The sequence below is a fragment of the Stutzerimonas stutzeri RCH2 genome, assembly GCF_000327065.1.
GTDB lineage: Bacteria > Pseudomonadota > Gammaproteobacteria > Pseudomonadales > Pseudomonadaceae > Stutzerimonas > Stutzerimonas stutzeri_AE.
In genome coordinates, this window is sequence record NC_019936.1 from 1 (window position 1) to 110,117 (window position 110,117).

Genomic DNA, 110,117 nt, shown 5'->3' on the forward strand with positions numbered 1-110,117 from the left:
CTGTTCCGATGTCAGACGGTCAGACGCTTACGGCCTTTGGCGCGACGACGCGACAGAACTTGACGACCGTTCTTGGTGGCCATGCGGGCACGGAAGCCATGGGTACGAGCGCGCTTGATGGTGCTGGGTTGGAAAGTGCGTTTCATGGTGCGGTTACCTGGTGATCCATTGCGGGCCGGAATGGCCCCCTTTTAAGAGACCGGCGATTGTAGAGAAGCCGTCAGGCCAGGTCAATTTCCAACCAGTCCCATCTGGCTGAAAAAAAATAAAAGGAAAAGAAATATAAGCTCTTAAGATGTAGTGCTTATGTATGTACAAGCCGTTTTCTGTGGATAGCAGGCTGTAGCGCAATGCTCACGCGGCTTTCGAGAGCCTTGAACCAGGTGGGTAAGCGGTGCCTATTGCGTGCAGAGCATCTGCGTAAGCTGGGGATTAAATTGACAGATATCCACAGCGGCAGCGGCCAACCGCTTTTCAACAGCCTTAGACACTGCCCTTACGGAGGGTTATCAACAGATCTCCTGCAGACTGCGATTGTTTCCACAGCAGGCTGATGTGCTCGGCGATCTAGTGCGGAGGGGCCGAGTTGTTGTGGATAACCAGAGGTCGCGCGGCTACAATGGCCGCCGTCTTACCTCGACAGAGTCGATAGGAGTTTCCGTGTCGGTGGAACTTTGGCAGCAGTGTGTTGAGCTTTTGCGCGATGAACTGCCTGCTCAGCAATTCAACACATGGATTCGTCCTCTCCAGGTCGAAGGTGACGGTGAGGAGCTGCGGGTCTACGCGCCCAACCGTTTCGTACTCGACTGGGTCAACGAGAAGTACCTGTCACGTCTGCTGGAATTGCTCTCCGAGCGCTCCAGTGGTCTGGCGCCCGCGCTTTCTCTGTTGATAGGGAGTAAACGTACTTCGTCGGCGGCATTGCCCTCTGCTGCTGCCGCACGTGCTCAGCCTCAGCCAACGGTTGTCAGTACCCCGGCGCCGGCAGCACCTTCTCCAGCGCGCTTCGAGCCATTGTCGGCCGATACCAGCGAGCCGGAGCAGCCCCGAGTGGAGCGCAACGTACAGGTCGAAGGTGGCCTCAAGCACACCAGCTACCTGAACCGTACGTTCACCTTCGAGAATTTCGTCGAGGGCAAATCCAACCAGCTGGCTCGCGCGGCCGCTTGGCAGGTCGCTGACAATCCCAAGCATGGCTATAACCCGCTGTTTCTCTATGGCGGCGTGGGCCTCGGCAAGACCCACCTGATGCATGCGGTGGGCAATCACCTGCTGAAGAAGAATCCGAATGCCAAGGTGGTGTACCTGCATTCCGAGCGCTTCGTGGCGGACATGGTCAAGGCGCTGCAGCTCAATGCGATCAATGAATTCAAGCGCTTCTACCGTTCCGTGGATGCGCTGCTGATCGACGACATCCAGTTCTTCGCCAAGAAGGAGCGCTCCCAGGAAGAGTTCTTCCACACCTTCAATGCACTGCTCGAGGGCGGCCAGCAGGTCATCCTCACCAGTGATCGTTACCCGAAAGAGATCGATGGTCTCGAGGAACGTTTGAAATCGCGTTTTGGCTGGGGTTTGACGGTGGCGGTCGAGCCGCCTGAGCTGGAGACCCGGGTCGCCATTCTGATGAAGAAGGCCGATCAGGCGAAGGTCGATCTGCCTCACGATGCAGCTTTCTTCATCGCCCAGCGCATTCGCTCGAATGTCCGCGAATTGGAAGGCGCACTGAAGCGCGTTATCGCCCATGCGCACTTCATGGGACGCGATATCACCATCGAATTGATTCGCGAATCGCTGAAGGACTTGCTGGCGTTGCAGGATAAACTGGTCAGCGTCGACAATATCCAGCGCACCGTCGCCGAGTACTACAAGATCAAGATTTCCGATCTGCTGTCGAAACGGCGTTCCCGTTCGGTAGCGCGTCCGCGCCAGGTAGCCATGGCGTTGTCGAAAGAGTTGACCAATCACAGCCTGCCGGAAATCGGCGATGCGTTCGGTGGGCGCGATCACACCACGGTTCTGCATGCCTGCCGTAAGATCGCCGAACTGCGGGAAACTGACGCGGATATCCGCGAAGATTACAAGAATTTGCTGCGAACTTTGACAACCTGAGTGCGACCTAATCTATAGGCAAGGGACCAGACCATGCATTTCTCCATTCAGCGCGAAGCCCTGTTGAAACCCCTGCAGCTGGTTGCTGGCGTCGTCGAGCGCCGTCAGACCTTGCCGGTTCTGTCCAACGTTCTCCTTGTTGTGCAAGGTCAGCAGCTGTCGCTGACCGGTACCGACCTGGAGGTCGAACTGGTGGGCCGTGTTGCACTCGAGGATGCCGCCGAGCCGGGTGAAATCACCGTTCCGGCACGCAAGCTCATGGATATCTGCAAGAGCTTGCCGAGCGACGCCCTGATCAGTATTCGTCTGGATGATCAGAAGATCGTTATCAAATCCGGCCGCAGCCGATTCACCCTGTCGACCCTTCCGGCCAATGATTTCCCGACCGTGGAAGAAGGACCTGGATCGCTTTCCTTCAGCGTCGAGCAAGGCAAGCTGCGCAAGCTTATCGAGCGCAGCAGTTTCGCTATGGCGCAGCAAGACGTCCGCTATTACCTCAACGGCATGCTGATCGAGGTGTCCAACGGCATGCTGCGCGCGGTAGCAACCGATGGTCATCGCCTGGCGATGTGCTCGATGCAAGCGGGTATCGAACAGCCCGATCGTCATCAGGTCATCGTGCCGCGCAAGGGTATTCTGGAGCTTGCCCGCCTACTCAACGATCAGGATGCTGAAGTCAGCATCGTCCTGGGGCAGCATCATATTCGCGCGACAACCGGCGAGTTCACCTTTACCTCGAAGCTGGTGGATGGCAAGTTCCCGGACTATGAGCGCGTGTTGCCGCGTGGCGGTGACAAGCTGGTAGTCGGCGACCGCCAGTTGCTGCGCGAGGCTTTCAGCCGTACCGCGATTCTGTCCAACGAGAAGTACCGCGGTATTCGTTTGCAGCTGGAAAGCGGCTTGCTGAAAATCCAAGCCAACAACCCTGAGCAGGAAGAAGCCGAGGAAGAAGTTGCAGTCGACTATAACGGTGGCTCGCTGGAGATCGGCTTCAACGTCAGCTACCTGCTGGATGTGCTTGGTGTAATGACTACCGAGCAGGTTCGCCTGATTCTCTCCGATGCGAACAGCAGTGCGCTGGTTCAAGAGTTCGACAACGACGACTCAGCGTACGTCGTGATGCCGATGCGCCTGTAACCCTGCTGTTTTAATGTCCCTTAGTCGTCTCTCCGTCACCGGGGTCCGCAATCTGCACCCGGTGACGCTATCTCCCTGTCCTCGTATCAATATCCTCTTCGGCGATAACGGCAGCGGCAAAACCAGCCTGCTCGAAGCCATCCATCTGCTTGGCCTGGCGCGGTCTTTTCGCAGCATTCGGCTGAATCCCGTGATCACCTACGAGCAATCTGCCTGCACCGTGTTCGGTCAGGTGGAGTTGCCTGATCAGCACAGCCGCGCGCTCGGTGTCGCTCGGGATCGCAGCGGCGAAGTACGAATCCGGATCGATGGACAAAGTGTCCGATCGGCCGCCGAACTTGCCGATACGCTGCCGTTGCAGCTGATTAATCCAGATAGTTTCCGCCTGCTGGAGGGGGCGCCCAAACTGCGTCGGCAATTTCTGGATTGGGGTGTGTTCCACGTGGAACATCGTTTCATGGCCGCGTGGCAGCGCCTGCAACAGGCTCTCCGGCAACGGAACTCGTGGCTGCGGCATGGTACACTGGACGGCGCTTCGAACGCGGCCTGGAGCCGTGAACTGACGCTGGCTAGCGACGAGATTGACGGGTATCGGCGGGCTTATATCCAGGCGTTGAAGCCGGTGTTCGAGACCACGCTGGCCGTCCTGCTGGATCTGGACGGACTGAAGCTGAGCTACTACCGGGGATGGGACAAAGACCGTCCGCTGGCTGATGTGCTCGCTACGTCATTGGAACGGGATCGGGCGTTGGGACATACCCAGTCTGGCCCTCAGCGGGCAGACCTGCGGTTGAAGGTCGGCAATCACAACGCGGCTGAAGTGTTGTCCCGCGGCCAGCAGAAGTTGGTGGTGTGTGCGTTACGTATTGCTCAGGGCCATCTGGTAAGCGAGGCCAAACGCGGGCAGTGCATTTATCTGGTCGATGACCTGCCGTCCGAGCTGGACGCTCAGCATCGCCAGGCGTTGTGCAAGTTGCTTGAGCAACTTGGCTGTCAGGTTTTTATCACCTGCGTAGATTCAACCGTTTTGCAAGAAGGCTGGCATGAACAGACGCCAGTCTCAATGTTTCACGTGGAACATGGGCAAATCACCCAGGTCCACGGCCCCTCGGGAGTGAAGGCATGAGCGAAAACCACACGTACGATTCGTCGAGCATCAAGGTACTCAAAGGCCTCGATGCAGTGCGTAAGCGCCCTGGTATGTACATCGGCGACACCGACGACGGCACTGGCCTGCACCACATGGTCTTCGAGGTCGTCGACAACTCGATCGACGAAGCGCTGGCCGGGCATTGCAGTGATATCTCCATCACCATCCATACCGATGAGTCCATCACCGTTCGCGACAATGGTCGCGGCATTCCGGTGGATATCCATGAGGAAGGTGTTTCGGCAGCCGAAGTCATCATGACCGTGCTGCATGCGGGCGGTAAGTTCGATGACAACTCCTACAAGGTTTCCGGAGGTCTGCACGGCGTAGGTGTTTCGGTGGTGAACGCGCTGTCAGAGGAGTTGATGCTGACCATTCGCCGTGAGGGCAAAGTCTGGGAACAGCTCTATCGCCATGGTGTACCCCAGGCGCCGCTCGCCCCGGTCGGTGAAACCGATTCCTCGGGCACGCAAATCCATTTCAAACCCTCAGCAGAGACGTTCCAGAACATCCATTTCAGCTGGGATATTCTGGCCAAGCGTCTGCGCGAGCTGTCCTTTCTGAACTCTGGCGTCGGTATCGTTCTGCGTGACGAACGTACTGCCAAGGAAGAGTTGTTCAAATACGAGGGCGGTCTGAGCGCATTCGTTGCCTACCTGAACACCAATAAAACACCGGTCAACGAGGTGTTCCACTTCAACGTTCAGCGCGACGACGGCGTTGGTGTCGAGGTGGCGCTGCAGTGGAATGACAGCTTCAACGAGAACATTCTCTGCTTTACCAACAATATTCCGCAGCGCGACGGTGGCACCCATTTGGCCGGTTTCCGCTCGGCGCTGACGCGCAACCTGAACAGCTACATTGAGCAGGAAGGCCTGGCCAAGAAGCACAAGATCGCCACCACCGGTGATGATGCCCGCGAAGGTCTGACCGCGATCATTTCCGTGAAGGTTCCGGATCCGAAGTTCAGCTCGCAAACCAAGGACAAACTGGTTTCCTCGGAGGTGAAAACCGCCGTGGAACAGGAGATGGGCAAGCACTTTGCCGACTTCCTGCTTGAGCATCCAAGCGAAGCCAAGGCGGTGGTTGGCAAGATGATCGACGCTGCCCGTGCTCGCGAGGCTGCGCGAAAGGCACGGGAAATGACGCGGCGCAAAGGCGCTCTGGATATCGCCGGTCTGCCGGGCAAGCTCGCCGATTGCCAGGAAAAGGATCCTGCGCTGTCCGAACTCTACATAGTGGAGGGTGATTCTGCGGGTGGCTCGGCCAAGCAGGGCCGTAACCGCAAGACCCAGGCAATCCTGCCGCTCAAGGGCAAGATCCTCAACGTCGAGAAAGCACGCTTCGACAAGATGATTTCCTCCCAGGAAGTGGGCACGCTGATTACCGCTCTGGGCTGTGGTATCGGCCGCGATGAATACAACATCGATAAACTGCGCTACCACAACATCATCATCATGACCGACGCCGACGTCGACGGTTCGCACATCCGGACTCTGCTGCTGACGTTCTTCTTCCGTCAGCTGCCTGAGCTGATCGAGCGCGGTTACGTGTATATCGCTCAGCCGCCACTGTACAAGGTCAAGCGCGGCAAGCAGGAGCAGTACATCAAGGACGATGAGGCAATGGAGGAATACCTCACGCAGTCCGCTCTGGAAGACGCCAGCCTGCACGTTAACGAAGGCGCCCCGGGGCTTTCTGGCGGAGCGCTGGAGAAGCTGGTCAACGATTACCGCACGGTGATGAAGACGTTGCAGCGGCTGTCACGTCTGTACCCGCAGGAACTGACGGAACACTTCATCTACCTGCCGCGTGTGCCTGTAGAGCAACTGGCCGATCACTCGGCGATGCAGGCATGGCTCGAGCAATACAGCGCGCTGCTCAAGGTTGGCGAACGCTCCGGGTTGATCTACAACGTCAGCCTGCGCGAGGACAAGGAACGCCATCTGTGGCTGCCGGAAGTGGAGATCAGTTCGCATGGCCTGGCCAGCTACATCACCTTTAACCGTGACTTCTTCGGCAGCAACGACTACCGAACCGTTACGGCGCTTGGCGAGAAGCTGAACAGCCTGCTCGAAGAGGGTGCCTACGTTCAGCGGGGCGAGCGCAAGAAGCAGGTTGCCACCTTCAAGCAAGCACTTGAATGGTTGATGACCGAGGGCACCCGCCGCCATAGCGTTCAGCGATACAAGGGGCTGGGCGAAATGAACCCGGATCAGCTGTGGGAAACCACGATGGACCCGAACGTGCGGCGCATGCTCAAGGTGACTATCGAGGATGCGATTGGTGCGGATCAGATCTTCAATACCCTGATGGGCGATGCTGTCGAGCCGCGTCGAGATTTCATCGAAACCAACGCTCTGGCTGTGTCGAACCTGGACTTCTGATTTTTTTCGGATTTCTAGATCAGCAGACATTAGCCAATGCGGCACCAAAACCCCGGCCCCTCAAAGGTCGGGGTTTTTTGTTATTGGAAGATAGGCTGCGTAAATCGTCTCGACTGGTTTAATCAATTTCGAAATAGTCCCTTACCGGCGTAAGGTTGCTCCATTCGAGATTCATCATCCTTGCCGAGCCCTCGCGGGCCACCAATTTCATGAGGACAGTTGCCAATGTTGGACACCAATCTCAAGACCCAGTTGAAAGCCTACCTGGAGAAGGTCACCCAGCCCTTCGAGATCGTCGCGTCCCTCGATGACGGCGAGAAGTCCCGAGAAATGCTGAGCCTGCTGCAAGACATCGCCGGCCTCAGCGACAAGATCACCCTCAAGACCGACGGCGACGATGCGCGCAGGCCGTCGTTCTCGCTCAACCGCATCGGCGGCAACATCAGCCTGCGTTTTGCCGGCATCCCCATGGGCCACGAGTTCACCTCGCTGGTACTGGCGCTGCTGCAGGTCGGCGGCCACCCGTCGAAGACCGCGCCGGAAGTGATCGAGCAGATCAAGGCGCTGGAGGGCGACTACCGCTTCGAAACCTACTTCTCGCTGTCCTGCCAGAACTGCCCGGACGTGGTCCAGGCGCTGAACCTGATGGCCGTGCTCAACCCGAACATCCAGCACGTCGCCATCGACGGCGCGCTGTTTCAGGACGAGGTCGAAGCGCGGCAGATCATGTCGGTGCCGAGCATCTACCTCAACGGCGAACTGTTCACCCAGGGCCGCATGAGCGAGGAAGAGATCCTCGCCAAGCTCGATACCGGCTCCAGCGCCCGTGACGCCGAGAAGCTCAAGGCCAAGGACGCCTACGACGTGCTGGTCGTCGGTGGTGGCCCGGCAGGCGCCGCAGCGGCGATCTACGCCGCGCGCAAGGGCATCCGCACCGGTGTCGCCGCCGAGCGCTTCGGCGGTCAGGTGCTCGACACCATGGCCATCGAGAACTTCATCTCGGTGAAGGAAACCGAAGGCCCGAAACTGGCCCGCGCGCTGGAAGAGCACGTGCGCGAGTATGACGTCGACATCATGAACCTGCAGCGCGCCAGCCAGCTGATTCCGGCTGGCGACGACGGCCTGCACCGCGTGCAGTTCGAGAACGGCGGTGAGCTCAAGGCCAAGACCCTGATTCTCGCCACCGGCGCGCGCTGGCGCGAAATGAACGTGCCGGGCGAGCAGGAATACCGCGGCCGTGGCGTCGCCTACTGCCCGCACTGCGACGGCCCGCTGTTCAAGGGCAAGCGCGTGGCGGTGATTGGTGGCGGCAACTCCGGCGTGGAAGCGGCCATCGACCTGGCTGGCATCGTCGCCCATGTGACGCTGCTGGAATTCGGCGAGGAGCTGCGCGCCGATGCCGTGCTGCAGCGTAAATTGTTCAGCCTGCCCAACGTCCGCGTGCTGAAGATGGCGCAGACCACCGAGGTCAAGGGCGACGGCCAGAAGGTCACCGGACTGGTCTACAAGGACCGCACCAACGACGAGGTGCACAGCGTCGAGCTGGAAGGCATCTTCGTGCAGATCGGCCTGCTGCCCAACAGCGAATGGCTCAAGGGCACCCTGGAGCTGTCGCGCTTCGGTGATATCATCGTCGACGCCAAGGGCCAGACCAGCCTCCCCGGCGTGTTCGCCGCCGGTGACGTGACCACGGTGCCGTACAAGCAGATCGTCATCGCCGTCGGTGAAGGCGCCAAGGCCTCGCTGAGCGCCTTCGATCACCTGATCCGCAGCTCCGCGCCGGCCTGATCGAGGCGCAAAAAGAAAGGGGAGCAGCCGCGAGGCTGCTCCCCTTTTTGCTTTGTAGCGACGTGTTGGATCAGTCCTGATGCAGCACGCAGCGATTGCGGCCGCCGTTCTTGGCCTGGTACAGCGCGCGATCGGCCTGCTGTAGCAGACGTTCGTAGTCCGGATGGCCGTCGTGCACCGCCATACCGACGCTGACAGTCACCTGCAGCACGTCACCACTGGAAAGACGGAAGTGCTCGCGGGCGATGCGTTCGCGCAGCTTCTCGGCAGCCGCCAGCGCCTTGCTGGCATCGATGTCGACCAGCACCAGCAGGAACTCCTCGCCGCCCAGGCGGAAGGCGTAGTCGCCGCCACGGGTGTTGCTGGCCAGCAGTGCGCCGACCTGTTGCAGGACCTGATCACCGGCTTCGTGGCCGTAGGTGTCGTTGATGCGCTTGAAGTGATCGACGTCGATGGCCAGCACGCCGAAGGCGTTGTTCGACTGACGCGCGTAAAGCACTTCCTTGGCCATTACCACTGGCAGAAATTTGCGATTGAGCAAGCGTGTCAGCACGTCACGGCCGGCTTCCAGATCATTGGCCTGCTCGAACAAGCTGTCGAGCAGGAATTTGATCGAGCGAGTCTGTTCGCGAATGTGATGCAGCTTGGCCAGGCGCTCGCCTGTTTCCTGCAGCGTAGCGATCGCCTTGAGTTCTGCGTCGATGCGCTCTATGTAATCGAGAATGCTCGCGCTTTCCGGCGAGCCTTGGAACGCGTGGGACGCCTTGTGGCGAAACCAGAGGCCGAACTCGGAACCGGCCAGCTGCGGCAGTGCTCCGCTCAGGTTGCCGATCGCCAGATCGAACATCAGCTGGTTTTCCCAATCGAGCAGCGCTGCGCGCTGACGTTCCTTCTCGACGCCGATGTTCTGTGACACGGAGAACAGTCGATAGGCTTCCTCCGCGCGGGAGTTGCGGTCGTGGGACTGGGAATAGGCGAAGCAGATGATTTCCACCGCGAGGTCGATCAGATCGGCACCCATTCGCGCGGCCTTGCGCCGCACTGGTTCGCCGAGATCGCGCTGTTCGAGCAATTCGCGCAGCCTGCCCTTCAGCGAGCGCGCGCCGCGCAGCACCAGGCTGACCGGGATTTCGATACGCGCATGGATTTCACCGACCTTGCGCTGCAGGTCGACCACGGCGTCGAGGTCGCTGTGGGCGGTCGAGGAGCACACCGTGACGATCCACTTCTGCATCGACTTGCCGAGGCGGTTCTTCACCTGGTCGTGGGACAGGAAACTGGCCGAGTGCGGGTCGGCTAGCATCTGCGAATAGAAATGCTCGGCCAGTTCGGCGCTTTTTTCTTCGGCAACGGCGTTCAGCGCGGCAGCCGCTTCGGCAGGGTAGCCGTCGAGCAGGCGCAGCCATTCGGTGACCAGCTGGTGGTTTGGTATTTGCTGCATAGAGGACTCGCTAAGATGGGCGGACGTCCCTGCCCTGCCCCGGCGTGTGATCAGAGGGTCGAACGACGCTGAGCTTCGAGCTCGCTGACCTGTGCGTTGATCCAGTCTTCGGCGCGCTGGTTCAGCTCGGCGATGGCGCGCGGACTTTCGCTGTCAGCGAACATGGGCTGGCCGATAACGACCTGAATGGTGCCGGGTCGCTTGCCCCAGCCGGCCTTCGGCCAGAACATGCCGGCGTTGTGCGCAATGGGCAGAACCGGCAAACCGGCATTGACCGCCAGTGCGGCGCCGCTGCGCGAGAACTTGCCCTGCTGGCCGACCGGTACACGGGTGCCTTCGGGAAAGATCAGCACCCAGGCGCCCTGCTCCAGACGCTCGTGACCCTGTTTGGCAACCTGGCGCAGCGCCGCCTTGGGGTTGTCACGGTCGATGGCGATGGGCTTGAGCAGCATGATCGCCCAGCCGAAGAACGGCACGCGCAGCAGCTCGCGCTTGAGCACCTGGGTCAGCGGCTCGAAGTAGGCCGAGAGAAAGAAGGTCTCCCAGGTGCTCTGATGCTTGGCCAGGATCACGCAGGGGCGCGCTGGTACGTTCTGCGCGCCGTGCACCTCGTAGCGCAAGCCGACCAGCGTCTTGCCCAGCCAGACGGCACAGCGGCACCAGTTCTGTACCACGAAGCGATAGCGCGCGCGGAATGCCATAAACGGGGCGAACACCAGGCTCACCAGGCACCAGGCGAACGCGGTGAACGCCAGCAGAAAATAGAACAGGGCGATACGAACGGGAAACAGGAGGCTCATCGAGAACTCTCGAGTAGATGATCGACAACAGCGGCCAGGTCGTCGAAGACCTGGGTACCTGGCGGCAACGTACCTTCCAGGGTGCGCAGGCCTTTGCCGGTTCTGACCAGGTAGGGCACGCCGCCGAGCAGCATGCCGGCATGCAGATCGCGGTGGCTGTCGCCAACCACCGGCACACCCTTCAGGTCCGCCAGGCCGAAGTGCTCGGCAATGCTGCGAAACATTCCAGGCTTCGGCTTGCGGCAGTTGCAGCCATCGTCAGGACCGTGCGGGCAGTGCACGATCAGATCGATACGTCCGCCCTGCTCCATCACCAGCTGCTGCATCTTGAAATGCATATCGCCGAGGGTGCTGAGGTCGAACTTGCCGCGCGCGACGCCAGACTGGTTGGTGGCAACCGCCACCGTCCAGCCGGCCTTGCACAGCCGCGCGATGGCTTCCAGCGACCCGGGAATGGGAATCCACTCCGCCAGCGATTTCACGTACTCGTCGGAGTCCTCGTTGATCACGCCATCGCGGTCCAGCACGATCAGCTTCACGGGCTTAGCCAAGTGCGGAAATATCGGCAACGCCAAGGAACAGTCCTCTCAGCCGGGCCAGCAAGGCATAACGGTTGGCGCGTACCGAAGCATCTTCGGCATTCACCAGCACCGCCTCGAAGAAGGCATCCACCGGGCCACGCAGGTGCGCCAGACGCTCCAGTGCCTCGCGGTACTGACGCGCCGCGGCGAGCGGTTGTACCGCCTGCTCGGCCTGCTGGATCGCCGAGTACAGCGAGAACTCGGTAGCGTTGTCGAACCAGCGTGGCTCGACCGCTTCCGGCAGCTTCGCATCGAACTTGCTCAGCAGGTTGGAGACGCGCTTGTTGGCCGCGGCCAGCGCAGCGGCTTCGGGCAGCGTACGGAAGGCCTGTACCGCCTGCACACGCTGGTCGAAGTCCAGCGCCGAGCCCGGCTGCACGGCACGCACCGACAGGTAGGCGGCAACATCGACGCCTTCGTCCTCGTAGCGGGCGCGCAGGCGATCGAAGATGAACTCGAGAACCTGATCGGCCAGCCCGGCCGATTTGACCTGCGTACCGAACTGGCCGATGGCGAAGTTGACCGCCTCGACCAGATTCAGATCCAGACGCTTCTCGATAAGGATACGCAGCACGCCGAGAGCCGCACGGCGCAGGGCGTAGGGGTCCTTGGAACCGGTCGGCAGCATGCCAATGCCGAAGATGCCGACCAGGGTGTCGAGCTTGTCCGCCACCGCCACGGCCGCGCCGGTGAGCGTACTTGGCAGTTCGCCGCCCGCACCGCGCGGCATGTACTGCTCGTTCAGCGCCAGTGCCACGTCTTCCGGCTCGCCGTCGTTGAGTGCGTAGTAGTAACCGGCAATGCCCTGCATTTCCGGGAATTCGCCGACCATCTCGGTGGCCAGGTCGCATTTGGACAGCAGCCCGGCGCGCGCGGCACGCTGCTTGTCGCCACCGGTACGCTCGGCGATCAGCCCGGCCAGGCGCGAGACGCGCTCGGCCTTGTCATAGACGGTGCCGAGCTGGGCCTGGAACACCACGTTCTTCAGGCGCTCGTTGAAGCTGTCGAGCTTCTGCTTCTTGTCCTGCTTGAAGAAGAACTCGGCATCGGTCAGACGCGGACGCACGACCTTTTCGTTACCGGAAACGATCTGCGCCGGGTCCTTGGATTCGATGTTCGCCACGGTGATGAAGCGCGGCAGCAGCTTGCCGTTGGCATCCAGCAGGCAGAAGTACTTCTGGTTGTCCTGCATAGTGGTGATCAGCGCTTCCTGCGGCACTTCGAGGAAGCGTTCCTCGAACGAGCAGACCAGCGGCACCGGCCACTCGACCAGCGCAGTCACTTCATCGAGCAGCGCCGGCGGCACGATGGCCGTGCCGTTCTGTTCGGCAGCGAGCTGCTCGACGCGCTTGGCGATCAGCTCGCGACGCTCGGCGAAGTCGGCGATCACATGGGCGCCACGCAGGTCTTCCAGATAGCTGGAAGGCTTGGAAATATGCACCTGGCCCGGGCTGTGGAAGCGGTGGCCGCGGGATTCACGGCCGGCACGCTGGGCGAGGATCTCGCAATCGATTACCTGCTCACCGAAGAGCATCACCAACCACTGGGTCGGGCGGACGAATTCTTCCTTGCGCGCGGCCCAGCGCATGCGCTTGGGGATCGGCAGGTCGTTCAACGACGCTTCGACGATACCCGGCAGCAGCTGGCTGGCCGGCTGGCCTTCGATGGTGCGGCTGAACTTGAGTTTCGGCCCGCTGCGATCAATCTCGGCCAGATCCACGCCGCACTTGCGGGCAAAGCCCAACGCGGCCTGGGTCGGCTCACCGTCGGCGTCGAAGGCGGCCTGCATCGGCGGGCCGTCGAGGTTGATGCTGCGATCGGGCTGCTGGGTTGCCAGCTGTTCGACCAGCACGGCCAGGCGCCGCGGCGCGGCATAGGCCTGCGTCTTGACGAAGCTAAGGCCGGCGTCCTTCAGGCCCTTCTCGATACCGGCGCAGAAGGCTTCGGCCAGCTTGGCGAGCGCCTTCGGTGGCAGCTCTTCGGTACCCAGTTCGACGAGGAAATCCAGTGCACTCATTCTGCAGCCTCCAGCTTGGCCAGCACTTCGTCACGCAGTTCGGGGGTGGCCATGGGGAAGCCGAGTTTGGCGCGGGCCAGCAGGTAGCTCTGGGCGATCGAGCGCGCCAGGCTGCGTACGCGCAGGATGTATTGCTGGCGCGCGGTGACCGAAATGGCGCGGCGGGCATCGAGCAGGTTGAAGGTGTGCGAGGCCTTGACCACCATCTCGTAGGCCGGCAGCGGCAGCTCGGCAGCCATCAGCCGGTTGGCTTCGCTCTCGTAGAAATCGAACAGTTCGAACAGCTTCGGCACATTGGCGTGCTCGAAGTTGTAGGTCGACTGCTCCACCTCGTTCTGGTGGAACACGTCGCCGTAGGTCACGGTGCCGAACGGGCCATCGGCCCAGATCAGGTCATAGACCGAGTCGACGCCCTGCAGGTACATGGCCAGGCGCTCGAGACCGTAGGTGATCTCGCCGGTGACCGGATAGCACTCGACGCCACCGACTTGCTGGAAATAGGTGAACTGGGTGACTTCCATGCCGTTGAGCCAGACTTCCCAGCCCAGGCCCCAGGCGCCGAGGGTCGGCGATTCCCAGTTGTCTTCGACGAAACGTACGTCGTGCACCGAGGTGTCGACGCCGATGCGGCGCAGCGACTCCAGGTACAGATCCTGGATGTTGTCCGGATTGGGCTTGAGCACGACCTGGAACTGGTAGTAGTGCTGCAGACGGTTGGGGTTCTCGCCGTAGCGGCCATCGGCCGGGCGACGCGAAGGCTGAACGTAGGCGGCGTTCCAGGTCTCGGGACCGATGGCGCGCAGGAAGGTGGCGGTGTGGAATGTACCGGCGCCCATTTCCATGTCATAGGGCTGCAGGACCACGCAACCCTGCTCGGCCCAGTAGCTTTGCAGGGCGAGGATCAGGTCTTGGAAGGTGCGCACGGCAGGCGTAGTCTGGCTCAAAATTTCACCTGTGCTGGGCTTCGACAGAAAGCCTCGAAGTATACCCCCCGCATGGTCGCGCTTGCGATGGTTTCGGCCATCGGACGAGGCCTGCGCAAGGAGACCACATGCCACGTTGCGCCTGGTGCGGCACGGACCCGCTGTACATCGACTACCACGATCGCGAATGGGGCGTGCCGACTCGTGATCCGCAGGTGCTGTTCGAATTCCTCCTGCTGGAAGCTTTCCAGGCCGGTCTCTCGTGGATCACCGTGTTGCGCAAGCGCGAGCGCTACCGGCAGGTGCTGTTCGGCTTCGATGCGGAGCGTCTGGCGCGCATGAGCGATGCCGAGATCGACGAACGCATGCAGGACCCCGGCATCATCCGCAACCGGCGCAAACTCGAGGCGACGCGCAGCAACGCACGTGCCTGGTTGCAACTGGAAGACCCGGTGGACTTCATCTGGTCCTTCGTCGACGGCGAGCCGAAGATCAACCGCTTCGAGCGCATCGCACAGGTCCCGGCCGTCTCGCCCGAGGCCGAGGCGATGAGCAAGGGGCTGAAGAAGGCCGGCTTCAGCTTCGTCGGGCCGACCATCTGTTATGCCTACATGCAGGCATGCGGCCTGGTCATGGATCACGTCACCGACTGCGAGCGGTATGCCGTGCTGGCTGGCACCGAATGATCCACCGCAGGGTTACGTTGCCAAGATGCAGGGCATTGCGACGGCTGCGCCTGAAAGCTGACTGCGGTTGCAGGTAGACTAGGCGACCTGAAAATTTCGGAGTGCGGTGTGGAAAAGCTCAAAGGTGCCATCGTCGTCGGCTCCCTGCGACTGTTCGCTCGACTGCCCTGGGGCATGGTCCAGGGTCTGGGCGCGATGATCGGCTGGCTGATGTGGAAGCTGCCGAACCGCTCGCGTGAGGTGGCGCGGATCAATCTGCAGAAGTGCTTTCCCGAACTGAGCGCCGCGGAGCTCGAAGCGCTGCTCGGCCGCACGCTGCGCGAAACCGGGATGACCTTCACCGAAAGCGCCTGCGCCTGGATCTGGCCGGCGCAGAAGACCCTCGGTCTGGTCCGCCAGGTCGAAGGCCTTGAAGTGCTGCAGGCGGCGCTGGCATCCGGCAAGGGCGTGGTCGGCATCACCAGCCACCTGGGCAACTGGGAAGTGCTCAATCATTTCTATTGCGACCAGTGCAAGCCGATCATCTTCTATCGTCCGCCGAAGCTGAAGGCAGTGGACGAACTGTTGCAGCAACAACGTGTGCAATTGGGCAACCGGGTTGCGCCGTCGACCCGCGAAGGCATTCTCAGCGTCATCAAGGAAGTCCGCCGTGGCGGCGCGGTGGGTATCCCGGCCGATCCGGAACCGAGCGAAGGCAGCGGCATATTCGTGCCTTTCTTTGCCACCCAGGCGCTAACCAGCAAGTTCGTGCCGGGCATGCTCGCCGGCGGCAAGGCGGTTGGCGTTTTTCTTCACGCGTTGCGCCTGGAGGACGGTTCGGGCTACAAGGTGGTGCTCGAGGCAGCGCCCGAAGGGATGTACAGCGAGGATGCCGAAACCGGCGTTGCGGCGATGAGCGCAATGATCGAGAAGTACGTGCGCGCCTATCCCAGCCAATACATGTGGACCATGAAGCGCTTCAAGAAACGCCCCGCTGGCGAAAAGCGCTGGTACTGACGAATAACAACGACAAGGACGATCGTATGCGCAATCAGCGACAGCATCCGCGTACCAACATGAAGTGCCGCATCCGCATTGCGCATCCGGCGTTCGGCGAGGTTTTCGCCCATACCCGTGATCTGTCGGACGGCGGTGTCTACGTGCGACATCCCGAACTGGTGGTACTGCAGCCGGGTGCGATGGTTACGGGGCAGGTGCAGGACCTGCCGATCCCGGCGCCGGAACTGCGGATGGTGGTGATGCGGGTCGATGCCGAAGGGGTCGGCCTGCAGTTCGTGCGCGAGGACTGATTCCGCGGCGCGCGACGCTGCCGGTTCAGTCAGGCGTCAGCCGGTCGAGCCGACGCAGAAACACGCTCATTTCCTTTTCCGCCTGCTTGTCGCCCTGGGCGTTCGCCGCGGCAATGCCGCGCTCCCAGGCCTGGTGGGCGCCCGGCTTGTCGCCATCGGCCTGCAGCGCCTTGCCCAGCAGTTTCCAGGCGGCGGAATATTTCGGATCGAGTTCGACGCAGCGGCGCAAGTGCTCTGCCGCCCGGCCCGGCTGCCCGGCGTCCATGTAACCCTTGCCGAGGCCGAAGCGCAGCATCGGATTATCCATGCCTTGGGAGAGCATCTTTTCCAGTGATTCGAGCATTTTCGGACCTTTTTGCAGCGCGGCGCCCAGGGAAGTTTCCTCACTTTAGTGCAAAGCGATTACCGGGCAAGGCTGCCAGCATACGCCATTGGTCTTAGCCGTTGCGCCCGTATCGTGCTGGCAGCCTGTGACGGCGGTGTGGCGTCTCAGTGGGCTTCGTTGACCGCGCTGAGAAACTCCCGGGTGCGCTCCTCCTGCGGGTTGTTGAACAGCTCATCCGGACTGCCCTGCTCGTGAATCCGGCCCTGATGGAAGAAGCACACTCGGTCGGCGAACTCGCGGGCGAAGCCCATCTGGTGGGTGACCATGAGCATGGTCAGGTTGTGCGCCTCGCCAAGGCGGCGAATCACGTTCAGCACCTCACCGCAGAGTTCCGGGTCGAGCGCCGAGGTCACCTCGTCGAACAGCATCACCTTCGGCCGCATGGCCAGCGCACGGGCAATCGCCACGCGCTGTTGCTGGCCACCGGAGAGCTGGGCCGGGAAGTGTTCCAGCTTGTCTTCCAGGCCGACCATGGCCAGCAGTTCTTCGGCACGTCCGCGGGCTTCGGCCTTGCTCAGACCGAGCACCTGCACCGGCGCTTCCATGACGTTCTGCAGAGCATTCATGTGCGGGAACAGGTTGAAACTCTGGAATACCATGCCGACCTTGCCGCGCACTCGTCGCAGATGACGGGCATTGGCCGGGACCAGCTGGCCACTGGCGTCGGGCATGTGCGTCAGTGGCTCGCCGTCGACCTCGATCACGCCTTCGTCGATGCCCTCTAGCGTCATCAGCACCCGCAGCAGCGTTGACTTGCCCGAGCCGCTGGGGCCGATGATTGCAACCTTCTCGCCTTCCTCGATTTGCAGATCAAGCCCGTCGAGCACGGTCAGCTCGCCGTAGCGTTTGGTCACGCCGGCGAAGCGCACCAGAGGCTGCGCCTGCTCTGGCTGCTGTGGTGTCGGGTTCAGGGTATCCGTGGATTGCATCGGCGTAGTCATCGGGTCAGCTCCATGCGGTTTTCCAGACGGCGCACGCACCAGGCGAGGCCGAGGCTGAGAATGAGGAAGAAGATGCCGACCATGGTGATCGGTTCGAGATAGCGGAAGCTTTCGGAGCCGATGTTCTTGGCCCGTTGCATGATTTCCACCACGGTGATCGCCGAAAGAACGGGCGTGTCCTTGAGGATCGAGATCAGGTAGTTGCCCAGCGCCGGCAGCACCGGACGCAGCGCCTGCGGCAGGATCACGTCGCGGTAGGCGGTCCAGGGCTTCATGTTCAGCGCGGTGACCGCCTCCCACTGCGAGCGCGGCACTGCGTCCAGGCCGGCGCGGTAGACCTCGGCGGTGTAGCAGGCGTAGTGCAGGGCGATGCCGATGATCCCCGCCTGCATCGCGCTGAGGTTGAGGCCGTAGTTGGGGAATACGTAGAACAGGAAGTACACCTGGATCAGCAGCGGTGTGCTGCGGATGAACTCGATCAACCCGGTGATCGGCCAGGAAAGCCAGCGCAGGCGGCTGCGCCGGCCGATGGCGAGGAACAGGCCGAGCACCACGGCGATGGCGAAGCCGGCCAGGGCAATGCCGATGGTGGTCAGCGAGGCATCCAGCAGGCGCGGCAGGATCTCGCGGGCGAACTGCCAGTCGAAAAAGTTCATGACAGGCCCCCGCGCATCCGTCCGCGGGCCAGGCGCCGCTCCAGTTGGCGCATGCCGAAGTTTATCGTCTGGGCCAGAACGAAGTAGATGACCAATGCCAGACCGAAGATCTCCATGGTCATCAGCGTCGCCTGATCCAGCTGGCGGGCACGGAAGGCCAGGTCGGAAAGGGTGATCAGCGAGACCAGCGAAGTGTTCTTCAGCAGTTCGATCAGCAGGTTGGTGCCAGGCGGGATCGCCGCCAGTAATGCCTGCGGCAGGATGATTCGGCGCATGCGTGTCAGTGGCGTCATGTTCAGCGCCTGACAGGCTTCATGCTGGCCCCGGTGCACCGAGCGGATCGCGCCGCGCAGCACCTCGGCGCCGTAGGCACCGATATTCAGGCCGAGGCCGACCACGGCCACGGCGAAGGCGCTCATTTCGATATTGAACGGCGGCATCGGCAGCACGAAGTACAGCCAGAACAGCTGCACCAGCAGCGACGAGCCGCGGAAGACCTCGATATAGGTGATGGCCAGCCAGCGCAATGGCGCCACTGGCGAGAGCCGGGCCAGCGCGGCGATCAGCGCGCAGGCGATGGCCAGCAGGGAGCCGAAGAAGGTCACCTTGACGGTGACCCAGGCACCCTGCAGCAGCAGAGGAAGCAGTTCGATCATGATGCGCTATCCGGTTTTCCGGAGCGCTGAGCGAGGCTGCGCAAACAGCGGCGCAGCCTTGGTCAGCGTTCACGGGCGGAACAGCGGGTCGGCGGTGCCGACCCCCCGCCCGCCGGGCTGTCAGGCACCGCAGAGTTCGGCGGCGGTCTTGTCGGTGACGTTGGAGCGATCGAAGCCGAATGGCTCAATGGTCTTCAGATGCTCCTCGCTACCCAGCCATTGCTTGAGCTCGGCATTGATCGCGTCACGCAGCGCCTTGTCCTGTGGACGGAAGGCCAGCGCACCGTAGCCGGCACGGGACGGGTCGTCCTTGAAGTCAGCGATGGCTTCGACATCGTCACCGGCCTTGTCCGCCAGCCCTTTCATGGTCAGCTGGGTGCCGATGGCGGCATCGGCGCGACCGCTGCGTACGGCCTGCAGCTGCGAGGTGGTGTCGGGCACCTGCAGAATCTGCGAATCCTTGATGCCGGCCTTGCGCGCATAACCGAGGTTAACGGTGCCGGACATGATGGCGATCTTCACCTCGGGGTTGCCGGCGATGTCCTCGTAGCTGCGCAGGTTCTTCGGGTTGCCTTCGGCCACCAACAGGGTGTCGAGCAGGCGGTAGTGCGGATCGGTGAACAGTACCTGCTTGCAGCGCTCAGGGGTGATGTACATGCCGGCGGCGATCAGATCGAAGCGCCCTGCGCGCAGCCCGGGAATCAACGAGCCCCACTCGGTGAGCACCGGCTTGATGGTGTCGATCTCCATGCGCTCGAAGACCTTGCGTACGATCTCCGGCGATTCACCGGTGACACTGCCGTCGAGGGCGGTGTAGGCGAACGGTGTTTCATTGGCGTAACCGATGCGGACGCTGCTGCTGTTCTTGATCTTTTCCAGGGTATCGGCCTGGGTGATGCTGGCGAAACCGAGGCTGGCCAGGGCGGCGCAGCCGATCAGCAGCCGGCGGGAGCGTGTCGGGATGGTGCTGTTCCTCATGGGAGTTTCTCCTGTTCCTTGTAGAGACCCGAGGAATCGGATCGTTATTTGTCTAGGAGGGGCATTGCTCATGCTCAGGTTGAGAACGTTTTCGGCGCGGCCTGGTAAAACCGATTGACGATAGTTTCGTTCAATCGACCGGTTAAACCAGCGTCAAGCTTGGAGAGTACAAAAGCTGGCCATAAAATGGAAATCGGAAGGCATTGGAGGCGAATGGATGCAATTGGAGGGGATGGTGAAAATCGCGAGGAAGCAGACGCAAGGGTTTCCTGATTGATAAAACAAAACGACCCGCCAGTTGGCGGGTCGTTTATTCGGCGGTAACCAGGATTAAAAGAAGGTCAGCCCGGCCTGGAACAGGCGCTCCACATCGCGAATGTGTTTCTTGTCGACCAGGAACAGGATGACGTGGTCGCCTGATTCGATACGCGTATCGTCGTGGGCAATCAGCACCTGATCGTCGCGGATCACCGCGCCGATAGTGGTTCCCGGTGGCAGTGCGATCTGCTCGATGGCGCGACCCACTACCTTGCTCGAACGCGGGTCGCCGTGGGCGATCACCTCGATGGCTTCGGCTGCCCCACGGCGCAGCGAGTGAGCGCTGACGATATCGCCGCGGCGGACGTGGGTCAGCAACGTGCCGATGGTCGCCAGCTGCGGGCTGATGGCGATGTCGATCTCGCCACCCTGGACCAGGTCGACGTAGGCCGGGTTGTTGATGATGCACATCACCTTGCGCGCGCCGAGGCGCTTGGCCAGCAGCGAGGACATGATGTTGGCCTCGTCGTCGTTGGTCAGCGCGAGGAAAACGTCCGCTTCGTTGATGTTCTCCTCGACCAGTAGATCGCGGTCCGAGGCGCTGCCCTGCAGGATGATGGTGCTGTCCAGGGTGTCGGAGAGGTAGCGGCAACGCGCCGGGTTCATCTCGATGATCTTGACCTGGTAACGGCTTTCGATTGCCTCGGCCAGTCGCTCGCCGATGTGACCGCCGCCGGCGATGACGATGCGCTTGTAGTTCTCGTCGAGGCGCCGCATCTCGCTCATCACCGCGCGGATGTGGCCTTTGGCAGCGATGAAGAACACTTCGTCATCGGCCTCGATCACCGTGTCGCCCTGCGGCAGGATCGCGTGGTTGCGGCGGAAGATGGCCGCGACGCGGGTGTCCACGTTGGGCATGTGGCGGCGTAGCTGGCGCAGTTCCTGGCCGACCAACGGGCCGCCGTAATAGGCGCGCACTGCGACCAGCTGGGCCTTGCCGCCAGCGAAGTCGATCACCTGCAGCGAACCGGGATGCTCGATCAGGCGCTTGATGTAGTTGGTGACCACCTGCTCGGGGCTGATCAGCACGTCCACCGGAATCGCTTCGTTGTTGAACAGGCCTGAATGGACCAGATACGCCGATTCACGCACGCGGGCGATCTTGGTCGGCGTATGGAACAGCGTGTAGGCGACCTGGCAGGCAACCATGTTGGTTTCGTCGCTGTTGGTCACCGCCACCAGCATGTCGGCATCGTCCGCTCCGGCCTGGCGCAGCACGGTGGGAAACGAGCCGCGGCCCTGGATGGTGCGGATGTCCAGGCGATCGCCGAGATCGCGCAGGCGCTCGCCGTCGGTGTCCACCACGGTGATGTCGTTGGCTTCGCTGGCAAGGTGTTCGGCGAGCGTGCCGCCGACCTGACCGGCACCGAGAATGATGATCTTCACGCGATCACTCCTGAAAGGCGGACGACTGCCGCCGCTTCCATGTTGGGCCCGCGCGCACTGCGCCGGGGTTCGGCTTAGGCATCTCGGCCACGTGGCTGCGCCGCGATCTTGATCAGCTTGGCATAGTAGAAGCCGTCGTGGCCGCTCTCCTGCGGCAGCAGCTGGCGCCCGTGCATCTGGGGCAGGCCGAAGCCGCCCGCTAGATCCAGTTCACGGGCGCCCGGTGTGCGTTCGAGGAAGGCGGCGATCACTTCACGGTTCTCGGTCGGCAGCACCGAGCAGGTGGCATAGAGCAGCACGCCGCCGACCTCCAGCGTCGGCCACAGGGCATCGAGCATCTCGCCCTGCAGTGCGGCCAGCGGAGCGATGTCGTCGGCCTGGCGGGTCAGCTTGATGTCCGGATGGCGACGGATCACGCCGGTGGCCGAGCAGGGCGCATCGAGCAGGATGCGCTGGAACGGCTTGCCATCCCACCAGCGCTCGGTGGCACGGGCGTCGTCGGCGACCAGTTCGGCCTGTAAATGCAGACGCTCGAGGTTTTCACGAACTCGCAGCAGACGCTTGGGTTCCAGATCCAGCGCAACCAGCCCGGCCAATTGCGGCTCGCGTTCGAGCAGGTGACAGGTCTTGCCACCCGGTGCGCAACAGGCGTCCAGCACACGTTGGCCCGGCGCCAGGTCGAGCAGCGAGGCGGCCAGCTGCGCGGCCTCGTCCTGCACGCTGACCCGCCCTTCGGCAAAGCCTGGCAGCTGGTGCACGTCGCACGGCGCGGCCAGGCGGATGCCATCCTCGCTGAATTCGCAGGGATGAGCTTCGATACCGGCGCCTTGCAGCTCGGCCAGGTATCCGTCCCGGCTGACCTGACGGCGGTTGACCCGCAACATCATCGGCGGATGGGCATTGTTCGCCGCGCAGATGGCTTCCCAGTGCTCCGGCCAGTGCGCCTTGAGCGCCTTCTGCAGCCAGCGCGGATGGGCGACGCGGATCACCGGGTCGTGTTCGAGTTCGGCCAGCAGGGCTTCGCCTTCGCGCTGGGCGCGCCGCAATACGGCGTTGAGCAATCCCTTGGCCCAGGGCTTCTTCAGCTTGTCGACGCAGCCGACGGTTTCGCCGATGGCCGCATGCGCCGGAATGCGGGAATAGAACAGCTGGTACAGGCCCACCAGCAACAGCGCCTCGACATCGCGATCGGCCGCCTTGAATGGTTTTTGCAGCAGCTTGTCGGCCAGTCCGGCCAGGCGTGGCTGCCAGCGCGCAGTGCCGAACGCCAGGTCCTGGGTCAGGCCGCGATCACGCGCGTCCACCTTGCCGAGCACCTCGGGCAGGCTGCTGCCCAACGAGGCCTTGCCCGAGAGCACGACGCTCAGCGCACGGGCGGCGGCCAGGCGCGGGTTCATTGGCCGAGCACCTGGCCGGGCGCGAACTGCTCGCGCCGGCTGTTGTACAGGTCGCCGAAGCCAAGCGGCTTGCCTCCTGGCAGCTGCAGACGAGTCAGCGACAGAGCGCCTTCGCCACAGGCTACGGTCAGCCCGTCCTTATTCGCTTCGAGGATCCGGCCCGGCTCGCCCTGCCCTTCAGCTAGACGAGCGGCATGGATCTTCAGAGCCTCGCCAGCGAGCGTGCTATGGCAGATCGGCCATGGGTTGAACGCACGGATAAGCCGCTCCAGATCGACGGCCGGGCGGGTCCAGTCGACGCGCGCCTCGTCCTTGCTCAGCTTGTGCGCATAGGTGGCCAGGCTGTCGTCCTGGGCTTCGGGCACCAGCGAACTGGCAGCCAGTGCGTCGACCGCCTGCACCACCGCCTGCGAGCCGAGCTCGGCGAGCCGGTCGTGCAGCGTGCCGCCGGTATCCTCGGCGGATATTGGCGTATGGACCTTGAGCAGCATCGGCCCGGTGTCGAGGCCCGCCTCCATCTGCATCACGGTGACGCCGGACTCGCTGTCGCCGGCCTCGATCGCGCGCTGGATCGGCGCGGCGCCGCGCCAGCGTGGCAGCAGCGAGGCGTGGCTGTTGATGCAACCCAGGCGCGGCAGGTCGAGTACTGCCTGCGGCAGGATCAGGCCATAGGCGACCACTACCATCAGGTCCGCCTGCAGTTCTGCCAGCTCCGCCTGGGCCGCCGGGTCCCGCAGGGTCTGCGGCTGGAAAACCGGGATGTCGTGCTGCACGGCGAGCTGCTTGACCGGGCTGGGCATCAGCTTCTGGCCGCGACCGGCAGGGCGATCCGGCTGGGTGTAGACGGCAACGATCGATTTGCCGGCATCGAGCAGGGCCTGCAGGTGTTGAGCGGCGAATTCCGGGGTGCCGGCGAAAACGATGCGCAAGGGCTGGGTCATGAGGGCTCGCTAACAAAAAAGGCTTGCGTAGCAAGCCTTTGGGATTCGGGAATGATCAAGCCTGCTGGCGATGGATCTTTTCCAGCTTCTTCTTGATCCGGTCGCGCTTGAGGCTGGAGAGGTAGTCGACGAACAGCTTGCCGTTGAGATGATCGCACTCATGCTGGATGCATACCGCGAGCAGGCCTTCGGCGACCAGTTCGTATGGCTTGCCATCACGATCCAGCGCCTTGATCCGCACTTTCTGCGGACGGTCGACGTTCTCGTAAAAGCCCGGGACCGACAGGCAGCCTTCCTGGTACTGGTCCATCTCGTCGGTCAGCGATTCGAATTCGGGATTGATGAAGACTCGCGGCTCGGACCGGTCTTCGGACAGGTCCATCACCACCACGCGCTTGTGCACATTGACCTGCGTTGCAGCCAGGCCGATGCCCGGAGCCTCGTACATGGTCTCGAACATGTCGTCGATCAGCTGACGAAGCTCGTCATCGACCACATCCACCGGTTTGGCGATGGTGCGCAGCCGCGGATCGGGAAATTCAAGGATGTTCAGAATGGCCATATGCGTTTGTGATGCACTTATGGAATAAAGTCAAAAGCCGCTGCTAAGATGCCGAGCAGCATGGAAAACGGCTTAATGCCGCGATCCAAAAGGGTTCCGCGGCGCTAGGGCGCTTTACGTGAAGGCACATAATAAAGGGATTCACCACATGAGGAAATCACTACTCGCCCTGCTGCTGGTGGCCGTCGGCGGGCTCGCCCAGGCCGCGGTGCAGCTCAAGGACAATCACCCGGAGCGGTATACCGTGGTGAAGGGCGACACACTCTGGGACATTTCCGGCCGCTTCCTGCGCGAGCCGTGGAAATGGCCGGAGCTGTGGCACGCCAACCCTCAGATCGCCAATCCTCATCTGATCTATCCCGGTGACACCCTCAGCCTGATCTATGTCGACGGCCAGCCGCGCCTGGTACTCGACCGCGGCGCCTCGCGCGGCACCATCAAGCTGTCGCCGACCGTGCGTACCACACCCATGGCCGAAGCCATCCCGACCATTCCGCTGGAGGCGATCAACAGCTTCCTGCTGAGCAACCGCATCGTCGACACCGCCGAGCAGTTCCAGGGTGCTCCGTACATCGTCGCCGGCAATGCCGAGCGGGTGATCAGCGGCGCCGGCGATCGCATCTACGGCCGCGGCAGCTTCGAAGCGAACATGCCGGCCTACGGCATCTTCCGTCAGGGCAAGACCTACGTCGATCCGGACACCGGCGAGTTCCTCGGCATCAACGCCGATGACGTTGGCACCGTCGAGATCGTCGAAATCGAAGGCGACATCGCCACCATGCAGCTGACCCGTACCACTCAGGAAGCGCGCATCGGCGATCGCCTGTTCCCGGGCGAAGAGCGTGCGGTCAACTCCACCTTCATGCCCAGCGCGCCGTCGACCGATGTCGAAGGCGTGATCCTCGACGTACCGCGCGGCGTTACCCAGATCGGCCAGTTCGATGTGGTCACGCTGAACAGGGGCGCACGCGACGGGCTGAAGGACGGCAATGTGCTGGCCGTCTACAAGACCGGTGAAACAGTGCGTGACCGTGTGACTGGCGAAAACGTGAAGATTCCGGACGAGCGTTCCGGCTTGCTGATGGTGTTCCGCACCTACGACAAGCTCAGCTACGGCCTGGTGCTGCAGGCGACCCGCTCGCTGTCGGTGAAGGACAAAGTCCGTAACCCCTGAAGCAAGAAAGCCCCGCGAATGCGGGGCTTTTTCATGCTGCGATAACACCGCAAGGATGCGGTGTAATGAGACAAGGAGTACTCGCCCATGCCTGCCATTTCCCCTGCCGAGCTCGAAGCCCGGCTGCGTCTGCATCTGCTGCCCGAACTCGGACCGCGTCGCCTGCGCAAGCTGGTCAGTGCGTTTCCCGATGCCGCTTCGGCGCTGAGTGCGCCAGCCAGTGCCTGGCGCTCGCTGGGGTTGCCCGCCAGTTGTGCCGAGCCGCGGCGCAGTGCCGAAATCCGTGAACGTGCCAGCGCCGCCCTCGCCTGGCTGGAGCAGCCGGAGCGGCATCTGCTCTGCTGGGACGACCCCAACTACCCTGCTCTGCTCGCCGAACTGCCTGATGCGCCGCCGCTGCTGTTCATTGCCGGCGACCCGTCACTGCTCGAGCGACCGCAGCTGGCGATGGTCGGCAGCCGCCGCGCTTCACGCAATGGCCTGGACAACGCCAGGGCCTTCTCCCGCAGCCTGGCCGGAGCAGGTTTCATCATCACCAGTGGACTGGCCCTGGGCATCGACGGCGCGGCTCATCAGGGCGCGCTGGACGCCGGTGGCAAGACCATCGCGGTGCTCGGCACCGGGATCGAGCGGCTGTATCCGCAGCGCCACGTCGCACTCGCGCGGCAGATCGTCGAAGGCGGCGGTGCGCTGGTGTCCGAACTGCCGCTGGACTGCCCGCCGCAGGCGAGTAATTTCCCGCGACGCAATCGGATCATCAGCGGCCTGTCGCTGGGCGTGCTGGTGGTCGAGGCGAGTCCGTCCAGCGGCTCGCTGATCACCGCGCGCCTGGCCGCCGAGCAGGGTCGCGAGGTGTATGCGATTCCCGGTTCAATCCATCATCCCGGCGCCCGTGGCTGTCATCAGCTGATTCGCCAGGGCGCGGCGCTGGTGGAATCGGTCGAGGATGTGCTCGAAGCGCTGCGTGGCTGGCAGTGCGTTGCTCCGGCGGCTGGCGAAACACGAACGCAGACCCGGCCGGACAACCCGCTGCTGCGCGAGCTGCTGGCCGCTCCGCGGAGCAGCGAAGCACTGGCCGTGGCGCTCGATCAGCCGCTGGGGCAGGTGCTGGCGCAGCTGACCGAACTGGAAGTTGACGGGCTGGTGGCCAGTGACAACGGCCTGTGGGTGGTGATCTCCCGCTAGATGGAGCTGCCAGCCTGCGGTGCGTGCCTGCCAATCCAGGCCCCGCGGTTTGCGGGGGTCTGTTGCAGCTTGTTGCGAATCAGTATGAGGCCCCTCTGCTCGGCAACAGGCGCCTTGGGTAAACTGCCGCTTTTTTCATCCAGGCAGAGGTCGGCATGATCGGCGATTGGCGTGTGCAGCAGGTAGCGCGGGTAGTCCGGGCCGGCGGAGTGATCGCCTACCCGACCGAAGCGGTCTGGGGAGTTGGCTGTGACCCTTGGGACGAAGACGCGGTGCTGCGACTGCTGGCGCTCAAGGAGCGGCCGGTGGAGAAGGGCCTGATCCTCATTGCCGACAGCATCGAGCAGTTCGATTTCCTCTTGGAGGATCTGCCCGAGCGCTGGCTCGATCGTCTGGCCGGCACCTGGCCGGGGCCGAACACCTGGCTGGTGCCGCATCGCGGCCGGCTGCCGGAGTGGATCACCGGGCGGCACGACAGCGTTGCGCTGCGGGTAACCGATCACCCGCTGGTCAAACGTCTCTGCGCGCTGACCGGGCCGCTGGTATCGACCTCCGCCAACCCTGCCGGCCGTCCCGCAGCGCGCTCGCGGCTGCGGGTGGAGCAGTATTTCCCACGGCAGCTCGACGCGGTGCTCAACGGCCCGCTGGGTGGACGACGCAACCCCAGCGTCATTCGCGATCTGCGCACGGGCGAGGTGATTCGCCCGGCCTGAGCCAGCGCGTCGACGGCTGCGCGGCTGCCTGTAGCGGCGGCCGCCGTCGTGTTCAGGGCAGCAAAATGGTCGATCCGGTGGTTTCCCCTGCCGCCAGCCTGCGCTGGGCTTCGGCCGCTTCGCTGAGCGAATAGCGCTGGCCGATCTCGACCTCGATCTTGCCGCTGCCGATCATCTCGAACAGTTCGTCGGCCATGGCCTGCAAGCGCTCCGGCGTATCGGCGTAGCCAGCCAGAATCGGTCGAGTGACGAACAAAGAGCCCTTCTGCGCCAGCACACCCAGGTTCACCCCGGTGACGGCACCGGAGGCGTTGCCGAAGCTCACCAGCAGGCCGCGCGGGGCAACGCAATCGAGGGAAACCTCCCAGCTGTTCTTGCCCACCGAGTCGTAGACCACCGGGCATTTTTTGCCTTCGGTCAGCTCCAGCACACGCTGCACTACATCTTCACCGGTGCGATCGATGGTAGCCCAGGCGCCCAGGGCCTTGGCCCGCTCGGCTTTGTCCGCGGAACCGACCACGCCGATCAATTGCGCGCCCAGTGCGCGCGCCCACTGACAGGCGATGGAGCCGACGCCGCCGGCCGCGGCATGGAACAGCACGGTTTCGCCGGCCTGCAATGAATGGACCTGGCGCAGCAGATATTGGCAGGTCAGGCCCTTGAGCATCACCGCGGCAGCCTGCTCGAAGCTGATCGAATCCGGGAGTTTGACCAGATGCCGCGCCGGTAGCGTGTGGTGTTCGCCGTAGGCGCCGAGCGGCCCGGTGGCGTAGGCGACGCGGTCACCCGGTTGCAGATGGTCGACGCCCTCGCCCACCGCATCGACCACACCGGCACCCTCGGTGCCCAGCCCGGATGGCAGGCTCGGCGGCTGGTACAGACCGCTGCGGAAATAGGTGTCGATGAAGTTCAGACCGATGGCGTGATTGCGCACGCGCGCTTCGCCTGCAGCCGGCGCGCTGAGCGGTGCATCGACCTGTTCCAGGACTTCGGGACCGCCGTGCTGGCTGAATTGGATGCGCTGGGACATGTCTGGCTCCTGGTCGTTTGAAAGAGCGCCTATCCAACCCGCCGGGGCTGCGTTCGTCAATCGGCTGAATGCTATGCTTGCCGGCCGACCCCGTTTCAAGCACCGCTCAGCCGCGTCTTAGGGCTGCGTGCGGTCATTCGCAAGGTGATTTCGTGAACCACAGGACCGAAGCCGTCAAAGCCTATCTGCTCGATCTGCAGGACCGCATCTGCGCTGCGCTGGAGGCCGAAGATGGCGGCGCGCGCTTTGCCGAGGACGCCTGGACGCGGCCCGGTGGCGGCGGTGGCCGGACCCGGGTGATCGAGAACGGCGCGCTGATCGAGAAGGGCGGCGTGAACTTCTCCCACGTGCATGGCGACAGCCTGCCGCCGTCAGCCAGCGCCCATCGTCCGGAGTTGGCCGGGCGCGGTTTCGAGGCCCTCGGCGTGTCGTTGGTGATCCACCCGCACAACCCCTACGTGCCCACGTCCCATGCCAACGTGCGCTTCTTCATCGCCGAGAAGGAAGGCGAGGAACCGGTCTGGTGGTTCGGTGGCGGCTTCGACCTGACGCCTTACTACGGCGCCGAGGAAGACTGCGTGCACTGGCACCGGGTCGCGCGAAATGCCTGCGCGCCGTTCGGTGCCGAGGTCTACCCACGTTACAAGGAGTGGTGCGATCGCTATTTCCATATCAAGCATCGCCACGAACCGCGCGGCGTAGGCGGCCTGTTCTTCGACGACCTGAACCAGTGGGACTTCGACACCAGTTTCGCCTTCATGCGTGCGGTCGGCGATGCCTATCTCGACGCCTACCTGCCCATCGTCCAGCGGCGCAAGGCCACGCCATTCGGCGAGCGCGAGCGGCAGTTCCAGCTGCTGCGCCGCGGCCGCTACGTCGAATACAACCTGGTCTATGACCGCGGCACGCTGTTTGGCCTGCAATCAGGCGGGCGTACCGAATCCATCCTGATGTCGCTGCCGCCACAAGTGGCCTGGGGCTATGACAAGCATCCCGAGCCCGGTACGCCGGAAGCGCGGCTGACCGAATACTTCCTGCAGGACCGCGACTGGCTCGCCGAACAGCCCTGACCTTCGACGGCTTCTGCATCCCACATTGCGCAAGGATTCACCCATGGACCGCTACGGCGTCTTCGGCAACCCCATCGGCCACAGCAAATCACCGCAGATTCACGCCCTGTTCGCCGCGCAGACCGGCCAGGTGTTGCGTTATGAAGCCTTGCTGGCGCCACTGGATGATTTTGTCGGGTTCGCCCGGGCGTTTTTCCAGGATGGGCTTGGCGCCAATGTCACCGTGCCGTTCAAGGAGCAGGCCTACCGGATGACTGATCAGCTCACCGAGCGTGCTCGGCGTGCCGGTGCGGTGAACACGCTGAAGAAGCTCGAAGACGGCCATCTGCTCGGTGACAACACCGACGGCGCCGGGCTGGTGAGCGATCTGTTGCACGCCGGTGTGGCGCTGCGTGGCCGGCGTATCCTGCTGCTGGGCGCCGGCGGTGCGGTGCGCGGCGCACTCGAGCCATTGCTGGCGCAGCGGCCCGCCGCGCTGATCATCGCCAACCGCACCGTGAGCAAGGCCGAACAGCTGGCACAGGAATTTGCCGAGCTCGGTCCGCTGTCGGCCAGCACCTTCACCGATCTTGCCGAACCGGTCGACCTGATCATCAATGGCACCTCGGCCAGCCTCGGCGGCGAATTGCCTCCGCTGGCCGACAGCCTGATCCAGCCAGGCCATACCTTCTGCTACGACATGATGTACGCGGCCAAGCCCACGGCGTTCTGCCAATGGGCGGCAGCATTGGGTGCGGATACCCGTGACGGGCTCGGCATGCTGGTGGAGCAGGCTGCGGAGGCGTTCGAACTCTGGCGTGGCGTGCGTCCGGATACCGCGCCGGTGCTGGCCGAACTGCGTCGGCAGCTTAGCTAGCCGCTGAAGTGGATGCGCTGATGGATGTGCTGGGGATTTTCCAGTTCGTCGACGATGCCGGCGGCAATACGCTGCAATTCCCGATAGGGATTGGCGTCGCCCTTGCCCGCCGCTTCGGCCAGCGTCTCGATGGTCAGCTGATTGCCGGCTGATGGCGCATCCACCAGCGTCCAGCGCAGCGGATGCTTGGCCAGTCGCTGCAGCGCCGCCTCGACCTCCGGCTGCAATTCGATCGCCGGGTAGTCGGCAACCAGCAACAGGCGCTCGACCCTGGCGCGTTCCAGCCCGAGCAACAGCGCCTCGACCGCCTGATAGAAATCACGCTGGGGTGACTCGCCAGTGATTCTGCCCGGACCAGGCAGACGCGGCGTCTGGAACAGGCAGATCACCGCATCCATCCCGGCCACGCTCTCGCTTACGCTCATCGCATCGAACGGATCGCCCGGTTTGGTCCGCAGGCCAGGCCGGGCGGAAATCGAGTTGAGGTCGTCAAGCAATGCCACGGCCTCGTGCTGGCGGCTGAGCAGCTCCACCAGCAGCGCACTGCCAAGGTCGTCGTGCGCACCGTAGAGGGCGAACTTCAACCGCGGCGTTTCGGCATTGAGCATGACGACTGCCGATCAGCGACGGCTGATCAGGTAGCCGATCACGGCAAAGGCGCCTGCGGCCAGAGCCAGGGTGCCCAGCGGGTGCTCCTTGGCGCAGTCACGCGCAGCGCGGCTGGCCTCGCGGGTACGCTTGGACAGGTCGGCGTAGTGCTCGTCCCAATCCTGATCGTGCCAGAGTGATTCGGCACGCGAGCGCAGGGCGCTGAGGCGCTTGCGTGAATCGCGGGCGGCGTCGTGCTTCAGTTCATCGAGCGCGCGCATCAGGCTGTCGATCTCGTGCTGGACTTCTTCGCGGGTGGTGGACTTGCTGAAACGGGACATGGCGGGACCTCCCCTCGGTAAGTGTCAGTGTTTGACTCCAAAAAGGCCGAGAGGTGCAGCCGATCGCGGACTGCCGTGTGGTGATACACATCAGCATGTGTCCGCCGTGCCGGCAGCAAGCGGGCTGCTTCCGACGAACCGTTCATCGGGAACAGGCGGGCCGTCTGGCGATTCCCTATACTGGCGTAACGTCTACCACGTCGCATTCAGCGCATTTCGCCCTTTCATCGCGGGGAAAAACCTATCGTGAACTTTCGTCGTACCCTGGCCAGTCTGTTCGTCGTTTGCCTGGCCTCGTTGCCGGTTCTTCATGCCCAGGCCGCCAAGCCGGCCGTTCAGGAGCTCGCTTCCGGCAGTGCGCTGCTGGTCGACCTGAATACCAATGAAGTGCTGTATTCCAGCAATCCCGACATGGTGGTGCCGATCGCCTCGGTGACCAAGCTGATGACGGCGATAGTGGCGCTGGATGCCAAGCTGCCACTGGACCAGGTGCTGCCGGTGACCATCCGCGACGCCAAGGAAATGCAGGGCGTGTTCTCCCGCGTGCGCATCGGCAGCGAAATCAGCCGCCGCGAGCTGCTGCTGCTGACCCTGATGTCTTCGGAGAACCGCGCCGCGGCGAGCCTCGCCCACCACTATCCGGGCGGTTACTCGGCGTTCATCCAGGCGATGAACGCCAAGGCGCGCGCGCTGGGCATGAGCCGCACGTACTACGTCGAGCCGACTGGCCTATCCGAGCGCAACGTCTCCAGCGCCAATGACCTGGTCAAGCTGATCCGCGCCAGCCGCCAGTACCCGCTGATCCAGCAGTTCAGTACCACCGACGAGAAGACCGTCGCCTTCCGCAAGCCCAACTACACCCTCGGCTTTCGCAACACCAACGCCCTGGTGCGCAAGAACAACTGGGACATCCAGTTGAGCAAGACCGGCTTCACCAATGCCGCCGGCCATTGCCTGGTGATGAGCACTACCATGAAGCAACGGCCGGTGGCCTTCGTGGTGCTCGATGCGTTTGGCAAGTACACCCATATGGCCGACGCCAACCGCCTGAAAAAGTGGCTGGAAACCGGCACGGTGACGCCGGTGCCGGCCGCGGCGCTGGCCTACAAGCAGCAGAAGCAGGCCCAGCGCCAGCTGGCCGGCCAGCCTGCCGACGCGGCGCAGGCGCTGCTCGACGCTCGCTGAGGGGTTGGTTCGCTGCGTGGCGATGACTTCGCGCAGCGAGCCTGACCAGCAGGCCTATCGGCGGATATTCTTGAGTTTGCGCAACTCTTTTTGCTGAGAGTCGTTCCTATCATGAACGCCATTCGCACCTGCGCCTGATCGGATCGCCGATGACACGCCGCCGCCTTCCTGCCTGGCTCGCCAGCCTGGCCCTGCTGATCCATCTGCTGAGCATGCCGCTGTCGGGTCTGTTGCCGACCGATGCCAAGCGGCTGCTTGGCTGGAGCGGACATTGCACGCTGATGCAGGCGCAGGCGCAGGCGCAGGCGCAGGCGCAGCAGCACTCGCACGCGCTGCACGAGTCGACGGCCCATGGCGAGCATGAGCCGAGCGCCCATGGCGGGATGCCGCCTTGTTGCTGTTGCGCCGGTTCGGTGGGGCTGGCGGCGCTGCCCGGAGCATCGCCGCAACTGCCGCAACAAACCGCCGGGCACTTGACCCGGGTCGCCGAAGCAGGCGCCCATCGGCCGTCGCCACGGCAACAATGGCCAGCCCTCAACCCGCGCGCCTCACCCCTCGCCTGACGCCGCTGGCGTCACTCCTCGTTGCTACTTCTGAACTGACCTGCACCCGCCAATGGCCGGCGTGCGGGCATCTGTCGCCGGCTATTCGCCGTGCGGCCCTGTCTGTTGCACAAGGAAAATGCGAGATGCTCGATCATCCTGCGCACCTGTCGCGGCGCTCTGCGCTGCCTCGTCTTGTTATCGCGGCCCTGGCCGCTGCCTATCTGCCGGCAAGTCTTGCCGATACCGCCGCCTCCGCGCTGTCGCTGGGCAGCAGCACCGTCACTGCGAGCCAGTCGGGTGGCGGCCTGCCGACCAGCAGCGTGATCAGCTCGGTCGATCTGCTCGGCGGCGACATCCTCGAACAACAGCCGGTGCTCTACAGCTGGGAGCTGTTTCGTCGCGCGCCGGGGGTGATGCTCACCGAATTCGGCCAGGGCACCAGCTCCGGCAAGCTGTCCTTCCGCGGCTTCAATGGCGAGGGCGAGGTCAACGCGGTCAAGCTGCTGATCGACGGCATCCCGAGCAACAGCAACGACGGCAACATGCCCTATCTGGACATGCTGTTCCCGCTGGAGATCGACGGTATCGAGGTGGTGCGCGGCACCAACGACCCGCGCTACGGCCTGTACAACATCGCCGGCAACGTCGCCGTGCAGTCTCGTATCGGCGGTGACTACGGCAAGGCGCGGCTCCGCTACGGCAGCTACGACACCCAGGAGCTGCAGCTGGCCAAGGGCATCGAAAGCGGCAACTGGACGCAGAACTACTTCATCGGCCAGCAGAAGAGCGATGGCTATCGCGACCATGCCGGCAGCGAACGCACCAGCCTGTCCGGCAAATGGTTCTACACGCCGGATGCCGGTAATTGGCGCCTCGGCCTGATTGCCCGGCATTACGAGGCCGAGGCCGACGAGCCGGGTTACCTGTCGCGTGAGGATGCCCGCCACTCGCCACGCCAGTCTTACGCGCTGTCGGCCAGCGACATGGGCGAGCGACGCATGAACCAGCTCAGCTTGCATCTGGACAGCCCGCTGGCCAGCGATCTCAGCTGGGCGACCAAGGTCTGGCTCAACACCCTGGACGACGACCGCTGGGTGCGTTTCTCGCAATCGGCGCCACAGCAGCGGCGTACCAGCGAGGAGAAGCACTACGGCGCACGCACCTCGCTGACCTATCGCCCGGACGTGTCCTGGCTGTACGACCTGGCTCTCGAAGGCGGGCTGGACACCGAACAGCAGCGCAACCGCAGCGAGCGCTACACCACCGTCGAGCGCCAGGTCGTGACTCAGACCCGCGACCAGCGCTTCGACTACGACAGCTACGGCGCCTACCTGCAGGCGGTGATCCAGCCGGTCGAGTCGCTGAAGATCATCCCGGCGTTTCGCGTCGACCGCATCCGCGGCGACTTCACCGATGAGCTGAGTGGCAACGATTACGCGATCAACGACTACGGCAGCATCGAGCAGCCGAAGATCAGCCTGATCTACACGCCTATCGAGCAGCTGAGCCTCTACGGCAACTGGGGCCGGACCTTCCAGATCGGTACCGGCGCGGCCGCCTACAAGGTGCCGCCGCGCACCAGCGACCTCTCGCCGTCGATCAACGATGGTTGGGAAACCGGCATCAAGTTCAGCCCGGCGCACTGGATCGATGGGCGCATCGCCTACTGGGAGCAGGTGGCCACCGACGAGGTGCGGCGCCGGCTCAACGACCCCAGCGGCGAATCGGAAAACCTCGGCCAGACTCGCCGCTGGGGCTACGACGCCCAGCTCAACCTCTACCCCGCCAGCGATCTGAATCTCTGGCTGGCGCACTCCTGGCAGTTCTCCGAAATCGAGAAGGCCGACCCGAGCCTGCCGGCCAGCCAGGGCCAGCAGATCGATCACGTGCCGCAGCGACTGTACTCGGCCGGCAGCACCTATCAGGCAACGCCGGACCTGCAGCTCAGCGCCTGGCTCAACGGCCAGACCGACTACTACCTCGAACGCGAGAACACCCAGGGCAAATACGGCGGCTACGTGCTGTTCAACCTGGGCGCCAGCTACCAGCTGACCGAGCAGCTGGCCGTCGACCTGCAGCTGAAGAACCTCACCGACCGCTACTACGAGTACGTCTGGTACGACGGTGTCCAGTCGCTGCATGCGCCGGGCGATGGCCGCGCGCTGTATGCCGCCGTGACCCTGGACTTCTGAGCCGCATGAAGCGCTATCTGTACCTCGCGCACCGCTGGCTGGGCATCGGACTGGGCCTGTTCGTTCTGCTCTGGATCGTCAGCGGCGTGGTGATGCTCTTCGTCGCTTATCCCAAGCTGACGCCGGAGGAGCACCTGTCACGCCTGCAGCCGCTGAGTGTCGATTGCTGCATCGCACCGGGCGCAGCGCTTGCCGCCAGCAAGGTCCCGCGCACGCCGCTCAGCCTGCGCCTGACCGGCGCCGGTGGCTCGCCGCGCTATCTGCTGGACTACGGCGACGGCCCGCTGTTGGCGGTCGATGCGCGTAGCGGCAAGCGCATCGAGCACATCGGCGCTGCCGAGGCGCTGGCCAGTGCGCGGCAGTTTGCGGACGGTGCCGAGGTGCGCTTGCTCGATCGGGTCGAGGAAGATGCCTGGACGCGCAACCACGCCCTGGCCCGCGAGCGACCGCTGTATCGGGTGCAGGCGGACGATGCCGAAGGTCGGCTGCTGTACGTCTCCAGCCACAGCGGGCTGGTGGTGCGCGACGCCACCGCCCACGAGCGCGCCTGGAACCTGCTCGGCGCCTGGCTGCACTGGCTCTACCCGTTGCGCGAGGTCATGCCGAAGACGCTCTGGTCGGTGGCGCTGGTCTACGGTGCGCTGCTTGCCGCGGTGCTGGTTCTGCTGGGCATGCTGATCGGGCTAATGCGCTGGCGCTTCGCCGGTCGCTACCGCAACGGCTCGCACTCGCCCTACCCGGTCGGCGCCGGCCGCCTGCACCACGTCGGCGGCCTGCTGATCGGCGTGGTGCTGCTGGTCTGGCTGGGCAGCGGCATGCTGTCGATGGAGCCCTGGGGGCTGTTCGAGAAACGTTCGACCATCGATGCCGCCGCGCTGCGGCAAGCGCCGCTGCTAAATGCCGAGGCGCTGGATACGGATCTGGCCGCTGCACTGGCTCGATTGCGCCAGGCTGGTATCGAACCGGTGGAGCTGCAGTGGCACGTGCTCGGCGATCAGCCCTATCTGCTCGGTATCGATGCCGGGGGTGAAACACGCATTCTGCCCGCCACCCATTCCGAGCCGGCACAGGAACGCCTTGAGCGCGCCCTGCTGGAGCGCGAGGTCCGCCAGGCCTGGCCCGAACAGCAGCTGCGCTTCGAATGGCTGGAACGGGAAGACTTCCACTACTACGCCCGTAGCGAACCGAGCCTCTACAGCCATCTGCCGCGACGCTTGCCGCTGCTGCGGGTGCGTTTCGACGATCCGGCGGCGACCTGGCTGCATCTCGATCCGTACAGCGGCACCGTCATCGAACAACTCGACCAGCGCCGGCGTGCGGTGCGCTGGGTGTTCAAGCTGCTGCACAGCTGGGACTGGCTGCCCTTGCTGCAACGTCCGCTGCTGCGTGACGGCCTGCTGCTGGCATTCAGCGCCGGCATGCTGCTGATCGCCATCAGCGGCGTGCTGTTGGGCTGGCGGCGGCTGCGCGGTCGACCACGGCGAGCCCGGGAGAGGACAGCACGCGCCGCTCAGCCGCCACGGTTGCCGTAGGCGGCTTCCTCGCTGTCCTCCTCACTGGCGCGGGCCAGTTCGTGGGCCAGATGCTGCTTCAGACGCTGCAGCGCGGCGTCGCTCCAGCCTGCCGGGGCGCTGACGATCCGCCAGGCATCGACGTAGTCGGCCGGTGCATAGACATGCCCGTAGCCGGGCGGCGTCGGTGTGGTCACCGCCATGTCCACCGCCAGCTGCAGCATGGTCACCAGCGGAAACCAGCGCAGCGACGGCGACACGTCCGGCCCGCGCGGCTCGGCCAGCCAGTCCGGGCGACGCCAGGCGTAGCGATGGTCGAAGAAGGTGATCGGGTCGCTGGCGTACTGCAGATAGAGCAGGCGCATCGGTCCCCAGGGGGCATCGGCGGGCTCCGGTGTGCCCTGCTGGTTCATGAAGCGCACGAAGCGGCCATCACGGAACTGCGGACGCCACTCCGGGCTGCCTTCGTTGCGACTGTCGGTGAGTGAGCGCCACAGATCGCTGCGAAACGGCGGCCCGCTCCACAGCGCGCCATGAATGGGATCGCCGAGCAGCTCGTGCAGCTCCCATGAACGTTGCGAATGCAGGGCACCGAGGCTCAGCCCGTGCAGATACAGGCGCGGCCGGCGCTCCGGCGGCAGCCGCGTCCAGTAGGCGTAGATTTCCGCGAACAGGGCGCGGGCCACGTCGCGGCCGTAATCCGCCTCCACCAGCAACGCCAGCGGGCTATTCAGGTAGGAGTACTGCAACGCCACGCTGGCGATGTCGCCGTGGTGCAGGTACTCCACCGTGTTCATCGCCGCGGGATCGATCCAGCCGGTTCCGGTCGGCGCCACCACCACCAGCACCGAGCGTTCGAAGGCGCCGCTGCGCTGCAATTCACTGAGCGCCAGGCGGGCACGCTGGCGCGGCGTCTCGGCGGCGCGCAGACCGACATAGACGCGGATCGGCTCCAGCGCCGGCTCACCGCTCACCGCCGAAATCTCTGCCGCGGAAGGACCGGAGCCGATAAAGCCGCGACCGGTGCGCCCCAGTTCTTCCCAGCGTAGCGTGGAGGCGGCACTGCCGCTTTTCAGCGGTGAAGCGGGCGGCGCCGTTTCCGGCTCGATCAGCGCATCGTACTGGGCGAACGAGGCATCCAGCGCCCGCAGCGCCTGTGCGACCAGCACGTCGGTGGCCAGCGACCAGAACAGCGCCAGCGCCACCAGCACACCAATGACATTCGCCACCCGGCGCGGCAGGATGCGGTCGGCATGTCGCGAGACGAAACGCGACACCAGCCGATACAGCCGTGCCAGCGTCAGCAGGATGAGAAAGGTCGCCAGCGCGGTGAGGACTACCTCGATCAGATGCGCACTGCTCACCGGCTCCATGCCCATCAGCGCGCGGACGGCGTTCTGCCAGCCGGCAACCTGGCTGAGAAAGAAACCCGCCAGCGGTACGCACACGGCGGCAATCAGCAGATTGACCCGTTCGCGCAAGTGCTCGGGGCGTTCCGGCAGGCCCAGATAGCGCCACAGCCAGCGCCAGAGCACGCCGATGCCGTAGCCGACCGCCAGTGCCGCGCCGGCCAGCACACCCTGGCTCAGCGTCGAGCGCGGCACCAGCGAGGGCTTCAGCGCCGCGCAGAAAAACAGCGTGCCCAGCAGCAGACCGAAGCCGGACAGCGAGCGCCACGCGGACAGCAGAGGGAGACGCAGCATCGATAACTCCATGATTGGTCCGCAGTCGGATGAGCAAAGCTTATCGCCTGGGCCTTTCGAGGCATCGCTGCCGCCACGGTTCCCGTCTGCGCCAGGCTGGCGGCGATCAATTCGATGCAACGATGGCCGAGCGGCCGACTCAAACGACTACATTTCCCTTAGCACAGCGGGAACCGACGTCGAATGAGCACCCCAGACAATAGCTATATCCAGTGGCTGGTCGAGCAGTCCATGTTGCATGCGGCCCGCGAACGCGCGCGCCTCTACGCCGGCCAGGCGCGGCTCTGGCAGCGGCCCTATGCCCAGGCGCGGCCGCGCGATGCCAGTGCCATCGCCTCGGTGTGGTTTACCGCCTACCCCGCCGCCATCATCACCCCCGAGGGCAGCTCGGTGCTCGAAGCGCTGGGTGACGACCGGCTGTGGAGCGCGCTCTCCGAACTGGGTGTGCAAGGCATTCACAACGGCCCGATGAAGCGCTCCGGCGGCCTGCGCGGGCGCGAATTCACGCCGACCATCGACGGCAACTTCGACCGCATCAGCTTCGATATCGACCCGGCCTTGGGCACCGAGGAGCAGATGCTCCAGCTCAGCCGGGTCGCCGCCGCGCACAACGCCATCGTCATCGACGACATCGTCCCGGCGCACACCGGCAAAGGCGCCGATTTCCGCCTCGCCGAGATGGCCTACGGCGACTACCCCGGGCTCTACCACATGGTCGAGATCCGCGAGGAGGACTGGGAGCTGCTGCCCGAGGTCCCGCCGGAGCGCGACGCGGTCAACCTGGAGCCGCCGGTGGTCGACCGGCTGAAGGAAAAGCACTACATCGTCGGCCAGCTGCAGCGGGTGATCTTCTTCGAACCCGGGATCAAGGACACCGATTGGAGCGTCACCGGCGAAATCACCGGGGTCGACGGCAAGGTGAGGCGCTGGGTCTACCTGCACTACTTCAAGGAAGGCCAGCCGTCACTGAACTGGCTCGACCCGACCTTCGCCGCGCAGCAGCTGATCATCGGCGATGCCCTGCACGCCATCGACGTGGCCGGTGCCCGCGTGCTGCGCCTGGATGCCAACGGCTTTCTCGGTGTCGAGCGGCGTGCCGAGGGCACCGCCTGGTCCGAAGGCCATCCGCTGTCGGTCACCGGCAACCAGCTGCTCGCCGGGGCGATCCGCAAGGCCGGCGGTTTCAGTTTCCAGGAACTGAACCTGACCATCGACGATATCGCCGCCATGTCCCACGGCGGCGCCGACCTGTCCTACGACTTCATCACCCGCCCGGCCTACCACCACGCGCTGCTCACCGGCGACACCGAGTTTCTGCGCATGATGCTGCGCGAGGTGCACGCCTTCGGCATCGACCCGGCCTCGCTGATCCATGCGCTGCAGAACCACGACGAGCTGACCCTGGAGCTGGTGCATTTCTGGACCCTGCACGCCTACGACCATTACCACTACAAGGGCCAGACCCTGCCCGGCGGGCATCTGCGCGAGCTGATCCGCGAGGAGCTGTACGAGCGGCTGACCGGCGAGCACGCGCCCTACAACCTCAAGTTCGTCACCAACGGCGTGGCCTGCACCACCGCCAGCGTGATAGCGGCGGCGCTGAACATCCGCGATCTGGACGCCATCGGCCCGGCCGAGGTCCAGCAGATCCAGCGTCTGCATATCTTGCTGGTGATGTTCAATGCCATGCAGCCCGGCGTGTTCGCCCTCTCCGGCTGGGATCTGGTCGGCGCCCTGCCGCTGCCAGCCGAACAGGTCGAGCATCTGATGGGCGACGGCGACACGCGCTGGATCAACCGTGGCGCCTACGACCTCGCCGAGCTTGCACCGGACACCGCCGTGTCCGCCGAAGGCCTGCCGAAAGCCCGCGCGCTGTATGGCAGCCTGGTGCAGCAGCTGCAGGACACCGGCTCCTTCGCCTGCCAGCTCAAGCGCATCCTTAGCGTGCGTCAGGCTTACGATATCGCCGCGAGCAAGCAGATCCTGGTTCCGGACGTGCAGGCGCCGGGCTTGCTGATCATGGTTCACGAACTGCCGGCCGGCAAAGGCGTGCAGATCACCGCGCTGAACTTCAGTGCCGAGACCATCAGCGAAACCGTCTGCCTGCCCGGCGTCGCACCCGGCCCGGTGGTGGACATCATCCACGAGCGGGTGGAAGGCGACCTCACCGAAAACTGCGAGCTGACCTTCAACCTCGACCCCTACGAAGGCCTGGCCCTGCGCGTGGTGAGCGCCGCGTCGCCGGTGATCTGAAGGTCCTCTTCGCGAGCCCCGGGCGCACGGCTATAGTGCGCACCGGCCCGGGGCTCGCCCTCGCCTTCGAGGATTTCGCGTGTCGTTCACCCCGCTTCTTCGCCGTCTTACTCTGTTGCTCGCATGCTTGGCATGGGCCGGCGCTCCGGCTCTGGCGCAGATCGCCTGCCCGCCCGGCCAGCAACCGATCTGCCTGGCTGGCAACTGCCTCTGCGTGCCCGGTTCGGCAAGCGATACCCAGGCCGTGTATGAGCGCGTGCAACGCATGACGGCGCTGGCGCTGCAGAACTGGATCCAGCAGTCGCGCGATCGGCTGGTGGTCGGCGGTGTCGAGCCGATGCCGCTGCATATCCGCTCGCAGCTCGAAGCCTTTTTCGATCTCGCCGTGCTGGAGAGCGCGCACTACCGCGTCGGCGACGAGGTGGCGCTGAATGCCGGCAACACTCTGCTGCGCAACCCGGACGTCAACGCCGTCACCCTGATCGACGTCATCGTCTTCCGCCACGCCAGCGACGCGCAGGACAACGTCGCGCTCTGGGCCCATGAGCTCAAGCACGTCGAACAGTATCTGGATTGGGGCGTCGCCGAGTTCGCCCGGCGCTATACGCTGGATTACCGCGCCGTGGAGCAGCCGGCGTATGCGCTGGAGCTCGAGGTGGAAAAGGCGCTGGGCGAGCCCGCTGGCACGAACTCGCCCTGATTGCGACCGCGGCTGATCAGCCCGCCAGTACCGAATCCACCAGCGCCTTGGCCTCGGCCTGGATGCGCTTGAGGTGCGCTTCGCCTTCGAAGCTCTCGGCGTAGATCTTGTAGACGTCCTCGGTGCCGGATGGCCGTGCGGCGAACCAGCCGTTCGCCGTTTCCACCTTCAGCCCGCCGATGGCCGCGCCGTTGCCCGGTGCCTCGGTGAGGATGCGCGTGATTGGCTGGCCGGCCAGCTCCTTCGCCGAGACCTGCGACGCGGAGAGCTTGCCCAGACGCGCCTTCTGCTCGCGGTTGGCGGCGGCGTCGATGCGCTGGTACACCGGCGCGCCGAAGCGGTCGGTCAGCGCCTGGTAGCGCTCGCTCGGGTCCTTGCCGGTGACCGCGGTGATTTCCGCCGCGAGCAGGCCGAGGATCAGCCCGTCCTTGTCGGTGGACCAGGCGCCGCCCTGCTTGTCGAGGAACGAAGCACCGGCCGATTCCTCGCCGCCGAAGCCCAGGCTGCCGTCCATCAGGCCGTCGACGAACCACTTGAAGCCCACCGGCACTTCCACCAGGCGACGCTCGATGCCGGCGGCGACGCGGTCGATCATCGACGAGGACACCAGCGTCTTGCCGATGCCGGCCTCGGCACTCCAGCCCGGGCGATGGGTGAACAGGTATTCGATGGCCACCGCCAGGTAATGGTTGGGGTTCATCAGCCCGCCGGAGCGGGTGACGATGCCGTGGCGGTCGTGGTCGGTGTCGCAGGCGAAGGCCACGTCGAAGCGGTCCTTGTTCTCGATCAGCCCGGCCATGGCGTGCGGCGAGCTGCAGTCCATGCGGATCTTGCCGTCCCAGTCCAGGCGCATGAAGCGGAAGGTCGGGTCGACCACCGTGGACAGCACCTCCAGCGGCAGGCCGAAGCGCTCAGCGATGCGCGGCCAGTAGTGCACACCGGCGCCGCCCAGCGGGTCGACGGCGAACTTCAGGCCCGAACCGCGGATGGCGTCGAGGTCGATCACCCGCTCCAGCCCGCCAACATAGGCGTCGATGAAATCGAAGCGCTGGGTGGTCGTCGCCTTCAGCGCCTGGCGGTAGTCCATGCGCTTGACGCCCTCGAGCCCGGCGACCAGCAGCGCGTTGGCGCGCTCCTGAATCCACTTGGTCACGCCGGTATCGGCCGGGCCGCCATTGGTGGGGTTGTACTTGAAGCCGCCATCGCCCGGCGGGTTGTGCGACGGCGTGATGACGATGCCATCGGCCAGCCCGCTGGTGCGGCCGCGGTTGTAGCTGAGGATCGCGTTGGAGATCGCCGGGGTTGGCGTGTAGCCCGGCTCGCCGCCGGTTTCTGCGCAACCGGCGTCGATGCGCGTCTCGATGCCGTTGGCCGCCAGCACTTCCAGCGCCGAGATGAATGCCGGTTCGGACAGCGCATGGGTATCCATGCCCATGAACAGCGGGCCGTCGATGCCTTCCTGGCGGCGGTAATCGCAGATCGCCTGGGTGGTGGCGAGGATGTGCCACTCGTTGAAGCTGCCCTTGAGCGAGGAGCCGCGGTGCCCGGAGGTGCCGAACGCCACCTGCTGCGCCGGGTCGGACGGGTCCGGCCGGTCGCTGTAGTAGCGCGCCACCAGGCGCGGCAGGTGGGTCAGGGTGTGCGGGTCGGGCAGGCGTCCTGCGTTGGCGGCGATACTCATCGGTCAATCCTGTGCGAAAAGGCGGTACGCCGGCCCTGGCGGGCGCAGCGCGAAGCGAATGAAACGCCAGTTGGCGCCATTTATCCAGAGCTAAGACCGCACCAGCGGCGGCGGTTCCATGCGCGGCGTTATCCAGCCTGCGACGTTTTGGCCAAGCGCGCTCGTCGCCCCGCCGGAACCTCCTCTGCGCCACCCTTTCCACTGCTTAGCGGCTCGCGTTCGCGAGCCCGTCCCCAGGAGGTTGTCACATGAACGTCGACGAACGCATCCGCCAGCGCGCCTATGAGATCTGGCAAGCCGAAGGCCAGCCGGACGGCAAGGAAAGCGAGCATTGGCAACAGGCTCGCGAGGAAATGGAGCCCTTCTACAAGGAAGGCAACGCCGAGGCCGGCAGTGTGGAAAGCAGCGTGGCGATACCCATGCCGAAATCGGACAACATGCATTAACCACGCAGGCAGGGCGGCGAAGGCGCAGCAGGCGCCGTCCCGCCCGAATCTGTTGTCACGTTCTCACCCTTCCCATCCTGCGCCCCGGCGCGCTGGAGCCTGTCGTTACGCGCTGCTAGAGTGCCGCCGCTTGCCAACTACCGGCTGACAGGACGTCTGCCCAGCCGCCGCACAGGATGCTCACATGAAAAAGCTCGCACTCGCCGTTGCCGTACCTCTGGCCCTTTTCGGGGCCGCCACCGTCTACACCAGCACCCAGGTCGAATCGACCGCCCGTGATGCCGTCGACCAGGCCAACACCAAGTTGCGCGAAATGAGCGCCGGCCCCGGAGCCGATGTCAGCATCGCCCTGCTCAGCTTCGAGCGCGGCCTGCTCTCCAGCGCCGCGCGCTACCAGATCGACTTCAACATTCCGGATGACGAAGGCAACGACCGTCAGTACAGCCTGCTGCTGAACGATCGCCTCGAACACGGCCCCTTCCCCGTCTCGCGCCTGGCCCGCGGCCAGCTGATGCCGGTCGCCGCGCAGAGCCACTTCGAACTCGAACGCACCCCGCTGACGCAGAACCTGTTCGATGCCGCCGCCGGCGCAGTCCCGCTGGTGGGTGATGTCACCATCGGCTACGACGGTCGCCAGTACGGCGACCTGCGCTCGGCCGCCTTCGATCTCAAGAGCGAAGACGGCAGCGTTCGCGTTGCGCCCGGCACCATCAGCTTCGAGGCGAGCGAAGACGGCAGCGACGTGCGCATGGATGGTCAGCTGGCTGAGGTCGATCTCGACCTGCAACGCAGCGACAGTGGCCAGCCGGTGCGCATCAGCCTGCGCGGCATCGACCTGACTGCCGACAAGCAGGACTATGCCAATGGCATCGGCTTTGGCCCTTCGGCCTTCAATCTCGCACGCATGGAAATCCAGCTGGGCGACGAACCCGCCGTGGTTCTGCAGAACGCCTCGGTCGACGAAAAGCTGAGCCGTGGCAGCCGCGGCCTCGACCAGAGCATCGCCTACCGGGTGGGTGAAGTGACCGCCAAAGGCCAGAGTTTGCGCAACCTCGCCCTGGCCTTCAGCCTGCGCAACCTCGAGGAAAACAGCCTCAAGGCACTGGTCACCAGCTACCGGGAAATCCTCGACAGCGGAGCCACCCCGCAGGAATCCCTGGCCGGTATCACCCGCGCCCAGCAGCAGGAACTGCAGACCCGCGCCCTGCAGCTGCTCGAACACAAACCCACCCTGGCCCTCGACGAGTTCGGCTTCGAAACCGCCCACGGCGCCGCCCGCCTGTCCATCGTGCTCGATCTGCAATCGCCGAGCGCAGAAGCCTTCACCCCGGACGCGATGATCACCAGCATGCTCGCCTCGCTCAAGGCCGACGCCGGCATCGACAAGAACCTGGTGCGCGACATTGCCGGGCTGGTCGCGCAGAACAACGCGCGTGACGGTCAGCTCGATCCGGTGGCGCTGCAGCAGGAAACCGACGCCGCCACCGAGCTCTTCAGCGGCATCGCGCTGGACACCGGCTGGTCGCGTCTGGAAGGCGAACGCCTGGTCAGTTCGCTGCACTACGCCAACGACAAGGTGACCTTCAACGGCCGCGAAATGAGCGTGCCGGAGTTCATGGGCTTCGCCTTCGGCTCGGCGCAAAACGCAGGTCTGCTGGGGCAGTAAACGACGCTCCTCAAGAAACAGCAGCGTGCGGCCCTGCTCATCGGAGAACCGATGGGCAGGGCCGTTTTGCTTCCAGCCGGCAGCACAGCAGTGGTTGCCCAGGCATCAATCGCCGTACTCAGTCGTGCGAGGCGCCAGCCCCAAGGCGCTCACTCAGATAATCCAGAAAGCAGGTGATGCGCGAGGCCAGCGCGCTGTTGCGGTAGTACACGGCGTTGATCGGCTGGCGCACGTCGACCCGCTGCGCCGCCAGCACCTCGACCAGCTCGCCGCGCTGGCGATCCCGGCCGGTCATGAAATCGGACAGGCACGCCAGCCCCTCGCCGGCCAGCGCCAGCTCGCGCACCGTATCGCCGCTGGAAGCACGCAGCGCCGGGTTGATTCGCCAGCTCTCGCCCAGCGCATGGCGCAGCGGCCAGTCGTTGAGGCGATCCGGCTCGGTAAAGCCGATCAGGCTGTGCTCCGCCAGCTCCTCGACCTGCTGCGGCGTGCCATGCCGCGCCAGATAGGCCGGGCTCGCCAGCACCCGGCGCATGGTGTGACACAGCGGCCGTGCATGCAGGCTGGAATCCGGCAGCGGGCCGATGCGGATGGCCAGATCGATGCGCCGCTCCAGCAAATCGACGATGCGGTCATCGCTGTGCAGCTCCAGCTCGATCAGCGGGTAGCGTGCACGGAAATCGCCGATCAGCGGCACGATCACATGCAGCATGAACGGCGACGCGGTATTGACCCGCAAGCGCCCCGCCGGCGCCTGCCGCCGCAGCGCCATCTGCTCCTCGGCTTCCTCGACGCTGGCCAGAATGCGCCGCGCCTGGACGAGAAATGCCGCGCCCTCCTCGGTCAGCTCGAGGCGGCGCGTGGTACGCCGCAACAGCGTCACCGCCAGCTTGTCTTCCAGCCGACTCAACGCCCGGCTGACGCCCGAGGCGGTCTGTTCCAGCTGCGCGGCCGCGGCGCTGATCGAGCCACTGTCGACCACGCTGACAAAGGCGAGCATTTCGTCGAGGTTGGTTTTCATCGGTGGAAATCGCATCGAAGGCTTGGCGGGGGAAAACGAGTCTGGCGGCACGGCCGCGTGGCAGCAACCGGATCGGGGTTGTTCAGGTGAGGACGCCCGGCGGCTGGCCTGTCGATCAGTCGCCGCCGAATCCTGCCACGACCTCAAACGCCCTTTTCATTCGGCCCCGGCACATTCACCCCGTCCAGCGTGGAACGGCTGTCGCCGGCACCATCGGCGATCACGCTGAAACTGCCATCGGTCTCCAGCACCACCGCTTCGATGCCATCCAGCGCGGCCAGCCCCTGACTGCGCGCGGCGGCCCGCACCTCATCCTCGGTCACCCGCGCCACGCGCATGGCATCGTCGAGAAAACGCCCGCGAAAGAACAGCAGCGCCGGCTCGCCCGTCACCGTCCGCCGCACCCACGCCACCCGCACGCTGGACCAGGTGACCACATACTGCAGTCCGATCAACAGCGCCAAGGCCAGCACCCCCTCGGCCAGCGACACATCGCGATTGAGCAGAATCGTCGCGAACGTCGAACCCAGCGCCACCGTCACCACCAGATCGAACGCATTCATCTTCGACAACGTCAGCCGCCCGGACAGGCGCAACAACAATACCAGGCTGATATAGGCCAGCACGCCCACCACCAGAGTGCGTATCAATGTCGTTCCGTTGCTGAAAAACATGCCTTCCACGAGCACCTCCATAACTGACCTATGCAGGGGTGGACAGGGTAGGTGGGCGGAAAGTGCATACGGCGCGAGTGACCGCGCGTCAGGCGACAGTGTGAAAACTGAGGGATTAATCCATCGTCTGCTTTACCCATACGGAAGCAGTGGCTAATGTGCCAGCACGCGCAGCAACTGCGCACTCGATCACGGTTCCGCTGCGACGCACCATCTGCACCGGCCCGCTACCAAGGAAGGTACAGATGGCGCGCTTTTTCCCTGTCCGCTCGCAATGCCTGTTCGACACACCCGGCGAGCGGCGCCTTGCCGAGCGGCTGGAAAAGCTGCTGGAAGATGATTACTTCTGCTGGAGCAACGTCCCGGTCGGCCCCAAGGCGCGCTATCCCGACTTTGCGGTGCTGCATCCGCCGCGCGGCATCCTCGTTCTGAAGGTCAAGGAGCTCGCCAGCCTTCAGAGTATGGGTATCTATGGCTCTAAAGCACCGAAAATAAATCTGTCTCCTTTTCCCCAGGATTGAACAATGGAATCGATATCTTCAGATCAAAAAACAAAGCAGAAAGGAACCTGCCCGTTTTGCACAAAAAACGTGGCAGCAGTTTTAGTCGAAGACAACAAAGTTCGGCGGGACAAATGCCAATGTCCTGAGTGCAATGAGTTCATATTTCTGTGTCGTTCCCCGGGCTGCCATGACTATGCAAAAGGAACGCAGGTCTACGATCACGAGCTATGCCCATCATGCACGGAAACAGTTTCAGACGGACTTAAAGTAATTGGTAAATCAGCACTAACTCTTGCCACCACTGTAATTGGCGGACTCATACTCGCAGCAGCCAAAAAAAAGTAACGACCTAACAATGCGTTCAAATCGCTCGCTCCGCTCGCTGGGACGTCCGCAATTGGCCGCCCCTTAACCAAACGGTAGGAAAAAATGATGGATGAACTGAAAACCATCGAACAAGAGCTAAATAGTTGGAGTGATATTTTAAACATAGCCGTTGGGGCACCATCTTTAGCTTTTGCACTAGCTTGCGCCTCGCTACCCGAATATATAAATCTTATTGGCTGCGCAATATCAATCGCCATGTGGATTTCCCTAATGGCTTACGCCAGACCATCGTTTTCTAGAAAACTGCAAGAGCTAAGGCTGAGGCAAGATAAAGACGAAAGAGCAAGAGAAATAATAAAATTCTCTGAAGAAAACTTTCTGAGCAACTACAAATTCAGTCCGTACCTTCTAGGTAGCCTCAGTTTGGTTCTGGTCGCTGGCTACAGTTATTTGTCTGTATTACTCAAGTTGCTTTTCCCCTAACTAGCGGTCCAAGCCACTCGCTTCGCTGTCTGGGACAGGCTAAACCCGTCCCGTTATCCAAACGCGAGAAACAGTATGGCCACCAGTGAGCACGCATACGCAGATAACTGGCTAGAACTAACACTACTGATTGAATAAAGAAGGCGCAGGCCCAGCTACCGGAAGCTGAGGCGCAGGCGTTGTTATCCGCGCGGCTGGCGCCGGATATGTTTCCGCTGTCGACTCAGGTGCGCTTTGCCTGCGTGCACGCGCGGGAGGCCGTTTGCCGGCTGAGAGGCGAGGCATTCCCGGCTGCGATCAACGAGCTGCTGGACGAGGGGCGGCATGCGGGTGAGCGGCCGGGCACGCTGGCTGATGCCTATGCCCCGATCGATGAGACGGTGGCGTTGCTCGACGGCCTCGCCGCCGATGCGCTGGATATGGACGCGGACAAGCCAATCGCCCATGAGCTGGCAAACGGGATGATTTTCGACCTGACCGCGGAGCAGTACGCCCGTGACTGGACACTGGCGCAGTTCTATTTCCATGTGATGACCGCGTATTCGATCCTGCGTAGCGAAGGGATCAATCTCGGCAAGGCGGATTACGTGGCGCATATGCTGCCGTATCTGCGGCGGGAATCGATTCCGAAGGGGTAGCGGCCGCGCTTTCGTCGGTTACCGAAGGGATGTTTCGGTAGCCGCGCAGCCCGCCAAAATTCGGATTACGCCTTCGGCCAGTCCAGGCTTGGGGCACGCCGGGCCCTTCGAGCAGCGAGGTAGCCTGGACCTGACGCGTGGAAAAGGCTTCGCCGTTTTCCACCCTACCCATACCCATGCCCATGCCCATGCCCGTGCCCGGGCCTTGGCGGAGTAGGCGGGGTTGGTGGCGTAGGGTGGACAACGCTTCGCTTGTCCACGCGAAATCCGGTACTTGCTTACTGCTAACCGCTGAAGACGCTCTGTGCGTTTGGCGAGAGCTGCTGGCTCCGCTGCTCTGGCTTTTCGAGCCTGAGAAAGGCCCTGAGCTCGGCTTGCTTGGCCATGGCATCCTGATAACCCAGTTCGATCAGTTCACTGCAGTAGCCGGGTTCGAACAACAGGTAACTCAACAGCCCGCCGCCGCCTTCGCGCGTGCCGCCAGGGCCGCGCAGGAACAGGCGCATGGCGGCGGGCAGCTCTCGCCGATGGCGGGCGGCGATCCTGTCCAGCGGCTGGCTGGGGGAAATCACCAGCACCTCGACGGGCGTCAGGCCGTAGGCGCGCTTGCGTTGTTCGGCAGGCACCAGTCGCCCCAGCTGGTTGAGGCGTTCCAGCAGCTCGATGTCAGTCTCGACGTTGTCGATGAAGGTGCTGTTGAGCATGTGCCCGGAGATTTGCGCCAGGCTGGGGCTGGCGCCGGTCGGCCTCGGTGTTGGAGCGATCTCGCTCTGGTCATCCACCGGGTTGCCACTGACCCCGACCACCAGCACACGTGTGGCGCCCAGGTGCAGGGCAGGGCTGATCGGTGCGGTCTGGCGTACCGCGCCATCGCCGAAATACTCGCGGTTGATCTTTACCGGCTCGAAGAGCAGCGGGATGGCAGTGCTGGCCAGCAAATGGGGTATTCCCAGGCGGGTCGGCACACCCACCCGACGATGGCGCAACCATGGGTCGATGGCCGCATGCCCCTGATAGAACGTCACCGCTTCGGCCGACTCGTAGCCGAATGCCGTCACCGCTATCGCACGCAGTTGCTGTTGGCGCAGTGCTGCGGCGATGCCGGAAAAATCCAGTTCACGCTCGAGCAGCCTGGCCAGTGGCGAACTGTCGAGCAGCGCAACGGGCACCTGCTTGCCGATACCGAACATGCTGTGACCGAGGAAACGGCTGGCCTGGCGCAACACGCCCGGCCAGTCACTGCGGTACACCTGATCGGTATGGAAACTGCGCCAAACGCTGCTCAAGCGCCGCACCGCCTCGCGAAAATGCAGGGCGCCACAGGCAAGGCTGACGGCATTGATCGCGCCCGCCGAGGTGCCGACGATCACCGGAAACGGATTGCCCGCCGGGTCAGGCAACAGATCGGCAATGGCCGACAGCACACCAACCTGATAGGCCCCACGCGCGCCGCCGCCCGAGAGGATCAGCCCTGTGGTACCTGGATTTTTTACAGCGTCCTCGGTCATCGTCGATTCCAGTTCGAGGTATTCGGTAGTGCCTGGGCTCGCCGCAAGACCAACAGGGTCGGTCGCCTCGCTGGCGAAGGCGACAGAGATTATCAACAGGGCAATACGCCACCAATCTAAACATGCCGCGGTGTCTCGCCGCTGGGTTTCATGGGTGCGCTGTGTTGCGAGCTTTCAACCAAGGCATCGAAGACGGCAGCCCTTGCAGTTAGAGCTTTCGGCGAGGTTGTTAAGCACGCCATGCGCCTCCCATCTTGCTAACCTCGTTCTGTAACCCGCGTGCCAGAGCATGTGGGTTCGCCTTCGCACACAGCACCTGCCCCTCAGGGCGCTATTCCATCGGCCGGCTACGCCTGTCGACCGCTACACGCCAAACGCCCGCCCACTCGCCAGAGCAGACCGTTGCCATGTTGTTCCGCCGTTTCGAAAACCTCATCGATGTCTTCAAGCCCAGCCCGGACGTCGCGCCGCCGGCCGGGATGCTGCGCTTCTATGCGCATTATCTGAAGCAGGTCTGGCCATTGATGACCGCCGTGCTGGTGGTCGGCTTCTTCGCGGCGCTGATCGAGGTGGCGCTGTTCAGCTTTCTCGGCCAGTTGATCGATATGGCCCAGGCGACCGATGACGCGCGGACCTTCTTCGCCGAGCACCGCAACGAACTGCTGTGGATGGCGGCGGTGGCGCTGATCATCCGGCCGCTGGTGTTCGGTCTGCACAACCTGCTGACGCATCAGGCGATCAACCCGGGGCTGACCAATCTGATTCGCTGGCAGAACCACCGCTACGTGCTCAAGCAGAGCCTGAACTTCTTCCAGAACGACTTCGCCGGGCGCATCGCCCAGCGCGTCATGCAGACCGGGCCATCGCTGCGCGATTCGGCCATGCAGGTGATCGATGCGCTGTGGCATGTGGTGGTCTATGCCGGCAGCGCGCTGTATCTGTTCGCCGCCGCCGACCTGCGCCTGATCGTGCCCTTGCTGCTGTGGATCGTCGGCTACAGCGCCGCGCTCTGGTACTTCGTGCCGCGTATCCGCGCGCGTTCGGCGGCGGCGTCCGCGGCGCGTTCGAAGGTGATGGGGCGGGTGGTGGACGGCTACAGCAACGTCGCCACGCTCAAGCTGTTCGCCCATTCGCGGGAGGAGGAGAGCTACGCCCGCGAGGCGATGCAGGAGCTGCTCGGCAAGTTCCGCCTGCAGTCGCGGGTGATCACCAGCCTGGATTTCCTCATCACCTGCATGAACGGCCTGTTGATCGTCGGCACCGGCGCGCTGGCGCTGTGGCTGTGGAGCGAGGCGCTGATCACCACAGGCGCCATCGCCCTGGCGCTGGGCCTGGTGATCCGTATCAACAACATGGCCGAGTGGATCATGTGGGTGGTCAACGGCATCTTCGAGAACGTCGGCACCGTGCAGGACGGCATGAAGAGCATCGTCCGGCCGCGGGATGTGCTCGACCCCGAGGACGCCGAGCCGCTGCAGGTGGAGCAGGGCGGCGTGCGCTTCGAGGATGTGCATTTCCACTATGGCAAGCAGGGCGGGGTGATCAGCGGGCTGAGCATCGACATTCGCCCGGGCGAGAAGATCGGCCTGGTCGGGCCATCGGGTGCGGGCAAGTCGACGCTGGTCAACCTGCTGCTGCGCCTCTATGACCTGGAAAGCGGGCGCATCCTCATCGACGGGCAGAACGTCGCCGAGGTCAGCCAGGAAAGCCTGCGCGCCAATGTCGGCGTGGTCACCCAGGACACCTCGCTGCTGCACCGCTCGATCCGCGACAACCTGCGCTACGGCAAGCCCGACGCCACAGAGGAAGAACTCTGGGCCGCGGCGCGTAAAGCCCGCGCCGACGAATTCATCAAGGCCCTGGACGACAGCCAGGGCGGCCTGGGCTTCGAGGCGATGGTCGGCGAGCGCGGCGTGAAACTCTCCGGCGGGCAACGGCAGCGCATCGCCATCGCCCGGGTGCTGCTCAAGGACGCGCCGATCCTGGTGCTCGACGAAGCCACCTCGGCGCTGGATTCGGAGGTCGAGGCGGCGATTCAGGAGAGCCTGGATACCCTGATGGAAGGCAAGACGGTGATCGCCATCGCCCACCGGCTGTCGACCATCGCCCGTATGGATCGGCTGGTGGTGATCGATGGCGGCCAGGTGATCGAGACCGGCACCCATGCCGAGCTGATCGCCCGCGGCGGCCTCTATGCGCGGCTGTGGCAGCACCAGACGGGTGGGTTTGTCGGGGTGGATTGAGGGCGGTGGCGAGGCGCTGCAACTTGTCCGCCAAGGGAGGGTGCGAGGTAGCTTGGAGGTGACGCGTGGAAAAGGCTTCGCCGTTTTCCACCCTACGCAAATATTGAGCGTCGGCGGCGCGGGCTGGGGTTTGCGTAGGGTGGACAACGCTCTGCTTGTCCACCGGTGCGGGCAACGGGGAGGGGCATGCTGTTAGCGAAACGCCGCCGGGATTTATGGCGCCCAACGAGGCCAAACCGGAAGACCGCCTATTCGCGAAAACGAACTACGCTGCTTGCTTTGATCGTTGTACTGCACAAATCAGCGTCCAGCGGGAGTCAGCGCATGAGTGAAAACAGAACGTTAACTACGGCAAGAACTCTGCCGTACACGCCAGCCGAGATATATGGCGCTTTTGCCTCAGCCGATCTGCTCGCTGCATGGTGGGGGCCCGAAGGTTTCAGCAATACATTCGAGATCTTCGAGTTTGCACCGGGCGGTCGCTGGAAGTTTGTGATGCATGGGCCTGATGGGAAGAGCTATAGCAATGAGAGCAGGTTCGAAGAACTCGTTCCCGATTCAATGCTGGTCATCAGGCATGATTGCCCACCGCACTTTACGCTGACCATCGAGCTCATCCCTGCCGAGGATGGCACGTGCATGACCTGGAGCCAGGTTTTTGAGGATGCGGAAACCGCGCAAGCGGTCAAGGCAAGAGCGGGTTCCGCGAACGAGCAAAACATTGATCGGCTTACGCGCGTGCTCGCTGAGTCGACGGGTGGCGCATCACAGTTCCGGCAGCATTCAGGATGAGCGAGGCGCTCCATCTCGCAGTTCTCACTGCATGCGTTTAATGTCAGTGGACCGCGCCCGTGATGCACGCCGCTACGACTCGTCGACTCAGCTGAACCCTCATACGGCGTGCTCACTCGTACCTCTAGCCGCCATTAATCGAGAGGGAGTCCGCCATGAGCGATAGACAAGCCAGCGTTCGTCACGCCGCCGCGCAGCAGCGCTATGAGTTGCTGGTCGACGGCCAGCCACTCGGCTTTGCCGAGTACAGCGAGCAGGGCGAGCGGATGGTTTTCACCCATACCGAGGTCGACCCCAGCCTGTCCGGGCAGGGGCTGGGCAAGGCCGCGCTCGAAGATGCGCGTCGCTGCGGCAAGCGGGTGGTGCCGCAATGCGAGTTCCTCGCCAAGTACATCGAGCGCCACGCGGAATGGCAGGATCTGGTCGATCCGGCCTGAGCGGTACGTCTTGTTCAGCGGGACTTATTGCCGGGGCTGACGCTCTTATCTGAGTGATCGCTGTCGCCGCGCCGGCACGGCATCGCACCCGCAGCAGGTTTCGTCAGAGGGCAATCGCGTGGATGGTCGAGAGTTTGTCTAGGCGCATTTCAAGCTCAATGCCGAGCAGCGCCTGCGTGGCTTCAACTTCTTCGTGGTGCTGGCGATCTTTGCCGATGGCGGTGTACTGGCGGCGCTGCAGCGCGGCTTCTCGCCGGGGCTGCTGATTCTGCTGGGCGCTTTTACCATGCTGCTCGCGCAGGTCTTCTGGCTGGTGGACGCGCGCAGCCGGCAGCTGCTGGAGCTGACCATCGTCGCACTCAAGGAGATGGAAGCCGAGTATCCCGAGAGTTACCGGCTGTTCGCCGCCGATGCGCTGGGGCAGAGCCGGGTGATCAGCTACACCTTCGCCATCCGTGCGCTGCTGCTGGCGCAGATGGGCTTCGGTCTGGGTGTATGCGGCTACGGGCTCTACCAGTGGTGAGGCGCAGTGTTCAGTGCGGCAAGGCCAGGCGACGTACGGCGATCGCCGCTTCCCCTTCCGGCTGAGAGACAGGGGCCAGGTCTTCGCCGGTTTCCCAGGAAAAATCGCGCTTTTTCACGGCCTGGATGAACAGCCGGTCACCAGCCTCGCATTCGGTGCCGATGGCCAGGTCATAGGCGGCGATGCGGATCGGGCCGGGGCGATGGGTGAGAAACAGGTAGGTGTGCTTGTTGACCCGCCCAACCGTGCGGCCATCCACGCGGTAATCCACGGCACCGGTATTCAGTAGCGCTGGCAGCGCCTGCAGGTACAGATAGACCGCGCATTCGTCGTTGCCAGGCCGGTAATTGCGGGCTCTAACCGTTTCGTCGCTGGAAGACGACCCATCGAAGCACTGGCCGTTGCTGAGGCATTCGTCGAGCTTGGCGGCTTCAGCGAAGTCGACGCGGCCACGCTCGTCGAAATGGACGAGCAGCCAGAAGTATTGTTCGAACGCTGTACCGGTTGTGCCTCCGATTACACCGGCGAGCGTGCGGGAGTCGCTGAAGTACCAGTAGCGGTTGGACGCCCGCGTCAGCAACGGCTCGCCCAGCAGGCGGCGGACCTGGCTCCGATCGGCCTGGTGCAGCTTCTGCAGCAGCTCCGGCCCATATGGCTGCTCGTTGAACAGCCCGACCGGAACTACCAGACACGCGCTGCAGAGCGCCGCCAGCAGCGTCAGTACGGCCCATCTTGTCGCCCTCAGGTAGCTCGCTGCCAGCATGACCGAATCCTCCTTGCAGGCCGTTTTATCAGTATGGCCCGGATTAAGCCCCGTGATGGCCGGGAGGCTCCTCAACGAGCGAGTGGGGCGGGCCGCCGTTAACGCGTTGCGCGGAACGCTTGCGGCGGGCTTCCGGTCGGTATTAGCAACCGACGGGAGAACTGACGATGACGACTTCGAGCAATCTGGTATGGGCTGCCCTGGCGATCGGGGCCGTGACGGGCATGCGCAGCATGCTGGCGCCGACGCTGGTCAGCCGGGCACTGAGCGAGCGCGATGATCTCGCCGGGGCAGGGGAGGCCGCGCACCTGCTGACGTCGGATACGGCGCAGACCTTCCTGCCCACGCTCGCGGCCAGCGAGATGATCGGCGACAAGCTGCCCTTTGCGCCGGATCGCACCATCGTGCCGTCGATGATGTTCCGTGCGCTGTCCGGCGGTTTGAGTGCAGCGGCGCTGGCCGGTGTGCGCCGCGAGCCGATGCTGTTGCCGGCATTGCTCGGCGCGACGGCGGCGCTGGTCGCAGCCAAGATCGGGCTGAGCCTGCGCAAGCCCTATCAGCCCAGGCCGCTGGTCAACGCGGCGCTGGGTGCGGTTGAGGAATGTCTGGCGTTGACGGTCGGCAAGGCTGGGTTGCGGCGGGCGCTGGGCGAAGGCGGGCGTAGGCGGTAACACGCCACTCGCGCTTCGCGCTGCGGTGATGTGGACGCGTGGCAAAGTTGCCGTTTTCCGCCGTACGGCCGGTGCTGCCGGGGCCGTCACTCAGGCGTGAGCTCGGCCTTGTGCGGATTGCGCTGGAGCAGACGTGCGTGGGCTTCGGGGTAGCGATAGGCGAAGGTGGCGTGTTGCGCGGCGAGTTCGGCCTGCATGGCCTCGCGTTCATGGGCGGGCAGCTTGGCCAGGTATTTCCGGGTGATCGCGTACTTGGCCGCCATCAGCTCGTCCTCGGCTTCCCGTAACTCCGCTTCGTAGGCTCTGGCGCGCCGTTCACGCAGCGCCGCCTGGTCGGTGTGCATGTTGCCGCCTTCATGCAGGACGAAGGCGCTCTTCGACGCGCCTTCGGTCTGCTCCATGGCGGGCTGCGCGGCCCAGGCGCTCGAAGCGAGAAGACAGAGCATCAGGCAGGACGAGACGGTTCTCAGCGTAAGCATGGCGTGGCCCTCTGCATGCTTGGCAGCGCTCAGGCTGCCTGAAGCGCCAGCATACGCCAGGTGCATCCAGCACTCAGCGGTCCGGCCTTGCGCCAATCGTCGCAGCAGCGGGAGCCTATGGCCTTGATGAATCGCAAGTCGTCACGGGGGTGAAAGCCCGGCCGGGGCCTGACAGAAAACGGGCCGCATGATGCGGCCCGTGGGACTGCGGTCAGCTCGGTCGCTGGATCACGCAGATACGGTCGCGGCTGAGCCCTGCATCTCGGGTGCCGACGCCCGCTGCGACTTCCGGCATTTCGCTGCTGCTGCCATGGCCGGTCGTGCCTGCGCCAGTCGGAGCAGTGGTGGCGGTGGTGTCCGGGTAGTCGGTCCCGGCCCGCTTGGCCGCGCTGCCGATGTCATAGCGGCCTGTGTCGGCCGAGCTGCGGTCGTTGTAGTCGGTCGGGTCGGTAGTGTGGCCTACGCCGGCGGCGGTGTTGACTCCGGTGCCTTCGCCGACACGCTCGCTTGCCGATCGTATCCCGGTAGCCGTCGCAGCGGTGCCCGTTGCGGGGGTGGTGAAATGCTTGTCCAGATGGCTGTCGCCGCCGGTCGCGCCAGCATAGGGGCTGCTCGGGCCTGGGTAGCCTTCGACTGTGCCAGTGCCGCCGCGCTCGTTTATGTCGATGGCGCCGTTGTATTCCAGGGCATCGCGCGCCTTGGCCAGCTGGTCTTCATCGTCGACATCCACGGCGATAACCAGGGCGCCGCGGCGCACGGCATCCGGATAGGCGGTGGCGTAGTGACGGTGCGTTTCGTGCGGCTCATGGCCGAACAGCGATTTGAAGAAATGCGTGACCTTGGATTCGTGATGCGTACGATCCACCGGGACGTCGGGAGTGGTGGTGTAGGGCGCGTCGTAGGCATGGATATCGGCGCTTTCGGCGCCAATGGCGTGAATCTGTTCGCGCGCTATGCCCCGCGACATCAGGTCGCCGCGAGTGCGGTTGGCGTCGGTCAGCGTGGCGAACGCTGCTACCAGTGTGTGTCTCATGATCCACCTCACGTTGTGTTGAACAACCGGGTTGTGAGCGCTCTGCACCTGTCGCGATGGCAGCGGCCGTGTGCTGATGGCCGCGTCTGTCGCGGATTAACGGCGCTCATGAACATTGGGTCGGAGCGCACCGGCATAGTTCAGCGTGGAGGATCAGCGGTCGGAGGAGGGCAGCGCGGCCGCTGCGCGAAGGACGTGCGCGTGACGAGGAAGCTCTGAGGCAGAACGCCTCGCCGGCTACCCGGCGGAAGGGCCGGGTAACCAGCGCGGGCAGGCAGCGGGCGATGGCAGGGGCTTTGCGCTTTCTACCGCCCGCTCGGGTTGCGCTTCAGTCGAGGTCGGCGGCGCTGTGGCGCTCGGGCGCCTGCTCGGATTCGTCGCCCCAGGTGCGATTGACCTTGCGTCCGCGGATCACGGCCGGGCGCTCGGCGACTTCCGCGGCCCAGCGCTGCACATGTATGTAGTCCTGCACGGAGAGAAATTCGCCGGCGTCGTACAGCTCGCCCTTGGCCAGCACGCCGTACCAGGGCCAGATAGCCATGTCAGCGACCGTATATTCGTCACCGGCGACGTAGCGATTCTCGGCCAGCTGGCGGTCGAGCACGTCGAGCTGGCGCTTGACCTCCATCGCGTAGCGGTTGATCGGGTACTCGTACTTCTCCGGCGCGTAGGCGTAGAAGTGCCCGAAGCCGCCACCGAGGAAGGGCGCCGAACCCATCTGCCAGAACAGCCAGTTCAGCGTTTCGGTGCGCGCGCGGATTTCCGTGGGCAGGAAGGCGCCGAACTTCTCCGCCAGGTAGACGAGGATCGAGCCGGACTCGAACACGCGCAGTGGTTCGCCGTCGACGCTGTGATCGGCCAGCGCGGGAATCTTCGAGTTCGGATTGATCTCGACGAAGCCGCTGCCGAACTGGTCGCCGTCACCGATGTTGATCAGCCAGGCGTCGTACTCGGCGCCCGTGTGGCCGGCGGCGAGCAGCTCTTCGAGCATGATCGAGACCTTCACGCCATTGGGCGTCGCCAGTGAATAGAGCTGTAACGGATGCTTGCCCACCGGCAGCACCTTCTCCTCCCGCGCGCCGGCGGTGGGGGCGTTGATGCTGGCGAACTTGCCGCCCGAGGGCGCGTCGTGGGTCCAGACCTTCGGCGGGACGTAAGGGGTATCAGGCATGAACAACCTCCTCGGTGGCTCTGGGGATGTGCAGGGCATGCTACGCCCTCGGCCGGCGCTGTCGAAATCAAGCGGGTCGATATTGGTCATCGATGGGCGATGGTTTGTTCGGGAGTCTCGTTCCTGGCTGCGAAGTGGAGCTACGGAGTCATAGGCGGCGGTGTATCGACCGGCCCGCTCACCATCGCCAGCGATATCCGTATGCCAAATACCTTGAACACCGATTCCAGCGTCTTGAGCGTGGGGTTGCCGTCGCCGTATTCCAGGTGGTTGAGGGCGCGCATGGAGATCTTGCACATCTTGGCGAAGCGGGCCTGGTTCAACCCGGTGACCTCGACGCGCAGTCGCCTGATCGCGTCCGGCATGCCCAGCGTGCCGTCGGCGACCTGCTGGCAGATAGAGCGAATCAGCTGATCGCGCTCTTCGATGCTCATGGTCTTCACAGCAGCCCCCAGCGTTTCAGGTTGAGCTCCAGCTGGAGCACTGGCAAGCGTCCGGTGGCCTGCTTGATGCCGTCTGGAATATCGCTCAGCAGGTCGGGCAAGGCGAGAAAATCCCTGGCGGCTTGCCGCAGCCGTTCGTAGGTCGTCTCGGGGTCGGTGAAGGCCTTGAGCTGGTCACAGACGTCTCGCCACTGCGGTTCACCCATCCGCTCCTCGCGCCATTTGGTGACGCGGCTGATGCCTTCCGGGTCGAGCACCATGGGCGCCAGATCGTAGATGGGCGCGAGCGTCAGACGGCCACCGCTGCGGGTGATCGAAGTGTTTCTGCCGTGATTGTCGGAGTTGCCGAGGATGCGATTGAGCAGGTCACGCCGAACATACTCGAATACCAGTTCTGGAAGCTCTGCCTGCTGGCCGGCCTCCGTCCACAGCTGCGCGAGCCTGGCGATAACATCTTCATGCTGCATGTGCGAGCCGGGGCGCGTGTTGTTGCACAGCGAATAGACGGACTCCAGCGCGACGCGCTCGACCTTGCCACCGCTGACCCGCCGATCGAAGCGCGGCATCCACAGGCTTGGCTTATCGGCCTCTTCCAGCACCAGCCCGTCCGCCGGAATGGTATCGAGGCCCAGCTGGCGGATGGCCTGGTAGTAGTGATACTCGGTGCGCAGGATGTCGCGGTCCCGCTCGCCGGCCTGGTTGCGCGCAAACTTCACCAGCCAATGACGATGGGCCTGCTCATCAGGCAGGGTGGCATCGGCATGCAGGTCGCCGCGGGCGTCTTCGGTCATCAGCAGCTTGGGTGCCTCACCCCCGGCGCCGGTTGCGCCACCAATGGCCGCACCCTGTTCATAGGCATATTCGAGAAAGGCGCTGGTGCGCTCCACCACGTCAGTGCGGCTGAAGGCGACGCGGCTGTTCGCATCGATATGGCTGGCCGCTTCCTTCACCCGCAGATGACCTATAGGTGCGGGCGCGCAGCGTTCGAGCAGGAACAGGTTGAGGTCCATGCCGGCGGGTCGCTCATGGCCGAAGCGGCGTTCCAGTGACTTTCGCGCTGCACCAGAGGGAATGATGTCGTAGACGAAGGCAGGGAAACCGCTCGTGTACTGGCTATGCCAGCCGAGGCGGTTGCAGACGCTGACCGACTCGGCGAATGGCGTATCGATCAGATCAAGGTGATCGAGAAGGTAACTCTGCACGTAGCCGCTGGCGCAGCGATGGCCGTCGACCTGCTCGGGGTTCGCGAACTGCATGATCAGTGCATCGCGCCATTGCTGGTCGATGAAGGCCTGAATGGTCAAGGAATAAGGCATGTCGGTAGGATTTGCAGGAAAGTGCAAATAATCTAGGGCGGAAGTAGAATTATTGCAATACAAAGCAAATTTACCAGAAGGCACCTTTCTTGATTTGCACTTTAGTGCAATTTGTCGCGGGGTGCAGTGCTCGATGCAATGTCGCTGATAGGTAAGCGGCAGGGCTGTGCCACTGCCTAGGACTATCAAGCGCTTATCGCCGGGTCGCCGCGCCGGCGGGATATTGCTGAAGTGAGATTTTGCGAAAGTGGGGCCAACCCATTGTCCGAGATGTATCGATCAGCGGTATTGCCAACAAGCGGTGCTGACGGTCCGGCATGCAGGGGTCGCGTTAGACTCCTTCTTTCTGCCCCCTTCGACGCGGGGCCAAACCGTAACAGGACGGCACGATGCTTCTCAGCAAACGCGATCAGACCCGTATGGAACGGCAACTCTCCAGCTGCCTGAGCCAGGCCTGCGAAGCGGGCAAGGCGGAGATCGTCGGATTCAGCTGGCTCACCCATGAGGTCGATTACGCGCGCTTTCCCGAGAGCCTGCAGGTCACCTGGGTATTCGTCACGGAGGCACAGAGGGCGCTGGCGATAGGCCAAGGACAGGGCGCCCGCATGCAGGCGCTCACCCAAGCGGCGCTGGCTGAGGCGGGTATCGACATGAGTGCGCTTATCGCCCCGGTGCGCTCTGACAGCGAGGAAGCCTGCAAGCGCAACGATGGCGGTGACTGGCAACGGCGCCTGGCCCGCCACGCCACGACACGGCACTGACAGTGGCCAAGGACGTCGAGAATCCGTGCATTTCCGCCTGCAAGCTCAGTGACGAGCTGTGTACCAGCTGCGGCCGCACCAAGGATGAGATCCGCAAATGGAAGCGCATGAAGCGCCCGGACAAGAAGGCCACGGTAGAGCGCGCGGCGCAGCGGTTGAAGGGACTGAAGAAGAAAAAGAAGTGATGGCCGGGCGATGGGGCGCCTTCGCTGCCGATGACGGTGTGGTCACCAGCCGTGTGCCTGCCTCGCAGGCGCTGATTTAGTGCGAAGCGCCTCAGGTTGCAGCGGCTGTCGATTGCAATCAATCCACCACGAACAGCTTCGCCCCCACTTCGGTGGATGAACGATGCGGCTCGGCGCCGTCGGCGACCTGGTAGCTCATGCCCGGCGTGAGGACGAAGTGGCGACCATCGGGGAGTTCGGTGTGCAGCTCGCCTTCCAGGCACAGCAGGATATGGCCCTTGCTGCACCAATGGTCCGCCAGATAACCCGCGGTGTACTCGACCATGCGCACGCGGATGCCGCCGAACTGGCGGGTGCGCCAGCAAGCGCTGCCGGTTTCGCCTGGATGCAGGGTGGGTTCAATGGTCGCCCAGTCGGTAGTGCCGAAGGGGAGGTCGTTGATGTCCATGTCTGACGCCTCTTGGTGGTCTTGCAGAAAGCAGTGGTGATTGCTGCGGTCCAGTGGCGGACTGAAGCCCACCGGAGTCGCCATGGTCCGATGCAATCGGGACACCCGGTACATAAACGAAAAAGCCGCTGACCTCTCACGGGGCAGCGGCTTTTTCGGTTGCGGCAACCAGGCCTCAGCCGCGGGCGCCACGTACTCCGGCGCTGATCTCGCGGCACAGGCCGAGCACGCCTTCCACCGCGTCTTGCGGGCTCTTGGCGCTGGCGATCTGGTCGATCAGCGCCGAGCCCACCACCACGCCGTCGGTCAGGCGGGCAATGGCGGCGGCCTGTTCCGGCGTGCGGATGCCGAAGCCGACGCACACCGGGATATCGGTGTGGCGCTTCAGGCGCGCGACCGCCTCTTCGACGTGTTCCATGGTGGCGGAACCTGCACCGGTCACGCCGGCGACCGAAACGTAGTAGACGAAGCCCGAGCTGCCGTTGAGCACGGTGGGCAGGCGTTTGTCGTCGGTGGTCGGGGTGGTCAGGCGGATGAAGTCGATACCCACCGCCTGCGCCGGGTCGCAGAGTTCGTCGTTATGCTCCGGCGGCAGGTCGACGACGATCAGGCCATCGACGCCAGCCTCTTTCGCATCGGCCACGAAGCGTTCGACGCCATAGGCAAAGATCGGGTTGTAGTAGCCCATCAGCACCAGCGGGGTGCTGGCGTTGCTTTCGCGGAATTCGCGGACCATCTGCAGCGTCTTCGGCAGGTTCTGCTTGGCCGCCAGGGCGCGGATGTTGGCCAGCTGGATCGCCGGGCCATCGGCCATCGGATCGGTGAACGGCATGCCCAGTTCGATGACATCGGCGCCGGCATCCGGCAGGCCCTTGAGGATGGCCAGCGAAGTGGCGTAGTCCGGGTCGCCGGCGGTGACGAAGGTCACCAGCGCCGCGCGGTTCTGTTCTTTCAGCTCGGCAAAACGGCTCTGCAGGCGGCTCATGCGTGCGTCTCCTGTTCGCTCATGTGGTGCATCACGGTCTGCATGTCCTTGTCGCCGCGGCCGGAGAGGTTGACCACCATCAGGTGATCCTTGGGCAGTTTGGCCGCGCGCTTGAAGGCCTCGGCCAGGGCGTGGGCGGATTCCAGCGCGGGGATGATGCCTTCCAGGCGGCAGCACTGGTGGAAGGCCTCAAGGGCTTCGTCATCGGTGCAGGGCACGTATTCGACGCGCTTGATCTCGTGCAGCCAGGCGTGCTCGGGGCCGACACCGGGGTAGTCGAGGCCGGCGGAAATCGAATGCGCGTCGGTGATCTGGCCGTCGGCGTCCTGCAACAGGAAGGTGCGGTTGCCGTGCAGCACGCCCGGCGCTCCGCCGGCCATGCTCGCGGCGTGCTTGCCGGTGTCGATGCCGTGACCGGCCGCTTCGACGCCGACGATCTGCACGGATTCGTCATCGAGGAATGGGTGGAACAGGCCGATGGCGTTTGAGCCGCCACCGATGCAGGCGACCAGCGAGTCGGGCAGGCGGCCTTCCTTCTGCATGATCTGCTCGCGGACCTCGTTACCGATCACCGACTGGAAATCGCGCACCATGGCCGGGTAGGGGTGCGGGCCGGCGGCGGTGCCGATCAGGTAGAAGGTGTTGTGGACGTTGGTCACCCAGTCGCGCAGGGCTTCGTTCATCGCGTCCTTCAGCGTGCCGGTGCCGGCGGTGACCGGGATCACTTCGGCGCCCAAGAGCTTCATGCGGAAGACGTTGGCCTGCTGGCGGTCGATGTCGGTGGTGCCCATGTAGACCACGCACTGCATGCCGAAACGCGCGGCCACGGTGGCGGTGGCCACGCCGTGCATGCCGGCGCCGGTCTCGGCGATGATGCGCTGCTTGCCCATGCGTTTGGCCAGCAGGATCTGGCCGATGCAGTTGTTGATCTTGTGCGCGCCGGTGTGGTTCAGGTCTTCGCGCTTCAAGTAGATCTTCGCGCCGCCGAACTGCTCGGTCAGGCGCTCGGCGAAGTACAGCGGGCTGGCGCGGCCGATGTAGTCGCGCTGGAAGTAGGCCAGCTCCTCGAGGAAGGCCGGATCGCTCTTGGCCTTCTCGTATTCGGCGGCCAACTCGTTGATCAGCGGCATCAGGGTTTCGGCGACGAACTGACCGCCGAAGCGGCCGAACAGGCCACGATTGTCGGGACCGGTGCGGTATGAGGTCATGTGAGGCTCCTTTCTGGGCTGGCTGCCAAATCCGGCTGGCGTCTGCGGTCAGGTTTGCGTATCCCGAGCGCTGTCACGAGGGACGGCAGGTGCGATGGCGTCAGAGTACGGCTATGGGCATCCGGTTAAAAGCGATAAGATCGCCGCAACCTGTCAGGAAAACTCACACATATGCCGCACGAACTTCCACCACTCAACGCCCTTCGTGCGTTCGAGTCGGCCGCCCGTCTAGGTAGCGTAAGCGAAGCGGCCCGTGAGCTGCACGTCACCCATGGTGCCGTCAGTCGGCAGGTCAGGCAGCTCGAGGAGCAGCTGGGCATCACGCTGTTCGTCAAGGATGGCCGCGGCGTAAAACTCACCGATGCCGGCGGGCGTCTGCGCGAGGCGGCCAGCGAGGCCTTCGAGCGTCTGCGCAGCACCTGCGCCGAGCTGCAGCGACAGACTGCCGAGGCGCCGTTCGTCCTCGGTTGCCCCGGCAGCCTGCTGGCGCGCTGGTTCATTCCGCGGCTGGATCGGCTCAATCGCGACCTGCCGGAGCTGCGCCTGCAGCTGTCAGCCAGTGAGGGCGAGCTGGACCCGCGCAAGCCGGGCCTGGATGCCACGCTGTGGTACGCCGAGCCACCGTGGCCGGCGGACATGCAGGTGTTCGAGCTGGCCGCCGAGCGTATCGGCCCGGTGCTCAGCCCCTACCACCCGCGTTGTGCCGAACTGCGCAGCGCGCCGCCCAAGGCATTGCTCGAAGAGGCGCTGCTGCACACCGCCTCGCGGCCACAGGCCTGGCCGACCTGGGCCAGCCAGCAGCAGCTGGACCCGACACGGCTGCGCCTCGGGCAGAGCTTCGAACACCTGTATTTCCTTCTGGAAGCGGCGCTGGCCGGGCTGGGCGTGGCCATCGCGCCGCAGCAGCTGGTCGCCGATGACCTGAAATCGGGGCGGCTGCTGGCGCCCTGGGGTTTCGTCGAAACCAGCGCCCGGCTGGCGCTCTGGGTGCCGGCACGGCGGCTGGATCGGCGGGCGGAGCGGCTGGCCGACTGGCTACGGGCAGAGCTGCGGAGCGTGGAAAAGCCAAGCTGACACGCCAGGCCAGGCGGGCCGCCACGCGACCGGCAGTGCCTCTCATAAAACGGGCTGGCGTGTGCTGTTGGCCGTGAACACCGCACGCAATGGCGAAGCCGAACCGGTGCCAGCCCGGCCGCATTTAACGGCATGGCGACGAACGGTGTCGCCGTTTGTCTGGCGCCACTAAAGCGGCGCTGGCTGCGTCGATACAGTCGCATGATCCCCAGAGTTAGCATCCGGTGGCACTGATGCCGGAGCTGTCTGCAGTCGTTCGAGGAGAACAGTGATGGTGATGGCACGGCGTGTCGGTTTGTTGATGTTCGTGGTGCTGGCGGTCGCGGCCGAGCAGGTGGCCGCCAAGGCGGACCCGGCGGTGGAAGCTTCGCTGAAGGCGGGTCGGCCATTTGTCGAAGGTGAATTGCTGGTGCAGTTCAAGCCTGGCGCCTCGGAGGCGGCGAAGAGCGCGGCCTTGAGCAAACAGGGCGCCAAGGCCGCGCAGAAGCTGCTAGACAAGGCTGCACGCAAAGACGCCAAGGGCGATCTGGTGCAGGCGCAGCTGGGCAAGGGCAAAAAAATCGATGCCGCGTTGCTGGCCCGGCTGGCTGCCGACCCGGCGGTAGAGTTCGTCGAGCCGAACTGGATCTACCGCACCCAGCTGGCCAACCCCAACGATCCGGGGCTCGCTAGCCTCTGGGGCATGCAGGGCGCGACCACCTCGCCGGCAGCACCCTACGGCAGTGGCGCGCTGGCCGCCTGGAACGCTGGCGCAGCCTGTTCGAGCCAGATCCACGTGGGCATCATCGACGAAGGCGTGATGACCACCCATGGCGATCTGCGCGCCAATATCTGGATCAACCCGGGCGAGGGCAGCCGCGCCGACCGCAAGGACAACGACCGCAACGGCTTCATCGATGACATCCACGGTTGGGATTTCAGCGCCAACGACGCCAGCGTCTACGACGGCCCGGCCGACGACCACGGCTCGCATGTGGCCGGCACCGTTGCCGCCGTGGCCAACAATGGCGCCGGGGTGTTCGGCGTCTGCCCGAGCGCCAGGCTCATCACGGCTAAATTTCTCGGCGCCAATGGCGGCACCACCGCCGGTGCGGTGAAAGCGGTCAACTACCTGACCCAGCTGAAGCTGGCGAAGAAGATCAATCTGGTTGCGACCAACAATTCCTGGGGTGGCGGTGGCTATTCCCAGGCGCTGTACGACGCCATTCGTGCCGCTGGCAATGCCAACATCCTGTTCGTCGCTGCGGCGGGCAACAGCGGCCTCGACATCGACGCGACGCCAAGCTACCCGGCGAGCTATCAGCTGCCGAACGTGATCGCCGTCGCCGCGATCGGTCAGAACGGGCAACGCGCAGGCTTCTCCAACTACGGGGCGAAGAGCGTGCACATCGCCGCGCCGGGCGTCGACATCGTTTCCACGGTGCCGACTGCCAAGGGCGCGGCCGGTTACGCCTACATGAGCGGCACTTCCATGGCTGCTCCGCACGTCACCGGTGCGGCCGCGCTGTACGCGTCGCTAAACCCCTGCGCCACGGCCGCGCAGACCCGCGAAGCGCTGCTGCGCCTGGCCGTGCAGGACCCGCAGCTGACCGGCGTGGTACAACTCAATCGCCGCCTGGATGCGTCGAAGATCGGTCGTGAACTGGCCTGCGGCACGCCTTGAGATAGCTACGCTGCCAATGTCCAACCAGGCCGGGCGCTGAACGCAGCGGGTAAAAGCGTAAGCGCAACGAGCGCCGGCGCCCGCTCGTTGCGTTCCTGCAAGGCACGGCCGTGTGCATCGTTTGCCGCCGGGCGGGATGTAGAGCCGTTCGCAGGCGCCCCATGCCGGCCTGAACTCGGTCGCTGCCGTCGAGTCCTACGCGGCACGGCAGCGGAGCGATCGCGTGATCGCAGCGGCTTTTCCGATGCCTTCTTCCGCCTCGAAAGGACTTTGCGAATGAATGCTTGCGCTTCTGCTGCGATGCTCGTGGTCAGCCTGCTGCTGGCTGGTGCTGCCCATGCTCAACCGATTGAACTGGATGGCATTCAGCTGTCCCGCGATGTGCCCTGCCTCGGCAAGGATGTGAACATCTCCGGCAGCGCCAACAAGATCAGCCTTACCGGCGAATGTGGTGTGGTGCAGGTCTACGGGACGGAGCATGAGGTCAGCCTGGCAACGGCCTCCGCGCTGGAGGTTTCCGGTATCGACAACAGCGTGACGGCAACCGCTGTCGGCCGACTGCTGGTGGACACCAACCAGAACCGCATCCGCACCAAGGTCGTCGGACACGGGCAGACGGCGATCGTCGAGGTGTCGGGCGGCGAGCATGAACTGGAACTGGAGTTCGACGGGCCCGCGCAGATCTCCCTGGACGGCATCGACAATAAGCTGAAGTGGAGCGGTGACGAGCCGGCGCTGTCGACATCCGGTATCGGCCATCAGATCGACCGCCAGTAGCGGCGGGGTTACGTCGGTTCCGACGGCTGCGTGCCGCTGCCGAAGCGTCGGCGGTAGTCGCCGGGTGACAGTCCCACCAGTCTCTGGAACACCTTGCGAAAGGCGCCCGGGTCCTGATAACCCACTGCCCAGGCCACCTGCTCGATGCCACGGTTGGTCAGCTCCAGCAGTTCGCGCGCCTTGCCGACGCGCAGCTGCTGGCAATATTCGGTCGGCTTGAGGCCGGTGGCCGCGCGAAATCGGCGCAGAAAGGTGCGCTCGCCCATTCCGGCCTGGGCGGCCATGGCGGCGACGGGTACGGCGCTGGCGCTCTGGCTCTGCAGCCAGCGCTGCACCCGCAATACGGCCTCGTCGCCATGATCCAGGCGCGGGGCGAAGCTGCTGAAGTAGCGCTGCGACTGCCGCGTCAGGTCGATCACCAGATAACGCGCGGTTTCCGAGGCAATGGTCGGCCCCAGCAGTCGCTCCACCAGCGCCAGGCCGAGGTCGGTCCAGGCCATCAGGCCGCCGGCGGTGATGATGTCGCCGTCATCGACGATCATCCGGTCCGCATCCACCTGCACATTCGGAAAGCGCTCACGCAGGGCCTGGGCCAGGCCCCAGTGGGTGGTGACGGTGCGGCCGTCGAGCAGGCCGGTTTCGGCAAGCAGAAAGGCGCCGGCGCAGACCGAACCGAGGGTGACGCCGGCCTGGTGGCATTGCCCCAGCCAAGCGGCGAAGGGTTGGATCACATGCGCCTCGGGGCGGGCCTCCAGACACGGCGGCAGGATGATGATCCGTGGCGAACGCTGGCTGCCTGGCAGGCTGTCGAACACCCGCTGAATGCCTGATGTGCCGTCCTGCAGCGACCAATGCGTGACGCGCAGGGTCGGCAGCTTCGCGGCACCGCGTTCGGCCGCCATGCGGTTGGCCACGCTGAACAGGTCGGTCAGCCCGTAAACGGCCGCCAGCTGCGCGCCCGGGTAGAGGAGCAGGCCGATTTCCAGCGTCTCGGGTGCGGCAGGCATGTCAGTTTTTCCCACGATAATGTCGGTCTGGCCCATCCTCGGCGGTCGCCAGGGCATCTACAGTCTGCAGACGGGCATTGGGCTCACGACAGGAGAAAGTGATGGGCAAGCGAGCGTTGGTTCTGGTCGACATCCAAAACGATTATTTCCCGGGCGGCAAGTGGACCCTGCACGGGATCGAGGCAGCGGCGGACAACGCGGCGCGTCTCCTTGCCGCGGCACGGGACGCGGGTGATCTGGTGGTGCATGTGCGCCACGAGTTCGCCTCGGCGGATGCGCCATTCTTCACGCCGGGCTCGGATGGCGCGCGGATTCATCCCAAGGTGGAGAGCCTTGCGGGCGAGCCGGTGATCCTCAAGCATCAGGTCAACTCGTTTCGCGACACCGAACTGGAGGCCCTGTTCAGGGGGCGCGGCGTCGACACGCTGACCATCGTCGGCAACATGAGCCATCTGTGCATCGATGCCATCACCCGTGCCAGTGCCGATCTCGGCTTCAGCGCCACGGTGATCCACGACGCCTGTGCCGCGCGTGACCTCGAATTCAATGGCACCCAAGTGCCGGCGGAGCAGGTGCATGCGGCGATCATGGCGTCGCTGGCGTTCGGCTATGCGAACGTGCAGTCCACCGAGGCCTATCTGGCCGAGCGGCAGTAACGGCGGGCAGACGCAGGCAAGCACATCACCGCTGTTCAGCCGTGATGTGCTTTTACCTCAGGGGTACAGCGCGGCTGGCTCAGCTGGCCAGTGCGGTCTGTGTGGATAGCAGATCCGCTGCGGTGACCTTGTCCGCGGCATAACCACGCGGGTTGCGGCTCTGCCAGCGCCAGGCATCGGCAAGCATGCTGGTCAGGTCCTTCTCGGCGCGCCAGCCCAGTTCGCGTTCGGCCTTGCTCGGGTCCGACCAGCACTGGGCGATGTCGCCGCTGCGGCGCGGCTTGATCACATGGGGCAGGCTGCGGCCGGTGACTTCCTCGAAGGCGGTGATCATCTCGCGCACCGAATGACCCTTGCCGGTGCCGAGGTTCCACGTGGAAACACCGTGAATCAGCTGCAGACGCTCCAGAGCTTTCAGATGACCCTTGGCCAGATCGACCACATGGATGTAGTCGCGAACGCCGGTGCCGTCCAGGGTCGGGTAATCGTTACCATAGACGTTCAGCTGCTTTCTACGGCCCACCGCCACCTGCAGCATGTACGGCAGCAGGTTGTTCGGCACGCCGTTGGGATCCTCGCCGATCAGCCCCGACTCGTGGGCGCCGATGGGGTTGAAGTAGCGCAGCAGGCCGATGGACCAGCGTGGGTCGGAGTCGGCCAGGCCCTTGAGCACATTCTCGGCCATCAGCTTCGATTGGCCGTAGGGGTTAGTCGGCACGCCGGTCGGGCGGTCCTCGGTGATCGGCATCACCGGTGACTCGCCGTAGACCGTCGCCGAGGAGCTGAATACCAGCTTGAACACACCGGCTTCGGCCATCGCCTGGCACAGCGCGATGCTGCCGCCGACGTTGGTTTCGTAGTAGCGCAGCGGCTCACGAACGCTTTCGCCAACGGCCTTGAGACCGGCGAAATGCATCACTGCGGTGACCGGATAGGCGGCGAACAGCGCCTTGAGCAGCGCCCGATTGCGCACGTCGCCTTTGACGAAGTGCAGCGGCCGGCCAGCCAGTTGCTCGACGCGGTCGAGCGCCAGCTGCGAGCTGTTGCACAGATTGTCCAGCACCAGCACCTCGTGGCCGGCCTGCAGCAGTTCGAGCACTGCGTGTGAGCCTATGTATCCAGCCCCTCCTGTCACCAGAATCATCTGTCTACCTCCGAAATTCGCAGTCTTTCGACACGCTCGCGACACTGCGGCTGGCCATGGCTGGCGCTGCATGAGTCTCCGTAATTGGGTTCGGCGAACGGAACGGGACGGCGACGACAAGCTGCGCGCGGGGGGTTCCGGTGCCGGTTTAAATCAGGCGTCCTGCTGATAGGGACGGGGTGAGCTTCGGGCGAGTTCCATCTACCCGCCGGCCGGTCGACGGGCTGCGCTATCGGATGATTGGCGGGAACCCGTACCGCTGATTGCCGTCCACTACCGGCGGACGACGCGGGTTGCAGGACATTTGATGGCTCGTTGTCGTCGCGTGACGACACGCCTTACGCAGGGCAGCGCTGGCATCGGAGTGGCAGGTGAACGGGCAGGAGCGCCTGGGCACGGTTACCGACATGAGGTGCTAGATGAGCTGGGCCGGCCCTTTCCAATACGACATCGGCAAATCCCGTAACGCGCCGCAGGCGCCGGCCGAAGTGGTCTTCGATGATCAGGTGCCGACGCTGCTGTGTCTGTCGCACCTGCGCTGGAGCTTCGTCTACCAACGCCCGCAGCACCTGATGTCGCGTTTCGCCCGTGACTACAACGTGCTCTTCCATGAAGAGCCGATTCCCACCGAGGATGCCCAGCCCTGGCTGGAAGTGCGCCCCGAAGAGAACGGCGTGCAGGTGCTGATTCCCCGGTTGCCGGCGGGCTGCGAGGGCGAAGACGCGACCCGCGTGCAGCGTCAGTTGCTCGATGGCTACCTGGAGAAGCTGGGCGTCAGCGACCTGCTGCTCTGGTACTACACGCCAATGAGCCTGGCTTTCTCCGATCACCTGGCGCCCAACCTGATCGTCTATGACTGCATGGACGAGCTGTCGGCGTTTCGCGGCGCGCCGCCGCAGCTGATTGAGCGCGAAGTGGAGCTGATGTGTCGCGCCAATCTGGTCTTCACCGGCGGCTACAGCCTCTACGAGGCCAAGCGCCAGCGCCACGACAACGCCCACCCGTTCCCCAGCAGCGTCGATGTCGAGCACTTCGCCGCCGCGCGCCGGCCGCAGCATGACCCGGACGACCAGGCGGAGATTCCCCATCCGCGTCTCGGCTTCTACGGCGTGATCGACGAACGCCTCGACCTCGAACTGATCGAGCAGGTCGCGCGGATGAAGCCGGACTGGCAGATCGTGTTGATCGGCCCGGTGGTCAAGATCGACCCGGCCGAGCTGCCGCAGCGCGACAACATCCACTACCTCGGCGGCAAGACCTACGACGAGCTGCCGCAGTACCTGTCCGGTTGGGACGTGGCGATCATGCCGTTCGCATTGAACGAGTCGACCCGTTTCATCAGCCCGACCAAGACCCCCGAATACCTCGCCGGCGGCTGCCCGGTGGTGTCCACGCCGATCACCGATGTGGTGCGCACCTACGGTGACACCGGGATCGTGCGTATCGCCGACAGCGCCGAGGCGTTCGTCGCCGCCACCGAAGCTGCGCTGGCCGATGCCGAGGACCGCGATGCGCTGCTGGCCAAGGCCGACGAGATCCTCGGCGATATGTCCTGGGATCACACCTGGAGCCTGATGAAGGAGAAGATCCAATGCGCGATATGAGCCCGCAGGACCGCAACCCGGAACGTCTCGGCGGCGGTGCCGGCGAAGAGCCGCAGGCGCGCAGGCATGGCTTTGACTACCTCATCGTCGGTGCCGGTTTTGCCGGCAGCGTGCTGGCCGAGCGGCTGGCCCGGGGCTTGAACAAGCGCGTGCTGGTGGTCGACCGGCGCCCGCACATCGCCGGCAACGCCTACGACTATCACGACGAATCCGGCGTGCTGATCCACCGCTACGGCCCGCACATCTTCCACACCAACGCCCAGCGCATCGTCGACTACCTCTCGCAGTTCACCGAGTGGCGGCCCTACGAGCATCGCGTGCTGGCGCAGGTGGACGGGCAGGAAGTGCCGATCCCGATCAACATGACCACGCTGAACAGGCTCTACGGTCTGAACATGACGACCGAAGAGGAAGCTGCGGATTTCCTCGCCAGCCGCGCCGAGCCGGTGGAGAACATCCAGACCAGCGAAGACGTGGTGATCAACGGCATCGGCCGCGAGCTGTACCAGAAGTTCTTCCGCGGCTACACCCGCAAGCAGTGGGGGCTGGACCCGTCGCAGCTGGACAAGTCGGTCACTTCGCGCATCCCGACGCGCACCAACACCGACGATCGCTACTTCACCGACAGCTTCCAGCAGATGCCCAAGCACGGTTACACCCGGATGTTCGAGAAGATGCTCGCGCATCCGAACATCAAGGTGATGCTCAATACCGACTACCGGGAAATCCGCGACGAGGTGCAGTACGACCACCTGATCTTCTGCGGGCCAATCGACGAATACTTCGACTACCGTTTCGGCAAGCTGCCGTACCGCTCGCTGAAGTTCGAGCACAAGCAGCTCGAGCAGGAACAGTTCCAGGCCGTGGGTACGGTCAACTACCCCAGCGAGGACGTGCCCTACACGCGCATCAGCGAATACAAGCACCTCACCGGGCAGGTCCATCCGAAGACCAGCGTCACCTACGAGTACCCCGCGGCCGAGGGCGATCCCTACTATCCGATCCCGCGGCCGGAGAACGCCGAGCTGTACAAGCGCTACCAGCAGCTGGCGGACCAGACGCCCGGCGTGACCTTCGTTGGCCGTCTGGGCACCTACAAGTACTACAACATGGATCAGGTGGTCGGGCAGGCGCTGGCGCTGTACAAGCGCATCGAGGAAGCCGAGCTGGCAACGCAGCCGCAAGCGGTGCCCGAGCAACTCGGCTGAAGCCAGGCGGTCGTTATGCATGAGCCTGTCGCCACGCGGCAGGCCAGTGCCGCTCGGCTGCTGCCCGGCCGTAGCGAGTCATCCATGAGGTAAACGATGCACCACCCCAGTCTGTTCAAGAGTTTCTTCCTTGGTGGTTTCGAGTGTTCGAACCACCGGCGCAGCGACGGCCGGCGTCTCGACCTGATTGCCGCGACCGGGCACGACCGCTGGGCGGCCCACGATTACGCCGAGCTGCACCGCTACGGCCTGCGCAGTGTGCGCGACGGTCTGCGCTGGCACCTGATCGAGCGCCAGCCGGGGCAGTACGATTGGTCCAGCTTCCTGCCGATGCTGCAGGCGGCGCAGCGCCAGGGTACCCAGGTGATCTGGGATCTGTGCCATTACGGCTGGCCGGACGACATCGACATCTGGCGGCCGCAGTTCGTCGAGCGCTTCGCCCGCTATGCCGCGGCGGCGGCGCAGCTGATCAAGGACGAGACCGGCGAGGTGCCGTTCTATGCGCCGCTCAACGAAATCTCCTTCTGGGCCTGGGCCGGTGGCGACGAGGCCTATTTCAATCCCATGGCCCGCGGCCGTGGTTTCGAACTCAAGCACCAGCTGGTGCGCGCCACCATCGCCGCGATGCAGGCGATCCGCGCGGTCGAGCCACGGGCGCGCTTCGTTCAGGTCGATCCGGCCATCCATGTGGTCGCGGCGAATGACCGGCCCGGGCCGCAGCGCGACGCCGAGCGTTTCCGCCAGTCGCAGTTCGAGGCCTGGGACATGCTCTGCGGCGAGCAATGGCCGGGCCTCGGCGGTGCGCCGGAATACCTCGATGTGCTGGGCATCAACTACTACTCGAACAACCAGTGGTACCACGGCGACGGCCGTACCATCGAGCGGGACAACCCGGATTACCGGCCCTTCAAGGGCATCCTGCGGGAGATCCATCAGCGCTATCAGCGGCCATTGCTGATCGCCGAGACCGGCGCCGAAGGCGACGTGCGCGGCGACTGGCTGCGCTATGTCAGCGAGCAGGCGGGCCTGGCGATGCAGGCCGGGGTGCCGGTGGAAGGCATCTGCCTGTATCCGGTGCTCGACTATCCGGGCTGGACCGACGAGCGCCACTGCCCGGTCGGGCTGCTCGGTTTCCCCGACGAAATTGGCAAGCGCTGCGTGCATGAGGGCCTGGCCGACGAGCTGCGGCTGCAGCAGATGCGTTTCAGCCAGTCCAGCCCCGCCCCGCGGTTCGCCGAAGCCACACCATGAACCAGGCGACCGGGTTGCCGCAGGCGCAGGCGGACGAGCTGCCGTTGCCGAGCCGCCCGGTCGCCTTTCTCTGGCATTACATCTGTGCCCGGCCCTGGCATTTCGGTGGCCTGCTGGCGCTGATCATCGGTGCCGCCAGCTGCGCGGTGGCGGTGCAGTACGGCATGAAGTTATTGGTCGATGCCATGGCCCAGGGCACGGCGGATCGCGGCGCGGCCAACGTCTGGTGGCCGCTGGGGCTGTTCATCGGCCTGATCGTCACCGAGAACGTGTTCTGGCGCCTGGGCGGCTGGCTCGGCTGCCGCACCGTGGTCGCCAGCGTGGTGGATATCCGCGTCGACCTGTTCAAGCACCTGACCGGCCACCCGATGCGCTATTTCACCGAGCATTTCGCTGGCTCCCTGGGCAATCGCATCTCCGCGGTCGGCCAGGCGGCGGGTGCCATCTACGGCGGCCTGGCATGGAAGATCGTGCCGCCGATCGTCGACTTCCTCGGCGCCGTGGTGGTGCTGCTGACGGTGGACGTGCGCATGGCGGTGGCGCTGATCCTGTTCGTCGCCATCGTCGCCGTGCTGATCACCGGCTTCGGCATTCGTGGCCGCTACAAGCATCAGCGCTTTGCTGCGCAATCGGCACGGGTCGGCGGCGAGCTGGTGGATGCAGTCTCCAACGTCTGGACCATCAAGGCTTTCTCCGCCCGTGACCGCGAGGCCGAGCGCCTGGCCCACGAGATCGGCTTCGAAGCCCGCGCCCAGCGGCGCAGCTGGATGTACCTGGAAAAGGCGCGGGTGATGCACGACATCTGCCTGTCGGTGATGGCCGGCGGCATGCTGATCTGGGCGATCCAGTTGTGGGTGGGCGGCGAGGTCACGGCCGGCGACGTGGTGCTGGTCAGCGCGCTGACCTTTCGCATCCTGCATGGCTCGCGGGATCTGGCACTGGCGCTGGTGGATGCCACGCAGCAGATCGGTGCCATCGACGACACCCTGCGCATCATCGTCCAGCCCCATGGCCTCGATGACAGCGACAACCAGCTGATGCTGGCCGAAGGGGATATCACCTTCGAGCGCATCGGCTTCAGCTACCCGGACCGCGGCGCGGTGTTCGAAGGCCTCGACCTGCATATTCCGGCCGGGCAGAAGGTCGGCGTGGTGGGCTCGTCCGGCGCCGGCAAGTCGACCCTGATCAACCTGATCCAGCGCCTCGACGACGTGCAGGACGGGCGCATTCTCATCGATGGCCAGGATATCCGCAGCGTCAGCCAGGACAGCCTGCGCGAGAAGATCGCCGTGGTGCCGCAGGAAACCGCGCTGTTCAACCGCAGTATTCGCGAGAACATCCGCTACGGCCGCCCGGACGCCAGCGACGAGGAAGTGGTCGCGGCGGCGCGCAGTGCCTTCTGTGATGGCTTCATCCGCGAGCTGCCGCAGGGTTACGACACCCTGGTCGGCGAGCGCGGGGTGATGCTTTCCGGCGGCCAGCGCCAGCGTCTGGGCATCGCCCGCGCCTTCCTCAAGGACGCACCGATTCTGATTCTCGACGAAGCCACCTCGGCGCTGGATACCCAGTCCGAAGGCGAGATCCAGGCGGCGCTGAACAATCTGGTGCACAACCGCACCGTGGTTGCGGTAGCGCACCGCTTGTCCACCCTGGCGAGCTTCGATCGCATCATCGTGCTGCGCGACGGCCGTATCGTCGAAGACGGCCCGCCGCAGGAGCTGCGCCGTCAGGGTGGTGAGTTCGACGCGCTATGGCGCATGCAGGCCGAAGGCTTCGCCCAGGAACCCGGGCCGGCGGTATGAAGCATGTAGCGGTGTCTTCGCGCAGCCTGCGCTCGCTCGGCTACGACCCCGAGCAGCAGGTGCTGGAAGTGCAATTCAGCAGCGGCGCGCTGTACCGCTATGAAGAGGTCCCGCCCGAAGCGGTGCAGGCGTTGCTCGAAGCCGAATCGCTGGGCCGGCATTTCAACCAGGTATTCAAGCCGCAGCATTACCGCTATCGGCGCGTGGATTGATCGTGCCGGGAAACCGCGTGGATAAGCTGCGCGTTAGCCACCCTGCGTGTGCCGCTGCAGGTCGTAGGGTGGATCGCGCTTCACCGATCCACGGGGTGGCCATCCACGGGGTGGGCATCCACCCGGTGGCGGTGCGGTGGATGTAGAAAGCGACATCCACCCTACGAACCGCGCGGCATTTCCCGCCATCAGGATTCGCCGTCCGCCATCGCAGACTGACCGCTGCGCTGAACTTCCGGGGCGATCTGCGGGCCTCAATGAACAGGACGCGTCATCACCGAGCGGAGGCTCTCCAGACCAGAAGGGGATTGTTTCAATGTCGGATCATCACACCTACAAGAAGGTTGAAATCGTTGGTTCCTCGCGCAACAGCGTCGATGAGGCGATTCAGAACGGTATCGCCGAGGCGAGCAGCTCGCTGCAGAACGTCGAGTGGTTCGAGGTCGGCGAAATCCGCGGCCACGTCGAGAACGGCAAGGTCGGGCATTTCCAGGTCACCATGAAGGTCGGCTTCCGCCTCGCCAACAGCTGATCTGCCGTCCAGGCGACCCGGCAGCGACTGATTGGTCGGCTGCCCGGGATGCCGGCTTCACCCCTGGCCGTCGGGCGTCTCGCCGCGGCTGCGTTCGTAGCGCCGCAACAGCGGCTGGGTGCTCAGGCCGTGCAAGACGATGCTCAGCGCTACCACCGATAGCACCAGGCCGATGATCGTATGGGCTTCTTCCGGCAGCAGGCCGTGGGTCACCGCATAGCTCAGGTAGTACAGGCTGCCGATGCCACGGATGCCGAACCAGCCGGCCGTCAGGCACTGGCCGCGGTCGAGATAGCGCCGCGGCATCAGCAACATCACGCTCAGCGGACGAATCAACAGGAACAGCGCCAGGCCGAGCGGCACCGCGCGCCAGTCCCAGTGCACCGAAACCAGTACGCCGAGCATGGTCACCAGCAGCACTTCCAGGCTGCGTTCCAGCTGTCCGCCAAACGCCAGCACATCGCCCATCAGCACGCCGGCGGCGACCCGCGGTTGCCCGAGCTGTCGGTCATCCAGTGACAGCGCGCGCGGCGCCAGGCCACCTTCGGCAAGATGCGGCACGGCATCGTTGATCAGCTCTTCGGACGGCGTCTCCGAATCATCGGCGGCGGCCATTTCCGCATGGCGCAGGCCGAGGCCCGCGGCGAACACGGCGAGAAAGCCCCAGGCACCGGCCAACTCGGCGCCGACGTAGGCCAGCGCGATCAGCGCCAGGGCCAGCGAATCGTTGGGCGACATGGCGGTATCGGTGTGGCGTGCGCGCAGGTAGATCGCCACGCGGCCGACCAGCTTGCCCAGCAGAAAGCCGATCAGCAGCCCAGCCGGCACCGCCCATAGCAGCCGATGCAGCGCCCACTCGCCGACCCAGTCGGCTTCCAGCTGGCCCTGGGCGATGAGCATCAGGCCGAAGACCACGAAGGGGAACGCGGTGCCGTCATTGAAGCCCGCCTCGCCGGACAGGCCGTAGCGCAGGCGGTCGCTGTCGCGGGCATCGTTGACCTGCACCAGGCTGGCCAGCACCGGATCGGTGGGCGCCAGGATCGCGCCGATCAGTACTGCGACGCCCCAGCTCAGGCCGAACACGTAGTGACAGAGCAGGGTGACTCCACCAATACAGGCGAGCATCACCGGCCCGGCCAGCACATAGGCGCTTTTCCACGCCGGATGGCGTAGCGGCATGCGCAGTTTCAGTCCGCTGACGAACAGCGACACCAGCACGGCGACCTCGGTGAGGTGTTCCATCCAGCCGGCGATATGCAGGAATTCCATTTCCCAGAGGCCGACACCGAGCTGGCCGATGAGCACGCCGAAACCGAGGTAGATCAGCGACGTGGTGATCGGCAGCCAGCGCAGGAAGGCCGAAGCGAGGGCGAGGATCAGTAGCAGGACGCCGAGTACGGCCATCCATTCGAGAAAATTCATGCGTGTTCCGGTGGCGGGGCGCGTCGTTGCGCCCAGGGAATGTGTGCCATTGGAACGGTGGTCGGCGGCAGGGTTCGCCGGCAGGGCCGTAGTAGACCACCGCCGGTCAGGGCAGTCGTCCGCTGCTACTGGCGCAGAGCGGCAACGATCTCGAAGGCGCGATGGCGATCGGTGGTTTCGTAGAGGTCGCAGGTAAAGATCAGCTCGTCGGCCTGGGTCTGCTCCAGCAGCACGTCGAGGCGGGCGCGAACCTTCTGCGGGCCGCCGATCAGTGCCAGGCCGAGGAAATCGCCCACCGCCTGCTGTTCGTGCGGCAGCCACAGACCCTGCATGCTCTGCACCGGCGGGCGCAGCACCAGGCTCTGGCCGCGGATCAGCGACAGGATGCGCTGGTAGACGCTGGTCACCAGATGTTCGGCCCGCTCATCGCTGTCGGCGGCAATCAGCGGCACGCCAAGCATCACGTAGGGTTTGTCGAGCACCGCCGAGGGCTTGAAGTTGTCACGGTAGAGCTTGATCGCCTGGTGCATGTAGCGCGGCGCGAAGTGCGAGGCGAAGGCGTAGGGCAGGCCCTTGGCCGCGGCCAGCTGGGCGCTGAACAGGCTGGAGCCGAGCAGCCAGATCGGCACGTTGCTGTTCACGCCGGGCATGGCGATGACGCGCTGATTGGGCTGGCGCGGGCCGAGCAGCAGCTCCAGCTCCTCGACGTCCTGCGGGAAGTCGTCGGCGCTGCCCATGCGGTCGCGGCGCAGGGCATGGGCGGTGAACTGGTCGGCGCCCGGTGCGCGACCGAGGCCCAGATCGATGCGGCCCGGGTAGAGCGCCTCCAGCGTGCCGAACTGCTCGGCGATCACCAGCGGTGCGTGATTGGGCAGCATCACGCCGCCGGCGCCAAGGCGGATGCGTGTGGTGTGGGCGGCCAGATAGCCGAGCAACACGGCAGTGGCGGCGCTGGCGATGCCGTCCATGTTGTGGTGCTCGGCGACCCAGAAGCGCTCGAAGCCGAGCCCCTCGACGTGCCGCGCCAGGGCCAGGGCGTTGTGCAGCGCCTGGGCTGGCGTGCCGTCATCACGAATGGGGGCCAGGTCGAGGGCGGAAAAACGGGTCTGGGCAATGCGAGACATCGGTTACCTCATGCGAAGAATGCGGTCGGCTCAGTGGCAGTGTTCGGCCTGGGCCTCGGCCACCACGTTGCGCTGTTCGTCGCGCAACCAGCCTTGCGGGGTAAAGCCCAGCGAGCGGGCCTGGAACAGGTAGCGCTGGCCGGGCTGGAAATCGTCGTAGCGGATCACCAGGGTGCAGCGAATGGTGTGGGTTTCGCCAAAAAGGCCGAAGGCGCCCCCTGTCACTTCGAATTCATAGCGCGCTTCGAGTTCATGGGCGCCTGGCGGGACCTGGAAATAGCGGCCGTCGGGCGTGCGTTTACCGTCCAGCTGGTCGGACATGAAGATGTCGCTGGTCTGTGCGGTCATGTCGACCCAGGCCATGTTCGGATCGGGTTGCGGCAAAGGCCCTGCGCAGCCGGTCAGCAGCAGGGCAAGGATGGCGAGGGAAAGTGAGCGACGCATGGCTGGATCCTCGGCGAATGGCTGGGCAGGACGCGCTGGCGCCTTTCCGATGCCGCCGAGGGTGCGCCAGAAAGCGGCGCATTTCAACGCAGGCTCAGCCGCCGGCGAGGTCGCCGCAGCCCTTTTCCTCGGCGCGGGCCAGCACGTACTGGTGTTGGTCGTAGAGCTTGGCCCACGGGCGGAAGCCATAACCGCCGGCGACCAGTCGATAGCGCGCGCCGGCGGTGAACCTGTCGTACTCCAGGGTCAGTTTGCAGTCGCGCGCGAGGGCGTTGCTGCCCGGCCCGATGTTGGCGCCGTCGACGTCGAAGCGGTAACGCATCTCCAGCTTGCGGCTGCCGGGGGCTACCTGGAAATAGCGCGGGTCTTCCAGCGTCCGACCGTCGACGGCGACGGCCTGCAGCTGGGTTTCGCCGTTCGGATTGAGGTCGATCCAGGCCTGCTCGGGGTCGGGTTTGGGCATCATGGCCGCGCAACCGGTCAGGCTGGCGAGGAACAGGAGAAGAAGGAAACCGCGCATGTGCAATGCTCCAGCCGAAACCATCCGGCCCGGCGAGAAATCGAAAGAGGAAGCCTGGTAGCCGCAGGTTGCATTCGACGGCATGGCCTTTGTAGGGTGCGCTACGCGCGCCGGCGCCGCCCGACCACTGACCGGTTCATCCGATGCCCAAGCCCAACGCCGCCTTGATCGACACCCGCAACCTGCACTGGGTTCCCCTGTTGCTTGCCGTCTGTCTGAATGGTTGCAGCTATTACAGCCAGCTCGCGGTCGGCCAGCTCGATCTGTTGCGCCAACGCCAACCCATTGAAACACTGATCGCCGACGACACACGCGACCCGACGCTGCGCCAGCGGCTGGCCGAGGTACTACAGGCGCGCACGTTCGCCAGCCAGGCGCTGGACCTGCCGGACAATCGCAGCTACCGGCTCTATGCCGAGCTCGGGCGCCCGTATGTGGTGTGGAATCTGTTCGCCACCGAGGAGTTCTCGGTCAAACCGCTGGAGCACTGCTTCCCCATCGCCGGCTGCGTCGCCTATCGCGGCTATTTCCGCCAGGGCGCTGCCCGTGGCGAGGCGGCACGGCTGCGCATGACCGGGCTGGATACCCATGTGGCGGGCGTCGAGGCCTATTCGACGCTGGGCTGGTTCGCCGACCCGCTGCTCAGCTCGATGCTGCGGCGCAACGACGGGCAGCTGGCGGCGTTGATCTTTCACGAGCTGGCCCATCAGCAGCTCTACCTGCCCGGCGACACGGCCTTCAACGAGTCCTACGCCACCTTCGTCGAGCGCGAGGGGCTGCGCCAATGGCGTGCCCATCGCGGCCTGCCGGAGCAGGACGAGCAGGGGCGGATGCGCTATCGGCAACTGGTTGAGCTGTTGCTCGATACCCGCAACCGCCTGGAGAGGCTGTACGCCTCGGATCGCCCGACACCCGAGTTACGCGCGCTCAAGCAGACCGAGTTCACGGCGCTGCGTCAGCGCTCTCGGGCGTTGCGTGATGAGCAATGGCAGGGCGACGCGCGTTTCGATCGCTGGTTTGCCCAGCCGCTGAACAACGCCACATTGTTGCCGTTCGACCTTTACGACCGCTGGGTGCCGGCGTTCGCCGCGCTATTCGAAGAGAACGGCGGCGACTGGGCGCGCTTTCACGCAGCGGTGGCGACCCTTGCCGAGATGCCTGCCGACGAGCGGGAAGCAACGCTCGTCCGACTGGCCCGCTGAACAAGCGAAACGGCGCCCCCGGCAACGGCGCGGGTTGCGTCGGGTTTAAGCGCTAGAGCCGAAGATCCTCGATTTACCGTTTATCGGCAGCGATCTGCGGATCCGCTGAACGGTTCGAATCATTTTCCAGCCTCCCCGGTCCCCTTTATAGGTCGCGCATTTTCCCACGCGGCGATCCCCCTATGCCTGATACCCCACGAATGACAACGGAGGCTCCATGGAGACCATTTCCGGAATTCTCGACAACAAAGGCACGCCACTGGAGAAGCAGAAGTTCACCTGGAAGGAAATGGCCGGTAAGCCGATCAGCAAACTCGATGACGATGCCTTTACCCGTGTGCGCATCATCCTCATGAACGGGGTCGAGACCGACGCCCTGCGCCTCTCCCACGGCATCGCACGCTTCAACAAGGAACTGCGTCTGCCGCTGGCCGAGATCCGCCGCGTCGAGCAGCATCAGGCGACGATGGTCAACTGGCTGATCGGCGCCGACCACTCGCCGCTGGAAACCACCGTGGCTTACGAGCAGGTGGCGATTGAAGTCACTGCCGCCGTGGCGCAGAACGAGCCCGACCCCTATCAGGCGCAGACCTATCGCTTCGGCCTGCTCGAGGACTTCGATCACCTGTACCGCTACTCGGCGATGCTCGACCGCCTCGAGGGCAAGGATGCCAACAACATCCTGCAGGGCTACACCGACATCGTTCCGGGGCGAAAAACCTCCGAGCACCACCGCCATCCGGAAAACGATATCCGCGACAACTACGAGAAGAACTCCGCCGCGCTGATCACCAAGATCCACGCAGCGCTGATCACCGGCGCGGAGTACCAGACCCATGATTACTACATGAACATCGGCCCGCTGTTCGCCGACCCGCTGGCGCGTCAGCTGTATGCCGAGATCGCCTCGGTGGAAGAGCAGCACGTGACCCAGTACGGCTCGCTCTCCGACCCCAGCGAGAGCCATATGGAGAAGTGGCTGGTGCATGAGGCGATGGAGGTCTACATGTACGCCAGCTGCGCTGAGCAGGAGACCAATCCACGCATCAAGGCCATGTGGGAGCGCTTCCTCGACTACGAGCTGGGGCACCTCAACGTCGCCTGCGAATGGTTCAAGAAGCTCGAGGGCCGCGACCCGGCGGAGATCCTCGCCGGACCGCTGCCGAAGATGGTCGAGTTCAAGAGCCAGCGCGATTTCGTGCGCCAGGTGCTCGCTGCCGAAGTCAACCTGCGTACCGCCGGACCGGTCTACGTGGACAAGGCCAAGGAACCGCAATCATCGCTCGACTACCGCAACCACCTCGCCTCGCAAGGGCTCGCCTCGGACATCGTCTCGGCGGGCTACCAGTGGGCGCCGGGTGGCGAACTGATGCGCAAGGCTTCCTGAGGAGACGACTATGGCTACTGCAGCGAAAGTGGGTACCAATTTCACCGGCGTACAAATGTCCCCGAAGGACACCAAACGCCTGCTCGACGCGGTCAACGAGATTCATCCGGACGTGCCGGGCGACGAGCGCGGCATGCTGGTGGAACGCGCCGAGCGCAACGAAGAAGCTGACCGCATCGGCTCCGTGCCGGTGCCAGGTTCGGCCAAGGGCATGCTCAAGACCGGCTTCGACATGATGAAGGGCAAGAGCCCCGAGGTATTCATCGACAAGCTCGGCGAGCGCTTGGCCTTTGAACGCAACGGCGTGCGCCTGTACGAGGCGATGATCGCCAAGGCGCGCAACCTGGACACCGGCAACGATCTGGTGGGCGTGCTGCAACACATCCGCGACGAAGAGTTCGAGCACATGATGCTGGTGCATGCGGCGATGGAGAAGCTCGGTGCCGACCCCACCGCGCAGACGCCCTGCGCCGACATCGCCGGGGTGATGGCGATGGGCATCATGCAGGTGCTGACCGATCCGCGGACCAACGTGCCGCAGTGTCTGAATGCGTTGCTGACGGCCGAGCTGGCGGACAACGCCGCCTGGGAACTGCTGATCGAGCTGGCGCAGGCGGCGGGGCATCCGAACATTGCCGATAGCTTCGTCAAAGCGAAGACCCAGGAAGATGACCATCTGGTGAAGATCAAGACACTGATGCGTCGGGATCTGATCATGCAGACCAAGTAATAGCGTGCGAGCGGGACGCTTTGGCGCACATCAACGAAAGGGATGTGCGTTTTTTTTTTGGCCGGGGAAAGGTGATGCGGAGTTAGGGGCATTATCGGCTTATTGTAGTGGCCGATTTCCGAGGTGCTTGGGAGCTTGGTTTCGCCCTGCTGGGCGAGTTCCTTTTGGCAGTCGCCCCAAAAGGAACCAAAAAGTCTTGCCCCGCCATCCGGCCCCGCGCTTCGCGCGGGGTTCGTTCGCTCCATCGCTGCTTCAGGGGTCGGCTTACAAGGGCCATCCATGGCCCTTGTAAGCCTCTCGCCGCATCCCTGCGGCTCACCCCCTTACGCACCGATTCCACTCACCCTCCTGAAAGGGGCGTTGGAGTCGCCTGGTGGACCGTACAAGCTCGGCGTTTAGGCGGTCGTTGATGGCTTCAAAGCTCCAAGTTCCTACGCGTGGGCCCAGCCCTCGCACTCTCCATTGAGGACGCGACAAATCCCTACAGCACAATCATCCGCTTTTCTTTTCTTTGCTTTCTTGCGCACAAGTCATCAGGCGACACCATTCGCCCCTTTCAGGAGGCCGAGTGCAATCGTTGCGTAGGGGAGCGAGCGGCATGGATGCCGCGAGAGGACTGGGCGTCCCCGCGATAAAGGGCCATGGATGGCCCTTGTACGCCGGCCCCCGGAGCGGCGATGGAACGAGGGAAGTCGAGCGCAGCGAGACCCGAATGGAGGGGCAAGCGTTTTTGCCTACTTTTTCCGCGACTGGAAAAAGTAGGTCGCCCAGCAGGGCGAAACCAAGCTTCCAAGCAGCTCGAAAATGGCTATGCGATCTGAACCTGCATCCATCCAAGCAGCCATCGCTGCTACTCCCTCGAACCTAACGAAGAACCAAAGAAAAAGGGGTGCCGCCTGCGCGAACACCCCTCTTCAACGATCACCGGCGAGCCGGTCAATCGTTACCGACACTCGCCGTTTGCACGGTACAGCCCCAGACTTCCAGCGCCGGCTGGTCCGCTTTTGGCGGGCCGAGCCATTCGCTCATCGCGTGGCAACGCTGGTCAAAACACAGTTGGTAATCCCCTGCCTCGGGGGTTCGCCCCAATCGCAGGAGTGGCAACGCAGGCATCTGGCGCTGGTAGTGCCAGGCCCCGTCGCGCAGTTCGGCGTCATCCGGGATTTCCATCCCGGCACCAGAACCCTTGACCCGCGCTTCGCCGAGCAGCAGCCCGTCCGGCGTCACGCGGTAATCCTCTTCCCAGCGAATCTTCTCGATGGTGTGGTTCCACGCCAGGGTGAAGGCGGGCGTGGGCACTTCGGCCCACACCACGCCGGCCAGCCCCAGGCAGAGACCGATCACGCTGTCGCCGGCTCGGCGCGACGGGCGCGCCAGATGTGCTGGATAAGGAACAGCGCGCCGAGGGCGAAGCCGATTTCATCGCTGATCGGCATCGCCAGCACCATCGAGGCGGCTGCGGCGAAGGCCAGCACCTTCTCCCACAGCGCCATGGGCCGTTGTAGATAACCGGTGAACACCGCGCCCCACAGGCCGACGGCGAAGGCCGCCTTGAAAAGCATGTAGAGCGTCGCGCCCCAGTCGCCGCCCTGCATCATCAGCGCCGGGTTGTACACCGCCATGAACGGCACGATGAACCCTGCGATGGCGATGCGGATGGCCCACATGCTGATCTTCAGCCCCCTTTCCTTGGCGATCGGCGCGGCGGCGAAGCAGGCCAGCGCCACCGGCGGGGTGAGGTCGGCCATGATGCCGAAGTAGAAGACGAACATGTGCGAGACGATCAGCGGCACGCCCAGGTCGAGCAGCGCGGGCGCGGCGATCGAACTGGTGATGATGTAGTTCGGGATCGTCGGGATGCCCATGCCCAGCACCAGGCAGGTCAGCATCGTCAGCAGCAGCGAAAGGAACAGGTTGTTCTCGCCGACCGCCAGGATGTAACCGGCAAAGGTCGAGGCCACGCCGGTCAGCGAGACCACGCCGATGATCACGCCGACCAGGGCGCAGGCGATACCCACCGGCACCGCATGGCGTGCGCCTTCAACCAGCGCGTGCAGGCAGATCACCAGGGTGTCGCGGCCGCCCTTGATGAACCAGCACACCGCTACCAGCGCGGCGATGACGCCGAAGATCACCCCGATACCGAGCTGGAAGAAGCCGGCACAAAGCAGACCGAGGGCGATCCAGAAGGCGATGCGCAAGGCGAAGTTGGAGACCTTGAGGATGATCGCCGAGCCGAGGATGACGATTGCCGTCAACGCCAGGCCGATGGTGCCGGCGAACATCGGTGTGCGCCCGGAGAACAGCAGCCAGACCAGCACCACCAGCGGGATCAGCAGGTACCAGCGCTCCTTCACCGCGGCCATGGCGCTCGGGCATTCGTCCTTTGGCAGGCCCTTGAGGCCGGCGCGCTTGGCTTCCAGATGGACCATCCAGAACACCGAGCCGAAGTACAGCAGCGCCGGAATCAGCGCGGCCTTGGCGATCTCGACGAAGGGCACGTTGATGGTCTCAGCCATGATGAAGGCCACCGCGCCCATCACCGGCGGCATGATCTGGCTGCCCATCGAGGAAGTGGCCTCGACGCCACCGGCGAACGCCGGGCGATAGCCGAAGCGCTTCATCAGCGGGATGGTGAACTGACCGGTGGTGACCACGTTGGCCACGCCGGAGCCGGTGATGGTGCCCATCAATGCCGAGGACACCACCGACACCTTGGCCGGACCGCCGAGCTTGTGGCCGAACAGGCCCATGGCGAAGTCGGTGAACAGCTTGATCATCCCCGCCTGCTCGAGGAACGAACCGAACAGGATGAACAGGAAGATGTAGGTCGCCGAAACGTAGGTCGGCGTGCCGTACAGGCCTTCGGTGCCGAACGATAGCTGATTGACGATCTGGTCCAGGTAATAGCCGCGGTGCGCGAGATCACCGGGCAGGTATTCGCCGAGCAGACCGTAGGCGAGGAACAGCGCGCAGATGATCGGCAGGGCGATACCCATGACGCGGCGCGCGGCCTCGAACACCAGCACGATCAGCGTCAGTCCCACCACCATGTCGGCAGTGGTCATGTCACCGGAGCGCTGGATCAGGTCGGCTTCGAAGTACCACTGGTAGAAAAAAGTGGCGAAGCCGGCCAGACCGAGCAGCCAGGCCACCGGCTGGAAAGGCTTGCCGTTGCCACGCGCCGGGTAGCAGAGGAACACCAGCAGCAGCAGGAAACCGACGTGGCCGGCGCGTAGCACCTGGCTGGACACAGGGTGAAAGGCGGCGGTGACGATCTGGTAGATGGAGAACAGCAGGGCGACGTAGAACAGCGCCCTCGGCCATTCGCTGGGGCTGGCGTGCAGCCCTTGGCTTTCGCTCATGGGAATCACTCTCTCACTGCAAGGGGATGCCTGTAGAAGCAGGCTTGCCGACGAGGCAACGCAGGCAAGCCTGCTGCTACAAGGAGCGGGCTGGCAGGCGCTACGGCCTGCTCAGCCCGTCGTTCAGCGCTGGGTTACTTGAGAACCCCGGCTTCCTTGTAGAAGCGCTCGGCACCCGGGTGCAGCGGGATCGGCAGGTTCTTGGTGGCGTTTTCCAGCTTGATGTCCTTGGCGGCGGAGTGGGCGTTGCCCAGGGCGGCCAGGTTGTCGAACATCAGTTTGGTCATCTGGTAGGCCACTTCATCGGAGACCTTCTCGTGGGTCACCAGAATGTTGGTGATGGCCACGGTCGGAACGTCGGCGTCCTGACCGTCGTAGGTGCCGGCCGGAATCACGCCTGCCAGGTAGGCATCGCTCTCGATTTTCTCGACCACTTCGGCCGGAATCTCGACGAAGGTCACCGGCATGGTGCTGGCCAGGTCGCGGATGGCGGCCATGCCCAGGCCGGAGGACTGCAGGGTGGCGTCCAGCTGGCGGTTCTTGATCAGCTCGACCGACTCGGCATAAGGCAGGAACTCGACGCGGCCCATGTCCTTGTAGTCCAGACCGGCGGCCTTGAAGATCGCGCGGGCGTTGAGCTCGGTGCCGGACTTGGGCGCGCCGACGGAGATGCGCTTGCCCTTCAGGTCGTCCAGGGTCTTGATGCCGGATTCGGCGCTGGCGACGATCTGGATGTAGTTGTTGTAGGTGCCGGCAATGGCACGCAGGCGCTTGAGCGGGGCCTTGAAGCCGGCGTCCTCGACACCGTTCCAGGCATCTTCCACCGAGTCACCCAGGGAGAAGGCCAGCTCGCCGCGACCGGCCTGCAGCAGGTTGAGGTTTTCTACCGAGGCCTTGGTGGCCTGTACCGAAGTCTTGGCGCCGTCGATCTTGTTGTACTGCTGCGACAGGGCCACGCCGATCGGGTAGTACACGCCGCTGGTGCCGCCGGTGAGGATGTTGATGAAGGTCGGCGCAGCGACGGCCGCGGTGCTGGCAGTGAAGGCCGCAGCGGCAGCGAGCAGGCCCAGGCGTTTGGTCAGTCTCATGGTGGATCTCCGTTTCGTTTTTATTGGTTGACGCAGCATGTTGACGATAGACGATGCCGCATTCAGCGAACGCGCCGGTCGAACAAGCAGAGGGGCGATGGCGCCGGGAGGTCCCGGACGGGTGATATCGCTGGCAGCTCTTCTTGTCGTTGGAATCGCATCGAGCAGATTGCCAGTAGCAGAAGCCGTGCCAGCTGCCGTGGAGGCTCTAGGCCGCGGGTGATGGCGAAGAGCGCGGTGTCAGTAGGCAAGAATCCGCCTATGACAATGATCTGATAGGCGGGATCTCGCTCATATACCCGCGAACCCTTCCGCCACGCAGCCTTCGAATGTTCAACGAGGACGGGAGGGCACATGACGGAAGCAGCGGCAGCAGATCTGGGCATCGACGTGATGCAGGGCGAAGCCGAGCTGTTCAAGTGGTTCGTCGCCAGCTTTCTGTTCGGCAAGCGCATCCAGCGCGACATCGCCGCCGAGGCCTATCGCGTGCTGGTCGAGCGCAATCAGTTGGACACGCCGGACAGGCTTCGCCGCTCTGGTCATCGCCGGTTGGTGCAGTTGCTCGGCCAGGCGCGCTACGTGCGTTACGACGAATCCACTGCAGCGCGGTTGCTGAAACTCTGCGACAAGCTGGAAAGCGAGTACGGCGGCAGCCTGAGCCGCCTGCGCGAGCTCGGTGCGACACGCAGCGGGGTGGAAAGGCGCCTGCAGGAATTCGAAGGTGTCGGGCCGAAGACCGTGGAGATCTTCATGCGCGAGGCGGCGCGGGTCTGGTTCTGAGCGCGCCGGACGGCGCTTGCCAAGGCCAACCGAACGGTTAGAGTGGCGCCATCGCACCGCCGAAGTCCGCCATGCGCATTTTCCTGCTCGCCCTCAGCCTGTTCCTGCCCATCGCGGCCAGCGCCGCGCCGGCGCCCTATTACCAATGGCAGAGCAAGCTCGACGGCACCATCATCTGCCGCCAGACCTCCCCAGGGGAAGGCTGGGAGCAGCTCGACGGCCGACCCTTCCGCGATCTCAACTGCAGCATGCCGGCCGCACGTGTCGACCGGCCGAGCAGCGTGCCGGGTTTCCGTCCGCAGCCGGGGCGTTAGAGCCGACGTCAGCCCGGAATCCGCTCCATGCTTCATGGCCGTAGGGTGGAAAACCGCGAAGCGTTTTCCACGCGTCGGAGGCCGTGCCCGACGTTTCGCCATGCAACGAACCCATGGTGGATAAGCTTCGCGTTATCCACCCTACGCTCGCACCGACACCGACGCCGACACCGTAGGGTGGAAAACCGCGCAGCGTTTTCCACGCGTCACCAGCGGGCCAACGGCTGTTTCTTCCCGTTCCCGGAAGTCAGCTTTCGCGTCGTCCGTGCAGCGCTAGAGTGTCATTCCGTCGTGCGCCAGGCGCACGTTGCCCGGTAATTCCCTCGGCGCCTGCATGAACCAGGCATCCAGCTCGTGGCCGATATGGGTCAGCACGGCTTGCGCCGGCTGCAGTTCCTCGATGCTCTGCAACGCGCGGGTGAGGTCGTTGTGGTTACGCGGCGGTTTATCGCGTGGCGGAGTTGAGCAGTCCAGCACCAGCACATCCAGCGCGGTGTCCTGCAAAAGCTGCCGCGTACTGTCCGGCAGGCCGACGGTGTCGGTGAGGTAGGCAGTGCGGCGGCCATGACCTTCCAGCAGATAACCGAAGGTGGGTTTCGAATGCACCAGCGGCAGCGCGGTGACCCGCAGCGTACCGAGCATGCGTTGTTCGAAGGCGGCGAACGGCTCACTGAAATCGAGGATGCCGGGGTGCTTGTAGAGGTCGGCCAGGCCGTCGGGGTCGTCCGGGCCGTGCACCGGAATGCGCAGTCCGGTGCCCCAGCGCAGCTGCAGCAGGCCCTGGGCATGGTCAGCGTGGTAATGGGTCTGCAGGATGCCGCTGAAGCTGCCGGGGGCGAAGCGCTCGCAGAGATCCGGCAGGCCGCTGTCGAGCAGCCAGCGCTGCTCGCCGCACTCCACCAGCGCCGAGCAGGCACGGCGGCGACGGTTCGGATCGAGCTGCGCGGCGCGGCAGGCCGGACAGCTGCAGTTGTACACCGGCACCTGCGCGGCGCCGCCGGTGCCGAGCAGGGTCAGCCGCATCGGTGGTGCTCGTCGAGCAGGTGCAGCAGGCGTTCGACGCTGCTCGCCAGCGAGGCGGAGTTGTCCAGGCGGATGTAGTCGTCCAGCTCGCCGCTGAACAGTTCGTTGCGTGCCAGGCGCGCCTCGATCTGTTCGGGGGTTTCCCGGCCGCGGTTCAGCAGGCGCTCGCGCAGCACGTCCTGCTCGACGGTCAGCAGCACCGCCAGCAGCTCCGGGTAGCGCTGGCGCGCCTCGGGCAGATAACCACGCGAGCCATTGACCAGCACATCCTCGCCGGCTGCCAGCCAGGCGTCGATTTCCGCGGGGATGCCATAGGCCAGCCCGTTGGCGCGCCAGGCGAGGGCGAAGGCCTGCTCGGCCTCCATCCGCGCGAACTCTTCAGCGCTCACCGAATGCGCCGCTTCGCCGACCGCCTCGGCCGAGCGGGTGATGACCCGCCGGGCGATGCGCACGCCACGCTCGGCGAGCGCTGCGCGAGCGGCGTCGAGCAGACTGTCCTTGCCGGCGCCGGAGGGGCCGATCAGGTAGATCAGGCGGCCTTGCATCAGGTTACTCCCGAGGGTCGAAAGCCGAGGGTGGGCGGGCAGTATAGAGCCCGCCGCAGGTGCGGGGGCGGCGCGGTCGACAGGCTGTGCTCGGCGCATCAGAACACCCTCCGGCCCTGGCGCCAGACCTGGCCGATCACCGGCTGGCCGTTGTGTACCTGCGCCTGCACCAGGTCCGCGCGCAGGCCGACGGCGATCTCGCCACGATCATCCAGCCCGGCCGCGCGCGCCGGCGCCAGGCTGATGGTGGCGATGGCGCGCGGCAGGTCGTAGCCGTTGTCCTGCTCGGCCAGGCCCAGCGCCGCCTGCAGCAGGCTGGCCGGGTAGTAGTCGCTGGAGAGGATGTCCAGCACGCCGCGTTGCGCCAGGTCGGCAGCGGCGATGTTGCCCGAGTGCGAGCCGCCGCGAACGATGTTCGGCGCGCCCATCAGCACCTTCAGCCCGCGCGCGTGGCTGGCCTCGGCGGCCTCGAAGGTGGTCGGGAATTCGGCGATGGCCATGCCGTAGTCGGCCGACTCAGTAACGTGCTCCAGGGTCGCGTCGTCGTGGCTGGCCAGCGCCAGCTCGCGGCTGCGGCAGATGTCGACGATAGCCGCACGCTGCTGGTCGCTATGCCGCGCCGAGTTGGCCAGCTGCTCGCTGACGAAGCGATCCATCTCCGCCGGGCTCAGGTGGTACTTGCCCATGTAGTACTCGCGGTACTTCTCCATGCGCGCGAACTGGCGCTGGCCCGGCGCGTGGTCCATCACCGAGACCAGCTGCACCAGCGGCTGCTCGACCAGCTCGCGGAACAGCTCCAGGCACTGCGGATGGCTGACTTCGCAGCGCAGGTGCAGGCGGTGTTCGGCGCGGGTCTGCCCGGCCGCTTCGGCCGCGGCGATGGCCTCGAGCATTACGCCGAGCTGCTGCATGCGCTTGCCCTTGGGATTGATGTCGCCGATCGACAGCGCATCGAACACCGTGGTGATGCCGGCGGCGACGATCTGCGCGTCATGGGTCAGCACTGCCGAGGCGGATGGCCAGTCGACGCCGGGGCGCGGGCTCATGTGCTTTTCCAGATTGTCGGTGTGCAGCTCCACCAGCCCCGGCAGCAGCAGGGCGCCGTCCAGGTCCTGGGCCTGCGGCAGACTGCTGGCGCCTGCGCTGATGTCGGCGATCAGGCCGTCGCGAATCAGCAGGCTGCCGTGGATCACCTGATCGGCCAGTACCAGCCGGGCGTTGCTGAGTATCTGTTCAGCTGGCATGGGCCAGGTCCTCCTGCGTCATGTCCAGGTAACGGTCGGCGACTGCCTCGCGGATCGCGCGGTCGTGGAAGATGCCGATCAGCGCGCTGCCGGCCGCCTTGGCCTCGTCGATCAGTTCCAGCACCACGCGGGCGTTGGCTTCGTCCAGCGAGGCGGTGGGTTCGTCGAGCAGCATCACCGGCCAGCTCACCATGAAGCCGCGCGCCAGGTTGACGCGTTGCTGCTCGCCGCCGGAAAAGGTGCCGGGGGCGAGCTGCCAGAGCCGTTCGGGAATGTTCAGCCGGGTCAGCAGCGCCTTGGCCCGCGCCTCGGCGTCGGCACGCGTCCAGCCGCGCGCCAGCGCCGGTTCCATCACCACCTCCAGCGCCGGCACCCGCGGGATCACCCGCAGGAACTGGCTGACGTAGCCCAGCGTCTGCCGGCGCACGGCGAGTACCTGGCGCGGCTCGGCGCCGACCAGCTCCAGCCAGTCGCCGGCATGGCGGATGCGGATGCTGCCGCCGGCGGGCAGGTAGTTGCCGTACAGCGTGCGCAGCAGGGTCGACTTGCCGGCGCCGGACTGGCCGTGCAGCACCAGGCATTCGCCGGCCGCGACGGTGAAGCTCAGCCCGCGCAGCACCTGCAGGCTGACGCCGTGCTGCTGGTGCAGGGTGAAGGTCTTGGCGAGGTCACGGACCTCGATCAGCGTGTTCATGGCGGATTCCTTCATGGCTGCAGCACCGAGGACACCAGCAGCTGCGTATAGGGGTGCTGCGGGTCGTCGAGGATCTGGTCGGTCAGGCCGGCCTCCACCACTCGCGAGCGGCGCATCACCATCAGCCGGTCGGCCAGCAGGCGCGCCACGGCGAGGTCGTGGGTCACGATCACCACCGCCAGATCCAGCTCGCGCACCAGCCCGCGCAGGAGGTCGAGCAGACGTGCCTGCACCGACACGTCGAGGCCGCCGGTGGGCTCGTCCATGAACACCAGCTTCGGACTGGAAACCAGATTGCGGGCGATCTGCAGGCGCTGCTGCATGCCGCCGGAGAAGGTCCGCGGCAGGTCGTCGATGCGCGCCGGGTCGATCTCCACCTGTTGCAGCCAATCCAGCCCGGCGGCGCGCAGCTGACCGTAATGCCTGACGCCCTGGGCCATCAGCCGCTCGCCGATGTTGGCGCCGGCGGAAACGCCCATGCGCAGGCCGTCGCGCGGGTTCTGTTCGACGAAGCCCCATTCGGTGCGCAGCAGCGTGCGCCGCTCAGCCTCGCTGGCGGCGTAGAGGTCGAGCCAGTCGCCGGCAGCATCGCGGTACTGCACGCTGCCGCGATCCGGCGGGCAGCGGCCGCAGAGCAGCGAGAGCAGGGTGGACTTGCCCGAGCCGGACTCGCCGACGATGCCCAGCACTTCGCCGGGGTAAAGGTCGAAGGACACGCCCTGGCAGCCCTTGTCCGGGCCGTACAGGCGGGTCAGGTCGCGCACCGCGAACAGCGGCTCGGTGCTGACGCTTGCGGCGGGCAGCAGCTGTTCGGCGGCGCTCATGGGCGGTTCTCCTGTTGCTGGGCGCGCTGCGCGCAATAGTCGGTATCCGAGCAGACGAACTGCTTGCTGCCGGCGTCGTCGACGATCAGTTCGTCGAGGTAGGAATCGCCGCTGCCGCAGATGGCGCAGCACTGCTCCCATTGCTGGATCTGGAACGGGTGATCCTCGAAATCCAGGCTGACCACGCGGGTGTACGGCGGCACGGCGTAGAGGCGCTTCTCGCGGCCGGCGCCGAACAGCATCAGCGCCGGGCTGCGGTCCAGCTTGGGGTTGTCGAATTTGGGAATCGGCGAGGGATCCATCACGTAGCGCCCGTCCACCGTTACCGGGTAGGCGTAGCTGGTGGCGATGTGGCCGAAGGTGGCGATGTCCTCGTAGAGCTTCACGTGCATCACGCCGTAGTCGCCCAGCGCGTGCATGGTGCGCGTCTCGGTTTCCGACGGCTCGATGAAGCGCAGCGGCTCGGGAATCGGCACCTGGTAGACCATGATCTGCCCGGCGGCGAGCGGCGTTTCCGGGATGCGGTGGCGGGTCTGGATCACCGTCGCCGCGGGGGTGCGCTCGGTGGTGGCGACCCCGGCGGTGCGGGCGAAGAAGCGGCGGATCGACACCGCGTTGGTGGTGTCGTCGGCGCCTTGGTCGATCACCTTGAGCACGTCGTCGGCGCCGAGAATGGCCGCGGTCAGCTGCATGCCGCCGGTGCCCCAGCCGTAGGGCAGCGGCATCTCGCGGCCGCCGAAGGGCACTTGATAGCCGGGAATGGCGACCGCCTTGAGCAGCGCGCGGCGGATCATGCGCTTGGTCTGTTCGTCGAGGTAGGCGAAGTTGTAGCCCGCCTCGCTGGCGGGGATGGCGTGGGCATTCATGCGCGTTTCTCCTTCGCTGGCGTCTCGGCGAGCGATTCGGTCTGCTCGGCCTGCGGCTGGCGCAGCTTGCGGATCAGCTCCAGCTCGGATTGGAAGTCGACGTAGTGCGGCAGTTTCAGGTGCGAGACGAAGCCGGCAGCCTCGACGTTGTCGCAGTGCATCAGGACGAATTCCTCCTGCTGCGCCGGGCCCTGCACCTCCTCGCCGTACTCGCCGGCACGCAGTGCGCGGTCGACCAGCGCCATGCCCATCGCCTTGCGCTCGGCATAACCGAAGGCCAGGCCGTAGCCACGGGTGAACTGCGCCTGCGCGGCGCTCTCGCCGACGAACTGGTTGACCATCTCGCACTCGGTCAGCTCGATCTCGCCGAGGCAGACCGGGAAGCCCAGCTCCTGCGGCTCGATCCAGACCTCGGCGGTGCCGATGCGAATCTCGCCGGCGAACGGGTGGTTGCGGCCGTAGCCGCGCTGGGTCGAATAGCCCAGCGCCAGGAGAAAGCCCTCGTCGCCGCGCGCCAGTGCCTGCAGGCGTTCGGCGCGGCTGCAGGGCAACTCCAGTGGCTCGCGGGTGAGGTCCGGCACCGGCTCGCCGCGGTCGATTTCCGGCGTCATCAGGCCTTCCTCTCCGAGCAGGCCGAGTACGCGGGGGCAGTTGCTCAGCGTGGCGCTGGCATCCACCTGCGGGCCGGGGCGTTCGCCTTCGGCGAGCAGGGCGAAATCGAGCAGGCGGTGGGTGTAGTCGAAGGTCGGGCCGAGCAACTGGCCGCCGGGCACGTCCTTGAAGGTCGCCGAGATGCGCCGGCTGAGCTGCATGGCGCCGGTGTCCAGCGGCAGGCTCTCGGCGAAGCGTGGCAGCGTGGTGCGGTAGGCGCGCAAGAGGAAGATCGCCTCGACCAGATCGCCGGCGGCCTGCTTGATCGCCAGCGCGGCGAGTTCCTCGTCGTACAGCGAGCCTTCGCTCATCACCCGCGCCACGGCGAGCGGCAGCTGCTGGCGAATCTGCTCGACGCCGAGTTCGGCGATGCCGGTGTCACCGCGGCGCTTCTTCGCCAGCAGCGCGTGGGCGTTGTCGATGGCCTGTTCGCCACCCTTGACCGCGACGTACATCAGGCCACCTCCTGCAGCGAATCGCCGATGCGCGTGCTGCGCGGCAGGCCGAGCACTTCGCCATCGGCGCAGATCAGCGCGTCCAGCCCGCGCGGGAAGTCGTTGCGTGCGGCGCGCTGCTGCCAGAACGCCGGCGCCAGCGGCAGGCCGACCAGGCGGCTGCCGTCGATACCCGGGCCCTGCCAGCTCAGTGCCGGGCCGCGGTCGAGGTGCTCCAGCTGGATCAGCAATGTGCAGGACTGGTCCGGGTAGCGTTCGCTGCCGGCGTAGAAGCCGGAGAGGTCGTCCAGGGCGGCGGCGTCGAGCAGGGCGAACATGGCCTCCCCGCGTGTCTCGACAATTGGGCAGCCACAGTGGAAGGCCAGGTTGGTGCGGATTGCCGGGGTGTCGAAGGCCGGCGCCAGCCACAGCGGCGTGTCGTTATCCAGCAGGCTCAGGCACAGCGCGTAGCCGGCAGCCTGCAGTGGCTCGATGGCGGCGACGCTGACCAGCGGCTGGCGCGTGCCCGGTTCGGACAAGGCCTTGAGCGCGGCGCGAAAGCACTTCTGCGCGTCCAGCACCGGGTCGGCGAAAGCGGCCTGCAACAGGTCGGATGGGGCGCGATGCATCAGTCTTCTCCTCGCAGCAGCGTGAAGAACTCCACGCGGGTAGTGGCGGTTTCGGCAGCTTGTTGCGCGGCGCGTCGGGCCTGCGCGGCGGCCAGCGGTTCGATCAGCTCGGCGAGCCAGCGGCTTTGTTGCGGGCCTTGCAGATGGGCATCGGCGAGGGCGGCGAGCTCGGCCTGGCGCTTGTCGCGACCGGCGCGGTAGCTGTAGCCGGTGCTGCCATCGGCCAGGCGCACCACGCAGCGGGTGACGCTCATCTCGCCGAGGTTGAACGGCGCGCCGGTGCCGCCCATGCGGCCGCGCACCAAGGTCATGCCGATTTCCGCCGGGCGGATCAGCTGGTAGGCGCAGTCGCGCAGGGCGCTCTCGAAAGGCGCCAGTTCGGCGGCACTGGCGCGGGCCAGTACGGCCATCCAGCGCTGGCGTGGGGATTGTTCGCGGGTGTGCATGGGGTTCTCCATCAGGTGGCGACCTGGTATTGGAAGCGGTCGGAACGGCTGGCCGAGAGGGCGATCTCCAGCGGTCGGCCGCTGGCGTCGCAGGACAGGGTGAACACCGACAGCAGCGGCATGCGCAGGGGCATCAGCAGCTGTGCGGCCTCGTCGCGATCGGCCAGGCGCGCGCCGATCAGGCTGAAACGGCGCGTCAGCGGCAGGCCGCGTTCGCCGAGGTAGCGGCGCAACGAGCCGCCCTGGTAGTCGGCGAGCAGTTCGGCGTGGCTGGCGCAGTAGCGGTGGCGGATCAGGCTGACCGGCTCACCGTCGAGCAGGCGCAGGGTGCTCAGCTCGATCAGCGCGGCGCCCTCGGCCAGTTGCAGGTGGCGCGCTTCCTCGGCACTGGCGCTGAGCTGGCGGCGCTCGAGCAGGCGCGCCTCGGTGCGCACGCCGAGGGCGGCCAGCGCATCGCTGTAGGCGCTGTCGGCCTGCAGCGGATAGACCAGCGGGCGTTGCAGCACCTGCGTGCCCTTGCCCTGGCGGCGCAGCAGGCGGCCCTCGTTGATCAGCTCGTCGACGGCGCGGCGCAGGGTGTGGCGGTTGACCGCGAAGCGCCGCGCCAGCTGCATCTCGCCAGGCAGGAAGTCGCCGATGCGGTAGTGGCGCAGCTCGCCGCGCAGCACCTGGGCCAGTTCGAGGTAAAGCGGTTCGCTGGGTTGTCTAGACAACTGCATGGTTTTTTTCGAGAGGCGCACAGCGCCTCACTCCGTCAGATGAAGAGCTTGCGCAGGCGTTGGGAGCACAGGTCGATCAGGCTCACCACGGCGATGATGATCAGCAGCAGGGCGGCGGTCTGGCCGAACTGGAAACCGCGGATGGCTTCCCAGAGGATCACGCCGATGCCGCCGGCGCCGACCATGCCGACCACCGTGGCCGAGCGTACGTTGGATTCGAAGCGGTACAGCGAGTAGGAAATCCACAGCGGCAGTACCTGCGGAATCACCCCGAAGATGACTTCCTGCAGCGCACTGGCACCGGTGGCGCGCACGCCTTCCACCGGGCCTGGCTCGATGGCTTCCACCGCCTCGGCGAACAGCTTGGCGAGCACGCCGGTGGTGCTGATCCACAGCGCCAGCACGCCGGCGAAGGGGCCGAGGCCGACGGCGACGACGAAGAGCATGGCGAAGACCATCTCGTTGATCGACCGGCAGGCATCCATCAGCCGGCGCACCGGCTGGTAGACCCACCAGGGCACGATGTTCTCGGAGCTGAGAATGCCGAGCGGGATGGCGCAGACGATCGCCAGCAGGGTGCCCCAGAGGGCGATGTGCACCGTGGTGATCATCTCCTTGAGGTACAGCTGCCAGTTGCTGAAGTCCGGCGGGAAGAAGTCGGCGGCAAAGGTCGCCATGTTGGCGCTGTCACGAATCAGCAGCAGCGGATTCATCTCCGCGCCCTGCCAGGACCAGGCCAGTACGGCCAGGCACAGGCCCCAGCCGAGCAGGCGCAACCAGCTGCGCTTGTCGTTGCCCGCCAACGGCGGTGTAGTGCTCAGAGTGGTCATGTTCGGTTCTCACAAACGGCACGGACGGGGGCGTGGCGCCAGCGCGCCGCGCCCGGCGTTGCTCAGCTGGCCTTGGCGGTCGCTGTCTTCTGCTCGCGCTCGGCCATGCGCTGCTCCAGCTTGGCCAGCTCCTGGTCGATGCCCTGCAGTTGCGCCTGGCGGTCGCTGTCGGAGAGCTTGCTGTCGGCGGCGACTTCGCTGCGCTTCTTGAACAGCTCCAGCTGGCGGATCGGCAGCAGCTGGTCGTTGTCGGAGGCGCGGAACGGTGCCCACTGCAGGCCGGCGAGGATTTCCTTCTCGGCCGGCTTGGCGCCGTAGCTCATGAAGAACTCGCGCAGCCTGTTCTTCTGCTCGTCGCTCAGGTTCTTGCGCCACACCAGCGGGTCGGCCGGGATCAGCGGCGAGGTCCAGACGATCTTCAGTTGCGCGGCCTTGTCCGGCGCGGTGATCTCAAGACGCTCCATGCCTTCGCTGTTGAAGGTGCCGACGTCGACCTGCTTGTTCGCCACCGACAGCGCGTTCACTTCGTGGCTGCCGTTGAGGCTGCGCTTGAAGGCCTGGCCGGCGTCGACCTTGCTCTTGGCGAACACGTAATAGCCGGGCACCAGGTAGCCGGAGGTGGAGTTCGGGTCGCCGTTGGCGAAGGTCAGGCTCTTGGCGTTCTTCAGCACGTCCTCGACGGAGTTCAGGGCGCTGTCCCTGTGCACGATCAGATGGCTGTAGTAGCCCGGGCTGCCGTTGGCGGCGACGGTCTGCGCGAAGATTTCGCCGCCGGCGCGATCCACCGCTTCCATCGCCGACTTGTTGCCGTACCAGGCCAGATCGACCTTGTCGAAGCGCATGCCCTGGATTACGCCGGCGTAGTCGGGTGCGAAGAAGGCCTTCACCTCGTAGCCGGTCTGCTTGCTCATGTCGGCGAGGAAGGGGTCCCAGACGCTGCGCAGGTTCTGTGAGGACTCGGTGGAAATGATGCCGAAGGTGATGGTCTCGGCGGCCTGGGCGGTGCCGAACATCGCACCGGCGAGCAGCGTGGAGGCGGCGAGGGCGCGGCTGAAGCGTTTCAACATGGAGGTCACTCCTTGGGTGTGGCGTTGGTTGTCGGGTCGGCGGGCGGCTCAGCCGTTGACCAGCTGCAACTGGCGCGGCTCGGCGCTACGGGCTCGGTCGGAGAACAGCAGGCTGGCGTCCAGATCGGCGCCGTAGAGATCGTTGAGCAGGCGGTCGCTGAGCGCCGCCGAGGGGCCGTCGTAATGGATGCGGCCGCCCTTGAGCGCCACGGCGCGCGAGCAGTAGCGCAGGGCGTAGTCGACCTGATGCAGGGTTACCACCACGGTCTTGCCGTCCTGGCGGTTGATGTCGGCGAGGATTTCCATGACCTTGCGCGCCGACTCCGGGTCGAGCGAGGCGATCGGCTCGTCGGCGAGGATCACCTCGGCCTGCTGGGTCAGCGCACGGGCGATCGCCACCCGCTGCTGCTGGCCGCCGGAGAGCGTCGAGGCGCGCTGCGCGGCGCGCTCGGCCAGGCCAACGCGCTCCAGTGCGGCCATGGCCTGACGCTTCTGTTCGTCACTGAACATGCCCAGCGATCCGCGCCAGCGCGGCATGCGGCCGAGAAAGCCGAGCAGGACGTTGTCCAGCACGCTGAGCCGGGTGACCAGGTTGAACTGCTGGAAGATGTAGCCGATGTCGGCGCGCAGGCGGCGTACTTCGCCATGCAGACGGCCGGTGGCCTGCACCTCGCGGCCGAGCACCTCGATACGCCCGCCGGCTGAGCTGTCACAGCAGGCCAGTCCGGCCAGATGGCGCAACAGCGTGGACTTGCCGGAACCGGACGCGCCGATCAGCGCCACCATTTCACCGGGCTGTACCGCCAGGCCCAGGTCGAACAGCGCCTGCTTGCCGGCGAAGGTCTTGTTCAGTCGCTCGACTCGAATAGCCGCATTCATCGTCTTGCCCTCTCGTCTGCGCGGCCGGGGAGGTCGGCCAACTTGTCTAGACGAGAAGGTAGCCAGGCTCTGTTGCAGTCCGACTAAGCGTCGATGAACCTGCGATGACCGTTCGGTGAAGCTTCGATGGTCAGCGCAGCGGCGGCCGCTTGGCGCGCGATCAGCGCACGCGGCGCTTTGCCTCGGCGAGCCGGCGCCCTAAGCTGAACGCCGTTACAGCGCCCGCGTGCCGCGTCGCCTACACGACGCCGGCATTTCAGAGAAAGAGGAAGAGCATGAAACAGAAGATCGTATTCATCACCGGCGCCACCTCCGGCTTCGGCCGTGCCACCGCTCGCCGCTTCGCCGAGGCCGGCTGGGCGCTGGTCCTCACCGGGCGGCGCAGCGAGCGCCTGGAAGAGCTGCAAAGCGAGCTGTCGGCGAAGGTGCCGGTGCACATCGCCACCCTCGACGTGCGCCATGCCGGCGCGGTGAAGGAGGTGGTCGAGCAGCTGCCCGCCGAGTTCAGCCAGATCGATTGCCTGGTCAACAACGCCGGCCTGGCGTTGGCGCCACAGCCGGCGCAGCAGGTCGATCTGACCGACTGGCACACCATGATCGACACCAACATCACCGGCCTGGTCAACGTCACCCATGCCTTGCTGCCGACGCTGATCGCCACCGGCAAGGGTGCCAGCATCGTCAACATCGGCTCGGTGGCCGGCCACTGGCCGTATCCGGGTGGCCACGTCTACGGCGCGACCAAGGCTTTCGTCGAGCAGTTCGGCTATAACCTGCGCTGCGACCTGCTCGGCACCGGCGTGCGCGTCACCGACATCGCCCCGGGCATGGCCGAGACCGAGTTCACCCTGGTCCGCACCAAGGGCGATCAGGCCGCCAGCGACAAGCTCTACCGCGGCACTACCCCGCTGACCGCCGAGGACATCGCCGAGCAGATCTTCTACGTCGCCACCTTGCCGGACCACATCAACATCAACCGCCTGGAAGTGATGCCGACGCGTCAGGCCTGGTCGCCGTTCAACATCGATCGCGACAAGTAATCGGCTCCAATAAGCGTGGCGTGCAACGCGCCGCGCCTGCTGCATCCCCAGCAAACCGGCCGTCCAGACATATCGTTAACCCAAACGTAACGATTGCGTCCGCTGCTTGATTGATGACCCTTCGGTCACATCCCTACTGTGCGCTCCACAAGCGGAAAAACTGTGGAGTCGCCATGACAACAACAATCTCCCCACCGCCGCAGTGGTCGCGTCGTCGCGCTGAAAAAGCCCGTCGTCTCGACCAGGTGCGCAGCCTCGCCGATGGCGTGGTGCTGCCCAGCGAGCGGATCGTCGAGGCCCTGGAACTGCTGATCGCCCCCGGTGATCGCGTGGTCCTCGAGGGCAACAACCAGAAGCAGGCGGACTTTCTCTCCCGCTCCCTCGCCAAGGTCGACCCCGGCAAGCTGCATGACCTGCACATGATCATGCCGAGCGTCAGCCGCGCCGAGCATCTGGATCTGTTCGAGCGGCAGATCGCACGCAAGCTCGACTTTTCCTTCGCCGGTCCGCAGAGCCTGCGCATCAGCCAGCTGCTCGAAGACGGGCTGCTGGAAGTCGGCGCCATCCACACCTACATCGAACTCTATTCGCGCCTCTTGGTGGACCTGATCCCCAACGTCGCGCTGGTGGCCGGCTTCCAGGCCGACCGCCACGGCAACATCTACACCGGCCCCAGCACTGAGGACACACCGGCGCTGGTCGAGCCGACCGCATTCAGCGATGGCATCGTGATCTTTCAGGTCAACGAGATCGTCGACGAGCTGCCGCGCGTGGACATCCCGGCCAGCTGGGTGGATTTCGTCGTCGTCGCCGACAAGCCGTTCTACATCGAGCCGCTGTTCACCCGCGACCCGCGCCACATCAAACCCGTGCACGTGCTGATGGCGATGATGGCGATCCGCGGCATCTACGAAAAACACAACGTGCAGTCGCTCAACCACGGTATCGGCTTCAACACCGCCGCCATCGAGCTGATCCTGCCGACCTACGGCGAGTCGCTGGGCCTGAAAGGCAAGATCTGCCGCAACTGGACGCTCAACCCACACCCGACGCTGATCCCGGCGATCGAGACCGGCTGGGTCGAAAGCGTGCACTGCTTCGGCACCGAGCTGGGCATGGAGAACTACATCGCCCAGCGCCCGGACGTGTTCTTCACCGGTCGCGATGGCTCGATGCGCTCCAACCGCATGATGTGCCAGCTGGCCGGGCAATACGCCGTGGACCTGTTTATCGGCGCCACGCTGCAAGTGGATGGCGACGGGCATTCCTCCACCGTGACCCGCGGCCGCCTGGCCGGCTTCGGCGGGGCGCCGAACATGGGCCACGACCCACGCGGTCGCCGCCATCCCACGCCGGCCTGGCTGGACATGGCCATGCCCGGAGGCGAGGCCCCGGTGACCATGCTCGAGCGCGGCAAGAAGCTCGTGGTGCAGATGGTCGAGACCTTCCAGGAAGGCGGCAAACCCACCTTCGTCGAACAGCTCGACGCGGTGGAGGTGGCGAAGAAGAGCGGCATGCCGCTGGCGCCGATCATGATCTACGGCGACGACGTCACCCACCTGCTCACCGAGGAAGGCATCGCCTACCTGTACAAGGCGCGCTCGCTGGAAGAGCGCCAGGCGATGATCGCCGCGGTGGCCGGCGTTACCAGCATCGGCCTGCGGCACAACCCGAAGGACACCGAGCGCATGCGCCGCGAAGGGCTGATCGCGCTGCCGGAAGACCTTGGCATCCGCCGCAATGACGCGTCTCGTGAATTGCTTGCCGCCAAGAGCATCGCCGAGCTGGTCGACTGGTCCGGCGGCCTCTACAACCCGCCTGCCAAGTTCAGGAGCTGGTGATGAGCGCACTCATTGCAAGACAGGCGCAGCCGACACTGGCCGAGCGCCTGGCAGACCTGGCGGTGCAGGCGCTGATCGACGAGGCCGACCTGTCGCCCAAGCCGGGGCTGGTCGACCGGCGTGGCAATGGCGCGCACAGCGATCTGCATCTGGGGCTGATGCACGCTTCGGCGCATGCGCTGTGGCCGGCGTTCAAGGCGATGGCCGAAGCGGCGCAGGAAGTTGGCGAAGTCGGCCAGCCCTTGCGCGAAACCCTCGGCCAGCTCGGCCGCGACGGCGAAGCCGACATGCTCCGCGTGACGGGTGGCGTAAATACCCATCGAGGGGCGATCTGGGCGCTGGGGCTGCTCAGTGCGGCGGCGGCGCTGCAAGCCGACGCGCCTGACTCCCGAGGCGTTGCGGCAACGGCCGCGGCACTGGCCCGTTTGAGCGACCCGGCCGCGCCGGTTACTTCCGACAGCCACGGCGCGCGGGTCTGCCGTCGCTACGGCGTACTCGGCGCGCGCGAACAGGCCCAATACGGCTTTCCCGCGGTCATCGAGCACGGTTTGCCGCAGCTCCTGGCCAGTCGCCGTGCCGGTGCCGGCGAGCAGAACGCCAGGCTCGATGCACTGCTGGCGATCATGAGCAGCCTGACCGACACCTGCGTGCTGCACCGCGCCGGCCTCGAAGGGCTGACCCGCATGCAGGCCGGTGCCCGCGCCGTGCTCGAAGCCGGTGGCGCGGCGAGTCTCGCCGGTCGCCGCCAGCTGCGCCTGCTCGACCGCGACATGCTCGCCCTCAACGCCTCGCCGGGCGGCGCCGCCGACCTCCTGGCCGCCACCCTTTTCCTCGACTGCCTGGCGCCGCATGCGCCGGCGCCGACTGGGAGCAACTGAACATGGAAACCCTGTCTTTCGAATTCGCCGCCGGGCAACCCGCCCGCGGCAAGGCCCTGGTCGGCGTGGTCGGCTCGGGCGATCTGGAAGTGCTGCTGGAACCCGGCCAGGCCGGCAAGCTGGCGATCCAGGTGGTCACCTCGGTCAATGGCGCCGAGCAGCGCTGGAAGAATCTGTTCGAGCGGATGTTCCGCGAGCAGAACCTGCCGGCACTGAACATCGATATTCACGATTTTGGGGCCACACCGGGCGTCGTGCGTCTGCGCCTGGAGCAGGGACTGGAGGAGGTCGGCCATGACTGATGTGTCCGCTAACACCGTGGCCCGTTTACTCGAGTCACGCAGCTTCGTCGAACTCGGCGCCCGCCAGCGCGCCCGCGCGCTGCTGGATGACGGCAGCTTCCGCGAACTGCTCGATCCGTTCGATCGCGTCACCTCGCCCTGGCTGCCGAAGCAGGGCATCGTCACCCAGGCCGACGACGGCGTGGTGGTCGCCAAGGGCACCATTGACGGCCAGCCAGCGGTGATCGCCGCCATCGAAGGCGCCTTCCAGGGCGGCAGCATGGGCGAGGTCGGCGGCGCGAAGATCGCCGGCGCGCTGGAACTGGCGGTCGAAGACAACCGCAAGGGCATCCCGACCCGCGCCGTGCTGTTGCTGGAAACCGGCGGCGTGCGGTTGCAGGAAGCCAACCTCGGCCTGGCCGCCATCGCCGAGATCCAGGCGACCATCGTCGAGCTGCGCGACTACCAGCCGGTGATCGGCGTGGTCGCCGGTTCCGTCGGCTGCTTCGGCGGCATGTCCATCGCCGCCGGGCTGTGCAGCTACCTGGTCGTTACCCGTGAGGCCCGCGTCGGCCTCAATGGCCCGCAGGTGATCGAGCAGGAAGCCGGGCTCGACGAATACGACTCGCGCGATCGTCCTTTCATCTGGAGCCTGACCGGTGGCGAGCAGCGCTACGCCTCGGGTCTGGTGGACGCCTATGTCGCCGATGACACCGATGCCATCCGCGCGCAGCTGCATGAGCTGTTCGCCCTCGGCAAGCCGCTGCAGCCACGCAGCCGCCGCCACGCCTGGTTCCTCCAGCGTCTGGCCGATGTCGATACCCGCACGCAGCTCGATGCTTCCGCCGTGCGTGCCCTCTACGAAGGAGATGCCCAATGAGCCGTGGATTGAACTGGTTGCAAGCCCTGGCCGGCGGTCAGGCGCAGGCGGGCTACCCGGCCTCGGTGAAGGTGGTCGATGGCACGCTCGGTGATCGTACCGCCCGCTATATCGCCGTGGTGCCGGATGCCGAGAATCCCTTCCCGCGCGCGCGCAACGGCGAGGTCGGTCTGCTCGAAGGCTGGGCGCTGGGTAAGGCGCTGGATGAGGTGATCGAGGCGGACTGCGACAAGGCGGACAAGCGCGTGGTGGTCGCGATTGTCGACGTACCGAGCCAGGCCTATGGCCGTCGTGAAGAAGCGCTGGGCATTCATCAGGCGCTGGCCGGCGCGGTGGACGGTTATGCCCGTGCGCGGCTGGCCGGGCATCCGGTGATCGCGCTGCTGGTGGGCAAGGCCATGTCCGGCGCCTTTCTCGCTCATGGCTATCAGGCCCAGCGGATCATCGCCCTGCGCGATCCGGGCGTGATGGTGCACGCCATGGGCAAGGCCGCGGCGGCGCGCATCACCCTGCGCAGCGTCGAGGAGCTGGAAGCCCTGGCCGAATCGGTGCCACCGATGGCCTACGACATCGACAACTACGCGACCCTCGGCCTGCTCTGGGAAACCCTCTCGGTGGAGAACATCGAGCAGCCCGCGGCGGCCGACTTGCAGCGAGTGCGCGATTGCCTGGCCAAGGCCGTCGAGGACATCGGCAGCAGCAGCGACCTGCGCGGCCGCCTCGGTGCGCCGAACCGCGAGGCCTCGTCGCGGGTGCGCGAGCTGTTGCGCGCGCAGTGGTAGCGAACACCTGAAGCGGCGGTATCCGCCGAACCGATCAGCGACTCGACAACAACAATCACGAGGAGGCTGTAGATGCACGACACTCCGCGCCCCCACGACCTGCTCTGGGGCATGCCCTCCGAGCAGCTGCCGGCCGATGCCCCGGCCTGGGCGGTTGCCGTGCTCGCCGCCGGCCAGCCGGTGGTGGTGCGGCGTGCGCGTGTGGCCGCCGGTCTGGTCGCTGTGGGGCTGCGGGGCGCGACGCGTGATCAGCGCCTGGCCGCGCTGATGCCGATCGAGGCGATCAGTCATCGGCTCGCGCCGGAAGCATTGCTCGCTCGTCAGGCCAGCGAGGATCTGCCAGTGTTCCGCGTGCTGGCCGAGATCCGCCCGTTGCTCGATGCGCTGGGGTATGTCTGGGGCGTCACCGGCTCGGCGGGCTTTCAGCTCGCCACCGGACTCCCGACGGCGCATCCGGACAGCGATCTTGATCTGCTGCTCAGAACCGAGCATCCGCTGCCACGCAGCGAAGCGCGCCCGTTGCTGCAGCTGCTGGAACGCCGCGCCTGCCGCGTCGATTTGCAACTGGAAACCCCGCTGGGCGGCGTGGCGCTCAGCGAATGGGCGAGTGGCGCGGCGCGGGTGATGGTCAAGACTGCGGACGGCCCCCGGCTTGTCGGCGATCCCTGGCATGCGGAGCGCGCGGCATGAGCAGCCTGTTCGCCTTTCCCGGCCAGGGCGCGCAGAAACCCGGCATGCTCCAGCGCCTGCCGCAGGAGCCCGAAGTGCACGAATGCCTGACGCAAGCCAGTGCGGTGCTGGGTGAGGATGCTCTGCTGCTTGATTCGGCCGACGCGTTGCAATCGACCCGAGCCGTGCAGCTCTGCCTGCTGATCGCCGGTGTCGTCGGAGCTCGGCTGCTGATGCGCGATGGCCAGCGCCCGGACTATGTCGCCGGGCTTTCCATCGGTGCCTATGCCGCGGCGGTGGTCGCCGGGGCGCTGGACTATCGCGATGCGGTGCGACTGGTTGCGCTGCGTGGCGAGCTGATGCAGCGGGCCTATCCCGAGGGCTATGGCATGACCGCCATCCTCGGCCTGTCGCTGACCACGGTCGAGGGTCTGCTGACGGAGGCCGCGGAGCCCGCCTACCTGGCCAATATCAACGCCGACAACCAGCTCGTCATCGCCGGCAGCGACGCTGCCATGGCCGCAGTCGCCGCCCGCGCCAAGGCCCTCGGCGCCTCCTGTGCGCGGCGCTTGGCGATGAGCGTGCCCTCGCATTGCGCGCTGCTTGAGCAGCCGGCGCGTGAGCTGGCCGAAGCCTTCGCCGACGTCAGCCTGCGCGCTCCGCAAGTTCGCTATCTGAGCAGCTCGTCCGCACGCCCGATCTTCGATACCGAGCGCCTGCGCGACGACCTCGCCTTCAACATGTGCCGCGTCGTCGACTGGCAAGGCACCCTGCGCACCGCCTACGAGCGAGGCGTGCGCCTACACATTGAAATGCCGCCGGGCTCGGTGCTGACCGGGCTGGCGCGGCGGGTTTTTGAACAGGGTACGCTGGTTGCCTTCGACGGCGCCCGGCTCGACACACTGGACGCCTTGCTGCGTCAGGAGGGCAGCCAGAGCCAATAGACCGCGTGCAGATTCAGCGCGAGCAGCCTTAACTCGCCGACTGATCGATGGATAAAAACAACTACCTCGACAACACGCGCCCAGCCCTCTGCAGGCTGCAGCGCAACCAAAAAGGACAAGAACAATGATCATCTTTGGTGTGGCCTTCCTGGCCTTGTGTACCCTCACCGGCATCTTCGTCGGCGAGTTGCTCGGCAAGGCGATCGGCGTGCCGGCCAACGTCGGCGGCGTTGGTATCGCCATGGTGCTGCTGATCCTCATCGGCAGCTATCTGAAGAAACGCGGCCTGTTCAATCCGGAATCGGAGCAGGGCATCAAGTTCTGGAGCGCCGTCTATATCCCGATCGTGGTCGCCATGGCCGCGCAGCAGAACGTTTACGGTGCTCTCAGCGGCGGGCCGATGGCGATTCTTGCCGGTGTCGCGGCGGTTGCGCTGGCCTTCATGCTGGTCCCGGTGCTTGATCGGATCGGTCGAAAAAAGCTTGAGGCCGACCCGACACTGCCGGCTGAACCAGCCAAGCCGCTCACCAGTAGTGGACGGGGGTAACGGCCATGTACGAATCGCTCATGAAAGTGATCAGCGGCTACGGTCTGATCAGCGGCTTCGCCATCATCGGCGCGACCATGTGGATCTCCTATTGGCTCTCCGACAAGCTCACCAAGGGCCGACTGCATGGCTCGGCGGTGGCCATCCTCATCGGTCTGTTGCTGTCATACATCGGTGGCGTGGTAACCGGCGGGCAGAAGGGCCTGGTGGATATCGCGCTGTTCTCCGGCATTGGCCTGCTTGGCGGAGCCATGCTGCGTGACTTCGCCATCGTCGCCACCGGCTTCGGTGTCAGTGTCGATGAGCTCAAGCGGGCCGGCATGGTCGGCGTGCTGGCGCTGTTCATCGGTGTGCTCGCGTCCTTTGTCGCTGGCGTGGCAGTTGCGTTCGCGTTCGGCTACACCGATGCGGTCAGCCTGACCACCATCGGCACGGGCGCTGTGACCTACATCGTCGGCCCCGTCACCGGCGCGGCGATCGGCGCCAGCTCCGAAGTGATGGCGCTGTCCATCGCTGCCGGCCTGGTCAAGGCGATCGTGGTGATGGTCGCTACGCCCTTCGTCGCGCCCTACATCGGGCTGAACAACCCGCGTTCGGCGGTGATCTTCGGCGGCCTGATCGGCACCTCCAGCGGCGTGGCCGGTGGCCTGGCGGCCACCGATCCGAAGCTGGTGCCCTACGGCTGCCTGACCGCGGCGTTCTATACCGCCTTGGGCTGCCTGCTTGGCCCGTCGCTGCTGTTCTTCGTCATGCGCGGGTTGTTGGGCTAACCGTTGCGCCGGTGAGCGGCCGGGCCTGGTCCTGCCGCTCCAGGCGAGCGCTGTTCCGCAGCGCGTTCGATGGATGCCACGAGCCTCCCGTCCGCGTCATCCGAACGTGGGGGTTACAGCGCTGGCATTTTCTGGCAGGGTAGGCTTCGAATCGCGACAGAATGCCGCAACCGGCGCTGACGCGAATCGATGTGATTGCGGGAGAGACTGCCGCCAGGCAGCGCCGAAGGAGCAACCGCCCCGGAAACTCTCAGGCAAAAGGACCGCTATCACTGCTGACACTCTGAAGAGCCGCCCGGTTTTCGTCGCCGGGCGCACCGAAGGAGCAAGCGAGCCGTCACGCGCTCGTGAATCTCTCAGGTCCAGAACAGAGGGGGCGCCCGCCGCGCGTTGGGCGCACGGGCTATGACCCCCTTGACGTTCTGGAGCGACAACAATGAAAACAATCGCAGTCATCGGTGGCGGTATCACCGGCGTCACCACCGCCTATGCCCTGGCCAAGCGCGGCTTCTCGGTCACCCTGCTGGAAAAGCACCGCTACGCGGCAATGGAAACCTCCTTCGCCAACGGCGGCCAGCTGTCGGCCTCCAATGCCGAGGTCTGGAACCACTGGTCGACCATCGTCAAGGGCCTCAAGTGGATGCTCAAGAGCGATGCGCCGCTGCTGGTCAATCCCAAGCCCAGCTGGCACAAGCTCTCCTGGTTCGCCGAATTTATCGGCTCGATCCCCAACTACCGGCAGAACACCATCGAAACCGCACGTCTGGCCATCGCTGCGCGTGAGCACCTGTTTGCCTGGGCCGAGGCCGAAGGCATCGACTTCGACCTGAAGAAGAAAGGCATCCTGCACATCTACCGCGACAAGGCCGGCTTCGAACATGCCGGGCTGGTCTCGCGTCTGCTCGCCGAAGGCGGTCTGCCGCGGCGCAGCGTGACGCCGGAAGAGATGCGTGCCATCGAGCCGACCCTGGCCGGCACCTATTACGGTGGCTACTTTACCGAGTGCGACTCCACCGGCGACATCCACAAGTTCACCCATGGCTTGGCTATGGCGATCGAGCGACTCGGCGTGCGTTGTCTGTATGGCGAGGACGTGCAGGCGGTGGCCACTGACGGCAAGCGCGCGACCGTGACGCTGGGCGGCGCTGCCGGTGGCGAGCGCCTGGAGTTCGACGGCCTGGTGATCTGCGCAGGCACCGCCAGCCGTGCACTGGCCGCGCAGCTCGGCGACCGGGTGAACATCTACCCGGTCAAGGGCTACTCGATCACCGTTAACCTGACCGACGAGATCAGTCGCGCCTCGGCACCCATCGTCAGCCTGCTCGACGATGAAACCAAGCTGGTCAGCA

General features: G+C 65.0%; 111 protein-coding genes and 1 riboswitch (1 of these 112 running past the window's edge). Of the genes, 57 read left to right on the forward strand and 54 right to left on the reverse strand.

Going from position 1 to position 110,117, the window contains the following annotated elements; translation table 11 throughout:
• Positions 1-11: 11 nt before the first annotated feature.
• Complete coding sequence (gene rpmH / locus PSEST_RS00010; protein ID WP_003290924.1) at positions 12-146, reverse strand: 50S ribosomal protein L34; 135 nt, start codon at positions 144-146, stop codon at positions 12-14.
• Between the two features lie 514 nt (positions 147-660).
• On the opposite strand from rpmH, the gene dnaA reads away from it, so the two are divergent.
• The 5 genes from dnaA (at position 661) to ahpF (ending at position 8,571) form a co-directional block, all read left to right on the forward strand.
• Positions 661-2,109 (forward strand): chromosomal replication initiator protein DnaA, encoded by a 1,449-nt coding sequence (dnaA, locus tag PSEST_RS00015; RefSeq protein ID WP_015275030.1) that lies wholly within the window; start codon positions 661-663, stop codon positions 2,107-2,109.
• A 33-nt stretch (positions 2,110-2,142) separates the two neighbouring features.
• Entirely contained in the window at positions 2,143-3,246 is a 1,104-nt protein-coding gene (gene dnaN / locus PSEST_RS00020) for a DNA polymerase III subunit beta (protein WP_015275031.1), read from the forward strand.
• 13 nt (positions 3,247-3,259) lie between these two features.
• Complete coding sequence (gene recF / locus PSEST_RS00025; protein WP_015275032.1) at positions 3,260-4,372, forward strand: DNA replication/repair protein RecF; 1,113 nt, start codon at positions 3,260-3,262, stop codon at positions 4,370-4,372.
• Positions 4,369-6,783, forward strand: a complete 2,415-nt coding sequence (gyrB, locus tag PSEST_RS00030) for a DNA topoisomerase (ATP-hydrolyzing) subunit B (RefSeq protein ID WP_015275033.1) — start codon at positions 4,369-4,371, stop codon at positions 6,781-6,783. The genes recF and gyrB overlap by 4 nt, the downstream gene beginning before the upstream one ends.
• A gap of 225 nt (positions 6,784-7,008) precedes the next feature.
• Positions 7,009-8,571, forward strand: coding sequence for an alkyl hydroperoxide reductase subunit F (gene ahpF, locus PSEST_RS00035; protein WP_015275034.1), 1,563 nt, complete (start codon positions 7,009-7,011; stop codon positions 8,569-8,571).
• A gap of 70 nt (positions 8,572-8,641) precedes the next feature.
• Here ahpF and PSEST_RS00040 read toward each other — a convergent pair whose 3' ends face one another.
• Genes PSEST_RS00040 through glyQ form a run of 5 tightly spaced genes read right to left on the reverse strand, consistent with a single transcriptional unit; the run spans position 8,642 to position 14,354 of the window.
• Positions 8,642-10,012, reverse strand: coding sequence for a GGDEF domain-containing protein (locus tag PSEST_RS00040; RefSeq protein ID WP_015275035.1), 1,371 nt, complete (start codon positions 10,010-10,012; stop codon positions 8,642-8,644).
• 50 nt (positions 10,013-10,062) lie between these two features.
• Positions 10,063-10,812, reverse strand: a complete 750-nt coding sequence (locus PSEST_RS00045) for a lysophospholipid acyltransferase family protein (protein ID WP_015275036.1) — start codon at positions 10,810-10,812, stop codon at positions 10,063-10,065.
• Positions 10,809-11,351 (reverse strand): D-glycero-beta-D-manno-heptose 1,7-bisphosphate 7-phosphatase, encoded by a 543-nt coding sequence (gmhB, locus tag PSEST_RS00050; RefSeq protein ID WP_041756377.1) that lies wholly within the window; start codon positions 11,349-11,351, stop codon positions 10,809-10,811. The genes PSEST_RS00045 and gmhB overlap by 4 nt, the downstream gene beginning before the upstream one ends.
• Before the next feature lie 4 nt (positions 11,352-11,355).
• Positions 11,356-13,410, reverse strand: coding sequence for a glycine--tRNA ligase subunit beta (gene glyS / locus PSEST_RS00055; RefSeq protein ID WP_015275038.1), 2,055 nt, complete (start codon positions 13,408-13,410; stop codon positions 11,356-11,358).
• The gene (gene glyQ / locus PSEST_RS00060) at positions 13,407-14,354 is read right to left on the reverse strand and encodes a glycine--tRNA ligase subunit alpha (RefSeq protein WP_003284253.1); all 948 of its coding nucleotides are present in this window, start codon (positions 14,352-14,354) and stop codon (positions 13,407-13,409) included. Before glyQ ends, glyS begins: the two co-directional genes overlap by 4 nt.
• A gap of 107 nt (positions 14,355-14,461) precedes the next feature.
• On the opposite strand from glyQ, the gene PSEST_RS00065 reads away from it, so the two are divergent.
• From PSEST_RS00065 to PSEST_RS00075, 3 genes are all read left to right on the forward strand, one after another.
• Complete coding sequence (locus PSEST_RS00065; protein WP_015275039.1) at positions 14,462-15,019, forward strand: DNA-3-methyladenine glycosylase I; 558 nt, start codon at positions 14,462-14,464, stop codon at positions 15,017-15,019.
• Positions 15,020-15,127: 108 nt separating this feature from the next.
• Positions 15,128-16,015, forward strand: coding sequence for a lysophospholipid acyltransferase (locus PSEST_RS00070; RefSeq protein WP_015275040.1), 888 nt, complete (start codon positions 15,128-15,130; stop codon positions 16,013-16,015).
• Positions 16,016-16,041: 26 nt separating this feature from the next.
• Entirely contained in the window at positions 16,042-16,308 is a 267-nt protein-coding gene (locus tag PSEST_RS00075) for a PilZ domain-containing protein (RefSeq protein ID WP_015275041.1), read from the forward strand.
• A 25-nt stretch (positions 16,309-16,333) separates the two neighbouring features.
• Here PSEST_RS00075 and PSEST_RS00080 read toward each other — a convergent pair whose 3' ends face one another.
• From PSEST_RS00080 to def, 9 genes are all read right to left on the reverse strand, one after another.
• Positions 16,334-16,651: a tetratricopeptide repeat protein gene (locus PSEST_RS00080; RefSeq protein WP_015275042.1), complete on the reverse strand. Its 318-nt coding sequence runs from the start codon at positions 16,649-16,651 to the stop codon at positions 16,334-16,336.
• A gap of 146 nt (positions 16,652-16,797) precedes the next feature.
• Complete coding sequence (gene ehuA / locus PSEST_RS00085; RefSeq protein ID WP_015275043.1) at positions 16,798-17,634, reverse strand: ectoine/hydroxyectoine ABC transporter ATP-binding protein EhuA; 837 nt, start codon at positions 17,632-17,634, stop codon at positions 16,798-16,800.
• Positions 17,631-18,290, reverse strand: coding sequence for an ectoine/hydroxyectoine ABC transporter permease subunit EhuD (gene ehuD / locus PSEST_RS00090; RefSeq protein ID WP_015275044.1), 660 nt, complete (start codon positions 18,288-18,290; stop codon positions 17,631-17,633). Before ehuD ends, ehuA begins: the two co-directional genes overlap by 4 nt.
• A complete protein-coding gene (gene ehuC, locus PSEST_RS00095; RefSeq protein WP_015275045.1) occupies positions 18,287-18,946 on the reverse strand; it encodes an ectoine/hydroxyectoine ABC transporter permease subunit EhuC in 660 nt (219 codons plus the stop codon). Before ehuC ends, ehuD begins: the two co-directional genes overlap by 4 nt.
• A 120-nt stretch (positions 18,947-19,066) precedes the next feature.
• Positions 19,067-19,924, reverse strand: a complete 858-nt coding sequence (gene ehuB, locus PSEST_RS00100) for an ectoine/hydroxyectoine ABC transporter substrate-binding protein EhuB (protein WP_015275046.1) — start codon at positions 19,922-19,924, stop codon at positions 19,067-19,069.
• Positions 19,925-20,254: 330 nt separating this feature from the next.
• Positions 20,255-21,628: a Trk system potassium transporter TrkA gene (trkA, locus tag PSEST_RS00105; RefSeq protein ID WP_015275047.1), complete on the reverse strand. Its 1,374-nt coding sequence runs from the start codon at positions 21,626-21,628 to the stop codon at positions 20,255-20,257.
• A gap of 74 nt (positions 21,629-21,702) precedes the next feature.
• Complete coding sequence (gene rsmB, locus PSEST_RS00110; protein ID WP_015275048.1) at positions 21,703-23,025, reverse strand: 16S rRNA (cytosine(967)-C(5))-methyltransferase RsmB; 1,323 nt, start codon at positions 23,023-23,025, stop codon at positions 21,703-21,705.
• Positions 23,022-23,966, reverse strand: coding sequence for a methionyl-tRNA formyltransferase (gene fmt, locus PSEST_RS00115; protein WP_015275049.1), 945 nt, complete (start codon positions 23,964-23,966; stop codon positions 23,022-23,024). The genes rsmB and fmt overlap by 4 nt, the downstream gene beginning before the upstream one ends.
• Positions 23,967-24,021: 55 nt before the next feature.
• Positions 24,022-24,528: a peptide deformylase gene (gene def / locus PSEST_RS00120; RefSeq protein ID WP_015275050.1), complete on the reverse strand. Its 507-nt coding sequence runs from the start codon at positions 24,526-24,528 to the stop codon at positions 24,022-24,024.
• A 148-nt stretch (positions 24,529-24,676) separates the two neighbouring features.
• Here def and PSEST_RS00125 point away from each other — a divergent pair, with 148 nt between their 5' ends.
• The 3 genes from PSEST_RS00125 (at position 24,677) to PSEST_RS00135 (ending at position 27,600) form a co-directional block, all read left to right on the forward strand.
• Entirely contained in the window at positions 24,677-25,702 is a 1,026-nt protein-coding gene (locus tag PSEST_RS00125) for a LysM peptidoglycan-binding domain-containing protein (protein WP_015275051.1), read from the forward strand.
• Positions 25,703-25,789: 87 nt separating this feature from the next.
• Positions 25,790-26,887: a DNA-processing protein DprA gene (gene dprA, locus PSEST_RS00130; protein WP_015275052.1), complete on the forward strand. Its 1,098-nt coding sequence runs from the start codon at positions 25,790-25,792 to the stop codon at positions 26,885-26,887.
• A 155-nt stretch (positions 26,888-27,042) separates the two neighbouring features.
• Positions 27,043-27,600: an L-threonylcarbamoyladenylate synthase gene (locus PSEST_RS00135; RefSeq protein ID WP_015275053.1), complete on the forward strand. Its 558-nt coding sequence runs from the start codon at positions 27,043-27,045 to the stop codon at positions 27,598-27,600.
• A 52-nt stretch (positions 27,601-27,652) separates the two neighbouring features.
• On the opposite strand, the gene PSEST_RS00140 is transcribed toward PSEST_RS00135, so the two are convergent.
• The gene (locus tag PSEST_RS00140) at positions 27,653-28,630 is read right to left on the reverse strand and encodes an NADPH:quinone reductase (RefSeq protein ID WP_015275054.1); all 978 of its coding nucleotides are present in this window, start codon (positions 28,628-28,630) and stop codon (positions 27,653-27,655) included.
• Positions 28,631-28,782: 152 nt separating this feature from the next.
• Here PSEST_RS00140 and hemF point away from each other — a divergent pair, with 152 nt between their 5' ends.
• Together hemF and aroE are read left to right on the forward strand one after the other, a co-directional pair.
• Positions 28,783-29,700 (forward strand): oxygen-dependent coproporphyrinogen oxidase, encoded by a 918-nt coding sequence (gene hemF / locus PSEST_RS00145; protein WP_015275055.1) that lies wholly within the window; start codon positions 28,783-28,785, stop codon positions 29,698-29,700.
• Positions 29,701-29,743: 43 nt separating this feature from the next.
• Complete coding sequence (gene aroE / locus PSEST_RS00150; protein WP_015275056.1) at positions 29,744-30,556, forward strand: shikimate dehydrogenase; 813 nt, start codon at positions 29,744-29,746, stop codon at positions 30,554-30,556.
• Here the strand turns inward: aroE and PSEST_RS00155 are convergent.
• Both PSEST_RS00155 and PSEST_RS00160 read right to left on the reverse strand, forming a co-directional pair.
• A complete protein-coding gene (locus PSEST_RS00155; RefSeq protein ID WP_015275057.1) occupies positions 30,553-31,164 on the reverse strand; it encodes an NAD(P)-dependent oxidoreductase in 612 nt (203 codons plus the stop codon). The two genes, aroE and PSEST_RS00155, sit on opposite strands and share 4 nt — an antisense overlap.
• A 12-nt stretch (positions 31,165-31,176) precedes the next feature.
• Positions 31,177-31,485: a DUF883 family protein gene (locus PSEST_RS00160; protein ID WP_015275058.1), complete on the reverse strand. Its 309-nt coding sequence runs from the start codon at positions 31,483-31,485 to the stop codon at positions 31,177-31,179.
• 246 nt (positions 31,486-31,731) lie between these two features.
• Here PSEST_RS00160 and pbpG point away from each other — a divergent pair, with 246 nt between their 5' ends.
• From pbpG to PSEST_RS00180, 4 genes are all read left to right on the forward strand, one after another.
• Positions 31,732-32,670 carry a D-alanyl-D-alanine endopeptidase gene (gene pbpG / locus PSEST_RS00165; protein WP_015275059.1) on the forward strand — a complete coding sequence of 313 codons (939 nt, stop codon included), beginning with the start codon at positions 31,732-31,734 and terminating at the stop codon, positions 32,668-32,670.
• Positions 32,671-32,819: 149 nt separating this feature from the next.
• Entirely contained in the window at positions 32,820-33,233 is a 414-nt protein-coding gene (locus tag PSEST_RS00170) for a DUF2946 family protein (RefSeq protein ID WP_015275060.1), read from the forward strand.
• Positions 33,234-33,358: 125 nt separating this feature from the next.
• Entirely contained in the window at positions 33,359-35,407 is a 2,049-nt protein-coding gene (locus tag PSEST_RS00175) for a TonB-dependent receptor (protein ID WP_015275061.1), read from the forward strand.
• 5 nt (positions 35,408-35,412) lie between these two features.
• A complete protein-coding gene (locus PSEST_RS00180) occupies positions 35,413-36,939 on the forward strand; it encodes a hypothetical protein (protein ID WP_015275062.1) in 1,527 nt (508 codons plus the stop codon).
• On the opposite strand, the gene PSEST_RS00185 is transcribed toward PSEST_RS00180, so the two are convergent.
• Positions 36,918-38,621: an alpha/beta hydrolase gene (locus PSEST_RS00185; protein ID WP_015275063.1), complete on the reverse strand. Its 1,704-nt coding sequence runs from the start codon at positions 38,619-38,621 to the stop codon at positions 36,918-36,920. The two genes, PSEST_RS00180 and PSEST_RS00185, sit on opposite strands and share 22 nt — an antisense overlap.
• Positions 38,622-38,804: 183 nt before the next feature.
• Here PSEST_RS00185 and treS point away from each other — a divergent pair, with 183 nt between their 5' ends.
• Positions 38,805-40,874, forward strand: coding sequence for a maltose alpha-D-glucosyltransferase (gene treS, locus PSEST_RS00190; RefSeq protein ID WP_015275064.1), 2,070 nt, complete (start codon positions 38,805-38,807; stop codon positions 40,872-40,874).
• Between the two features lie 79 nt (positions 40,875-40,953).
• The gene (locus tag PSEST_RS00195; RefSeq protein ID WP_015275065.1) at positions 40,954-41,574 is read left to right on the forward strand and encodes a DUF4157 domain-containing protein; all 621 of its coding nucleotides are present in this window, start codon (positions 40,954-40,956) and stop codon (positions 41,572-41,574) included.
• Between the two features lie 16 nt (positions 41,575-41,590).
• On the opposite strand, the gene pgm is transcribed toward PSEST_RS00195, so the two are convergent.
• Positions 41,591-43,255, reverse strand: a complete 1,665-nt coding sequence (pgm, locus tag PSEST_RS00200) for a phosphoglucomutase (alpha-D-glucose-1,6-bisphosphate-dependent) (RefSeq protein ID WP_015275066.1) — start codon at positions 43,253-43,255, stop codon at positions 41,591-41,593.
• Between the two features lie 248 nt (positions 43,256-43,503).
• On the opposite strand from pgm, the gene PSEST_RS00205 reads away from it, so the two are divergent.
• Positions 43,504-43,701, forward strand: coding sequence for a DUF2934 domain-containing protein (locus tag PSEST_RS00205; RefSeq protein WP_015275067.1), 198 nt, complete (start codon positions 43,504-43,506; stop codon positions 43,699-43,701).
• A 184-nt stretch (positions 43,702-43,885) separates the two neighbouring features.
• Positions 43,886-45,367, forward strand: coding sequence for a YdgA family protein (locus tag PSEST_RS00210; RefSeq protein WP_015275068.1), 1,482 nt, complete (start codon positions 43,886-43,888; stop codon positions 45,365-45,367).
• 118 nt (positions 45,368-45,485) lie between these two features.
• On the opposite strand, the gene PSEST_RS00215 is transcribed toward PSEST_RS00210, so the two are convergent.
• Both PSEST_RS00215 and PSEST_RS00220 read right to left on the reverse strand, forming a co-directional pair.
• Positions 45,486-46,388: a LysR substrate-binding domain-containing protein gene (locus PSEST_RS00215; RefSeq protein ID WP_015275069.1), complete on the reverse strand. Its 903-nt coding sequence runs from the start codon at positions 46,386-46,388 to the stop codon at positions 45,486-45,488.
• A 143-nt stretch (positions 46,389-46,531) separates the two neighbouring features.
• A complete protein-coding gene (locus PSEST_RS00220; RefSeq protein WP_041756848.1) occupies positions 46,532-47,071 on the reverse strand; it encodes a DUF421 domain-containing protein in 540 nt (179 codons plus the stop codon).
• Between the two features lie 236 nt (positions 47,072-47,307).
• Between PSEST_RS00220 and PSEST_RS00225 the strand changes: the two genes are divergently transcribed.
• The 3 genes from PSEST_RS00225 to PSEST_RS00230 all read left to right on the forward strand — a co-directional run bounded on the left by PSEST_RS00225 (position 47,308) and on the right by PSEST_RS00230 (position 49,013).
• On the forward strand, positions 47,308-47,583 hold the full coding sequence (locus PSEST_RS00225) for an NERD domain-containing protein (RefSeq protein WP_015275071.1): 276 nt from the start codon (positions 47,308-47,310) through the stop codon (positions 47,581-47,583).
• A gap of 414 nt (positions 47,584-47,997) precedes the next feature.
• The gene (locus PSEST_RS21995; RefSeq protein ID WP_015275072.1) at positions 47,998-48,375 is read left to right on the forward strand and encodes a hypothetical protein; all 378 of its coding nucleotides are present in this window, start codon (positions 47,998-48,000) and stop codon (positions 48,373-48,375) included.
• Between the two features lie 134 nt (positions 48,376-48,509).
• On the forward strand, positions 48,510-49,013 hold the full coding sequence (locus PSEST_RS00230; protein ID WP_080602161.1) for a DUF1993 family protein: 504 nt from the start codon (positions 48,510-48,512) through the stop codon (positions 49,011-49,013).
• 284 nt (positions 49,014-49,297) lie between these two features.
• Here PSEST_RS00230 and PSEST_RS00235 read toward each other — a convergent pair whose 3' ends face one another.
• Positions 49,298-50,521, reverse strand: coding sequence for a patatin-like phospholipase family protein (locus tag PSEST_RS00235; protein ID WP_015275074.1), 1,224 nt, complete (start codon positions 50,519-50,521; stop codon positions 49,298-49,300).
• Between the two features lie 407 nt (positions 50,522-50,928).
• Here PSEST_RS00235 and PSEST_RS00240 point away from each other — a divergent pair, with 407 nt between their 5' ends.
• From PSEST_RS00240 to PSEST_RS00255, 4 genes are all read left to right on the forward strand, one after another.
• On the forward strand, positions 50,929-52,764 hold the full coding sequence (locus PSEST_RS00240; protein WP_015275075.1) for an ABC transporter ATP-binding protein: 1,836 nt from the start codon (positions 50,929-50,931) through the stop codon (positions 52,762-52,764).
• A gap of 324 nt (positions 52,765-53,088) precedes the next feature.
• Positions 53,089-53,556: an SRPBCC domain-containing protein gene (locus PSEST_RS00245; RefSeq protein ID WP_041756382.1), complete on the forward strand. Its 468-nt coding sequence runs from the start codon at positions 53,089-53,091 to the stop codon at positions 53,554-53,556.
• Between the two features lie 155 nt (positions 53,557-53,711).
• Complete coding sequence (locus tag PSEST_RS00250) at positions 53,712-53,993, forward strand: GNAT family N-acetyltransferase (protein ID WP_015275077.1); 282 nt, start codon at positions 53,712-53,714, stop codon at positions 53,991-53,993.
• Between the two features lie 193 nt (positions 53,994-54,186).
• Positions 54,187-54,516: a hypothetical protein gene (locus PSEST_RS00255; protein WP_015275078.1), complete on the forward strand. Its 330-nt coding sequence runs from the start codon at positions 54,187-54,189 to the stop codon at positions 54,514-54,516.
• Positions 54,517-54,526: 10 nt separating this feature from the next.
• On the opposite strand, the gene PSEST_RS00260 is transcribed toward PSEST_RS00255, so the two are convergent.
• Positions 54,527-55,279: a hypothetical protein gene (locus PSEST_RS00260; protein ID WP_015275079.1), complete on the reverse strand. Its 753-nt coding sequence runs from the start codon at positions 55,277-55,279 to the stop codon at positions 54,527-54,529.
• 167 nt (positions 55,280-55,446) lie between these two features.
• Between PSEST_RS00260 and PSEST_RS00265 the strand changes: the two genes are divergently transcribed.
• The gene (locus tag PSEST_RS00265; RefSeq protein ID WP_015275080.1) at positions 55,447-55,950 is read left to right on the forward strand and encodes a DUF4126 family protein; all 504 of its coding nucleotides are present in this window, start codon (positions 55,447-55,449) and stop codon (positions 55,948-55,950) included.
• A gap of 86 nt (positions 55,951-56,036) precedes the next feature.
• Here PSEST_RS00265 and PSEST_RS00270 read toward each other — a convergent pair whose 3' ends face one another.
• From PSEST_RS00270 to PSEST_RS00290, 5 genes are all read right to left on the reverse strand, one after another.
• The gene (locus tag PSEST_RS00270; RefSeq protein WP_015275081.1) at positions 56,037-56,429 is read right to left on the reverse strand and encodes a hypothetical protein; all 393 of its coding nucleotides are present in this window, start codon (positions 56,427-56,429) and stop codon (positions 56,037-56,039) included.
• Between the two features lie 211 nt (positions 56,430-56,640).
• A complete protein-coding gene (locus PSEST_RS00275) occupies positions 56,641-57,462 on the reverse strand; it encodes a hypothetical protein (RefSeq protein ID WP_015275082.1) in 822 nt (273 codons plus the stop codon).
• A 328-nt stretch (positions 57,463-57,790) separates the two neighbouring features.
• Positions 57,791-58,633, reverse strand: a complete 843-nt coding sequence (yghU, locus tag PSEST_RS00280) for a glutathione-dependent disulfide-bond oxidoreductase (protein ID WP_015275083.1) — start codon at positions 58,631-58,633, stop codon at positions 57,791-57,793.
• 140 nt (positions 58,634-58,773) lie between these two features.
• On the reverse strand, positions 58,774-59,067 hold the full coding sequence (locus PSEST_RS00285; protein WP_015275084.1) for a helix-turn-helix transcriptional regulator: 294 nt from the start codon (positions 59,065-59,067) through the stop codon (positions 58,774-58,776).
• Between the two features lie 5 nt (positions 59,068-59,072).
• Entirely contained in the window at positions 59,073-60,392 is a 1,320-nt protein-coding gene (locus tag PSEST_RS00290) for a type II toxin-antitoxin system HipA family toxin (RefSeq protein ID WP_015275085.1), read from the reverse strand.
• A gap of 389 nt (positions 60,393-60,781) precedes the next feature.
• On the opposite strand from PSEST_RS00290, the gene PSEST_RS00295 reads away from it, so the two are divergent.
• Positions 60,782-61,153, forward strand: coding sequence for a hypothetical protein (locus tag PSEST_RS00295; RefSeq protein ID WP_015275086.1), 372 nt, complete (start codon positions 60,782-60,784; stop codon positions 61,151-61,153).
• A 2-nt stretch (positions 61,154-61,155) separates the two neighbouring features.
• On the forward strand, positions 61,156-61,338 hold the full coding sequence (locus PSEST_RS00300) for a DUF1289 domain-containing protein (RefSeq protein ID WP_015275087.1): 183 nt from the start codon (positions 61,156-61,158) through the stop codon (positions 61,336-61,338).
• A gap of 118 nt (positions 61,339-61,456) precedes the next feature.
• Here PSEST_RS00300 and PSEST_RS00305 read toward each other — a convergent pair whose 3' ends face one another.
• From PSEST_RS00305 to trpB, 3 genes are all read right to left on the reverse strand, one after another.
• Positions 61,457-61,786 carry a DHCW motif cupin fold protein gene (locus tag PSEST_RS00305; RefSeq protein ID WP_015275088.1) on the reverse strand — a complete coding sequence of 110 codons (330 nt, stop codon included), beginning with the start codon at positions 61,784-61,786 and terminating at the stop codon, positions 61,457-61,459.
• 175 nt (positions 61,787-61,961) lie between these two features.
• Positions 61,962-62,771, reverse strand: coding sequence for a tryptophan synthase subunit alpha (gene trpA, locus PSEST_RS00310; protein ID WP_015275089.1), 810 nt, complete (start codon positions 62,769-62,771; stop codon positions 61,962-61,964).
• Positions 62,768-63,979 (reverse strand): tryptophan synthase subunit beta, encoded by a 1,212-nt coding sequence (gene trpB, locus PSEST_RS00315; protein WP_015275090.1) that lies wholly within the window; start codon positions 63,977-63,979, stop codon positions 62,768-62,770. Before trpB ends, trpA begins: the two co-directional genes overlap by 4 nt.
• Positions 63,980-64,150: 171 nt before the next feature.
• Here trpB and PSEST_RS00320 point away from each other — a divergent pair, with 171 nt between their 5' ends.
• From PSEST_RS00320 to PSEST_RS00330, 3 genes are all read left to right on the forward strand, one after another.
• Positions 64,151-65,053 (forward strand): LysR family transcriptional regulator, encoded by a 903-nt coding sequence (locus PSEST_RS00320; protein WP_015275091.1) that lies wholly within the window; start codon positions 64,151-64,153, stop codon positions 65,051-65,053.
• A 271-nt stretch (positions 65,054-65,324) separates the two neighbouring features.
• On the forward strand, positions 65,325-66,716 hold the full coding sequence (locus PSEST_RS00325; protein ID WP_015275092.1) for a S8 family peptidase: 1,392 nt from the start codon (positions 65,325-65,327) through the stop codon (positions 66,714-66,716).
• A 276-nt stretch (positions 66,717-66,992) separates the two neighbouring features.
• Positions 66,993-67,493, forward strand: a complete 501-nt coding sequence (locus PSEST_RS00330; protein ID WP_015275093.1) for a DUF3060 domain-containing protein — start codon at positions 66,993-66,995, stop codon at positions 67,491-67,493.
• An 8-nt stretch (positions 67,494-67,501) separates the two neighbouring features.
• Here the strand turns inward: PSEST_RS00330 and PSEST_RS00335 are convergent, their stop codons facing one another.
• On the reverse strand, positions 67,502-68,500 hold the full coding sequence (locus PSEST_RS00335; protein WP_015275094.1) for a GlxA family transcriptional regulator: 999 nt from the start codon (positions 68,498-68,500) through the stop codon (positions 67,502-67,504).
• Between the two features lie 101 nt (positions 68,501-68,601).
• On the opposite strand from PSEST_RS00335, the gene PSEST_RS00340 reads away from it, so the two are divergent.
• Entirely contained in the window at positions 68,602-69,156 is a 555-nt protein-coding gene (locus PSEST_RS00340) for a cysteine hydrolase family protein (RefSeq protein WP_015275095.1), read from the forward strand.
• 79 nt (positions 69,157-69,235) lie between these two features.
• Here PSEST_RS00340 and galE read toward each other — a convergent pair whose 3' ends face one another.
• Positions 69,236-70,300, reverse strand: a complete 1,065-nt coding sequence (gene galE / locus PSEST_RS00345) for a UDP-glucose 4-epimerase GalE (RefSeq protein WP_015275096.1) — start codon at positions 70,298-70,300, stop codon at positions 69,236-69,238.
• Between the two features lie 419 nt (positions 70,301-70,719).
• On the opposite strand from galE, the gene PSEST_RS00350 reads away from it, so the two are divergent.
• The 6 genes from PSEST_RS00350 (at position 70,720) to PSEST_RS00375 (ending at position 76,909) form a co-directional block, all read left to right on the forward strand.
• Positions 70,720-71,904, forward strand: coding sequence for a glycosyltransferase family 1 protein (locus PSEST_RS00350; protein WP_015275097.1), 1,185 nt, complete (start codon positions 70,720-70,722; stop codon positions 71,902-71,904).
• Positions 71,892-73,112 (forward strand): UDP-galactopyranose mutase, encoded by a 1,221-nt coding sequence (gene glf / locus PSEST_RS00355; protein ID WP_015275098.1) that lies wholly within the window; start codon positions 71,892-71,894, stop codon positions 73,110-73,112. Before PSEST_RS00350 ends, glf begins: the two co-directional genes overlap by 13 nt.
• 96 nt (positions 73,113-73,208) lie before the next feature.
• A complete protein-coding gene (locus PSEST_RS00360; protein WP_015275099.1) occupies positions 73,209-74,363 on the forward strand; it encodes a hypothetical protein in 1,155 nt (384 codons plus the stop codon).
• A complete protein-coding gene (locus PSEST_RS00365; RefSeq protein ID WP_015275100.1) occupies positions 74,360-76,165 on the forward strand; it encodes an ABC transporter ATP-binding protein in 1,806 nt (601 codons plus the stop codon). The genes PSEST_RS00360 and PSEST_RS00365 overlap by 4 nt, the downstream gene beginning before the upstream one ends.
• Positions 76,162-76,377, forward strand: coding sequence for a KTSC domain-containing protein (locus PSEST_RS00370; protein WP_015275101.1), 216 nt, complete (start codon positions 76,162-76,164; stop codon positions 76,375-76,377). The genes PSEST_RS00365 and PSEST_RS00370 overlap by 4 nt, the downstream gene beginning before the upstream one ends.
• Positions 76,378-76,693: 316 nt before the next feature.
• Positions 76,694-76,909, forward strand: coding sequence for a dodecin (locus PSEST_RS00375; protein WP_015275102.1), 216 nt, complete (start codon positions 76,694-76,696; stop codon positions 76,907-76,909).
• Between the two features lie 57 nt (positions 76,910-76,966).
• Here the strand turns inward: PSEST_RS00375 and PSEST_RS00380 are convergent, their stop codons facing one another.
• The 4 genes from PSEST_RS00380 to PSEST_RS00395 all read right to left on the reverse strand — a co-directional run bounded on the left by PSEST_RS00380 (position 76,967) and on the right by PSEST_RS00395 (position 80,419).
• Positions 76,967-78,331 carry a cation:proton antiporter gene (locus tag PSEST_RS00380; RefSeq protein WP_015275103.1) on the reverse strand — a complete coding sequence of 455 codons (1,365 nt, stop codon included), beginning with the start codon at positions 78,329-78,331 and terminating at the stop codon, positions 76,967-76,969.
• 125 nt (positions 78,332-78,456) lie between these two features.
• Positions 78,457-79,455 carry an LLM class flavin-dependent oxidoreductase gene (locus tag PSEST_RS00385; protein ID WP_015275104.1) on the reverse strand — a complete coding sequence of 333 codons (999 nt, stop codon included), beginning with the start codon at positions 79,453-79,455 and terminating at the stop codon, positions 78,457-78,459.
• A gap of 30 nt (positions 79,456-79,485) precedes the next feature.
• Positions 79,486-79,899: a hypothetical protein gene (locus PSEST_RS00390; RefSeq protein ID WP_015275105.1), complete on the reverse strand. Its 414-nt coding sequence runs from the start codon at positions 79,897-79,899 to the stop codon at positions 79,486-79,488.
• 94 nt (positions 79,900-79,993) lie between these two features.
• Positions 79,994-80,419 carry a hypothetical protein gene (locus PSEST_RS00395; protein WP_015275106.1) on the reverse strand — a complete coding sequence of 142 codons (426 nt, stop codon included), beginning with the start codon at positions 80,417-80,419 and terminating at the stop codon, positions 79,994-79,996.
• A gap of 143 nt (positions 80,420-80,562) precedes the next feature.
• On the opposite strand from PSEST_RS00395, the gene PSEST_RS00400 reads away from it, so the two are divergent.
• The 3 genes from PSEST_RS00400 to PSEST_RS00410 all read left to right on the forward strand — a co-directional run bounded on the left by PSEST_RS00400 (position 80,563) and on the right by PSEST_RS00410 (position 83,738).
• Entirely contained in the window at positions 80,563-81,621 is a 1,059-nt protein-coding gene (locus tag PSEST_RS00400; RefSeq protein ID WP_015275107.1) for an aminopeptidase, read from the forward strand.
• Positions 81,622-81,838: 217 nt separating this feature from the next.
• Complete coding sequence (locus PSEST_RS00405) at positions 81,839-83,008, forward strand: hypothetical protein (RefSeq protein WP_015275108.1); 1,170 nt, start codon at positions 81,839-81,841, stop codon at positions 83,006-83,008.
• Positions 83,009-83,018: 10 nt separating this feature from the next.
• Positions 83,019-83,738 (forward strand): ferritin-like domain-containing protein, encoded by a 720-nt coding sequence (locus tag PSEST_RS00410; RefSeq protein WP_015275109.1) that lies wholly within the window; start codon positions 83,019-83,021, stop codon positions 83,736-83,738.
• A 936-nt stretch (positions 83,739-84,674) separates the two neighbouring features.
• Here PSEST_RS00410 and PSEST_RS00415 read toward each other — a convergent pair.
• The 3 genes from PSEST_RS00415 to PSEST_RS00425 all read right to left on the reverse strand — a co-directional run bounded on the left by PSEST_RS00415 (position 84,675) and on the right by PSEST_RS00425 (position 88,191).
• Complete coding sequence (locus PSEST_RS00415) at positions 84,675-85,082, reverse strand: DUF1850 domain-containing protein (protein WP_015275110.1); 408 nt, start codon at positions 85,080-85,082, stop codon at positions 84,675-84,677.
• Positions 85,079-87,103, reverse strand: coding sequence for a TRAP transporter permease (locus PSEST_RS00420; RefSeq protein WP_015275111.1), 2,025 nt, complete (start codon positions 87,101-87,103; stop codon positions 85,079-85,081). The genes PSEST_RS00415 and PSEST_RS00420 overlap by 4 nt, the downstream gene beginning before the upstream one ends.
• A 134-nt stretch (positions 87,104-87,237) precedes the next feature.
• Entirely contained in the window at positions 87,238-88,191 is a 954-nt protein-coding gene (locus PSEST_RS00425; protein WP_015275112.1) for a TAXI family TRAP transporter solute-binding subunit, read from the reverse strand.
• A gap of 354 nt (positions 88,192-88,545) precedes the next feature.
• Here PSEST_RS00425 and PSEST_RS00430 point away from each other — a divergent pair, with 354 nt between their 5' ends.
• Together PSEST_RS00430 and PSEST_RS00435 are read left to right on the forward strand one after the other, a co-directional pair.
• On the forward strand, positions 88,546-88,971 hold the full coding sequence (locus tag PSEST_RS00430; protein WP_015275113.1) for a hypothetical protein: 426 nt from the start codon (positions 88,546-88,548) through the stop codon (positions 88,969-88,971).
• Positions 88,972-89,042: 71 nt separating this feature from the next.
• Positions 89,043-89,285: a hypothetical protein gene (locus PSEST_RS00435; protein WP_015275114.1), complete on the forward strand. Its 243-nt coding sequence runs from the start codon at positions 89,043-89,045 to the stop codon at positions 89,283-89,285.
• A gap of 273 nt (positions 89,286-89,558) precedes the next feature.
• On the opposite strand, the gene phnP is transcribed toward PSEST_RS00435, so the two are convergent.
• From phnP to phnC, 13 genes are all read right to left on the reverse strand, one after another.
• The gene (gene phnP, locus PSEST_RS00440; RefSeq protein ID WP_015275115.1) at positions 89,559-90,308 is read right to left on the reverse strand and encodes a phosphonate metabolism protein PhnP; all 750 of its coding nucleotides are present in this window, start codon (positions 90,306-90,308) and stop codon (positions 89,559-89,561) included.
• On the reverse strand, positions 90,299-90,853 hold the full coding sequence (gene phnN / locus PSEST_RS00445; protein WP_015275116.1) for a phosphonate metabolism protein/1,5-bisphosphokinase (PRPP-forming) PhnN: 555 nt from the start codon (positions 90,851-90,853) through the stop codon (positions 90,299-90,301). The genes phnP and phnN overlap by 10 nt, the downstream gene beginning before the upstream one ends.
• Positions 90,854-90,951: 98 nt before the next feature.
• Positions 90,952-92,097 (reverse strand): alpha-D-ribose 1-methylphosphonate 5-triphosphate diphosphatase, encoded by a 1,146-nt coding sequence (locus PSEST_RS00450; RefSeq protein ID WP_015275117.1) that lies wholly within the window; start codon positions 92,095-92,097, stop codon positions 90,952-90,954.
• Positions 92,087-92,791, reverse strand: coding sequence for a phosphonate C-P lyase system protein PhnL (gene phnL, locus PSEST_RS00455; protein ID WP_015275118.1), 705 nt, complete (start codon positions 92,789-92,791; stop codon positions 92,087-92,089). The genes PSEST_RS00450 and phnL overlap by 11 nt, the downstream gene beginning before the upstream one ends.
• Positions 92,792-92,802: 11 nt before the next feature.
• Positions 92,803-93,615, reverse strand: coding sequence for a phosphonate C-P lyase system protein PhnK (phnK, locus tag PSEST_RS00460; RefSeq protein ID WP_015275119.1), 813 nt, complete (start codon positions 93,613-93,615; stop codon positions 92,803-92,805).
• Positions 93,612-94,481, reverse strand: coding sequence for an alpha-D-ribose 1-methylphosphonate 5-phosphate C-P-lyase PhnJ (locus PSEST_RS00465; protein WP_015275120.1), 870 nt, complete (start codon positions 94,479-94,481; stop codon positions 93,612-93,614). The genes phnK and PSEST_RS00465 overlap by 4 nt, the downstream gene beginning before the upstream one ends.
• A complete protein-coding gene (locus PSEST_RS00470; RefSeq protein ID WP_015275121.1) occupies positions 94,478-95,587 on the reverse strand; it encodes a carbon-phosphorus lyase complex subunit PhnI in 1,110 nt (369 codons plus the stop codon). The genes PSEST_RS00465 and PSEST_RS00470 overlap by 4 nt, the downstream gene beginning before the upstream one ends.
• Positions 95,587-96,195: a phosphonate C-P lyase system protein PhnH gene (phnH, locus tag PSEST_RS00475; RefSeq protein WP_015275122.1), complete on the reverse strand. Its 609-nt coding sequence runs from the start codon at positions 96,193-96,195 to the stop codon at positions 95,587-95,589. The genes PSEST_RS00470 and phnH overlap by 1 nt, the downstream gene beginning before the upstream one ends.
• On the reverse strand, positions 96,195-96,641 hold the full coding sequence (gene phnG, locus PSEST_RS00480) for a phosphonate C-P lyase system protein PhnG (protein WP_015275123.1): 447 nt from the start codon (positions 96,639-96,641) through the stop codon (positions 96,195-96,197). Before phnG ends, phnH begins: the two co-directional genes overlap by 1 nt.
• A gap of 11 nt (positions 96,642-96,652) precedes the next feature.
• Positions 96,653-97,360: a phosphonate metabolism transcriptional regulator PhnF gene (gene phnF / locus PSEST_RS00485; protein ID WP_041756387.1), complete on the reverse strand. Its 708-nt coding sequence runs from the start codon at positions 97,358-97,360 to the stop codon at positions 96,653-96,655.
• 35 nt (positions 97,361-97,395) lie between these two features.
• Positions 97,396-98,190, reverse strand: a complete 795-nt coding sequence (gene phnE / locus PSEST_RS00490; RefSeq protein WP_015275125.1) for a phosphonate ABC transporter, permease protein PhnE — start codon at positions 98,188-98,190, stop codon at positions 97,396-97,398.
• A 62-nt stretch (positions 98,191-98,252) separates the two neighbouring features.
• Positions 98,253-99,257 carry a phosphonate ABC transporter substrate-binding protein gene (phnD, locus tag PSEST_RS00495; RefSeq protein WP_015275126.1) on the reverse strand — a complete coding sequence of 335 codons (1,005 nt, stop codon included), beginning with the start codon at positions 99,255-99,257 and terminating at the stop codon, positions 98,253-98,255.
• A 48-nt stretch (positions 99,258-99,305) separates the two neighbouring features.
• Complete coding sequence (gene phnC / locus PSEST_RS00500; RefSeq protein WP_015275127.1) at positions 99,306-100,136, reverse strand: phosphonate ABC transporter ATP-binding protein; 831 nt, start codon at positions 100,134-100,136, stop codon at positions 99,306-99,308.
• Between the two features lie 275 nt (positions 100,137-100,411).
• Between phnC and PSEST_RS00505 the strand changes: the two genes are divergently transcribed.
• From PSEST_RS00505 to PSEST_RS00555, 11 genes are all read left to right on the forward strand, one after another.
• Positions 100,412-101,176, forward strand: a complete 765-nt coding sequence (locus PSEST_RS00505; protein WP_015275128.1) for an SDR family oxidoreductase — start codon at positions 100,412-100,414, stop codon at positions 101,174-101,176.
• Positions 101,177-101,349: 173 nt separating this feature from the next.
• Positions 101,350-103,017, forward strand: coding sequence for a malonate decarboxylase subunit alpha (mdcA, locus tag PSEST_RS00510; RefSeq protein ID WP_015275129.1), 1,668 nt, complete (start codon positions 101,350-101,352; stop codon positions 103,015-103,017).
• Positions 103,017-103,895 carry a triphosphoribosyl-dephospho-CoA synthase gene (locus PSEST_RS00515; protein WP_015275130.1) on the forward strand — a complete coding sequence of 293 codons (879 nt, stop codon included), beginning with the start codon at positions 103,017-103,019 and terminating at the stop codon, positions 103,893-103,895. Before mdcA ends, PSEST_RS00515 begins: the two co-directional genes overlap by 1 nt.
• A gap of 2 nt (positions 103,896-103,897) precedes the next feature.
• Positions 103,898-104,197, forward strand: coding sequence for a malonate decarboxylase subunit delta (locus PSEST_RS00520; RefSeq protein WP_015275131.1), 300 nt, complete (start codon positions 103,898-103,900; stop codon positions 104,195-104,197).
• Positions 104,190-105,056 carry a biotin-independent malonate decarboxylase subunit beta gene (locus PSEST_RS00525; protein ID WP_015275132.1) on the forward strand — a complete coding sequence of 289 codons (867 nt, stop codon included), beginning with the start codon at positions 104,190-104,192 and terminating at the stop codon, positions 105,054-105,056. The genes PSEST_RS00520 and PSEST_RS00525 overlap by 8 nt, the downstream gene beginning before the upstream one ends.
• The gene (gene mdcE, locus PSEST_RS00530) at positions 105,053-105,838 is read left to right on the forward strand and encodes a biotin-independent malonate decarboxylase subunit gamma (RefSeq protein WP_015275133.1); all 786 of its coding nucleotides are present in this window, start codon (positions 105,053-105,055) and stop codon (positions 105,836-105,838) included. The genes PSEST_RS00525 and mdcE overlap by 4 nt, the downstream gene beginning before the upstream one ends.
• Positions 105,839-105,910: 72 nt before the next feature.
• Positions 105,911-106,528, forward strand: a complete 618-nt coding sequence (locus PSEST_RS00535; RefSeq protein ID WP_015275134.1) for a malonate decarboxylase holo-ACP synthase — start codon at positions 105,911-105,913, stop codon at positions 106,526-106,528.
• Positions 106,525-107,451 (forward strand): malonate decarboxylase subunit epsilon, encoded by a 927-nt coding sequence (mdcH, locus tag PSEST_RS00540; protein ID WP_015275135.1) that lies wholly within the window; start codon positions 106,525-106,527, stop codon positions 107,449-107,451. Before PSEST_RS00535 ends, mdcH begins: the two co-directional genes overlap by 4 nt.
• Before the next feature lie 124 nt (positions 107,452-107,575).
• Positions 107,576-107,998 (forward strand): malonate transporter subunit MadL, encoded by a 423-nt coding sequence (gene madL / locus PSEST_RS00545; protein ID WP_015275136.1) that lies wholly within the window; start codon positions 107,576-107,578, stop codon positions 107,996-107,998.
• Between the two features lie 5 nt (positions 107,999-108,003).
• A complete protein-coding gene (madM, locus tag PSEST_RS00550; protein WP_015275137.1) occupies positions 108,004-108,768 on the forward strand; it encodes a malonate transporter subunit MadM in 765 nt (254 codons plus the stop codon).
• 188 nt (positions 108,769-108,956) lie between these two features.
• Positions 108,957-109,044: riboswitch (glycine riboswitch) on the forward strand.
• A gap of 160 nt (positions 109,045-109,204) precedes the next feature.
• On the forward strand, positions 109,205-110,117 hold the 5' portion of the coding sequence (locus PSEST_RS00555) for a D-amino acid dehydrogenase (RefSeq protein ID WP_015275138.1). Its footprint extends 347 nt past the window's final position; only the first 913 of its 1,260 coding nucleotides appear in the window; its start codon is at positions 109,205-109,207; its stop codon lies beyond the right edge, outside the window.

What these genes read in the sequence shown, in the direction of transcription:
- phnD (WP_015275126.1), bottom strand. Translation starts at nt 99,257, where the DNA reads ATGTTGAAACGCTTCAGCCGCGCCCTCGCCGCCTCCACGCTGCTCGCC.
- glyS (WP_015275038.1), bottom strand. Translation starts at nt 13,410, where the DNA reads ATGAGTGCACTGGATTTCCTCGTCGAACTGGGTACCGAAGAGCTGCCA.
- ahpF (WP_015275034.1), top strand. Translation starts at nt 7,009, where the DNA reads ATGTTGGACACCAATCTCAAGACCCAGTTGAAAGCCTACCTGGAGAAG.
- PSEST_RS00160 (WP_015275058.1), bottom strand. Translation starts at nt 31,485, where the DNA reads ATGTCCCGTTTCAGCAAGTCCACCACCCGCGAAGAAGTCCAGCACGAG.
- PSEST_RS00180 (WP_015275062.1), top strand. Translation starts at nt 35,413, where the DNA reads ATGAAGCGCTATCTGTACCTCGCGCACCGCTGGCTGGGCATCGGACTG.
- PSEST_RS00140 (WP_015275054.1), bottom strand. Translation starts at nt 28,630, where the DNA reads ATGTCCCAGCGCATCCAATTCAGCCAGCACGGCGGTCCCGAAGTCCTG.
- PSEST_RS00420 (WP_015275111.1), bottom strand. Translation starts at nt 87,103, where the DNA reads ATGAGCGAAAGCCAAGGGCTGCACGCCAGCCCCAGCGAATGGCCGAGG.
- galE (WP_015275096.1), bottom strand. Translation starts at nt 70,300, where the DNA reads ATGATTCTGGTGACAGGAGGGGCTGGATACATAGGCTCACACGCAGTG.
- treS (WP_015275064.1), top strand. Translation starts at nt 38,805, where the DNA reads ATGAGCACCCCAGACAATAGCTATATCCAGTGGCTGGTCGAGCAGTCC.
- ehuB (WP_015275046.1), bottom strand. Translation starts at nt 19,924, where the DNA reads ATGAGGAACAGCACCATCCCGACACGCTCCCGCCGGCTGCTGATCGGC.
- PSEST_RS00290 (WP_015275085.1), bottom strand. Translation starts at nt 60,392, where the DNA reads ATGCCTTATTCCTTGACCATTCAGGCCTTCATCGACCAGCAATGGCGC.
- PSEST_RS00240 (WP_015275075.1), top strand. Translation starts at nt 50,929, where the DNA reads ATGTTGTTCCGCCGTTTCGAAAACCTCATCGATGTCTTCAAGCCCAGC.
- PSEST_RS00175 (WP_015275061.1), top strand. Translation starts at nt 33,359, where the DNA reads ATGCTCGATCATCCTGCGCACCTGTCGCGGCGCTCTGCGCTGCCTCGT.
- PSEST_RS00385 (WP_015275104.1), bottom strand. Translation starts at nt 79,455, where the DNA reads ATGTCTCGCATTGCCCAGACCCGTTTTTCCGCCCTCGACCTGGCCCCC.
- PSEST_RS00270 (WP_015275081.1), bottom strand. Translation starts at nt 56,429, where the DNA reads ATGCTTACGCTGAGAACCGTCTCGTCCTGCCTGATGCTCTGTCTTCTC.
- phnK (WP_015275119.1), bottom strand. Translation starts at nt 93,615, where the DNA reads ATGAGCGCCGCCGAACAGCTGCTGCCCGCCGCAAGCGTCAGCACCGAG.
- phnF (WP_041756387.1), bottom strand. Translation starts at nt 97,360, where the DNA reads ATGCAGTTGTCTAGACAACCCAGCGAACCGCTTTACCTCGAACTGGCC.
- PSEST_RS00225 (WP_015275071.1), top strand. Translation starts at nt 47,308, where the DNA reads ATGGCGCGCTTTTTCCCTGTCCGCTCGCAATGCCTGTTCGACACACCC.
- PSEST_RS21995 (WP_015275072.1), top strand. Translation starts at nt 47,998, where the DNA reads ATGGATGAACTGAAAACCATCGAACAAGAGCTAAATAGTTGGAGTGAT.
- PSEST_RS00250 (WP_015275077.1), top strand. Translation starts at nt 53,712, where the DNA reads ATGAGCGATAGACAAGCCAGCGTTCGTCACGCCGCCGCGCAGCAGCGC.
- mdcH (WP_015275135.1), top strand. Translation starts at nt 106,525, where the DNA reads ATGAGCAGCCTGTTCGCCTTTCCCGGCCAGGGCGCGCAGAAACCCGGC.
- PSEST_RS00210 (WP_015275068.1), top strand. Translation starts at nt 43,886, where the DNA reads ATGAAAAAGCTCGCACTCGCCGTTGCCGTACCTCTGGCCCTTTTCGGG.
- PSEST_RS00375 (WP_015275102.1), top strand. Translation starts at nt 76,694, where the DNA reads ATGTCGGATCATCACACCTACAAGAAGGTTGAAATCGTTGGTTCCTCG.
- PSEST_RS00465 (WP_015275120.1), bottom strand. Translation starts at nt 94,481, where the DNA reads ATGAATGCCCACGCCATCCCCGCCAGCGAGGCGGGCTACAACTTCGCC.
- PSEST_RS00275 (WP_015275082.1), bottom strand. Translation starts at nt 57,462, where the DNA reads ATGAGACACACACTGGTAGCAGCGTTCGCCACGCTGACCGACGCCAAC.
- rpmH (WP_003290924.1), bottom strand. Translation starts at nt 146, where the DNA reads ATGAAACGCACTTTCCAACCCAGCACCATCAAGCGCGCTCGTACCCAT.
- mdcE (WP_015275133.1), top strand. Translation starts at nt 105,053, where the DNA reads ATGAGCCGTGGATTGAACTGGTTGCAAGCCCTGGCCGGCGGTCAGGCG.
- PSEST_RS00155 (WP_015275057.1), bottom strand. Translation starts at nt 31,164, where the DNA reads ATGCTCAATGCCGAAACGCCGCGGTTGAAGTTCGCCCTCTACGGTGCG.
- madL (WP_015275136.1), top strand. Translation starts at nt 107,576, where the DNA reads ATGATCATCTTTGGTGTGGCCTTCCTGGCCTTGTGTACCCTCACCGGC.
- PSEST_RS00260 (WP_015275079.1), bottom strand. Translation starts at nt 55,279, where the DNA reads ATGCTGGCAGCGAGCTACCTGAGGGCGACAAGATGGGCCGTACTGACG.
- recF (WP_015275032.1), top strand. Translation starts at nt 3,260, where the DNA reads ATGTCCCTTAGTCGTCTCTCCGTCACCGGGGTCCGCAATCTGCACCCG.
- PSEST_RS00080 (WP_015275042.1), bottom strand. Translation starts at nt 16,651, where the DNA reads ATGCTCGAATCACTGGAAAAGATGCTCTCCCAAGGCATGGATAATCCG.
- rsmB (WP_015275048.1), bottom strand. Translation starts at nt 23,025, where the DNA reads ATGAACCCGCGCCTGGCCGCCGCCCGTGCGCTGAGCGTCGTGCTCTCG.
- trpA (WP_015275089.1), bottom strand. Translation starts at nt 62,771, where the DNA reads ATGAGCCGCCTGCAGAGCCGTTTTGCCGAGCTGAAAGAACAGAACCGC.
- aroE (WP_015275056.1), top strand. Translation starts at nt 29,744, where the DNA reads ATGGACCGCTACGGCGTCTTCGGCAACCCCATCGGCCACAGCAAATCA.
- PSEST_RS00285 (WP_015275084.1), bottom strand. Translation starts at nt 59,067, where the DNA reads ATGAGCATCGAAGAGCGCGATCAGCTGATTCGCTCTATCTGCCAGCAG.
- yghU (WP_015275083.1), bottom strand. Translation starts at nt 58,633, where the DNA reads ATGCCTGATACCCCTTACGTCCCGCCGAAGGTCTGGACCCACGACGCG.
- PSEST_RS00305 (WP_015275088.1), bottom strand. Translation starts at nt 61,786, where the DNA reads ATGGACATCAACGACCTCCCCTTCGGCACTACCGACTGGGCGACCATT.
- PSEST_RS00360 (WP_015275099.1), top strand. Translation starts at nt 73,209, where the DNA reads ATGCACCACCCCAGTCTGTTCAAGAGTTTCTTCCTTGGTGGTTTCGAG.
- PSEST_RS00235 (WP_015275074.1), bottom strand. Translation starts at nt 50,521, where the DNA reads ATGACCGAGGACGCTGTAAAAAATCCAGGTACCACAGGGCTGATCCTC.
- PSEST_RS00410 (WP_015275109.1), top strand. Translation starts at nt 83,019, where the DNA reads ATGGCTACTGCAGCGAAAGTGGGTACCAATTTCACCGGCGTACAAATG.
- PSEST_RS00335 (WP_015275094.1), bottom strand. Translation starts at nt 68,500, where the DNA reads ATGCCTGCCGCACCCGAGACGCTGGAAATCGGCCTGCTCCTCTACCCG.
- PSEST_RS00470 (WP_015275121.1), bottom strand. Translation starts at nt 95,587, where the DNA reads ATGTACGTCGCGGTCAAGGGTGGCGAACAGGCCATCGACAACGCCCAC.
- PSEST_RS00125 (WP_015275051.1), top strand. Translation starts at nt 24,677, where the DNA reads ATGAGGAAATCACTACTCGCCCTGCTGCTGGTGGCCGTCGGCGGGCTC.
- PSEST_RS00425 (WP_015275112.1), bottom strand. Translation starts at nt 88,191, where the DNA reads ATGAGACTGACCAAACGCCTGGGCCTGCTCGCTGCCGCTGCGGCCTTC.
- PSEST_RS00520 (WP_015275131.1), top strand. Translation starts at nt 103,898, where the DNA reads ATGGAAACCCTGTCTTTCGAATTCGCCGCCGGGCAACCCGCCCGCGGC.
- ehuA (WP_015275043.1), bottom strand. Translation starts at nt 17,634, where the DNA reads ATGACTACGCCGATGCAATCCACGGATACCCTGAACCCGACACCACAG.
- PSEST_RS00380 (WP_015275103.1), bottom strand. Translation starts at nt 78,331, where the DNA reads ATGAATTTTCTCGAATGGATGGCCGTACTCGGCGTCCTGCTACTGATC.
- PSEST_RS00185 (WP_015275063.1), bottom strand. Translation starts at nt 38,621, where the DNA reads ATGCTGCGTCTCCCTCTGCTGTCCGCGTGGCGCTCGCTGTCCGGCTTC.
- PSEST_RS00515 (WP_015275130.1), top strand. Translation starts at nt 103,017, where the DNA reads ATGAGCGCACTCATTGCAAGACAGGCGCAGCCGACACTGGCCGAGCGC.
- fmt (WP_015275049.1), bottom strand. Translation starts at nt 23,966, where the DNA reads ATGACCCAGCCCTTGCGCATCGTTTTCGCCGGCACCCCGGAATTCGCC.
- PSEST_RS00340 (WP_015275095.1), top strand. Translation starts at nt 68,602, where the DNA reads ATGGGCAAGCGAGCGTTGGTTCTGGTCGACATCCAAAACGATTATTTC.
- phnP (WP_015275115.1), bottom strand. Translation starts at nt 90,308, where the DNA reads ATGCGGCTGACCCTGCTCGGCACCGGCGGCGCCGCGCAGGTGCCGGTG.
- gyrB (WP_015275033.1), top strand. Translation starts at nt 4,369, where the DNA reads ATGAGCGAAAACCACACGTACGATTCGTCGAGCATCAAGGTACTCAAA.
- PSEST_RS00365 (WP_015275100.1), top strand. Translation starts at nt 74,360, where the DNA reads ATGAACCAGGCGACCGGGTTGCCGCAGGCGCAGGCGGACGAGCTGCCG.
- PSEST_RS00040 (WP_015275035.1), bottom strand. Translation starts at nt 10,012, where the DNA reads ATGCAGCAAATACCAAACCACCAGCTGGTCACCGAATGGCTGCGCCTG.
- glf (WP_015275098.1), top strand. Translation starts at nt 71,892, where the DNA reads ATGCGCGATATGAGCCCGCAGGACCGCAACCCGGAACGTCTCGGCGGC.
- PSEST_RS00435 (WP_015275114.1), top strand. Translation starts at nt 89,043, where the DNA reads ATGCGCATTTTCCTGCTCGCCCTCAGCCTGTTCCTGCCCATCGCGGCC.
- PSEST_RS00395 (WP_015275106.1), bottom strand. Translation starts at nt 80,419, where the DNA reads ATGCGCGGTTTCCTTCTTCTCCTGTTCCTCGCCAGCCTGACCGGTTGC.
- PSEST_RS00390 (WP_015275105.1), bottom strand. Translation starts at nt 79,899, where the DNA reads ATGCGTCGCTCACTTTCCCTCGCCATCCTTGCCCTGCTGCTGACCGGC.
- PSEST_RS00320 (WP_015275091.1), top strand. Translation starts at nt 64,151, where the DNA reads ATGCCGCACGAACTTCCACCACTCAACGCCCTTCGTGCGTTCGAGTCG.
- dprA (WP_015275052.1), top strand. Translation starts at nt 25,790, where the DNA reads ATGCCTGCCATTTCCCCTGCCGAGCTCGAAGCCCGGCTGCGTCTGCAT.
- ehuC (WP_015275045.1), bottom strand. Translation starts at nt 18,946, where the DNA reads ATGATCGAACTGCTTCCTCTGCTGCTGCAGGGTGCCTGGGTCACCGTC.
- trpB (WP_015275090.1), bottom strand. Translation starts at nt 63,979, where the DNA reads ATGACCTCATACCGCACCGGTCCCGACAATCGTGGCCTGTTCGGCCGC.
- phnE (WP_015275125.1), bottom strand. Translation starts at nt 98,190, where the DNA reads ATGACCACTCTGAGCACTACACCGCCGTTGGCGGGCAACGACAAGCGC.
- PSEST_RS00505 (WP_015275128.1), top strand. Translation starts at nt 100,412, where the DNA reads ATGAAACAGAAGATCGTATTCATCACCGGCGCCACCTCCGGCTTCGGC.
- phnG (WP_015275123.1), bottom strand. Translation starts at nt 96,641, where the DNA reads ATGCACACCCGCGAACAATCCCCACGCCAGCGCTGGATGGCCGTACTG.
- PSEST_RS00215 (WP_015275069.1), bottom strand. Translation starts at nt 46,388, where the DNA reads ATGAAAACCAACCTCGACGAAATGCTCGCCTTTGTCAGCGTGGTCGAC.
- PSEST_RS00045 (WP_015275036.1), bottom strand. Translation starts at nt 10,812, where the DNA reads ATGAGCCTCCTGTTTCCCGTTCGTATCGCCCTGTTCTATTTTCTGCTG.
- PSEST_RS00330 (WP_015275093.1), top strand. Translation starts at nt 66,993, where the DNA reads ATGAATGCTTGCGCTTCTGCTGCGATGCTCGTGGTCAGCCTGCTGCTG.
- mdcA (WP_015275129.1), top strand. Translation starts at nt 101,350, where the DNA reads ATGACAACAACAATCTCCCCACCGCCGCAGTGGTCGCGTCGTCGCGCT.
- dnaN (WP_015275031.1), top strand. Translation starts at nt 2,143, where the DNA reads ATGCATTTCTCCATTCAGCGCGAAGCCCTGTTGAAACCCCTGCAGCTG.
- ehuD (WP_015275044.1), bottom strand. Translation starts at nt 18,290, where the DNA reads ATGAACTTTTTCGACTGGCAGTTCGCCCGCGAGATCCTGCCGCGCCTG.
- phnN (WP_015275116.1), bottom strand. Translation starts at nt 90,853, where the DNA reads ATGCAAGGCCGCCTGATCTACCTGATCGGCCCCTCCGGCGCCGGCAAG.
- PSEST_RS00525 (WP_015275132.1), top strand. Translation starts at nt 104,190, where the DNA reads ATGACTGATGTGTCCGCTAACACCGTGGCCCGTTTACTCGAGTCACGC.
- PSEST_RS00450 (WP_015275117.1), bottom strand. Translation starts at nt 92,097, where the DNA reads ATGCCAGCTGAACAGATACTCAGCAACGCCCGGCTGGTACTGGCCGAT.
- def (WP_015275050.1), bottom strand. Translation starts at nt 24,528, where the DNA reads ATGGCCATTCTGAACATCCTTGAATTTCCCGATCCGCGGCTGCGCACC.
- PSEST_RS00135 (WP_015275053.1), top strand. Translation starts at nt 27,043, where the DNA reads ATGATCGGCGATTGGCGTGTGCAGCAGGTAGCGCGGGTAGTCCGGGCC.
- PSEST_RS00350 (WP_015275097.1), top strand. Translation starts at nt 70,720, where the DNA reads ATGAGCTGGGCCGGCCCTTTCCAATACGACATCGGCAAATCCCGTAAC.
- PSEST_RS00370 (WP_015275101.1), top strand. Translation starts at nt 76,162, where the DNA reads ATGAAGCATGTAGCGGTGTCTTCGCGCAGCCTGCGCTCGCTCGGCTAC.
- PSEST_RS00430 (WP_015275113.1), top strand. Translation starts at nt 88,546, where the DNA reads ATGACGGAAGCAGCGGCAGCAGATCTGGGCATCGACGTGATGCAGGGC.
- PSEST_RS00325 (WP_015275092.1), top strand. Translation starts at nt 65,325, where the DNA reads ATGGTGATGGCACGGCGTGTCGGTTTGTTGATGTTCGTGGTGCTGGCG.
- PSEST_RS00265 (WP_015275080.1), top strand. Translation starts at nt 55,447, where the DNA reads ATGACGACTTCGAGCAATCTGGTATGGGCTGCCCTGGCGATCGGGGCC.
- phnL (WP_015275118.1), bottom strand. Translation starts at nt 92,791, where the DNA reads ATGAACACGCTGATCGAGGTCCGTGACCTCGCCAAGACCTTCACCCTG.
- PSEST_RS00535 (WP_015275134.1), top strand. Translation starts at nt 105,911, where the DNA reads ATGCACGACACTCCGCGCCCCCACGACCTGCTCTGGGGCATGCCCTCC.
- PSEST_RS00170 (WP_015275060.1), top strand. Translation starts at nt 32,820, where the DNA reads ATGACACGCCGCCGCCTTCCTGCCTGGCTCGCCAGCCTGGCCCTGCTG.
- PSEST_RS00205 (WP_015275067.1), top strand. Translation starts at nt 43,504, where the DNA reads ATGAACGTCGACGAACGCATCCGCCAGCGCGCCTATGAGATCTGGCAA.
- PSEST_RS00400 (WP_015275107.1), top strand. Translation starts at nt 80,563, where the DNA reads ATGCCCAAGCCCAACGCCGCCTTGATCGACACCCGCAACCTGCACTGG.
- PSEST_RS00065 (WP_015275039.1), top strand. Translation starts at nt 14,462, where the DNA reads ATGCCACGTTGCGCCTGGTGCGGCACGGACCCGCTGTACATCGACTAC.
- PSEST_RS00245 (WP_041756382.1), top strand. Translation starts at nt 53,089, where the DNA reads ATGAGTGAAAACAGAACGTTAACTACGGCAAGAACTCTGCCGTACACG.
- phnH (WP_015275122.1), bottom strand. Translation starts at nt 96,195, where the DNA reads ATGCATCGCGCCCCATCCGACCTGTTGCAGGCCGCTTTCGCCGACCCG.
- pgm (WP_015275066.1), bottom strand. Translation starts at nt 43,255, where the DNA reads ATGAGTATCGCCGCCAACGCAGGACGCCTGCCCGACCCGCACACCCTG.
- PSEST_RS00295 (WP_015275086.1), top strand. Translation starts at nt 60,782, where the DNA reads ATGCTTCTCAGCAAACGCGATCAGACCCGTATGGAACGGCAACTCTCC.
- madM (WP_015275137.1), top strand. Translation starts at nt 108,004, where the DNA reads ATGTACGAATCGCTCATGAAAGTGATCAGCGGCTACGGTCTGATCAGC.
- PSEST_RS00075 (WP_015275041.1), top strand. Translation starts at nt 16,042, where the DNA reads ATGCGCAATCAGCGACAGCATCCGCGTACCAACATGAAGTGCCGCATC.
- PSEST_RS00405 (WP_015275108.1), top strand. Translation starts at nt 81,839, where the DNA reads ATGGAGACCATTTCCGGAATTCTCGACAACAAAGGCACGCCACTGGAG.
- phnC (WP_015275127.1), bottom strand. Translation starts at nt 100,136, where the DNA reads ATGAATGCGGCTATTCGAGTCGAGCGACTGAACAAGACCTTCGCCGGC.